The sequence below is a fragment of the Metapseudomonas boanensis genome, assembly GCF_042232855.1.
Lineage (GTDB): Bacteria > Pseudomonadota > Gammaproteobacteria > Pseudomonadales > Pseudomonadaceae > Metapseudomonas > Metapseudomonas boanensis.
Map to the genome: position 1 here is coordinate 3,355,359 of NZ_CP113889.1, position 114,678 is coordinate 3,470,036.

A 114,678-nucleotide genomic window follows, 5' to 3' on the forward strand; every position below is an offset into this window, starting at 1 on the left:
GCTGAAGTGGTCCGGGTGTTCGAGTTCAGCTATCCAGAGGAGCACTGATGCTCTGGCGGCTGCGTGCGCGTATCGGTTATTTCGTGGCCCGGCGGATGCTGCGCTGGCCAACGCTGGTTGCCCAGCCTCGCGCGTGGCAGTGGATGCAAGGGCAGTTCGCCCGCATGGCAGCGATCGGCGACGTATCGGCCCAGAGCTTCTATGGCCACATGCTGCTGCATCGCGGCCAAGGTTTCGGTGCCCGTGACGAGGGTATTCGTCTGCTGCGCCTGGCCGCTCAGGCGGGTGACGGCAAGTCTGCCTATCAGTTGGGCGTGCTTAGTCTTGCGGGGGATGCTCGCAATGCCCCGGATGCTGCGCAGGCGGCGCATTGGTGGAAGCTCGCTGTGAATGCCAGGCACCCGCTGGCCGCCCGGCGTCTGGCTGACCTTTATCGTGAAGGCGGGCCGGGCCTGGCTGCTGATGTGGAGGCGGCCGAGCGCATGGCACGGCGTGCGGATGAGCTAGGTCTTTGACCCTTTCTCCTACAACGCCTCGATGATGTGCAGGCTGTAGCCGGGCATAGCCTTGGCGTGGCGCTTGGCGTCTGACGCCAGGCTTGCGAGTTGGTCGGCATCTAGCCTCGAACAGGCTTCCGGCTTCAGCATCACAACACCGATGGACAGCGAAAGGAGAGGGTACTCTTCGCGCTGGCCCCGCCGGTCATGGGCAACAAAGCAGCCGGCCTGCAGGTGTTCGGCGCGATAGAAACGTCGGCACTGGCCTTGAAAGTCCTCGAGCAGGTAATGGAGCCGAGCGCGCCAGTCGTCCGAGCCCAAGACAAGCATGAAGTCGTCCCCGCCGATATGCCCAACGAAATCCCGAGCCGGATCGACACGTTCGCCGAGACACTGGGCCAGGCATAGCAGGACCTCATCGCCTCTGGCGTAGCCATAGAGGTCATTGAACGGCTTGAAGGCATCGATATCCACATAGCACACCGCCGCCTGCCGGTTTTGCTGTAGCAGCCTGGCCAGGCATTGCTGGATCGGTACGTTTCCTGGCAGCAGGGTCAGGGGATTGGCGTGCCGAGCCTGCTGGATTTTCAGTTCGGTGATCAACTTGAGGACGTCGATCACGCGTCCCAGGCCTCGATAACGGCCTTCTTGGACGATGATGAAGTCTTCTTCGAGCCGTTGCCGGGCGCGGCTGGTGATCAGTCGGCTGACCTGTTGTAGCGATTGCCCCATCTCAACGGCGAGAAAATCGCTACTCATCAGCCGGCTGACCGGCTTGCGTGCGAAGAGGTCGGTGGCGAAGGGCTTGAGCAGAGCCTCCGAGAGCAGGTGACGGTGGACGACGCCAACCGGCTGCTGGCACGCATCCAGCACCGCCAGGGAATTGAGGTTGGGCTGGGCCCTGAAGGCTTCCAGGACATCGAGGATAGGTGTGTGTTCGGCTACCGCTGGTTGCTCGGTGAGTAGCGCGGCCAGGTCGCTGTCCACGCCCCCCATGCTGGATCCAGTCTCCAGCAACGGCAGCAGGGCACGGGCATCGCGTAGCGGTTGTTCTTGCGGACGGCCCAGCAGGTAGCCTTGGACCAGGTCGATGCCCATTTCTGCCAGCACGGCCAGTTCTTCCGGCATTTCAATGCCTTCGGCGATCACCTGGGCCCGGGACGCCTTGGCCATCTTGAGGATGGACTCGACAAACTCGCGCTTCACCGCGTCCTGATGGATGCCATCGATGAAGTGGCGGTCGATCTTCACGTAGTCTGGGCGCAATTCCGACCACAGACGCAGGCTGGAATAGCCAGCACCCAAGTCGTCGAGGGCAATGGAGAAGCCCATGGCGCGGTAATGGTGAAGCGCAGTATCGAGCAGGCCGAAATCTTCGGTCGGCGTTTGCTCTGTGAGTTCGATAACCACCTGGCTCGGCGGTATCCCGAAGGCTTGCAGCATCTTCAGTGTGCGCCCCGGCTGGTGCGCGGGGTCCAACAGGGATTCTGGCGACACATTGAGGAACAACAGGCCATCCAGCTTCAGTTCGTTGAACCGGGTGCAGGCTTTCAGTCGACAGGCCATCTCCAGTTCACTGAGCCGACCGGCATGGCGAGCGACGGCAAACAGCGTCACCGGAGGGTGCAGGGGGCTATTGGAGGGGCCCCGGGTCAGCGCTTCATAACCGATGATGCGGCGTTCGGAAAGCGAAAGGAGTGGTTGGAAAAGGGTGTACAAGTCGCCGTGAGCGAGGATCTGGCCCAGTGCGCTCAACTGCTCGGTGACGGTCATGCTGCATCTCGCGAAAAAGACAGGGGCCGCATCTGCGGCCCCTGGATTTCACGACAATTGCATGACGGCATTATGACATCAGTCAGTGCTTGGCCACCGCCGAGTTCAAGCCCAGGTAATCCAGCAGGATCTGCCCGGTTTCGGTCAGGTAGGCATCATCCTCCGGCTTGGTCTTTTCCTCCTCGACCGGGAGGGCGTCTTCATCCTCTGTCTTGAGTTCCTTCAGCAACTCTTCGCCCTTGGCCTTGCGGCGGGTATTTTCCATAGCCAGTTGCTGATTTTCGATGGACGTTTGCTCGGCTCGCCGCTTGGCCTCGTTGAGGCTCACGACCGTGTCGTTCATCAGCTTCTGTGCCAGCGCAAGCCGTTCGCGGCTGTAGACGAAGTCTGGGTTCTCCGCGGTGCGCGCGTCATGGCGGGCCTTCAGTTCGGCAAGGAAAGGCTTGAAGGGGTCGAGTTCGGGCTTGATCGCCGGGCGGATGCTGTCCCAGGGCATGGCCTCGGGCAGTGCGCTTTCGCCAATCTGCTTGGTATCGACCACGGCCGGGTACTCGATGTCCGGCAGCACGCCTTGATGCTGGGTGCTTTGGCCGGAAACGCGGTAGAACTTGGCAAGGGTCAGCTTGAGCTCGCCGTGATTGAGCGGCTGAATGGTCTGCACGGTGCCTTTGCCGAAGGTCTGGCCGCCGATGATCAGCGCTCGATGGTAGTCCTGCATGGCGCCAGCAAAGATCTCCGAGGCGGAGGCGGACAGGCGGTTGACCAGTACAGCCATTGGACCGGTGTAAAACGCGCCGTTGCTTTCGTCAGCCAGTACGTCGACACGGCCGTCGCTGTTACGGACCAGTACGGTCGGTCCCTGATCGATGAACAGCCCGGTCAGCTCGGTAGCTTCCTGCAGGGAGCCGCCACCGTTGTTGCGCAGGTCAATGACTACGCCGTCGACCTTCTCTTTCTGCAGTTCGTCGAGCAGCTTGCGGACGTCTCGGGTGGTGCTCTTGTATTCAGGATCGCCGGCGCGGAAGGCCTTGAAGTCGAGATAGAAGGCCGGTACCTCAATGACGCCGAGCTTGAAGGTGCGTCCTTCGTGGTCGAGGTTGATGACCGATTTCTTGGCGGCCTGTTCCTCCAGCTTCACAGCTTCGCGAGTGATGGCCACCACCTTGCTGGTCTGGTCGTTCGGCGCATTGTTCGCCGGAATGACCTCAAGGCGGACTACCGAGCCTTTCGGGCCACGGATCAGCTTGACTACCTCGTCCAGACGCCAACCGATGACGTCGACCATCTCGCCGCCACCCTGGGCAACGCCAACGATCTTGTCCGCCGGGGCGATCTGCTTGCTCTTCTCCGCCGGGCCGGCCGGCACCAAGCGGACGACCTTGACGTATTCGTTGTCGCTCTGCAGCACGGCACCTATGCCCTCAAGGGACAGGCTCATGTTGATGTCGAAGTTCTCCGCGTTATCCGGGGAGAGGTACTGGGTGTGCGGGTCGTAGGTCTGCGCGAAGGCATTGATATACGACTGGAACACATCTTCGCCGCGGGTCTGGTCGAGGCGTGATAGTTGATTCTTGTAGCGCTTGATCAGCAGTTCCTGAATCGCCTTGGGCTCTTTCTTGGCGAGCTTCAAGCGCAGTACTTCATCCTTCACCCGTTTGCGCCAGAGGTCATCGAGTGCCACGCGGTCCTTAGCCCAGGCCGCTTTCTCGCGGTCGGTCTCAAGGCTTTCGTCGACACTGAAGTCGATCTTGTCGACGCCATTGTCGAGCATCGCCAAGGCGAACTTGAGGCGCTCTTCGAGGCGGTCGAGGTGCCGCTTGTAGATGATGAAGCCTGGCTCCAGGTCGCCACTCTTGAGCAGATCGTCGAAGCGCGTGCGCCACCGGTCGAATTCTGCGATATCGGCTGCGGTGAAATACATCCGTGCCGGGTCGAGCAGCTTGAGGTAGCCCTCATAGATCTTTACCGAGCGCTCATCATTGAGCGGTGGCTTGTTGTAGTGGTGGCGCTTTAGCAGCTCGACCACGTTGAGACTGGCGATCACCTGCTCGCGGTCGGGCTGCAGCGAGTCCCAACTGTTCGGGGTGGCTGTGGCGGCATGCAGCGGCAGGACACTGAAGCTGAAAGCCAGGGCAAACGCAGAGCAGATCAGGGAGCGCTTCATGCTGATTCGACGTCGGGACAGGTGATAACGCATATTAGGCCGTAAATGAGGGCGCCGGGTTCCATCGGCGCAATGCGAAAGCCAGGCAGAAATGCCGGGCCCGGTCAGGACTCACTATGGAGGCAGCGTGAAGGCATTGCAAGGCGTCAAAGGGCGTGTGGAGTGGGGGGAACGGGCCAGTCCGGCCTGTGATGTGGGGCAAGTGCGTATCCGTGTGGCCGCTGCAGGCCTCAATCGGGCGGACCTGCTGCAACGCGCGGGGCTTTACCCGCCGCCGCCGGGGGCCAGCGACATCCTGGGCCTGGAGGCCTCCGGAGTGATCAGCGAGGTGGGGGCGGGCAGTGCCTGGCAGGTCGGCGACCGCGTCTGTTGTCTGCTGGCCGGCGGCGGCATGGCCGAGGACGTAGTGGTCGATGCGCGCCACGTCCTGCCGGTGCCTGAGGGACTATCGCTGGCCGAGGCGGCGGCGCTGCCGGAGGTCTACGCGACGGCGTGGCTCAACCTGTTCCAGCTGGCCGGGCTCAAGCCGGGCGAGAAGGTTCTGCTGCATGCTGGCGCCAGCGGGGTGGGTTCGGCAGCGATCCAGCTGTGCAAGGCGTTCGGCAACCCTTGCTGGGTCAGCGTGGGTTCGGCCGAGCGGCTGGCCTATTGCGAGGCCTTGGGTGCCCAAGGCGGCGCCCTGCGTGGGGAGGATCTGGAAAGTCTGCGCGATTTCGGTCCCTTCGACGTGATCCTGGACCCGGTCGGGGCGAACTATGCCGCGCTCAACCTCGAGCTGGCTGCAGTCGACGGTCGCTGGGTGAACATCGGCCTGATGGGAGGGCGCAAGGCGGAGCTTGATCTGGCCTTGTTGCTGGGCAAACGTGTGCAGTTGATCGGCTCCACCCTGCGCAGCCGCGACGAGCAATTCAAGGCCGGCCTGATCGCCGATCTGTGCCAGCACGTCTGGCCGCTGTTTGCCGAGGGACGCCTGGACCCACGCCTGGAGCGTGCCTTCCCGGTGAAGGACGCCGAGGCGGCCTTCGAGGCGCTGGCGAGCAACCAGGTGTCGGGTAAGCTGGTGCTGGTCGTCGACGAAAACCTCGTTTGACGTGCCAGCGAGGTGCCCCGTGCTGCTGAGTGCGGGGCATCTTGCCGGTTATTGAACATGTCATTGAGATGCTCAATCAATGTGATGGCTTCAATCAATATGATCTTTTTGGAATAACCCCATAGCCTTCGTCGGGTAAATTTTCTAACCCAACGAGGATGTTGCGATGTCTCTGATCAATACCGAAGTCAAACCGTTCAAAGCCACCGCCTATCACCAGGGCGAGTTCGTCGAGGTTTCCGAAGCCAACCTGAAGGGCAAGTGGTCCGTAGTCTTCTTCTATCCGGCTGACTTCACCTTCGTTTGCCCGACCGAACTGGGCGATCTGGCTGACAACTACGCCGAATTCCAGAAGCTGGGCGTGGAAATCTACGGCGTGTCCACCGACACCCACTTCACCCACAAGGCGTGGCACGACACTTCTGACACCATCGGCAAGATTCGCTACCCGCTGGTTGGCGACCCCACCTGGGTCCTGTCGAAAAACTTCGAGGTCCTGATCGAAGAAGCCGGTCTGGCTGATCGTGGCACCTTCGTGATCGACCCGGAAGGCAAGATCCAGATCGTCGAAATCAACGCTGGCGGCATTGGCCGTGATGCCCAGGAACTGCTGCGCAAGGTCAAGGCTGCCCAGTATGTAGCCGCCCACCCGGGTGAAGTCTGCCCGGCCAAGTGGAAGGAAGGTGAAGCCACTCTGGCTCCTTCCCTGGATCTGGTCGGCAAAATCTAAAGACGGCTGGGAAGCTGTTGCGCAGTGCTGAGGCTGCGCTGAAACAAGGCTCGGGCTGCTCATTTACAGCTCGTAAACTCCGCACCCTCGCCTTGTTTCGCCATGCCTGAGAGCTTGCTCACGACGCTTCACAATCCGTTTTGTCGACTCGATAGTCTCGACGGCGGCGGTTGCCGTCCGCTCTGCATCAAAGCCCCCAGCTTCGGTAGGGCGGATGATCTTTATCCGCCGAGGGGCACCTGTACCCGCAAGACCTATGCCCGCACGAAAGGAAATCGCACATGTTGGACGCCAATCTTAAAACCCAGTTGAAGGCCTATCTCGACAAGGTCACCCAGCCGTTCGAGATCGTCGCGTCCCTCGATGACAGCGACAAATCCCGTGAGCTGCTCGTGCTTTTGCAAGACATAGCCGGCCTGACCGACAAGATCACGCTCAAGACCGATGGCAATGAGGCCCGTCGGCCATCGTTCTCGCTGAATCGCCCCGGAGCCGATATTGCCCTACGCTTTGCCGGCATCCCCATGGGTCATGAATTCACCTCGCTGGTTCTGGCTCTGCTGCAGGTCGGCGGCCATCCCTCCAAGCTTGCAAGCGACTTGATCGAGCAGGTCAAGGCCATCAAGGGCGAGTTCAATTTCGAAACCTATTTCTCGCTGTCCTGCCAGAATTGCCCGGATGTGGTGCAAGCACTGAACCTGATGGCGGTGCTGAATCCGAAGATTCGCCACGTCGCCATCGACGGCGCGCTGTTCCAGGAGGAGGTCAACGAGCGCCAGATCATGTCGGTGCCGAGCATCTACCTGAATGGTGAACTGTTCGCCCAAGGTCGAATGGGCGTCGAGGAAATCCTCGCCAGGATCGACACCGGCGCCGCTGCTCGCGATGCCGAGAAGCTCAATGCCAAGGCCGCCTTCGACGTGCTGGTGATTGGTGGCGGTCCCGCAGGTGCATCGGCAGCCATCTACGCCGCACGCAAAGGCATTCGAACAGGTGTGGCGGCCGAGCGCTTCGGTGGCCAGGTGCTGGACACCATGGCCATCGAGAACTTCATCTCGGTCCAGGAAACCGAGGGTCCGAAACTGGCCCGTGCCCTGGAAGAGCACGTGAAGCAGTACGAAGTCGACATCATGAACCTGCAGCGCGCCAGCGCGCTGATTCCGGCCCAGGGCGAGGGCGAACTGCATGAAGTGCGCTTCGAGAGCGGCGCTTCGCTGAAGGCCAAAACAGTGATTCTTTCGACCGGGGCCCGCTGGCGTGAGATGAACGTGCCCGGCGAGCAGGAATATCGTGGCCGTGGTGTGGCCTACTGCCCGCACTGCGATGGCCCGTTGTTCAAGGGCAAGCGCGTGGCGGTGATCGGCGGTGGTAACTCGGGTGTCGAGGCGGCCATCGACCTGGCGGGCATCGTCGCCCATGTGACCCTTATCGAATTTGACGACAAGCTGCGTGCCGATGCCGTGTTGCAGAAGAAGCTGGGCAGCCTGCCCAACGTCACCGTCATCAGGAGCGCGCTGACCACCGAGGTGAAAGGCGACGGCCAGAAGGTCACTGGTCTGGCCTACAAGGACCGCACGACCGATCAGCTGCGGACCGTGGATCTGGAAGGCATCTTCGTGCAGATCGGCCTGTTGCCCAACAGCGAGTGGCTCAAGGGCGTTGTAGAGCTGTCGCCGCGTGGCGAGATCATCGTCGACGCCAAGGGACAGACCAATATCCATGGCGTATTTGCCGCAGGCGACGTGACGACCGTTCCGTACAAGCAAATTGTCATTGCGGTGGGTGAGGGGGCTAAGGCTTCGCTGAGCGCCTTCGATCATCTGATCCGTACGACCTGATTGTTCAGCGTGGTGTGCTGACGTATGCGGATGGTCCGAAAGGGCCATCCGTTTTTTTATATCTGTCCACTTTCCCTATATCCTTCGCCCCTCCGAACTTTCCGCTACAGGGCCCCTCTCGTGAAACAGCAACTCATTGAATTGATCACTGCAATCAGCTCCGGCTGCATGAGCGAGGAGGACATCAATCGCGTTGCCGACGAGGCAGCTCAGGCCTATGCCGATCCAGACGCCTTCCTGGCGGCTAACCCGGACATCAACTACGACGATACCTTCCCTATTCCGCTGGGCGAATGGGTCGTGGTGGGCAGCCTGCCTGAAACCGTGCTGTTCCAGGCCGACACTTATGACGAGCTGTTCCAGCAGGTGGTGGACTCCTTTGGGCCGAGCGTGAGCTTCGTGCTCCAGCCCAAGCAACTGGCCAAGGTCGAACCACTCAAGGCCCTCAACCGGATCCAGGTCCAGCTCGCCAGTCTTTATCCAGAGAAGGGTGGCTATGTGCTGGTGGACTTCAGCGAGGCGCTGGATAACGCCCTTCAGTGTGTGCTGGTCTACCGGAGCGACCTGGCCAAGGTGATGGAGCTGGCCGTGGAAGTAAGCATCTACGCCGCTCCATCCTTCGAGGCTTTGAAGGCCGAGCTGGAAGGCGACGAGGAGTAAGTCCCCTCTCCCTCTGTGAGAGGGGGCGGGGAGCAGAGGTCTACCCCTCGATCGTTACAGCTGATAGCCGAAGGACCTGATCAACTCCGCGGCCTTCGGCCCCTTCAAGTAATCCATCAGCGCCTTCGCTGCTGGGTTGCCCTTGCCTCTGTTGAGAATCAGTGCGTCCTGGCGGATCGGCTCATGCATGTCCGCCGGTACGATCCAGGCGGAGCCCTGGCTCAGCTTTTCATCCTTGTAGACCTGAGAGAGGGCGACAAAGCCCAACTCGGCATTGCCGCTGGAAATGAATTGCAGAGCCTGGGTGATGTTCTGGCCTTCCACCAGCTTGGGCGCAACTGCCTGGGTCAGTCCCAGCTTTTCCAGCACCTGGGTTGCCGCCAGGCCATAGGGTGCGGTCTTCGGGTTGGCAACGGACAGGTGCTTGAATTGGCCGTTCTTCAGCACCTCGCCCTTGGCATCCACATAACCCGCCTGCGCTGACCAGAGCACCAATGTGCCGATGGCGTACGTGAAACGTGAGCCGGGCACACTGTCTCCCTCCTGCTCTAACTTGGCCGGTGTGTTGTCGTCGGCTGACAGGAACACCTCGAAAGGCGCCCCGTTCTTGATCTGGGTGTAGAGCTGGCCGGTGGCGCCAGAGGCGATCACCAGCTTGTGGCCGGTGTCTTGCTCGAACTCCTTGGCCATGGCCTGCATGGGGGCGGTGAAGTTGGCAGCGACGGCCACCTGGACTTCTTCGGCTGAGGCGGTTCCGACGGCGAAAAGGGCGCAGAGGAGGGCGAGAGGGCGCGCAAAGCAGTGACCCATGGACAGACTCCTTGTTATTGGATGGCGAATAACCCAGGGGGGGGCGGGATTTCGCTATATAAAAAACGATATAGCGGTGAGTGGCAAGCGTCACCTAAGGGTCTGATCAGAATCCAGCGGATGGATTGTGGGCAGGCCACTGGCATACCCAGGCAGGACTGGCTCCTCTCTCCCTTTGGGAGAGGGGGCGGCGGTGTGGGATGTTGAGCCCAGCTCGGTAACTCGGGCGGAGTTGCGGTCTATTTCGCGAGTGAGTTCGCTTCTGTTGAGGAGGTATGGACGGCCTCAGCGCCAGCTCAGCACCGGCCAGCCTGCCCCCTCTGCGTGGGCTCGCAGGGTCGGATCCGGATTGACCACGCGGGGGTGAGGGACCTGGGTAAGCAGCGGCAGGTCGTTGCGCGAGTCAGAGTAGAAGTGGGCACCGTCCAGACTTTCGCCATGTTCCTCCAGCCAGGCCTGCAGGCGTGTCACTTTGCCGTCGCGGTAGGTGAGCACACCGCGCGTACGGCCGCTATAACAACCGTGCTGTTCTTCCAGCTCGATCGCCAGGACCTCTTCAACTCCCAGGCGTTCGGCGATGGCGCTGACCAGGAAATGTGCGGAGGCGGAGATGATCAGCAGGCGGTCGCCATCCTCCCGGTGCCGGGCCAGGCAGCGTGTGGCATCGGAATGGATCAGTGGTTCGATCACGTCTTCAACGAAGGGGCCGACGACGAACTCCACTTCTTCCGCGGTGCGCCCCACCAGTGGTGCCAGGCTGAAAGCCATGTAGTCTTCCATCGCCAGCTTGCCTTCAGCGTAGAGCGCCATGAGTTCGGTGTCCTTGCGCACGAAGGATTCGCCGTCGACCCAACCCAGATTGGCCATATGCTGGCTCCATAGGCTCGCGCAGTCGCCGTCGATCAGGGTGTCGTCAAGGTCGAAGATTGCCAGGGCCATCAGGCCACCTCCCGAATTGCATGGTCGTCGATACGCAGGCCGATGCGTTGGCCTTTGCGGTGCAGATCATCGGCGGATCGATTGAGAACGTCCACCACCAGTTCTACACCCCGGGCCGAAACGCGATAGCGGATGACATTGCCCAGCAGGCTGTGGCTGCGTACTTCCGCCTCTATACCACCTTCATGGCTGATGACGATGGCCTCCGGACGGATTGCGATGCGCCCATTGACCGGGCGAGCCAGCAGGCGGCTGGCGCTGTCGGCATCGAGCAGGTTGTAGTTGCCGATGAATCCGGCGGCGAAGGCATCCACTGGTGCGGTGTAGAGCGTTTCCGCGTCGCCGCTCTGGACGATGCGCCCAGCGTTCATCAGGAAGATGCGGTCGGAGAGGGTCAGCGCCTCTTCCTGATCGTGGGTAACGAAGATGGTGGTCAGTCCCAGTTCCTGCTGGATATGGCGGATCTGCTCGCGCAGGTGCTTGCGGATACGCGCATCCAGTGCCGACAACGGTTCGTCGAGCAGCAGCAAGCGTGGGCGGGTGACCAGCGAGCGAGCCAGGGCCACGCGCTGGCACTGGCCGCCTGAAAGTTGATGGGGGTAGCGCTCGGCGAAGTCGGTCAACTCCACCATGGCCAGGACTTCGTCGACGCGGCGCTTGCTGTCGGCGGCGGAAGCTTTCTGCATGCGCAGGCCGAAGGCGACGTTCTGCTGCACCGTCATATTAGGGAACAGCGCGTAGCTCTGGAACACCATGCCGATGCCGCGCTTCTGCGGCGACAGCGGAACCAGGTCCTGGCCATCCAGGAGGATTTGCCCGCCGTTGACCTCGGTGAGTCCGGCGATGCAGCGCAACAGGGTGGACTTGCCGCAACCCGAGGGCCCGAGCAGGGTGACGAACTCGCCCTTGCTGATTTCGCAATGGATGTCGCTGAAGATGGAGGTCTGGCCGTAGCTTTTATGCAGACCGCGAATGGAAAGGAAACTCATGCCTTGTCCTTGTTCAAACGGTTGGCTGCCCAAGTGAACAGCAGCACGAAAAAGAAATAGGAGATCACCAGCGCGCTGTTGAAGTGGCCGCTGCTGTTGCGCATGTTGTTCAGGTAAACCTGCAGCGTTTCGTAGCGCGTGCCCACCAGCAGGTTGGCGAAGACGAACTCGCCGAACAGGAAGGAGAACGACAGGAACAGCGACACCATCAGGCCATTGCGCAGGTTCGGCAGCACCACCAGGAAAGCAGCCTTCCAGGTGCTGGCGCCCAGTAGCTGAGCGGCGTCCATCAGGTCGCGCAGGTTGATCGCCTGCAGGTTGTTGGTAATGGCGCGGTACATGAATGGCAGGGCGACAGTGAAGTAGCAGCCAATCAGGATCCAGGGCGTGCCGACCATCGCCAGGGGGCCGGAGCCGTAGACTTGAAGCAGCCCTACAGAAGACACCACCGGCGGCACGGCGAAGGGCAGCAGGATGAGGATGTTCATCAGGCCGTCGAGCTTGGGGAAGTGGTAGTTCACCACGAACAATAGCGGCAGGATCAGCACCACCGACAGCAGCAATGCACTAAAACACACCAGCAGCGATTGGCCGAAGGCGCTGAGGAAACGCGCATCGCTCCACAGCGCGAGGTACCACTTGAAGGTCAGGCCGTCCGGCAACAGGGTCGCTGACCAACTGGTGGACAGCGAGTAGAGCAGGGTGCCGAGCAGTGGCAGCAGCAGGATCAGGAACAGCAGGTAGACCACCACGCGATGGTAGAGGCCGCCACTACGAGGCTCAGCGCGCGACATGGTAGCTCCTCTTCAGCAGCCACTGGTGCACCACGGTAATCAGCACCATCAGCCCCACCAGCACCATCGCCAGGGCGCTGGCCATGTTCGGGTCGAGGAAGATGTCGCCGGCAACCATGGCGGCGATACGGATAGTCAGCACATTGAAGTTGCCGGTAGTCAGGGCGTAGACCGTGGCGTAGGCGCCCAGGGCATTGGCCAGCAGGATGATGAAGGTGCCCAGCAGCGCCGGCGTCAGCACTGGCAAGCCGATGAAGCGCCAGAATTGCCAGGTGCCCGCGCCCAGTAGCTCGGCCGATTCACGCCAGTCTTCGCGCAGCGCATCGAAGGCCGGGTAGAGCAGCAACACTCCGAGGGGAATCTGGAAATAGGTATAGAGCACGATCAGGCCGGTCTTGGAGTAGAGGTTGAAGTCCTCGATCAGGCCCGATTGCTTGAGCAGGATGGTCAGTGCTCCGTTGAAACCGAGCAGGATGATGAAGGCGAAGGCCAGCGGCACCCCGGCGAAGTTGCTTGTCATGTTGGAAAAGGCCATGACGAAATCGCGCAGCTTCGAGTCTACCTTGCGCAGCGAATAGCTGCCGATCACCGCGATGACGATGCCGATCAGGCTCGACCAGAAGGCGATCTGCAGGCTGTGCTTGATCGCCTGAAGATAGAACTTCGAGCTGAATACCTTGGCGAAATTGCCTAGTCCCCAGCCGTCTGCAGTGTTCAGGCTGTGGATGGCCACCCAGGCCAGGGGCGCGATCTGGAAGGCGAAGAAGAACAGGGCAAAGGGCAGCAGACAGAGTACGGCCAGCCACTTGCCCCGATTGGCGGAGTTCACAGCAGCAGCTCCTGGCAGATGGGTTTGTCGTGGGGTATGCCGAGCAGCTCGCAGATGGTGCCGCACAGCTCCACTTGCCTGGGTTGTGCCGTGGCATCCAGGCTGAACGCCGAACCGAGGACGAACAGCGGCACTTCACGCTCCTCGCGCAACAGGCCGTTGTGCGTACGGTCGTCGTTCATACCGTGGTCGGCGGTCACCAGCACTTGGTAATCGGCGTCCAGCCAGCGCTGCAGGTACTCGGCCAGGAGGATATCGGCGACCCGCGCGCTGTTGCGGTACTGCGGTGTGTTCAGGCCGTGCTTGTGGCCGGCGTCGTCGATGTTCATCGGGTGTACCAGCAGGAAGTCCGGCGAGTACCGCACGCGCAGGCTCTCGGCATCGGCGAACAGGTGCGAATCCGGGTAATGGTCCGCGTAGTAGAAATGGCCGTGCTGGATCGGTAGGTCCGGCGCCTCGGTGTGGCGGTCGCGGGCGGCGTCGAACGGCGAGCGGTTATACAACTCGCTGACCCAGTGGTACGCGGCTGCCGCGGTGCTGCCACCTGCCTCGGCGGCGTAGTGGAAGACGCTGCGCTGCGTCGAAAGCCGCGAGACATTGTTGTGGACGATGCCGCTCTCGATCGGCGGTACGCCCGTGAGGATACATTCGTACAGTGGACGGGACAGCGCCGGCAGCTCGCATTCGAGCTTGTAAAGCGCAGCGCGGCCAGCGGAACAGTAAGCCTGCAGGTGGCCCAGCGCATGCCGGGCAACCTCGTAGTTCAGGCCATCCAGCAACACCAGGATGACTTTCTGGTTCATCTAATCAGCCTCAGAAGTTGTTCAAGCTCTGAGCGAGCGCAGCTCAGGCAAGGCGAACACGGGCGGGGAGGCGGGGTTTACGTCTGTAAATGAGCATTCCGAGCCCGTGTTCAACGCGGTATGAGCAAGCGCAGCCAGAGATTGGGCGACTTCTTATTCCATCTCGATGATCACGTGCTCTTGCCACAGCTGCGGCAGCGCCTTGGAGGTGTTCTCCCAGGCCTTGGCATCCTTGATCGGCTGGACCTTGGCGTACTGCTCGTTAGGCAGCAGCTTGGCCTGGACCTCGGTCGGCAGCTTCAGGTGCTCGGCGCGGATCGGTCGGGCATTGCCCTTGGCCAGATTGATCTGCCCGGCGTCGCTGAAGATGTACTCGCGGGCCAGCTTGGCGGCATTGGGGTTCTTCGCGTACTTGTTGATGATGGTCGTATAGCCGGAGATCACCGAACCGTCGGAGGGAATCAGCACCTCGAAGCGACTGGGGTCGATCTGGTCGCGGTAGGAAAGGCCGTTGAAATCCCAGACGATGCCCACCTCCACCTCACCCTTCTCCAGGGTCTGGATGGTCGGATTGGACAGCGACAGGCGGCCTTGCTTGGCGATATCGGCGAAGAAGGCCAGGCCAGGCTGGATGTTTTGCTCGTTACCGCCATTGGCGATGGCGGCGGCCAGCACGCCATTGACGGCCTGAGCAGCAGCGCTGACGTCGCCGATGGACACCTTGTACTTGCCGTTCTTCAGCTCGGCCCAGGATTTCGGTGCTTCTTTCACCAACTGCTTGTTCACGATGAAGGCGATGGAGCCGGTGTAGGCCAGCATCCAGTGGCCGTCCGGGTCCTTCGCCCAGTCAGGGATCTGGGCCCAGGTGCTGGGTTTGTAAGGTTGGGTCACGCCCTGCTGAACGGCGATGGGGCCGAAGGCCGCGCCAACATCGCCGATGTCTGCGGTGGCATTGTCCTTCTCTGCGGCGAACTTGGCGATTTCCTGGGCTGAGCTCATGTCGGTGTCGATGTGCTTCAGACCGTAGAGCTTGGCGAGGTCCGCCCAGGTATCCTTCCAGTTGGCCCAACTGTCGGGCATGCCTACGCTGTTGACGGCACCTTCCTGGCGCGCGGCTTGTTCAAGACTCTTCAGATCTGCATCGCTTGCCATGGCCTGGGTCCCCAGGGCGATGGCCGTTCCCATCAGTGAAGCCAGCAACAGGCGTTTCATGTGAAGCTCCTTAGCAGGTTTTGAGGTTGGTCTAGATCAGCAAGACCCAGGCCAAATCTAAAAGCCGTGGATGACGGTTTGATGGCAGTGCCGCCACCCGATTCGGCAAGTGCAGACGATAGAAAAGCGTAGACCATGGCCCGACGGGCGGTATTCGGGTGTCGTTGCCAGCCATGGCATGGCGCGTGCACGTGGGCTGACTGTCATCCCTCAGTCATCTAGGCTGCCTAGGATGGCCGGCAATGCCGGTTCTCATGCACCTCGATGGTGCTGGTCTATTCCAGATTGGAGTTTTTCGATGCGCGACGAGGCACCCCGCCCCCTGACCGCCATCTGCAATGCCCTGCAGGAGCAGATCGCCCATGGACTGCTGCCGCAGGGCGGCAAGCTACCGGCTGAGCGCAAGCTGAGTGAGCTGTTCGACACCACCCGCATCACGCTGCGTGAGGCGCTCGGGCAGTTGGAAGCGCAGGGGCTGATCTATCGCGAGGAGCGCCGTGGCTGGTTCGTTTCACCGCCGCGCCTGGCCTACAACCCCCTGATCCGCAGCCACTTCCACGCCATGGTCGCGGAGCAGGGGCGAGTGCCGGCCACGGAAGTGCTGGGGGCTAGGTTGATTCCGGCCAGTGTGGAAATCTGCGAACTGCTGGAGTTGCCGGCGTTGTCCAGCGTGTATCAGATCCGTCGAGCGCGGCGGGTGGACGGTCGTTTGGTCCTCTACGTCGAGCATTACCTCAATCCGGCCTATTTTCCGGGGATCATCGACTTCGACCTGACTCAATCACTGACCGACCTTTACGCCAGCGGGTACGGGATTCATTACGGGCGTGTACGGTTCGACATGGTGCCGACGGCACTGCACCCGGAAGCCGCTGCGCCATTGAAGGTTTCAGCCGGTAGCCCGGCGCTACGCATTACCCGAATCAATCGCGACCAGCATGGCCGGCTGATCGATTGCGATCTGGAGTACTGGCGGCACGATGCCATCCATGTGAGCGTCGAGGTGGCCTAGCGCAGTTGGCCAACCTCGGGTCAGCTTGGTGAGGGAATCCGCTCCTGCAGGTACAGCACAAAGGCTCGGCTCCGGGCGGAATCCGCCTCTCCCTTTGGGAGAGGGTTGAGGTGAGGGATGCTGTGCCTGGCTCTGTGTCTAGAGGGGCAGACCTGAGGTCTGCTTAGCGAAAGAATTCGCCCCCACAAGGAAATCTCTAGAGATAGTTCTGCGGACTGAGCTTGCGCTCGATCAGTTCGATCAGGATATGCAGCACCTTGATGTGCAACTCCTGCACGCGGTCGGCGTAGTCGCCGCCGGGGGCGCAGATGCACACGTCGGCCAGCGCTTCCAGCACCGAGCCGGGCTTTCCGGTCAGGGCTACGACCTTGACGCCCAGGCCTCGCGCCGCTTCCGCGGCTTTCACCACGTTGGGGCTCTTGCCGCTGGTGCTGATGGCGATCAGCACATCACCCGCGCGTCCGTGGGACTCAATGTAGCGAGAGAAGATGTGGTCGTAGCCGAAATCGTTGGCGACGCAGCTGATGTGGCTGGCGTCGCTGATGGAGATGGCGGCGATGCCGGGGCGGTTCTTGCGGTAGCGACCGGTCAGCTCCTCGGCGAAATGCATGGCATCGCACATCGAGCCACCGTTACCGCAGGAAAATGCCCGGCCCTTGTTCTCGAAACTCTCGACCAGCAGCTGCGCCGCACGCTCGACGTTCCGCAGGGCGTCTTCGTTGGCGATGAAGTTGTCCAGAGCGGCCCTGGCTTCCTCCAGGCTGTTGCGGATATGGCTGAGCATGCGGGCGTCCTTTTCAGGGCAGGTCGTGGCTGGAATAGAAGGCGGTCAGAACCTTCACCAGGTGAGCCAGGTCATGGCTGCCAGCGAGCTCGCGAATCGAGTGCATGGCAAAGGTCGGCAGGCCGATATCGACGGTCCGGATGCCAAGCTGGCTAGCGGTGATGGGGCCGATAGTCGAGCCACAGCCCATGTCGCTGCGGGTGACGAAGCTCTGCACCGGTACTTCGTTTTCCAGGCACAGGTGGCGGAAGAAGCCAGCGGTCTCGCTGTTGGTGGCATAGCGCTGGTTGCTGTTGACCTTGATCACCGGCCCGGCATTCAGCTTGGGACCATGGTTGCTGTCGTGCTTGTCGGCGTAGTTGGGGTGTACGCCGTGGGCGTTGTCGGCCGAGACCAGCAGCGAGCGCTGGACGATGCGGACGAAGGCATCGCCCTCGGGCAGCAGGCGACGCAGGACTTGCTCCAGCATCGGGCCGTCGGCGCCGCAGGCGGAGCAAGAGCCGACTTCTTCGTGGTCGGTGCAAACCAATACGCAACTTTCATCGGCCTCCGCGGCCAGCAGGGCCTGCAGGCCTGCGTAGCAGGACAGCAGGTTATCCAGGCGTGCGCCGGCAATGAAGTCGCTCCCCAGACCAATTACAGCGGCGCTCTGCGTGTCGTAGAGGCTCAGTTCGAAATCCAGCACGGCATCCGCGACGACACCGTGTTCCAAGGTCAACTGCTCGGCGAGCAGGTCACGGAAGTCGCGAGTTTCGCCGGCGGCGAGTTGGGCCAGGATTGGCGGCAGCTCGGTCTGGGCGTTGATCGGCCAGCCCTGGTTGGCATCCCGGTTGAGGTGGATAGCCAGGTTCGGGATCACCGCGATAGGCGTCTGGAAGTCGATCAGTTGGCTTTCCACCATGCCTGCGGCGCGGTAGGTGACACGTCCGGCCAGTGACAGGTCACGGTCGAACCAGGGGGCCAGCAAGGCGCCACCGTAGACTTCGACACCCAATTGCCAGAAGCCTTGCTTATGCAGTTCGGGGTTCGGCTTGACTCGCAGGCAGGGGCTGTCAGTGTGCGCACCGACCAGGCGCAGGCCGCCTTCGAGGACGGAGCGTTTGCCCAGCTTCACAGCAATCAGCGAGGAGTCATTGCGGGTGATGTAATAACGGCCACCACTTTCGACGCGCCAAGCCTCACGTTCGTCGAGACGCACGTAGCCGGCGGCCTCAAGGCGCTGGGCCAGGCTGCGAGTGGCGTGGAACGGGGTGGGCGAGGCCTTGAGGAAATCGATCAGGCCTTGGTTCAACTCTTCGCGCATTAGGGGGCTCCGGACAGCAGTGGCCGGAGTTTATCCCATCGGGCTTGGGTAATAGGAGGGCAACGGGCGGTGAATTTTCGCTAAGGGCTTGATAGGTCAGGCATGATTCGGCTCGCTTCGCCTATTTGCTGCGTGCCACCACCGAAAACAGGTGCCAATGCTTGTTTCGACCCTTGGCGGTGACACCATCTTCTTCCTTTTCCTCCAGCATCATTACCTCCCAGTCCGCCAGCAGGTGTTCGAGTTGCTGACGGCGCAGGATGGTGATGCCGTTGTTGGCCCAGTCATCCCGCTCGCCGAGGAGGTGGCCGGCAAACAGTCCGCCCTCGGCCAGGGCCCGATGAATGGCGTGCCACAGGTCGGGAAAGGCGGCCGGAGGGCAGAGCGGCAGGGCAAAACTGGCGTTGATCAGGTCAGCGGCCGGCAGTGGCAGCGCCTCGAAGCGGCAGCAGAGGCTCTGCAGCCTGGAGCGATGCTGGTCGTCGAGCTGTGCTTCGAGGCGTGCCAGTGCCTCCGCTTCGGCGTCCACGGCCAAGACGTGCCAGCCGCGCCGAAGCAGTTCGAGGGTATCGCGGCCGGCGCCACAGCCTAGGTCCAGAGCGTATCCCGGAGGTCCGTCCCAGAGCTCCAGGGCAGTCAGCAGTGTGTAGCGGGGCGGCTGCCCCTGGGTCGCGTGGTAGTAATCGCTGAAGCTCATGCACGGCTTCCTCGGAAGGACGGTGCTTTTCTTCTCAGCCTAGGTCAGAACGGCGCCGGGCATTCGAAGCGTAGGCGGTCACCCGTCTGCGGGTGCGTCAGACACAACAGGCTGGCATGCAGGCACAGCCGCTCGTGGGCGGCCAAGGCTTCGGGGTTGGCGTAGAGGCGGTCGCCAAGCAGGGGATGGCCGATGGACAGCATGTGTACGCGCAACTGATGCGAGCGACCGGTGATCGGGGTCAGTTCGACGCGGCTGTAATGCCCGCAACGTTCGACCACCCGCCAGAAGGTCAGGGCATGGCGGCCATGCTCGAAGTCTACGACATGGCGCGGTTTGGTTGGCGGGTCGTACCGCAGGGGGAGCTCGATGCGCCCGCTGTCGAGCTCTGGCTCGCCCCAGCACAGTGCGGTGTAGGCTTTCTCCGTCTCGCGGTCATGGAACTGGCGGGACAGTTCGCGATGGCTGTCAGCGTCGCGAGCCAGCACGATGAGGCCGGAGGTTTCCCAGTCCAGGCGGTGGACGATGCGCGCCTCCGGGTAGCCGTTTTCCTGCAGGCGGGTAATCAGGCAGTCCTTGTTGTCATCGGCGCGCCCAGGCACCGAAAGGAGCAGCGTGGGTTTGTTGACTACCAGCAGGGCGTCGTCCTGATGGACGAACTCGATTTGGGAAAGCGGCATTGACGGTATCCAAAAACGCCGACGGCGGCCGAAGCCGCCGCCGTCAATTCCTGCAGGATCAACGATCAGGCAGGGTGATGTTCAGCTCGAGAATGGAGCAGCTGCCCTGGTTCTCCAGCATGACCTGGACTTGTTCCTGATCGATGTTGACGTACTTGCGTATCACATCCACCAGATCCTTCTGCAGGGCAGGCAGGTAGTCCGGCTGGCTGCGCTGACCACGTTCGTGGGCAACGATGATCTGGAGTCGTTCCTTAGCGATCGAAGCGCTGTTCTGCTTCTTCCGCTCGCGAAAGAAGTCGAAAATGTTCATTCACGGCCTCCAAACAGGCGTTGTAAGAATCCTTTCTTCTGCACGTCGAGGAAACGATGGGGCAGTTCCTTGCCGAGCAGACGATCGACGGCATCGCTGTACGCCTGGCCGGCGTCACTCTGATCGTCGAGAATGACCGGAACGCCCTGGTTGGAGGCTTTGAGCACCGCCTGGGATTCCGGGATGACACCGAGCAGGTTGATGGCGAGGATTTCCTCGACGTCTTCGACCCCGAGCATCTCGCCCTTGGTCACGCGCTCTGGGTTGTAACGGGTCAGCAGCAAGCGCTCCTTGATCGGATCCTCGCCCTGTTCGGCGCGACGCGACTTGCTGGCCAACAGGCCGAGCATACGGTCCGAGTCACGGACCGAGGAGACTTCCGGGTTGGTCACGACGATCGCCTCATCGGCGTAGTACATGGCCAGGTGGGCGCCTTTCTCGATACCGGCTGGCGAGTCGCAAACCACGTATTCGAAGTTCTGGGAGAGCTCGGCAATGACCTTGCCGACGCCTTCGAGGGTCAGGGCGTCCTTGTCCCGGGTCTGGCTGGCAGCCAGGACGTAAAGGTTCTCAAGGCGCTTGTCCTTGATCAGGGCCTGGGTGAGGGTGGCTTCGCCATTGATGACGTTGACGAAGTCATACACCACGCGACGTTCGCAACCCATGATCAGGTCCAGATTACGCAGGCCGACGTCGAAGTCGACGATGACGGTCTTGTGACCGCGCAGAGCGAGACCGGTACCTAAGGCGGCGCTGGTGGTGGTTTTACCCACTCCACCCTTGCCGGACGTGACAACGAGGATCTTGGCCAAGGTGATTCACCCCAAAAAAATAAGAAAATCGGGAACTTAATGGCCGATTTCGGCCGCCTGGATTCCCTTTCAGGTCCCTGAAAATTCGCGGCAGTATCCGTTAAAGACGGGTGATGTTCAACACGTCACCCGACAGGCTGACTTGTACTTGTTGACCCCAGAGCGGGTCGCGTCGGAGGTCCTCCGCGACCTTGTACTGACCGGCCACCGAAACCAGTTCGGCGGCCAGTTGCTGACAGAAGATACGCGCTTTGGCATCGCCTTTGATACCCGCCAGCGCACGACCGCGCATCGGGCCGTAAACATGGATGTTGCCATCGGCGAGAAGTTCCGCCCCTGGGCTGACTGCCGCCAGCACCACCAGGTCGCCGCCAGGTGCATAGATCTGCTGGCCGCCACGAACTGGGGTGGTGATGATGCGGGTTGGCTGGACGGTAGGCTCCAGCGGCTTTTCCACCGGCTTTTCCACCTTTTTCCTGGCCGTGGGTTCAACCGGGTCGATGGGACGTTCGCGGGCGCCGGAGGGCGGCAGCACCGGGATATCCAGGGCATCGGCGGCGGCGATGTGCTCGACGCGGCTGGCGCGCACGGCGAGGGTGCGCAGACCGTGACGGCGGCAGACATCCAGCAGGGCCGGGAGGTCAAGGGCGAGCGCTCCGTCCGGCAGCTTGTCCAGGGCCATTACCAGGGGGGTGTTCTGGAAGAAGTTCGGGGCCTGGGCGACTTTTTCGTCCAGTTGCCGATCCAGGCGTTCGAGGTCGTAGTGGGCCAGTTCCATCACGGTGATGGCGAGCATGCTGCCCTTGAGCTGGAACACTGGGTCTTGGTCGAGAAGGTCGGCTTGGCTCATGGTTTGCCTGCAGTCTTGAATGGCGAGGACTTATAGCGAGATCAACCGGCGCTCGCAAGCTGACCAGCTTGGTTGGCGGGTCGAGCATTGGGCATTTCTAGTAGAATGCGCGGTTTTCTCGCTTAAGCGGATTTAGAGATGGATAGACCTCGTTTTCGCCCACAGTTCCTGCATCCGCGTTTTTGGGCGCTGTGGCTAGGGCTGGGCGTGCTCTGGCTGGTGACGATGCTGCCATACTCCATGCAGCTGCGCTTTGGCCGTGTGCTGGGCACGCTGATGCTGTGGGTGGCCGGATCGCGGCGCAAGATTACCCGACGGAACCTGGAGTTGTGCTTCCCGGAGCTGTCCAATGCTGAGCGCGAGCAACTGCTCCGCGAGAATTTCGCTTCCATGGGCATCGCCTTCTTCGAGATGGCTATGAGTTGGTGGTGGCCCAAGGCACGCCTCGCCAGGCTTTCGCACATCGAGGGGTTGGAGCATTTGCGTCAGGCTCAGGCGGAGGGGCAGGGCGTGATTCTCATGGCGCTGCACTTCACGACCCTCGAGATCGGCGCAGCCCTGCTGGGCCAGGTGCATACCATCGATGGCATGTACCGCGAGCACAAGAATCCCTTGTTCGATTACGTCCAGCGCCGTGGCCGCGAGCGCCACAATCTGGATGCCACCGCGATCGAGCGCGAGGATGTGCGCGCCATGCTCAAGGTGCTGCGGGCCGGACGTGCGATCTGGTACGCCCCGGACCAGGATTACGGACGCAAGCAGAGCATTTTCGTGCCGCTGTTCGGCATTGAGGCGGCCACCGTCACGGCCACCACCAAGTTCGCCCGGCTGGGCCGCGCCCGCGTGCTGCCTTTTACCCAACAGCGCTTGGCTGACGGCTCGGGCTACCGGCTGGTGATCCATCCGCCGCTGGCGGATTTCCCGGGTGATACGGAGGAAGAAGACTGTCTGCGTATCAATCGCTGGGTGGAAGGTTCCGTACGTGAATGCCCTGAGCAATACCTCTGGGCCCATCGTCGCTTCAAGACGCGTCCTGAAGGCGCGCCGAAGCTCTACTGAACCCTATACTCGCGAATAGTCACCGGAGTTCGTCCATGCAGCCAACCCCCGCCGCCCAGCAGCCCGTCACCGGGCTGATCCTTTCCGGCGGTGGTGCGCGAGCGGCCTATCAGGTCGGTGTGCTCGGGGCGATAGCGGACCTGTTGCCCGACGCTGCGGCCAATCCGTTCCCGGTGATCGTCGGCACCTCCGCCGGGGCGGTCAATGCCGTCGGCCTGGCTTGTGGCGCACTGCATTTCAGCCAGGCGGTGCGTCGATTGAATGCGGTCTGGCAGGGCTTCCACTGCGGGCAAATCTATCGCAGCGATTGGCCAGGCGTGCTGCGCCAGAGCTCCCGCTTCGTCGCTCACAGCCTGCTGGGGCTGGGCGGAGATATTCCCGTTGCCCTGCTGGACAGCGCTCCGTTGCGCGAGCTGCTGCGGCGCGAACTGGACTTTTCCGGTATCTCTGCCGCCGTGCGAAACCGCAATCTACGTGCGGTAGCGGTGACGGCATTCGGCTACGAATCCGGACAGGCGGTCACTTTTTACCAAGGCCGCGCCACCATCAATCCCTGGTTCCGCCATCGTCGTGTCGGGGTGCCGACGCGTCTGGGGCTGGAGCACCTGATGGCCAGTTCGGCCATTCCGCTACTATTCCCGGCTGTACGCCTCAATCGTGAGTACTTCGGTGATGGCGCAGTGCGCCAGACCGCGCCTATCAGCCCAGCGCTGCACCTTGGCGCGAGCCGGGTGCTGGTTGTGGGTGTAAGCGGCAATCCGCTGGGCGACGAGACCAACCGCGGGGTAGCCAGGCCGCAAGGAGGGCGACCACCAACCTTGGCGCAGATCGGGGGGCATCTACTCAACAGTACCTTCATCGATAACCTGGAAGGCGACATCGAGCTGTTGGAACGGATCAACCTCATGAGCCAGGCGATACCGAGCGAGGGACGCCCTCGCCACCTGAGTTCGGAGCAGGTGGAGGTGCTGATCGTCTCACCGAGCCGGCCCCTGGACGAAATCGCGGCCCGTCACCGCCGGGAAATGCCCCGGGCAATCCGGACCTTCCTGCGCGGGCCTGGGGCGACCCGCGCCAGTGGTGCGGGGGTGCTGAGCTACCTGTTGTTCGAGCCTGGCTACTGCAGCGAGCTGATCGAACTGGGCTATCAGGATGCAATGGCCCAGAGGGCCGAGCTGCAGCGCTTCCTTGGCCTCGAGCTGGCACCGTCCCATCCGCTGACGGTGCCCGCTACCTAGGACGCGAGCCGTCCGTCGCGATAGTCGCGCAAGGCCTGCTCGATCTCTTCACGACTGTTCATCACGAAGGGGCCATATTGCACGATGGGCTCGCCCAGCGGACGGCCAGCCAGCAACAAGACCCTGGCACCGGAAGCGGATGCCAACTCCAGCACGCCCGTATCGGACAGGCGAACCAGGCGACCTTTGCCCACGGGATTGCCATTGACTTGCACCTCCCCCTCGTAAACGTAGAGCATGACGCGCAGGCCATCGGCCAGCAGCGGGGCGACCTGTCCGTTGGCGGGCAGTTCCAGATCGAAGATGTGCGGCTCGGTGTGTGGGCGTTGCACAGCGCCTGGTTGGTGCACTTGGCCATCGTCAAAGCGCCCGGCGATCACCAGGGCCTGGACGCCGGCTGCTGTGCGCACGCGGGGGATTTCAGCCGAGTCGAAATCGCGGTAACCGGGGTCGCCCATCTTGTCCTTGGCGGGCAGGTTGAGCCAGATCTGGAAGCCGCGCATCACGCCTTCTTCTTGTTCCGGCATCTCGCTGTGGATGATGCCGCGCGCGGCGGTCATCCACTGCACGCCACCATTTTCCAGCAGGCCCTGATTGCCCAGGTGGTCTTCATGGCGCATGCGGCCTTCAAGCATGTAGGTGATGGTTTCGAAACCGCGATGGGGATGAGACGGAAAACCGGCGACATAGTCGTCCGGGTTGGCCGAGCCAAACTCATCGAGCATCAGAAAAGGGTCGAAGCGCGGCACGCCCTGCTCGGCGAAAACACGTATCAGGTTGACTCCGGCACCGTCCGAAGCCGGTTGGCCGGGACGCTGTTCGAGAATCTGACGATAGCTGCTCATTTGGACCTCCTGGGGTGGAATGAGCGCGATGCTACGCGTATGGATTGAATGGATGTTGCCTGATTTTGCGTTGTTTAGATCGATGGATTAGATGTTTTCCACTCTATTTGGGGGCGAATTCATTCACTGCGCAGACCTGATGCCTGTCGGTGAAGCCCCAGGGACCGCGTTGCCGCCCTTTGCGAATGAACGCCCACCCAAGCTACGAACTAAAGTGCTGCACCGTTCACTCCGCAATCTGCAGCTTGCGGGACTGGGTGTAGACGTAGCGGATCTTCTCGTATTCGAACGGCGAGTTGAGCTGCCCGTAACGGAAGTTGGTGGTGTGGCGTTTGTCCACCATGCGCAATGCCGTGACTTCCGGGTGGGCGCTGCTTACCTCGGGCACATTGAGGAAGTTGATCTGGCTGTCGGCCACGAAGTCGACCGCCAGGCCTCCGGTATCACGCAGGTTGGATGGGCCGAGGATCGGCAGCATCAGGTATGGGCCATCGCCTACGCCGTAATAGCCCAGGGTCTGGCCGAAGTCTTCGTTCTGCTTGGGCAGGCCGATCCGCGTTGCCGGGTCCCACAGGCCGGCCACGCCAACGGTGGTGTTGAGTAACAACCGTCCGCTGACCTCCAGGGAGCGTTTACCCTTGAGCTGCAGCATGCTGTTGAGCAGGTTCGGTACGTCCCCGAGGTTACTGAAGAAGTTGCTCACGCCACTGCGGACGAAACCTGGGGTGACATAGCGATAGCCGTTGACCACCGGCAGGAACACCCATTCATCGAAGCGGTAGTTGAAGTGGTAGACGCTGCGGTTCCAGGACTCCAGCGGGTCATAGACGTCTAGTGCATCCAGGGTCGAGCGCTCGAATTCGCGCTGGTCCAACCCTGGGTTGAACTTGAGGTCCTTGAGCGGCTGGGTGAAGCCGTCCTGGTCGGTCTCATGCTGGGCTTGGGCGAGGCCGCTGGCCAGCAGCAGGGCAAGGAGGAGTGCTTTCTTAGCCACGGAAGAACTCCAGCATGGCGTCGCCGTTGACGCGATAGTTGAGGTTGCCGCAGTGCCCGCCATGGGGGAAAACGGTTAGCCGGTCACCCAAGGTGCGGCGCAGGTAGCCCAGGTCTCCCGGACCGAGGATCAGGTCGTCGGCGTTATGCATCACGGCGATCTTGTTGTTCTGTTTGAGGTAATCGGTCAGGGCGTAGAGGCTGACCTGCTGGATCAACTGATTCAAGCTGCCGCCGTCGTAGCGGGCACGCCAGAACGGAATCAGTTGCTCGGTGATGTAGCAGTCGAAATCGCATTGCAGGGCCCGTTCGTAGAAGGGCGTCAGGTTGGTGCGTTCATTGATCGGGAATCCGACTGGCGTGATCAGGCCGCGCCTATTGATCAGGTCCGAGGTGAAGGCGATGTCGGAGGAAGAGAAGCGGAACGCCGTGCCGATCAGCATCGCCATCTGTTCATTGGACAGCCGCTGCCTGGACTCCTGGAAGTCGAACAGCAGCGCGTCGTTCAGGTCGATGTAGCCCTTCTGCTGGAAGTAGCGAGTGAGTTTGCCGAGCACGAGCTGGTAAAACGTGGTGTTGTCGGTCACCCCCCTGACATTGGTTTGTACCAGTCGGTCCAGGTTGGTGATCGAGGTATAGAGATTCACCGGTGGATTGAGCAGCAGCACCCGCTTGAAGTTGAAGCTGCGGCGGGTTTCGTCCAGGTGGCTGACGAAGGCGGCGTCCAGCGCACCCAGGCTGTAGCCCGTCAGATAGAAGTCCGTGATCGGCAACTTCGGGTGCTGTGCTCGAACCGCCTGCATGACCCGGTAAAGGTCGTCGGCATCCTCGGTTGAGAGCCCTGGTGTGGCATGGCGCGAGGCTGCCGCCATGAAATCATAGCTGCTGGGCGATGAGAGCTGGACGACGTGGTAGCCGGCACCATAGAACAGCTTCTTCAGGTACTCGGCGTGGCTGCTGTCGTAGCGCCCGCCGGTGCCGGCAATGACGAAGATCAGCGGTGCCGGATGGTCCTGTCTGGCCAGCCGGTAGCGCAGTTTCTTCACCGGCCAGAAGTTGTCGGGCAGCTCGCGCTCCGGGCGCAGCTTGAGGTCATAGTCGGTCTGGTCGACGTCATTGTCGGCGGGCAGCGTTGAGCGCAGGTCCGGCGGCGTCGTCGCGATGGTCGCTTCGAACGGGTTGGTGATCGGAAAACCGTAGGTCTTGGCATCCACGTCTGCGGCCAGTGCTTGAGCGCAGAGGATCAGGCTACCCAGCAGGGCGGCGAGGCGAAGGCGGAGCATAGGAAAGGTCCCTGTTCAGTGTCTGCGGAGGCTTGGCCGAGGTGGCGGGCTCCATCCACTCCCCGGGTATGCCAAGTCAGGAGCCGGGAGCGCGCTCCTTATAAAAGCGCGTCATGAGTGAATACCGAGCCTATGACAACTGCAAGGCCTGTGAGTGCGGGCCGTACGTCAGGCCAGCGATGGCCTAATGGACGCAAGGCCCTTGCATAAGGCGGTCGGGGGATTATCCTTGGTGCCGCTTCCCTATTCGGAGAGAACCATGTCCAGCCGTTCGTCCCTCATCCTGCTGCTGATCCTGCTGCCGCTCTGGCTAGCGGCCAGCTACGGGGTCCGTTTCGCCCTGATGGAGGATGGCCAGTGGGTCGGCCTCTGCGTCGACCAGGCACAGCGCTGGGAATGCCAGGTGCGTGCCGGCCTCGGCCTGCTGATCCATTTCCGCATAATCGCCTGGATCAGCCTGGGCGCCGCCCTTGCCGCCTTCTTCGTACCCGGTCGCACCGGCTGGGGCCTGGCCCTGCTGGCCCTGTTGTTCGCGCTGCCGGCCCTGGTGCTCTACACCGCCAGCCTCGCTGTATTCGCCAGTGTCATTGCCGGCTTGCGCCTGGTTCGCCAGCCGCAGTCACAGACAGAGCCCGTGGCAGTGAATGCCTGAGCTTGAGTAAATGAAAAAGGACGCGTTGAGCGTCCTTTTTTGTTTGTGAGAGTGGATAGGGAAGATATCGCTTTTCATATCCCCCATCGCGGCAGGCCCAACTCCGATGGTGGGTCGATAGCGTGATCCACCTTACGACCATTCCTCAATCCCTGACCCGCAGGCTACGCCACAGCGCCGCCAGCAGCAGCGTGCTGACCAGGGCCCAGCCAATTGCCTGCAGGTTACCCAGGGTTTCCTGATAAAGCTGCGGCGCGATGCCGGCGCCAATCAGTGTGGCGAGCAGGGCGATTTCGCGGCGCGGAGCAGGCACCGGGCGGCACAGATAGACCAGCGCCGGCAGCAGGAGCGCAGCGCTCGGGAAGCTGCGATAGCGGGCGTCGAACACCAGCGCCAGCATCAGCACGGCACCGGCAAAGCCACTGGCCAGCAACCACCAGGCACCACGGACTTCAAGCCAGGCGAACAGGCGGCTGCGCAATCCACCCTGGGCCGACAGCGCCAGGGCGCCGTGGGCCAGGACCAGCAGGTTGAGGCCAACCAGGAAGGCGGCCCACAGCCACTCACCGACGAAGCGGCTGGTGACTCGTGCCAGCTCCCCCCAGAGGCCTATGCACGCGGCACCAATGGCAGCCAGCAGCGGCAACAGCAGGGCGGCGCGAGTTGAAGCAGGGCGGCCTGCCAGGAGTAGGGTGGCGAGGAAGGTCAGGCCGGAAACACCCAGCCACATCAGCCAGTTGGGCAGATTGCTCACGGGGCCGGCGAGTACGCCTTTTTCCTGGCGATCGGCGTCGAACAGACCCCAATAGCCGCCAACTGCGCCCTCGCTCTCGCGTTTCCAGGGTTGGTCGAACGCTTCGATCAGGTTGTAGCGCCAGCCATTCTCTTCAGCCATTGCGACGAAGCCGCGGATGAACTTGGCCTCGTTGACACGGCTCGGCAGTGCCGTTTCACGTTGGCGACCTTCGCTCGGCCAGCCGGTTTCACCAATGAAGATGTCCTTGGGCGCAAACCGGTTGCCGAATACCTGGCGGATCTCGGCGACATGACGCAGCGCCTGGTCGATCCCAGCAGGATCATCTTCCCAGTAGGGCAGCAGGTGGATGGTAAGGAAATCTACCGCTGGGGCCACTTCCGGGTGCTGCAGCCAGAATTCCCAGACGTCGGCATAGGTGACCGGCTGTTTGACCTGGCCTTTCACCTGGCCGATCAGTTTGGCCAGCTGAGCGCCGGTGACTTCCTTGCGTAGTAGTGTCTCGTTGCCGACGATCACCGACTCCACCACGTCCGGGTTGGCATTGGCGGCCTTGATCAGTGCATCGATTTCCTTTGCGGTGTCCACCGGGTTGCCGTTCACCCAGGCACCCAGCATCAGTTTAAGTCCATGCTTGCGCGCCAGTTCGGGGATGGCCTCGAGACCCGTCATCGAGTAAGTGCGCACGCAGTGGAAACGAGTGGCCAGCAAGGCAAGGTCGGCGTCCATGCGTTCGGGGCGCAGCACGAACGGCTGGTCGAACGGCGACTGGTCCTTGTCGAACGGGCTGTAGGACGCGCATTGCAGCTTATGGCTTGGCGTAGCGGCATCTGGCAGGATCACCGGCTTGCCCAGCCCGTACCAAAGGCCACTCAAGGCCAGCAGCGCGAGGACGACGGAAAACAGGTAGGGGAGTGCAGGAAAACGGGCGTTCTGACTCATGGTTAAGGGCGCTTGAATGTCGGCAAAGCCGCGCATCTTAGCGGATTCAGCGATCCTATAGGAGCGAGCTTGCGGGCGAATGGGAACACTTGGCCATTGAGAGCTGGCTCGTTCCGTTTTCTTGTACGCCTGATCCGTCGGAAGCCTCAAGCGCGATGGTGCAACCAGGCGTGCTTGGGGATCTCCTGGTGCGGCTTGTCACCCGTCTCGAAACGCTTCCAGATCCTCTCGTGGAAATAGAAGCCCACCGAGTTGCATAGCGGCTCGACCGCTGCGACCAGTCCGCCGACGGCGACGCTGCCGGTCAATGCGTAGGCCACGCTGAACGCAATGCAGAAGTGCAGGAGGGTGAAGGTCACGGTCTTGAGCATGGCGCACCTCGGTTATGAGAATGATTATTCGATGTGCTCAGGCTAGAGATCGCGGTTGATACAGGGAAATATCAATCGAGGATGATTCTGATAGATTTACTAAATGATTCTTCTACGACCTTGGTCGAGAAAGGCCCGCTGCTACGACTAAGGTCGTCTGTTGCCCTTGCATGGCGGTTCTATTGTTGGCCTCACCAGCAACCCGCGCTGTGGAGGACAACAACAATGAACGACAGCATCTATCAGCGGATTCATGACAATCCGCGCTTTCAGGAACTGGTTTCCAAGCGAGAACGCTTCGCCTGGATTCTCTCTGCCATCATGCTCGGCCTCTACCTGGCCTTCATTCTCCTGATCGCTTTCGAGCCGCAACTGCTCGGTACCCGTATCAATCCTGAGTCGCCCGTTACCTGGGGTATCCCGATCGGCGTTGGCATCATCCTTTCGGCCTTCGTGCTGACCGGCATTTACGTACGCCGCGCCAACGGCGAGTTCGATCGCCTCAATCAGGAAGTTCTCAAGGAGGCTCAGCAATGATCGCGCGTATCCTCACCGCCCTGGGCCTGATGGCCCTGGCACCGGCCCTTTGGGCAGCAGGTGCGATCGAAGGGGATGTCCAGCGCCAGCCGCTGAATGTGTCCGCCATCGTCATGTTCGTTGCCTTCGTCGGCTTCACTCTCTGCATCACCTACTGGGCCTCCAAGCGCAGCAAGTCCGCCGCTGACTTCTACACTGCGGGCGGCAGCATCACTGGCTTCCAGAATGGCCTGGCGATCGCTGGCGACTACATGTCGGCCGCGTCCTTCCTGGGTATTTCCGCCCTGGTGTTCACTTCCGGATACGACGGTCTGATCTACTCGATCGGCTTTCTGGTCGGCTGGCCTGTGATCTTGTTCCTGATTGCAGAACGTCTGCGCAACCTGGGCAAGTACACCTTTGCCGATGTGGCGTCCTACCGCCTCAAGCAGAAGGAGATTCGCACCTTGTCCGCCAGCGGTTCGCTGGTGGTGGTGGCCTTCTACCTGATCGCCCAGATGGTCGGCGCCGGCAAGCTGATCGAGCTGCTGTTCGGCCTGAACTATCACGTCGCCGTGATCCTGGTGGGCATCCTGATGGTCTGCTACGTGCTGTTCGGCGGCATGCTGGCCACGACCTGGGTACAGATCATCAAGGCTGTGCTGCTGCTCTCCGGTGCTTCATTCATGGCGCTGATGGTGCTCAAGCACGTCAACTTCGACGTCGCCACCCTCTTCAATGAGGCCATCAAGGTTCACCCGAAAGGCGAGGCCATCATGAGCCCCGGTGGCTTGGTCAAGGATCCTATCTCGGCCATCTCCCTCGGCCTGGCCCTGATGTTCGGTACCGCTGGACTTCCGCACATCCTGATGCGCTTCTTCACCGTCAGCGACGCAAAGGAAGCACGCAAGTCGGTGTTCTACGCGACTGGCTTCATCGGTTACTTCTACATCCTGACCTTCATCATCGGCTTCGGCGCCATCCTGCTGGTCAGCACCAACCCGGCCTTCAAGGACGCCGCCGGCGCCCTGCTGGGTGGTAACAACATGGCTGCGGTACACCTGGCCAACGCCGTAGGCGGCAGCCTGTTCCTCGGCTTCATCTCGGCCGTGGCCTTCGCCACCATCCTCGCTGTGGTTGCCGGCCTGACCCTGGCCGGGGCTTCGGCGGTGTCCCACGATCTGTACGCCAGCGTGGTCAAGAAGGGCAAAGCCAGCGAGAAGGATGAGCTGCGCGTGTCCAAGATCACCACCCTTGCCTTGGGTGTACTGGCCATCGGCCTGGGCATCCTGTTCGAGAAGCAGAACATCGCCTTCATGGTGGGCCTGGCCTTCTCCATCGCGGCCAGCTGCAACTTCCCAGTGCTGATCCTTTCGATGTACTGGAAGAAGCTGACCACACGCGGTGCGATGATAGGCGGCTGGATGGGCCTGGTGACTGCCGTAGCGCTGATGGTGCTTGGTCCGACCATTTGGGTGCAGATCCTCGGCAATGCGACGGCGATTTACCCTTATGAATACCCGGCGCTGTTCTCCATTGCCGTGGCCTTCATCGGTATCTGGTTCTTCTCGATTACCGACAAGTCCGTTGCTGCCGACGAAGAGCGTGCGCGCTTCTACCCGCAGTTCGTTCGCTCGCAGACCGGCCTGGGTGCCAGCGGCGCTGTAGCGCACTGATCCGCAATCACTTGCATGATTTTGGGGCAGCCTTCGGGCTGCCCTTTTTTGTTGGGCTTGGCGGGTGGTCGGGGGGCGAAGCTCACCTCTGGCCTGGGCCGTATGGGACATACAATGTCAGAAGCGTATCGAGCCTTCAGGGAGCTGAAATGCTCTACCATCTCGCTGCCGATGCTGTGCTCATCCTGCACCTCGCCTTCATCCTTTCCGTGGTTCTGGGCGGGGCGCTGGTACTGCGTTGGCCGCGCTTGGCGCTTATTCACCTGCCAACGGCTGTCTGGGGCGCGACGGTCGAGTTCCTGCACCTGACCTGCCCACTCACACCACTGGAAAACCACTTTCGCCACTTGGCAGGCCTGCAGGGCTACAGCGACGGCTTCATCGAAAACTATTTACTCCCTGTCATCTACCCGAGCGGGCTGACCCCCTCCATCCAGATCGTGCTGGGCAGCGTGGTGGTGGCCGTCAACCTGGCGCTCTATCTGGTCCTGCTCCACCGGCTGACGCGGCGTCGCTAGTTCTGGTTTGCCTTCATCATTCAGCGCTGTGATTGAGGGCCGGGCCTTCAAAGGCCTTCGCTACACTGCGACCTACTCAACGCACACACCAGAAAGGCACCTCACCATGCAAAACCGCATCATGATCACTGGCGCCGGTTCCGGCCTCGGGCGGGAAATTGCCCTGCGCTGGGCGCGCGAAGGTTGGAAGCTGGCCCTGTCCGACGTCAACGAACCTGGCCTGGCGGAAACCCTCAAGCTGGTCCGCGAGGCCGGCGGCGACGGATTTACCCTGCGTTGTGATGTGCGCGACTACAGTCAGCTGACCGCCTTTGCCCAGACCTGCGAAGAAAAACTCGGTGGCATCGACGTGATCGTGAACAACGCCGGTGTGGCCTCGGGCGGTTTCTTCGATGAGCTGTCGCTGGAGGACTGGGACTGGCAGATCGCAATCAACCTGATGGGAGTGGTCAAGGGGTGCAAAGCATTCCTGCCGATGTTGCAACGCAGCCGGGGCAGGATCATCAACATCGCCTCCATGGCCGCGCTGATGCAGGGGCCGGCGATGAGCAACTACAACGTGGCCAAGGCAGGCGTCGTGGCGCTGTCCGAGAGCCTGCTGATCGAACTGAAAGAAGAGGGCGTCGGCGTCCATGTGGTTTGCCCGTCGTTCTTCCAGACCAACCTGCTGGATTCGTTCCGTGGCCCGACCCCGACCATGAAGCAGCAGGTCGGTAAGCTGCTGGAGAGCTCGCCCATCAGTGCAGCCGATATCGCTGATTACATCTATGACGAAGTGGCTGCGGGGCGCTTCATGATCCTGCCTCACGAGCAAGGCCGGATGGCCTGGGCACTGAAGCAGAAGAACCCGCAAGCCCTCTACGATGAGATGGCCAGCATGGCGGCGAAGATGCGTGCGAAGAGCCGCACCGTGACCTGATTTCCACTGTCCGATCGGTCAGCTTCTGCCGTTTGCAGGGTTGCCGGGCAGCGGGCCGGGGGAGTAGGGTTTCACTCCCCGGCTGTCTGGCCGCACTGCATGGAACTACAGTGAAACCCGCCTCCCGAGCCTTGCTCATGGCCGCCCTGGTGCTGGCCGCTATCAACCTGCGGCCCGGCATTACCTCCCTGGCGCCCTTGATCGAGCGCATCGCCCACGAATTGTCGCTGAGTCGTGGTCTGATCAGCCTCACTACTGCTTTGCCGGTCCTCTGCATGGGCCTGCTGGCTCCCCTGGCGCCACGCCTGGCGGTGCGTTTTGGCCTCGAGCGGGTCATTACGGCGTGCCTGCTGCTGATTGGCGTGGCCCTGGTAGCGCGATTGGCGGGTCATGCCAGCAGCGTGCTGATTGTTAGTGCGGTGGTGCTCGGGGCCGGCATCGCCATCGCCGGCCCATTGCTCTCGGGCTTCATCAAACGTCAGTTCCATGATCAGGTTGGCCGCGTCGTTGCCTGGTATTCCCTGAGCATGACCATTGGCGGGGCTGGTGGCGCCGTGCTCACCCCGCCCGTGACCCAGCTTCTGGGTGATCAATGGCACTGGGGGCTGGCGTTCTGGGCGCTACCCGCTCTGCTGGCCTTGCTGCTTTGGCTGCGCTTGCCCAATCGTCCCAAGCCAGCCGGCGAGGTGGCGCATGGAGGGCTGCCATGGCGTGAGCCGCGTGCGTGGTTGATCACCGCGTTTTTTGCCCTGCAGGCAGGCCTGTTCTATGCGCTGACCACCTGGCTCGTGGCGCGCTACCACGAGGCCGGATTCAGCCTGCTGCGCAGCAACAGCCTGTTCAGCCTCTTCATGCTGGTGGGCCTGCCGAGCGCCTTCGTCCTGCCCTGGTTGGCCCAGCGCTTCGACAACCGTTATCTGCTGCTTCTGTTTTGCGGCCTCGTCAGTTCACTCTGCCTGGGCATGATCACCTTGCTGCCGACAGTTGTCCCCGAGCTCTGGGCGATGTTGCTGGGCCTGGGGCTGAGCGGTTCTTTCGCGCTGTCCATGGTGTTGCCGCTCTATGAGGTCCATACCCCCATCGCGGTCAGTCGCTGGACGGCAATGATGCTGTTCGCCGGCTATGGCCTGGCTTGCCTGACTCCGGTCCTGGCCGGCCTGGGGCGTGACCTGGCGGGCAGCTACCAGATGCCATTCATGATCATCACCATGCTGGCGCTCATCATGTGTCTGCTGGCCTGGCTGCTTGGGCGCGGGCGGCGCTGAGGACTTCGACGCAGTTCCTTCCTTGCACGGCAGTCCTGTGTTAGAAGGCTGCCACTGTTTCAATGGAGTGCTCGCGTGGAGTCTGAGTCCGTCGTCTATGGTTGCATCCGTGACTGGCCGTCACTCGACGACCAGGAGCACAGTCTGCGTCGCGCTGCCAACATGGACGTCCTGGCCGGGCTGCCGAGCGGCGAGTCCTGGCCCTTCCTCGGGCGCGAGATGTTCTCCTGCTGCGAGCAACCAGGGGCCGGGCTGTTCCGTACCCAGGTGATCCACTTCGGTGCCAGTTACCCGGCCGTCGAATACGAATGGAGCCTCTGGGTGAAGGAGTTCGAAGCCCTGCTCAGGCAGCTCTATTGGAGCAGCGCCGTGGTGCATCTGGAAACCGAGCTCAATGGAATCCACACCTTCCGCTGGGAAAGCGAGCAGGGGCTGCACAGCCCCAAGGAAGAGAATCTGCGCGTACGTTGCGCCTGGGAGCGCGAAGGCGGCGTGCGCGGCTAGCTCCTCGTACCCTCTGGCACAGGGCCGGGTAGGGATGCCCCAAATCTTACGAGAGCCACCCGATGCTCAACTACCTCTGGTTTTTTCTTGCCGCCCTGTTCGAGATCGGCGGTTGTTACGCCTTCTGGCTTTGGCTGCGAATGGACAAGAGTGCCTGGTGGATCGCCCCGGGGTTGCTCAGTCTGACCCTGTTCGCCTTGCTGCTGACGCGCGTCGAGGCTGCCTATGCCGGCCGTGCCTATGCCGCTTACGGCGGTATCTACATCGTTGCCTCGTTGTGCTGGCTCGGCGTGATCGAGCGTACTCGCCCGTTGGCCAGCGACTGGCTCGGCGCTGCGATTTGCCTTCTCGGCGCTACCATCATCCTGCTCGGGCCGCGCTTCTCATCCAGCTGAAAGCAGGTTGAAATCAACAGCCTCGTGCTAGAGCGATTGCGGCGCAAAGTTCGGGAAAACCGACGAAAGGCACGGGCTTTTCAGTGAATTTGTCATCAATCCGTAGCCGAACTTCTACACTCTGGATCTACAGATTCTTGGTGCTATGTGCTTTGTTTTGAGGTCGTCGAAAGGCGGCCTTTTTTCTGCCCGGGTATTTTGTCGCGCGTTTGTGGCCTCCCAGGGCCAATCCCTTTCTGCTCTGAGCGGCACACCCGCGTTTGCTGCTCACGCAGTCTCGTGTTTCCAACTGGCGCATGTTCCACGAACTCATCGCCTCGAACCCGGTGGGTCCCGGATGTATACGCTGGGGATGGTTTTAGGGGCACTTCATCGCCTTTGCATCAAGCTGCTCGGCCTAAAAAATCTTGATTCGTTCAAATAGTTAGAGCCTCCGATCGGCTGTTTTCCAATCTGGATGCTGTTTTGACGCTGCAGGAGCCCCCGACTACTACTGAACAGCATCCCCGAGTAGCGGGGGTATCAGAAATTCACGAGTTTGCGCTGGACCGGATAGGTATTGCTAGGGATCTGCCGGTTTCTGCCATGTGATCTGGGCTGCTTGTGGCCTGTGCATTGCCAAGGCTTTCTCTCGCGGTGGGCGGGGTTACGTGCTGGCGTCATGGGGCTGCTCGGTTTGAGAGAGGCAGCAAGATGGTTGGCTCGGCAAGGCAGCCATTGGCTCGATCGGTTCGCGCACATTTCACGTCCACCAGCGCTCGGCTTGTCGCCTATTCACTGGTCTGCCTGCTGGCGTCCCATGCGGCTGTGGCCGAGGCACCCCAGGACGATGCCAAGTGGCTGGAGCCTGCCCGTTCAAGGCTGATGCAGGAAAAAGGTGGCTTGCCCTTTTTCCCCCATCGGGCCAACACCCCGAACAATGCGGTGTTGAGCATCAAGGACTTTGACGATGCGCAGGTATGCGGTGCCTGCCATACGGAAATCTATCAGCAATGGCGCAGTTCCATGATGTCCCATGCCTGGGAAGACCCGATCTACCGCGCCTTGCTCCGGCATGCGAGCCAGGCGACCGAAGGGCGTGTGGATAACTTTTGCACCGGCTGCCACACCCCCATCGGCCTGACCACCGGGCAGATAACCTCCTCGGTCAACCGCGCTTCGATCGAATTCACTGCCGAACACAATCCCATGCCCGGCGTAGATTGCGAAACTTGCCACAACATCAGTGCCCGCACCGGGCTGGATAACGGTGCGTATGTGCTGAGCCCGCGGGCCCACGGCAAGCCGACCAAGTTCGGTCCGCGCCGGGACGCGGTTTCTCCGTATCACGACACGGTGTATTCGGGGCTGCATACCCGCTCGGACTTCTGCGCCACCTGCCACAACGTCACCCACCCGTTCAGCTCGGTAGCGGTGGAGCGGACCTATGATGAATGGCTGGAAAGCCCGTACAGCTTCAATGGCGAGACCTGCCAGAGTTGCCATATGCCAGGCTTCGTCGGAAAAGCGGCGATGATGGGGCCGGAGCGTGACGATGTGGCCTCGCACTGGTTCAGCGGCGCCAATGCGGCGGTGCTGGAGTACCTAGGCCAGAAAGAGGCAGCGCAACGTGCGCGTTCATCGCTGCGGGAGGCCGCGCAGATCGAGTTCTTCCATGTCCCGGATCGCATTCTGCCAGGGCAACAGGTATCCGTGAGGGTGAAGGTGGCCAATGTCGGTGCCGGGCACAAATTGCCGACGGGCTTCCCCGAAGGGCGTGAGGTGTGGATCGACTTTCATGCGGTCGACGCGATGGGAACCGAGTTCTACCGCCTGGGGGCCATCAAGGACGGCGCCACCGAGCCCGGTACGCGCAACTTCAAGGTTCACCTGGGGGACAAGGACGGCAAGGAGTTGGACATCGAGGTCTGGAACGCCACTCAGATCCTCTCGGATAACCGCATCCTGCCCAAGGGCTATGACATCCGTGAGTTTTCTTTTCAGGTGCCGTCCACTGCGGTGAGCCCGATCACTCTGACCGCTGAACTGAACTACTGGCCCTTCCCACAGCGGCTGGTGGATTTCCTGCTGGGCAAGGACAAGCTGCAGGTGGAGATTCTTCAGATGGCCACGATCAGCCAGCATGTTGTCCTGGCTCCGACGGAGCCGGGTGTGGCGGCGGCCGGGGTTGGCAGTGGCCCCTGAATGGTGGCCATTGGGCTCAATGTCGCGCTCTGTCTGACCCCGAGGCTGCGTTGCTTTCAGTCCTCAAGCCACTCCCTGGGCACGTCCAGTTTCAGCATGAGTTGGCATTGCTGGCTGTCCGGGTCATAGGCGATGACTGCCTCGCCTTTCGCCAGGGCCTTGCGGACGCGCTCGACGCGAGTGTCCAGCGGGGTGTCGTCGCCATTGTCGGTGCCTTCGCGGGTGACGAAGTCTTCGATCAGGCGGGTCAGGGTGTCGGCTTCAAGCAGGTCGTAGGGGATGAGCATCGAGGTCTCCGGCAAGTGCATGAATGCTAGCGCTGCCGGGCCTCGGTCGTCATCCGTCGATGTTCTGGCGGGCGATGAAACGTTCCAGCGTGCTGTAGAGCAGAATGCTGTCCAGGGGTTTGCCAAGGAAGTCGTCCATGCCAGCGGCGGCGCCTGCCTTGCGGTGCTCTTCGAGTATGTGGGCGGTCAAGGCGACGATCGGGACGGCCGGCCAGTTCCGGCTGCGCTCCAGCTTGCGGATCTGCCGAGTGGCTTCGAAACCGTCCATTTCGGGCATTTCGCAGTCCATGAGTATGAGGTGGATGCCATCCGGATCGCGTTCGTACTCGTCCACTGCAGCCAAGCCGTTGGCAACGGTCCGTACCACATAGCCGCGCTTCTTCAGAAAGCCCTGGACCACCATCTGGTTCACCGGATTGTCCTCGGCGACCAGGATGCAGGGCGTGGCGCTGATGCGCAGGCGCTCTTCCTGCACGGAGGTGCGTTCCTCCAGACGGCGTTCACGATAGAGATCCAGCAGGGTTTCGCGTAGCGGGGCCAGGGTCAGCGGCTGGGTAATGGTGCGTAGCCGCAGGCCTGCACCAGCAGGCAGTGCCTGGCACTGATCGGGAGGGCAGAGCAGCAGCACGCGCTGGCCGCGTTCCAAGTGCGGCCGAAGGCTGTCCAGCCATTTCTCGGGCGCATCCGACCAGGGCGCCATCAGTACCAGCAATGGCGGCATTGTGAATTCTTCGAAGCAGCCTGCCAGCCGGTCAGGGGTCTGGCAACGTTCGCAACGCATGCCCCAGCGGCCGAGCAGGCGGCTAAGTGCGTCGAGCGCGAGGCTATCCCGGGAGACCAGCAGCGCGGAGCGTCCGTCCAGCAGGCGGGCCAGTTCGTCACCGTCCTCGTCGGCGCTCTGCAGGGGGAGCTCGAAGCTGAAGCGGGTACCCTTGCCGACGGTGCTCTGCACGTCGATGGCCCCACCCATCATTTCCACCAGTTCCTTGCTAATGGCCAGCCCCAGGCCGCTGCCACCATAGCGGCGGGTGGTGCTGGAGTCGCCCTGAGAGAAGGAGTCGAAGAGTTGTGCCAGGGCTTCGGCACGGATACCGATGCCGCTATCGCTGATGGCGAACACCAGGTGCGGTTGCTCTTGCGCATCGCGGCGGGTGGAGACGCTCAGGAGGACGTGGCCCTGGGCGGTGAACTTCAGCCCATTGCTGAGCAGGTTCATCAGCACCTGCTTGAGCCGCGTGGGGTCGCCCTTGATTCGCCGAGGCACACCGGCGTCCAGGCTGAGGTGCAGCCCCAGGCCCTTGCCCATGGCCTGCGCGCTGAACAGGCTGAGGGTTTCGGACACCAGTTCCTCGAGGTCGAAGTCGATGGACTCGAGAGCCAGCTTGCCGGACTCGATGCGCGCGTAATCGAGAATGTCGTTGATCACGGCCATCAACGCACTGCCGGAGCTGGAGATGGTCTCGACGTAGTAGCGCTGGCTGCGATCCAGCGAGGTGTCCTTGAGCAGCTGCAACATGCCCAGCACGCCGTTGAGGGGGGTGCGGATCTCATGGCTCATCTTGGCCAGGAAGCGGCTTTTGGACTGGCTCTCGAAGTTTGCCTGCTCGGCTGCCTGGCGTGAGCGGTAACCTTCATCCTTGAGCGTGTTGATGCGGTCGGCGAGGCCGATGGAGAGGGTGATCAGTTCGATGGTGACGCCGATCTTGACCACGGTGGCGCCGAACATGCCCAGGATTTCCACGCCGAGCGAGCCAGCGGTGATCTGCATGAAGGCGAATAGCAGCACACCCCAGGCCAGGGTGTAGTAAGAGCCGTAGCGCAGGCCGCTGCGCCAGACGTAGACGCCGGTGACCAGGAGAAACAGCGAGACGGCCAGCACGATGAGGCTGGCGAGTACGTTCCAGGCCTGCAGGCCAATCAGTGGGGCGCAGACCAGGCTGGCGAGGGTGACTGCCATGAGCCAGCGAAGCGCCAGATCGAGCCGGGGGAAATGCTGCCGCGTGTGCAGGAAGTGCCGGCTGAATTGCACGGCTGTCAGGCAGTGCAGGTACATGAAAATGTAGATCGCGACGGACTGCAGACCGACATGCTGGGGCAGCAGCTTGAACAACATGCCGTCGAAGCAGGCCGCAAGCAGGCCGACGTTGACACTGTAGGCCAGGTACCAGAGATAGGCGGGCTCGCGCAACGAGAGGTAGAGAAAGAGGTTGTAGAAGAACATGGCGAACAGCACGCCATAGAATGCACCAGTGAAGCCCTCGAGGTTCTCCTGGGCTGCGGCACTGGCACCGTAGGTGCTGAACAGCAAGGGAACGAAGAGTGTGCTGGTGCTTTCCACCCGCAGGATCAGTGTGCTCTGGCCAGGCGGCACGCTCAGCGGGAACCAGAAGTTGCGAACCTGCACCGGACGCTGGGCGAAGGCAAACCTGTCGCCACTTTCCTGTTCGCTCACACCACCGTCAGGGGCGACGTAGTAAACGCGGATGTCATCCAGCAGGGGGTAGTTGGCTTCCAGGTAGCCGGCCAGCGGATGCGGCCGGCTGTTGTTCAGATGGACACGGAACCACCATGCGGAGCGGTTCTTGCCGAGATTGGCCTGCTCACCGGCAACGGGGCGGAACGCAGCATTGGGCAGGGCACGGACCTGCTCGAAGCTCAGGCTGCCATTGGGGTCCTCCAGGTAACTTATCCAGGGACCGAGTGAGAGGCGCAGCTCGTCGCGGTCCAGCGGGGCGCCCGCCGAGGCGATCGATGGCAACGTGAGCCACAGCAGGAAAAGTGCCAGACAGAGGCGAGGCATGCGACTACCCATGTTGTTGTTGCTTCCTTGTCTGGCACTTTGCCTGCCGCCGCGTCGCCCATCAAGCGCTGCTGTCTCCTTTGCCAACCAGACTTTCCACGGTCGGGACGCGGGTTTCGCTCTCCATCTGGGCGTCGTGCTCCAGTTGGTGGCTGAAGGCTTCGAGCGATTGCTGGCGGCTGAGGGCGTCGGAGTCGAACACCGGGGGGCTCAGCAGATAGGCGCCGAGCAGGCGCGCTAGAGCCTCCAGGCTGTCGAGATGGGTGCGTTCGTAGCCGTGGGTGGCGTCGCAGCCGAAGGCGAGCAGGGCGGTGCGGATGTCATGGCCGGCGGCCACCGCCGATTGCGCATCGCTGTGGTAGTAGCGGAACAGGTCCCGGCGCAGGGAAATCGCGTGTTCCTCGCCCAGGCGCAGCAAGTGGCGTGAGAGGTGGAAGTCGTACGGGCCGCCGGAGTCCTGCATGGCGACGCTGACGGCATGCTCGCTGGAGTGTTGGCCTGGGGCGACCGGGGCGATGTCGATGCTGACGAACTCGCTGACGTCCCAGGGCAATGCGCCTGCCGCACCGGAGCCGATTTCTTCGGTGATGGTGAAGAGTGGGTGGCAGTCGATGGGAGGCTCCAGCCCTGCCTCGACAATCGCCTTGAGCGCCGTGAGCAAAGCGGCTGCGCCTGCCTTGTCATCAAGGTGGCGTGCGCTGATATGGCCACTTTCAGTGAATTCGGGCAGTGGGTCGAAGGCGACGAAATCGCCAATCGCCACCCCCAGGGTTTCGCAGTCGGCGCGAGTGGTGCTGTAGGCATCGAGCCGCAGCTCTAGGTGGTCCCAGCTGATGGGCAGACTGTCGACGGCCGTATTGAAGGCGTGCCCGGAGGCCATCAGCGGTAACACGCTGCCGCGCAGGACGCGGCTGTCGCAGAACACGCTGACGCGGCTGCCCTCGGCGAAGCGGCTGGACCAACAGCCGACCGGAGCGAGGCCCAGGCGTCCGTTGTCCTTGATCTCGCGGACGATGGCGCCAATGGTGTCCAGATGCGCGGATACGGCACGGTCCGGGCTGTTCTGGCGGCCCTTGAGGGTGGCGCGGATCGTGCCGCGCCGGGTCAGCTCATAGGGGATACCGATCTCATCCAGGCGCTCGGCGACATAGCGCACGATGGTGTCGGTGAAGCCTGTGGGGCTGGGTATGGCGAGCATTTCCAGCAGCACTCGCTGCAGGTAGGTGAGGTCGGGCTCGGGGATGCGGGTAGTCATGGCGTCTCCTTGCGCTCAGCAGCGCCTGCGTTCTCCTCCGGTCTCAGGAAGGCGTCCGACTGAGCGGGAACAACAGATCGATGAAGCGCTCGGCGGTAGGCTGCGGCTGGTGATTGGCCAGGCCAACGCGCTCGTTGGCTTCGATCATCATGTAGTCGGGTTGGTCGGCGGCGGGCACCAGCAGGTCCAGTCCTACCACCGGTATTTCCAGGGTGCGGGCGGCAAGTATCGACGCCTCCGCCAGGGCAGGATGCAGGCGGGCAGTGACGTCTTCCAGGGTTCCGCCGGTATGCAGGTTCGCAGTGCGCCGCACGGCCAGGCGGATGTCCGCGGGCAGCACGTCGTCGTAGCCGTAACCGGCCGCGCGCAAGGTGCGCTCGGTCTCGCCGTCCAGCGGGATGCGGCTTTCGCCGCCTGTGGCAGCCTGACGTCGACGACTTTGCCGTTCGATGAGCTCGTGCAGGGTTCGCTGGCCGTCGCCCACCACTTCAGCGGGGCGGCGAATCGCGGCGGCGACCACTTCGAAGCCAATCACCACGACCCGCAGGTCCAGTCCGTCGTGGCAGCTCTCCAGCAGCACCCGACTGTCGAAATGCCGGGCGTTGTCGATGGCTGCCCGTACCTCGTCGAGCGTGCGCAGGTCCACCGCCACGCCCTGGCCCTGTTCGCCATTCACCGGCTTGACCACCAGGCGGCCATGCTCGGCCAGGAAGGCGGCATTCGCCTTGTCGCTGCCTGCCAGTCGTTGCGTGGGCTGTCGCAGGCCCGCACGGGCCAGGGCCCGATGAGTCAGATGCTTGTCCTGACAGAGCGTCATGCTCACTGCGCTGGTGAGGTCGGACAAGGACTCACGACAACGGATGCGGCGGCCGCCATGGCTGAGGCTGAACAGCCCACCCTCGGCATCATCCACCTGCACGTCGATGCCTCTGCGCAGCGCTTCATCGACGATGATGCGTGCATAAGGGTTGAGCTGCTCATCGGGCCCCGGGCCAATGAACAGCGGCTGGTTGATGCTGTTGCGGCACTTGACGGCGAAGGTGGCCAGCTCGCGAAAGCCAAGCTTGGCGTAAAGGGCCTTGGCTTCGTGGTTGTCATGCAGTACAGACAGGTCGAGGTAACTCAGGCCTCGGCTAAGAAAGTGTTCGACCAGATGCCGCACCAGCGCTTCGCCGATGCCGGGCCGGCTGGACTGTGGATCGACCGCCAGGCACCAGAGGCTGGAGCCGCCGTCGGGGTCGGCAAAGGCCTTGGTGTGGTTGAGGCCCATGGCGCTGCCGATGATCTGGTGATTGGCTTCGTCTTCGACCAGCCAGTACACCGGCCCGCCGAGGTGGCGCGGGGTGATGCAGGACGGATTAACCGGCAGCATGCCGCGGCAACGGTAGAGCTGGTTGATGGCCTGCCAATCGGCATTGCTTTGTGCGCGGCGGATACGAAAGCCACGAAAGCCTCGGTGCGCTGGCCGGTAGTCGGAGAACCAGAGTCGCAATGTGTCGGATGGGTCGAGGAAGAGTTGCTGTGGTGCCTGCGCCAGGACCTGCTGCGGCGCTGCCACGTAGAGCGCGATGTCACGTTCGCCGGTCCGTTCGGCCAACAGCTCCTGCGCGAGGCTGGCGGGCGTCGAAAAGGTGTGGCCGAGCAGCAGGCGGCCCCAGCCGCAGTGCAGTACTTGCGGGGCGCGCTGCCCCGGTTGGTGCCCTTCGGCCAGACGCGCCTGCAAGCGTTGGTAGGTTGGTGGCTGGCCGCGGAGCAGGCGTTGGCTGTGCTGAATGTAAGCCTTCATGGGATTCCTCCTAGATGCCCTGCTGGTTGAGCCAGAGATGCAGCGCTGCCATTTGCCACAGTTTCGAACCGTGCAACGGCGTGATGTCCTCGGATGGGCTGGCCAGCAGGCGTTCGAGCATGGCTGGCTGGAACAGGCCGCGATCCTGGCTCGGGTCCAGCAGCAGTTCGCGCACCCAGCCGAGCGTCCGGCCTTGCAGGTGCTTGAGGCCGGGCACCGGGAAGTAACCTTTGGGGCGATCGATGACGGCGTGGGGGATCACCTGGCGAGCCGCAGCCTTGAGCACCTGCTTGCCGCCATCACCCAGTTTGAAGCGGGAGGGGATGCGCGCGGACAGCTCCACCACCCGGTAATCGAGGAACGGCACGCGCGCCTCCAGGCCCCAGGCCATGGTCATGTTGTCGACGCGTTTCACCGGGTCCTCGACCAGCATCACGGTGCTGTCCAGGCGCAGGGCCTTGTCTACTGGCTCGAGGGCTCCGGGGCGCTCGAAATGCTGGCGGACGAAGTCGCCGGCCAGGTCGTCGGTCAGCCAGGCGGGCTGCACGGTGGCCTGGTACTCGAGATGGCTGCGGTCAAAGAAGGCTGCGCGATAGCTGTTGAACGGATCGCAGGTGTCCACCAACGGCGGATACCAGTGATAGCCGCCAAGCAGTTCGTCGGCGCCCTGGCCGCTCTGCACCACCTTGCAGTACCTGGAAACTTCGCGTGCCAGCAAATAGAAGGCGATGCAGTCATGGCTGACCATTGGCTCACTCATGGCGGCAAAGGCCTGGGGCAACTGCTCCAGAACCTCATGTTCGTCTATGCGCAGCTGTTGATGACGGGTGCCGTAGTGGTGCGCGATGAGGTCGGAATATTCGAACTCATCACCGCGTTCGCCCCCGGCATCCGCAAAGCCGATGGAGAAGGTGGCGAGTTCCTCTACCCCAGCCTCGGCCAACAGACCCACCAGCAGGCTGGAGTCCACTCCGCCGGAAAGCAGCACTCCCACTTCTCGGGCTGCCCGCTGGCGCACCGCCACGGCGTCGCGCAGGCTGGCCAGGAGCAGGTCGCGCCAGTCCTCCAGGCCGAGGTCGTGCTCTGAGTCGCTGGGACCGTAATGGAGCTGCCACCAAGTGCCCTGACTGCTGTTGCCGTCGGCGTCGATTTGCAGCCAGCTTGCCGCCGGCAGCTTTTCGACGCCCTTGACCAGGGTATGCGGGGCCGGCACTACAGAATGAAAGTTGAGGTAATAGTTGAGCGCCTGGGCATTCAGACTGGTGTCAATATCACCGCCTTGCAGTAGCGCCGGCAGGCTGGAGGCAAAGCGCAGGCGCTGTCTGGTGCGCGAGAGGTAGAGCGGCTTGATGCCGAGGCGGTCGCGAGCGAGGAACAGACGTTGGCTGTCGCGCTCCCAGATGGCCAGGGCGAACATGCCGTTGAGCTTGGGCAGCATGTCTTTGCCCCACGCATGCCAGGCTTTGAGCAGAACTTCGGTATCGCCATCGGAATGGAAGCGATAGCCGAGCGCCAGCAGCTCCTTGCGTAGTTCGGGGTAGTTGTAGATAGCGCCGTTGAACACCATGGCCAACCCGTATTCCAGGTCCAGCATGGGCTGCCCTGAGGCTGCGGCCAGGTCCATGATCTTCAAGCGACGATGGCCGAGGGCGATCGGGCCCTGGCTATGCAAACCCCAGGCATCGGGACCGCGAGGGGCGAGGTGGTGGGTGATTCGGTCGAGGGCGGCCAGGTCGGCCGGTTGTTTGTCGAAACGCAGTTCTCCAGAAATCCCGCACATAGTTCCTTACCGGTGTTGCCGTTGGGGAGGGCTTGGAGTCTGCGTCCTGGCCGCCGCACCCGCGCGTCGGGGAGGGACATGCTCAACAGGCTCCTAGGGGTCCGACCCCAGGAGCCTTTCATGAGTTTTATATCGATCTGTTATAGGCCGTCAGTTGCCTCAGCTGATCAGCTTCTGTGCGGCCAGCGACAGGCTGACGGCCACCAGCATCAGGGCGAACAGACGTTGCAGGGTTTCGCCACCCAGCCGAACCGCGAGCTGGTTGCCGCCGAGCACCCCCAACGCTCCGCCAGCAGCCAGGCCGCCGAGAAGCAGCATTGGTGGCTGGGCACCACTGAGGTAGAGCAGGAAGCCGCCACCGGAAACCAATGCGATCACAGCCATCGAGGTGGCGGTGGCAGCGAGCATCCCGAGTGGAGTGAACCAGAGTAGCGCTGGCACGATGAGGAATCCTCCACCCACGCCCATCACCCCGGATAGCAGGCCGACGGCCAGTCCGATCGCCACCAGCGGTCTGCTGTGCAGTGCGCCGGATGCTCTCTGGGGTACGCCGGCGCCTCGCCACATGCGCCAGGCCGACCAGAGCACCAGCAGGCAGAAGCCGAGGATAAGGACGAACTCCGGGATGAAGCGCCCGAACCACTGGCCGGCGGCATTTCCGGGCAGGCCGCTCAGGGCCAGGAGCAGCACGGGGCGCCAGGCCACTTGGCCTTGAACGGCCCGCGGCATGGCACCGATAGCGGCGGAGAGTGCGACGGCGCCGAGGCTTACACCGATGGCATCACGCAATGGCAGGTGCAGGCTGAGTAGCAGCGGTAGGGCCACCAGGGAGCCACCTGCACCGGTCAGGCCCAGCAACAGGCCGAGCACAGTGCCGATGCCGAGGGCCTCGAGCAGCAACAGGTCAACGGTCATGCCTTCTGCCTGCGAATCAGTTGGCGCAGGGAAAAACGGTTCGGGTGGCAGGCTTCGGCCACGCTACGCGGCACGGGTAGCGGCTCGTCATCGAGCCAGGCTGCCAGCAGCTCACCGGAGAGCGGCGCCGTGATTAGCCCGCGCGAGCCATGGCCGCTGTTGATGTAGAGGCCATCGAGCCAGGGAGCGGTGATGTCTGGTACCTGCCGGGCATCCTTGGACAGCACCGCATAGGTCTTCGCGAAGGCAGCGCTATCGGCCAGGGGGCCGACGATGGGCAGGTAGTCCGGGCTGGTGCAGCGGAAGGCGGCACGCCCCTGGAGTGTTGCCGGATCGAGGCGTTCGGCTTGCAGGCGGCTGGTGAGGTCCGGGGATATCTCTTCTAGCAGTCGCAGGTTGCCTTGATGTTCGGCCACCGTTGGCTCCAGATCATCGCTGTGGAAGTCGAAGCTGGCCCCAAGGGTGTGTTCGCCACAACGGGGCGGTGCGACGTAGCCCTCAGCACAGAGCACAGTCCGTAATCCGGCGCTCAGTGGCGTAGCCGGCAGGCAGCTGATCTGACCACGAATGCGCTTGAGCTGAAGATCCACTGTCTGCGGAAAGCGCAGCACTTCGGCGGCCCCGGCCAACACCACCACGGGCGCGATGGCGAGGCGTTGCCCATTGGCATAGGCGCACCAGAGACCGTCTTCGCGATGCAGCTCCAGGGCTTCGCAGTGGGGCCGCAGGCGGATGTTCGGATGTGCCGCCAGCAGGCGGCAGAGCGCAGGGGGGTGAACCCAGCCGGCCTCTGGGTAGTAGAGACCGCCGGCAGGCAACGCGACGCCTGCCAGGTCTTCGGCCTGCTGCCGGTCCAGGCTGTGCAGCAGCTGATGGGGGAAGGCGTCGGCCAACTTGGCCTGGCGCTTCGCTTCCTGGCCATCGAACGCCAATTGCAGGACGCCACAACCCTGCCAATCCACGCCGAGTTCGAGGCGTTGCAGCAGACGACGGGTATGGCCGAAGCCGCTGACGATCAGCCGCGATAGGGGCGTCCCGTGGGCGGACAGCTTCAGGTAGAGCACACCTTGTGGATTGCCGGACGCCTCCTGGGCGATGGCTTCATGGCGCTCCAGCAAGGTGACCTGCCAGCCCCGCGCGGCCAGGCTAGCGGCGCTGGCGCATCCGGCCAGTCCAGCGCCGATAACCAGCGCTTCGCGCAGTGCCGGCTGATAGCGTGGTCGGGCATACCAGGGGCTGGCCTGGAGGGTGGCCTCACCCTCGAAGACGCCTTTGCTCATTTCCCACTTCTTGCCGAAGCCGGGGACGCGCTTGATGCGGAAGCCCGCGTCGTTAAGCGCGCGTCTGACGAAACCGGCGCTGGTGAAGGTGGCGAGGGTGGTGCCGGGGTGTGACAGCCGGGCCAACTGGGCAATTAGCTCGGTATTCCACATTTCCGGGTTCTTGGCCGGCGCGAAACCGTCGAGGAACCAGGCGTCTATGCGCGCGTCCAGTTCCGGCAGACAATCCTGAGCATCGCCGACCATCAGGGTCAGCACTACACGCCCGCTGTCGAACACCAGGCGCTGGAAGCCGGGATGGATAGCGATGTATTGCTCCAGCAATTGCTGGGTGAATGGTGCCAAGTCCGGCCAGAGTGCGAGGGCGCGCTCCAGGTCGGGGCGGGCAAGGGGGAACTTCTCCACGCTGACGAAGTGCAGCCGCGTACCAGCAGGGGCGGTCCGCTCGAAGAGCTGCCAGGCGCAGAGGAAATTGAGCCCGGTACCGAAGCCGGTTTCGCCGATACAGAATTGGCTTTGTTGCGGCAGGGCGGCGAATGCTTCGGCCAGATCGTTGCCGGCGAGGAAGACGTGGCGCGTCTCGTCGATGCCGGAGTCGGGGGAGAAATAGACGTCGTCGAACTCACGCGAGAGCGGCAGGCCTCGCTCATCCCAGTCAATACGGGCATGGTGAAAATCGGGCATGGGGTATTCCGTGACGGCGAAGCGGGAATGGTAGCCGATTGGAGGGATTGGCTGGGCACTGCGAGATTCAGATCGATGTGTGCATCCCTGCGGTGGCGCACCAGACATCCCGTCGCGCTTCCGCTACCTTTTCTTCATTAGCCAAGGAGGTCTGCATGTTCGAATCCGCTGAAATCGGCCACTCCATTGACAAGGAAACCTATGAGAAGGCCGTGCTGGAGCTGCGCGAAGCCCTGCTGGATGCGCAGTTCGAGCTGAAGGAGCAGGCACGCTTTCCGGTGATCATCCTGATCAACGGTGTCGAGGGCGCTGGCAAAGGCGAAACGGTCAAGCTGCTCAACGAGTGGATGGACCCGCGCCTGATCCACGTCGAGAGCTTTCTGCTCCCCACTGACGAGGAGCTGGCGCGGCCGCCGCAGTGGCGGTTCTGGCGCAAATTGCCACCCAAGGGCACCACCGGGATCTTCTTCGGCAATTGGTACAGTCAGATGATCTACGCGCGGGTCGAAGGCGATATCAAGGACGCCCGATTGGACCAAGCCATCGGCGAGGTGGAAAGCTTCGAACGCATGCTCTGCGACGAAGGGGCACTGATTTTCAAGTTCTGGTTCCACCTGTCCAAGAAACAACTCAAGGAGCGCCTCAAGACGCTGGAGAAGGACCCGCAGCGCAGTTGGCAGATCAGCCCGCTGGACTGGAAACAAACCGAGGTATACGACCGTTTCGTGCGTTTCGGTGAGCGTGTGCTGCGCCGCACCAGCCGTGACTATGCGCCCTGGTATGTGATCGAGGGCTATGACGAGAACTATCGCAGCTTGAGCGTTGGGCGGATCATCCTCGAGGGGCTGCAGGCCGCGCTTAAAGTGACCGAGCGGCGCGCACACCATCCTCACGCAGCGCCGCTGGTGGCTAGCCTGGACAATCGAAACCTGGTGGCCAGCCTTGACCTCAGCCGTGCGCTGGACAAGGACGAGTACAAGGAACAACTGGCCACCGAGCAAGCTCGGCTGTCGGGCCTGATGCGTGACAAACGCATGCGTGGGCATGCCTTGATGGCGGTGTTCGAGGGCAACGACGCTGCTGGCAAGGGTGGGGCGATCCGCCGGGTCACTGGCGCCCTGGACCCGCGGCAGTACCGCACGGTGCCCGTCGCCGCCCCTACTGAGGAGGAGCGCGCGCAGCCCTATCTCTGGCGCTTCTGGCGCCATGTGCCGGCGCGCGGACAGTTCACCATCTTCGACCGCTCCTGGTATGGCCGGGTGCTGGTCGAGCGGGTCGAGGGTTTCTGCTCCCAGTCCGATTGGCTGCGTGCCTATGGCGAGATCAATGACTTCGAGGAGCAGCTGTACAACTACGGCATCGTGCTAGTGAAGTTCTGGTTGTCCATCGATAAGGAAACCCAGATGCAGCGCTTCAAGGAGCGCGAGGAAATCGCTTTCAAGCGTTACAAGATCACCGAAGACGACTGGCGCAATCGCGACAAGTGGGATCTCTACGCGGATGCCGTGGGCGACATGGTGGATCGTACCAGCACCGAGATCGCGCCCTGGACCCTGGTGGAGGCAAACGACAAGCGCTTCGCACGGGTGAAAGTGCTGCGCACCCTCAACGAGGCACTGGAGGCTGCATTCAAGAGCAAATGAGTGCGGGATGGCGGCGCATACGTCCAGTGAATGATCGTGGTGGATAAGTATTGGCAGGAACTATCCTCGCCTCACCTTCCATCCGAACAAGAACGAGGTGTGTCATGCGTGAAGTGGTGATAGTCGACAGCGTGCGAACTGGTCTGGCCAAATCCTTTCGCGGCAAGTTCAACATGACCCGGCCGGACGACATGGCCGCCCATTGCGTGAACGCCCTGCTTGCACGCAACGAACTGGACCCCGCGCTGGTGGATGACTGCGTGGTGGGCGCCGGCTCCAACGAAGGTGCTCAGGGCCACAATATCGGCCGCAACGTGGCGGTGCTGTCGGGCCTGGGCATCCAGGTCGCCGGCATGACTCTCAACCGCTACTGCTCCTCCGGCCTGCAAGCCATCGCCATCGCGGCCAACCAGATCGCCTCGGGTTGCAGCGATGTGATGGTGGCCGGTGGCGTCGAGTCCATCACCCTGACCCTCAAGAGCATCAATCAGGACAATTTCGTCAACCCGCTGCTCAAGGCCCAGCATCCAGGCATCTACTACCCCATGGGACAGACTGCCGAGATTGTCGCTCGCCGCTATGGCGTCACCCGTGAGGCTCAGGACCTTTATGCCCTGCAAAGCCAGCTGCGCACAGCCCGTGCTCAAGCCGAGGGACTGTTCGATGACGAAATTGTGCCGATGACGGTGAAGTACTTCGTCGAGGACAAGGCCACCGGCGAAAAGTCTGTAATGGACACCGTGGTGGATCGCGACGACTGCAACCGCGCGGACACGACCCTGGAAGGCCTGGCGTCCCTCAAGCCGGTCTTCTCCGAAGATGGCTCGGTGACTGCCGGCAACTCCTCGCAGCTGTCCGACGGCGCCTCGATGACGCTTCTGATGAGTCTGGACAAGGCCATCGAACTCGGCCTCAAGCCAAAGGCTTTTTTTCGCGGCTTCACCGTGGCTGGCTGCGAGCCTGACGAGATGGGCATCGGCCCGGTGTTTTCCGTGCCCAAGCTACTGAAGGCGCGCGGTCTGTCGGTCGACGACATCGACCTCTGGGAGCTCAACGAGGCCTTTGCCTCGCAGTGCCTCTATGCGCGTGATCGCCTGGGTATCGATAACGAGAAGTACAACGTCAACGGCGGTTCCATCTCCATCGGCCATCCATTCGGCATGACCGGCTCACGGCAGGTCGGCCATCTGGTGCGTGAGCTACAACGTCGCGGCAAGCGCTACGGTATCGTTACCATGTGCGTAGGCGGGGGCATGGGCGCTACCGGGTTGTTCGAGGCGGTGCGCTGAGCCGATCAGATCAATGATCGAAGCCCGGCCTTGTGCCGTAATGCTGCTCACTTAGGCATTGGCGGCAGCGCATATGAGGAGGGGCGTGATCGGCCTTCGGAGCAGTCTGCCACCTCGTAGTCCGGATGAATCCGGGTGCAGCGGTTGGGCTTTTCCCCGATTTCATCCGGGCTACCAAGCTGAAGGCCCCGTAGGAGCGAGCTCTGCTCGCGAAGGAGGCGGGTTCGCGAGCAGAGCTCGCTCCTACGAGAGATACCTGCCCACCAGAAACAACTGCGTGATGGTGTAAAGCCAAAAACGCCGCCCTCCTGCTGAAGGAAAAGCGGCGTTTTTTCTTATGTGAACAGCATTACGGCCTTGTGCCGGGCTTTGCAATTGACCCTGTTCGCGTGAGGGTGGCGTGAGCAACCGCTGACCGTTGGGCTCGCTGGTCGGCTGAAAGCAACCCTGACGTACTGCTTCAGCTTGCCCCTTAACGCGCCCGCCCGGTGAGGATCGCCTGGGCCTGATGCATTCGGCCGATATAGCGCTGTACCGCCCGCTCGGCATCCACCCGCGTGAAGAAGGGGCCCTCGAGAGTCCCCTCGCGGGTTGCGAAGAAATACTGTCCATTCACTGAGCTGACCCGTTCGCTCCGGTAATGGGTGCCGATTGCTGCATCAGTTTCGCGTTGAGCCAACATCGGACCATCTCCTTTCAAAACCCATCTTTGAAGTTTAATCAGCGCCAACGCACCTGCATTGGCAGGCGACGGGTGGCCCGACTGGTACAGTTTCGATCCGCAAGTCCGCTGAACTGTTCCTGTGCCGCTACTGTTGCGGAGCCTAGAATGTGTGCCCGCCCTGGAGGCATGGTGCCGACCAGGGCCCCGCTGAGGTGCGTATGCATATCTCCTCTGGCCGTTGGCTCTACGGCCTGTTCCTCGCCCTTGTGACTGCCGTGCTCTGGGGCGTCCTGCCGATCAAGCTGAAAACCGTTCTGCAGACCATGGACCCGGTCACGGTTACCTGGTACCGCCTGGTGGTGTCCGGCACCCTGCTGTTTCTCTTCCTGTCTGCGACGCGTCGCTTGCCGCCTTTGCGGCCACTCGGAGCGCGCGGCGGGTGGTTGCTTGCCCTGGCCATCGGCGGGTTGGTGGGTAACTACGTGTTCTACCTGATGGGGCTGAAAATGCTCAGTCCGGGAACGACTCAGCTGGTGATCCAGGTGGCGCCGATCCTGTTCCTGTTGAGCAGCCTGTTCTTCTTCAAGGAAAGCTTCAGCCTGGGGCAGGTGGTCGGGCTGCTGGTAACCGTTCTGGGTTTCGGGTTGTTCTTCAACCAGCGCCTGGAGGAGTTGTTCACCTCCATGACCCAGTACACCGTCGGCGTTCTGGTGATCCTGCTTTCGGCGTTCGTCTGGACCTTCTATGGCCTGGCGCAGAAGCAATTGTTGACGGTCTGGAGCTCGCCTCAGGTGATGATGGTGATCTACCTGGGATGCGCCGCACTGCTGACGCCGTGGGCTCACCCGCTGCAGTTGCTCCAGTTGAGCCCGCTGCAAGGTTGGCTGCTACTTGCCTGCTGCCTGAATACCCTGGTGGCCTATGGGGCCTTTGCTGAAGCGCTGGCGCATTGGGAGGCCTCGCGGGTCAGCGCTACGCTGGCGATCACCCCGCTGGTGACCTTTGCCTCCGTGGCCGCTGCTGCCTACCTGTGGCCGGACCATGTTCAGCCCGAGCTGGTCAATGGCATCGCCTACGGCGGCGCGATGCTGGTTGTACTCGGCTCGGCCCTGACGGCGCTGGCACCCTCCCTGATGAACAGCTGGCGGGCACGGCGGATTCAGGCAGCGGTCCTGCCGAGCGATTGAGACAAGTGGGGCTCGGTCCTGATTCGCGAATGAATTCGCGCTCTGCGCCCCCGACAGGTTTCACCCCAGGACATACAAGCGAATTCAACAGCTCTGTCTGCACTCGCTGTGGCCAGGAATGGAGCGTCGAGCGAGGAGCCTCACAGAAGCAAGGGGAACGCCGAGTGCTTGCTCGCGAAAAGCTCGCGATTCACGAGCAAGCTCGCTCCTACAGGGGGTTCAGCCAGTTTCAACACTCAACTGGGACATGGCCAATTCATTCGCGAAAAGTTGCGTGAGGCTCGAGGCTCAGCAGCGAGTACCGAGGGTCTCGGCCTTGCGCAGCCAGGTCTGTCGCTGCTCTTCCGATGAGGGTCGTACAGGGGAGAATTCGGTAAGGCGGCGAGTCTTGATGCCGCAGAAACCGAGTATGGTGCGCACCATCTGCCGATGGGCCGGCGCCCCGTAGATCCAACGGAAGTACCAGGGTGGGGTATCCAGCGTCACCAGAAGGTCCGCCGTGCGGCCGCTCAGCAACTTGTCCCAGGCCTGGGATGACTGCCCGCGATAGCGGAAGGCGAAGCCGGGTAGGAACACTCGGTCGAAGAAACCCTTGAGCAGGGCAGGCAGGCCTCCCCACCAGACTGGATAAATGAACACCAGGTGCTCGGCCCAGTGGATCTGCCGCTGGGCTTCCAGCAGGTCCGGCTCGAGGTTCTGGCTCCGGTCATAGCCTTCGCGCAGGACCGGGTCGAACTCCAGCTCTCCCAGCTTGAGCATTCGTACCACATGGCCTTCGCTGCGTGCGCCCTGGGCATAGGCTTCGCTCAAGGCATGGCAGAGACTGCCGCCTTTGGGAGTGCCAAGGATCATCAGAATGCGCTTGCCATCGCCTTCCAGCGGGGTGGCGCCGTGTTTCGCTCCGTCAGCCATGGTGACCCGCCTCCAGCATGCTTTCCGGGCGTACCCAGGTGTCGAATTCTTCGGCGGTCAGGTAGCCCAGTTGCAGGGCTGCTTCGCGCAGCGTCGTGTTTTCGGCATAAGCCTTCTTGGCGATCTGCGCGGCCTTGTCGTAGCCAATGTGCGGGTTCAGTGCGGTGACCAGCATCAGGCCTCGTTCCAAATGCTCGGCCATGCGCCCGGCGTCGGGCTGCAATCCGGCCACACAGTGCTGCTGGAAGTTGCGGCAGCCATCGGCCAACAGGCGGATGGACTGCAGGATGTTGTGCGCGATCACCGGTTTGAACACGTTCAGTTGCAGATGCCCCTGGCTCGCGGCGAAGCTTATGGTCGCGTCATTGCCGAGGACCTGGCAAACCAGCATCGAAAGGGCTTCGCACTGGGTCGGGTTGACCTTGCCGGGCATGATCGAACTGCCTGGTTCGTTGGCCGGCAGTTTCACCTCGGCGAATCCGGCGCGTGGGCCGGAGCCCAGCAGGCGCAGGTCATTGGCGATTTTCATCAGGGCCACTGCAAGCGTCTTCAGGGCGCCGGATAAGGCGACCAACGGCTCATGGCCAGCCAGTGCGGCGAACTTGTTGGGTGCGGAAATGAAGTGAAAGCCGGTGAGCGCAGCCAGTTCCGCTGCCATGGCGGCTGCGAAGTCATGCGGGGCGTTCAGGCCGGTGCCGACAGCGGTCCCGCCCTGGGCCAGTTCGAGCACCATGGGCAGGGTTGCGCGAATGGCTTTATCGGCGTAGTCGAGTTGGGCGACGAAGGCCGAAAGCTCCTGGCCGAAGGTAATAGGGGTCGCATCCATCATGTGGGTGCGCCCGGTCTTCACCAGATGGGCGTGCCGTACCGACTGCTCGGCGAGACCTCCGGAGAGTTCGCCGATGGCCGGCAGCAGGTCATGCTGGACCGCCCGGGCGACAGCGATGTGCATCGCGGTAGGGAAGCAGTCATTGGAGCTCTGTGCGAAATTCACGTGGTCATTGGGGTGCACCGGGGTTTTGCCGCCACGGCTACCGGTGGCCAGTTCGTTGGCGCGGCCGGCAATGACTTCGTTGACGTTCATGTTGCTCTGGGTGCCGCTGCCGGTCTGCCAGACCACCAGGGGGAACTGGCTGTCGTGTTTGCCGGCGAGCACTTCGTCGGCGGCTTGTTCGATCAGCCGGGCGACATTCGGCGGAAGGTCACCATCACGGCCGTTGACGCGCGCAGCGGCCTTCTTGATCAGCGCCAGCGAATGGATGATGGCAAGCGGCATACGCTCGGCACCAATGGCGAAGTTCTCCAGGGAGCGCTGGGTCTGGGCGCCCCAGTAGGCCTCGTCGGCGACTTCCACGGAACCCAGGCTGTCGGTTTCTGAGCGGCTCATGGCACGTTCTCCGGGTTATTGAATCCGCAGTTTAGGCCGTATCTCGAGCACTCGGTTCAATAGGCCGAGGCGATTACCAGCGCGCATGGGTCGCGCCTAGCCAGCCCTGGACGTTCGTGACCGGCACGCGCTCCCCCACCGGGCTACGCAGCATACCGTCGTAACGGCCGAACCACTGGCGTGTATCGGCGTAGATCGGGCCCAGGCGGGGGCGGGCATGGTGCAGGTGCAGAGGACTGAAAGTGAGCTCCACTCGCCGACAAGCGGTCTCGAGTCGCCAAGGGGCCAATGGCGAGAAGGTGTCCTGAATGATTTGCACCGGACGGTCCAGTTTGGACAGCTTGCCGCCGAACCACAGGGCGTTTTCCGTTAATCCGCTGGCGTCGGTCCAGCCTGATCCAAAGTTGCCAGCGATACCACCTGGGCCGGCGAACGCGGCGCGGGTCCAATGGCTCTTGAAGGGCCAGATGCCACGACCGAAATCCAGAGCAGCGAAGCTCTGGCCAGGTGCGCAGTCAAAGTGGCTATCGCCCAGCTGCACGCCGCCGCTTGCTGGCAAGCCCAGTTGCCGGCTGCAGGCATGGAAGCCTTTCCCTGCCAGCGGGGCGACCAGGTTGACCGAGTCCAGATGTGCAGGGCGCTGCACGTCCAGCGCCACTTGCAGCGGCTGGCCGCCGATAGACGGTGCTGCGACGGTCAGACGGAGGCGGCCCGGGTGTTCTTCCACTTTGATGTGCAGCCGTGGATGCTGGAATTCATGGCTTTCCAGGGGTAAATCAGGCAATGAACAGCCACGGGCGAAGGCGCGCAGCTGGGTGTGGGCTACGGATCTGCCGCTGTTGAGGTCGAGGAAATAGGCGGCGCCATAACCAATGAAGTCGAGATCGGCCAGGGTCAGCGACAACATCCAATGCGGAGTCGTGACGCACCAGTGGTTCCAGCGCTTGCGACGGCCGAAATGCCCAGGGATGGCGCAGTTGAGCCTCGGGCGGCTGGACCAGCCGATGGCGGCCGGGTCGAGCTTACCTTGAGGGTCACACAAGTTGTTGAGCCCGGAAGCATACAGGGCCGAAATAGGGCTATTCATCAGGCACGTCCATGTGTGTGCTGGGTGGCGCTATGCGATCCAGGCTACAAAGGCTTGGGAAGCCTCGCCAATGAGCTGCGGTTGATGCCGAATGAACGCAAGCATGCCCACGGCGCGAAATCATGAGCAAGTGATGGCACTTTGGCAATCATTCAGTGGTGTCTGGTCGCGCACATTTTCGCCGGGATGATGTCTGAACCTGGCGGCTTGAGCCTGGTAACGGCTTGAGCGCAGAATGACCGACTTCCGGGCACAACCCCAGCCCTGTCCAGACAAGGAAACCCGATGACCAAGTTCCGCGTACTCTGCACTGCCGTCCTGCTGGCTTGCGCCAGCGGCCAGGTCCTGGCCGACGCTGCTAGCCACGCTGCCAATGCCGAGCGCTTCCTGAAGCTTGCCCATGCGGACAAGCTGACCGTGCCCGTATACGCCCAGGTCCAGCAAATGTTCGCCCAGCGCTTCGAGCAAACCAAGGCGCCTGCCGCGAAGAAGGCCACCCTCGAGAGTTACCAGGCCAAGGCCAATGCTGCCCTGGACAAGGCCGTCGGTTGGGACAAGCTGAGGCCGGATCTGGTGAAGCTCTACACCAGCAACTTCAGCGAGAGCGAGCTCAAGGACCTGATCGCCTTTTACGAATCGCCGCTGGGCAAGAAGGTGCTGGAGAAGATGCCCGCGCTCACCCAGCAATCCGCCCAGCTCACCCAGAGCCGCCTGGAGAGTGCCGTGCCCGAGGTCAACAAGCTGCTCAGCGACATGACCGGCGAGCTGGCCCCCCAGGATAAGAAAAAGCCCTGAGTGGAGAAGCAGCATGTCCATGCGTGATCGCATCCTGGTCGCCCTGCAAGCGCTCGAACCCCAGCACCTCGACGTGCTGGACGAAAGCCATATGCACAGCCGTGGCCTGGAAACCCACTACAAGGCGGTGATCGTCAGCCCACGGTTCGAAGGACTCCGCGTCGTCAAGCGCCACCAGGCGGTCTACGCCGCCATGGGCGAGCTGATGGGGCAGATCCATGCCCTGGCCCTGCACACCTACACGCCCGATGAGTGGGTGGAGCAGGGCGCGGCACCGGACTCGCCGACGTGCAAGGGCGGCAGTAAGCACGACCATTGAAACCTGCTCCAGGATCCGCTGGCCGCAGCTCGCGAGATCCTGAAGCAGGTTTGTGGGTGCCCGTTGGGCACCTGAGACCTTTTCATGCAGCCAGCAGGCTGTGGCTTTTTGGTAGACTTCGCACCGCGCCGGCCAAGCCGGCGCAGTCGTTTCTATCACCCCGGTCCGCCCCTTACGCGGGCGACCACTGGAGGAAATACCCGCATGACCCAGATCGTTGTTGCGGCGCTGTACAAGTTCGTCTCTCTGAAGGACTACGTTGCGCTGCGCGAACCCCTGCTCAAGACCCTCACCGACAACGGCATCAAAGGCACGTTGCTGCTGGCCGAAGAGGGCATCAACGGCACTGTTTCCGGCACCCGCGAAGGCATAGACGCGTTGCTCGCCTGGCTCAAGGCCGATCCGCGCCTGGCAGACCTGGACCACAAGGAGTCCTACTGCACCGAGCAACCCTTCTATCGCACCAAGGTCAAGCTGAAGAAGGAAATCGTCACCCTCGGCGTACCGGGTGTTGACCCGAACCAGCAGGTCGGCACCTATGTCGAGCCGAAGGACTGGAACGCCCTGATCAGCGACCCCGAGGTGCTGCTGATCGATACCCGCAACGACTACGAAGTGGCCATCGGCACTTTCGAAGGGGCGGTCGATCCCAGAACCAAATCCTTCCGCGAGTTCCCGGACTACATCAAGGCCCATTACGACCCGGCCAAGCACAAGAAGGTCGCCATGTTCTGCACGGGCGGCATCCGCTGCGAAAAGGCGTCCAGCTACATGCTGAACGAAGGCTTTGAGGAGGTTTTCCACCTCAAGGGCGGCATTCTCAAGTACATGGAAGAAGTGCCCCAGGAGGAAACCCTCTGGCGTGGTGACTGTTTTGTTTTCGACAATCGGGTCACTGTGCGCCACGATCTTTCTGAAGGGGATTACGACCAGTGCCATGCTTGCCGTAACCCGATTTCGGTCGAGGATCGCCAATCGCCGCATTACGCACCGGGGATCAGCTGCCCGCACTGCTGGGACAGCCTGAGTGAGAAGACCCGTGCCAGTGCTCGAGAGCGGCAGAAGCAGATCGAGCTCGCCAAGGCGCGCAACTTGCCTCACCCGATCGGCCGCGACCCCCGCCAAGCAACGGAGATGTAAGCGTGTCCAAGGCTCGCCTGCTGTACGTGATGGATCCGATGTGCTCCTGGTGCTGGGGTTTTGCTCCGGTCGCCGAAGCCCTCGCCACGCGAGCCAAGGCCGCCGGTGTGCCGCTGCACCTGGTGGCGGGCGGCCTGCGAGCCGGCCATGGTTCGGCCCTGGATATGAATACTCGGTGCTATATCCTCGAGCATTGGCAAGCCGTGCATCAGGCCACTGGCCAGCCCTTCCGTTTCGAGGGTGCCCTGCCTGACGGCTTCGTCTATGACACCGAGCCGGCCTGCCGGGCACTGGTCGCGGTTCGAGGTCTCGATCCCGCAGCCGTGTGGCCCTTGGTGCGCCGCATCCAGCATGCTTTTTATGCCGAGGGGCGCGACGTGACCCAGGCCTCCACCCTGGTTGAACTGGCCGAGCAGGTGGGCATTCCACGCATCGAGTTCGCCGAGGCCTTCGACGCGGCTGCCACCCGTGAGGCCACTGCGGCGGATTTCACTTGGGTCCAGGACCTGGGCATTGCCGGTTTCCCGACGTTGCTGGCTGAGCGCAATGGCCAGTTGGCGCTGCTGACCAACGGCTATCAGCCTCTGGACGAGCTTGCCCCCTTGCTGGAGCGCTGGCTGGAGCGAGGTCTCCATGCCTGATCGCTTGAGCTGGGCGGAGATCCGCCGTCTGGCCCTGCGCCACAAGAAGGCCCTTTGGCTGGCCAACCTGGCGGCCGTGCTGGCTACGCTCTGCAGCGTGCCGATCCCGCTACTGCTACCGCTGCTGGTAGATGAAGTGCTGCTCGAGCGGGGTGATGCCGCTCTGCGTTTCATGGATAACTTTCTGCCCCTTGCCTGGGAGAATGCCACCGGCTACATCGGCCTGATGCTGCTGACGACCCTGGTGCTGCGTGGCATGGCTCTGGTGTTCAACGTCCTGCAGGCCCGCCTGTTCGCGCAATTGGCCAAGGACATCGTCTACCGCATCCGCATCCGCCTGATCGATAGACTGAAACGTATCTCCCTGGGCGAATACGAGAGCTTGGGGAGCGGTACCGTCACCGCCCACCTGGTGACGGACCTGGATACCCTCGACAAGTTCGTCGGTGAGACCCTTAGTCGTTTCCTGGTGGCGGTGCTCACGCTGACCGGAACGGCGGCGATCCTGGTCTGGATGCATTGGCAACTGGCGCTGCTGATCCTGCTGTTCAACCCGCTGGTGATCTACGCCACGGTGCAGCTCGGCAAGAGAGTCAAGCACCTGAAGAAGCTGGAGAACGACAGCACCGCGCGCTTTACCCAGGCATTGACGGAAACCCTTGAGGCAATCCAGGAGGTGCGCGCCAGCAATCGCCAGGGCTTCTTCTTCGGTCGGCTTGGCCAGCGTGCCCAGGAAGTCCGCGACTATGCCGTGGCCTCGCAGTGGAAAAGCGACGCGTCAGCCCGCACCAGTGGCCTGCTGTTCCAGTTCGGTATCGATTTCTTCCGCGCCGCGGCGATGCTGACGGTGCTGTTCTCCGATCTCTCGATCGGCCAGATGCTCGCGGTGTTCAGCTACCTCTGGTTCATGATCGGCCCGGTTGAGCAGCTCTTGGGCCTGCAGTACTCCTATTACGCTGCCGGCGCGGCCCAGGGACGTATCAACGAGTTGCTGGCGCGGGCCGACGAGCCGCAATACGTCCCCGCGCTGGACCCATTCAAAGGGCGCGACACCGTCGGTATCGAGGTCAGCGGCCTGCGCTTCGCGTACTCCGATGAGCCGGTGCTCGACGGCCTCGACCTGTCCATCGCCCCGGGCGAAAAGGTGGCCATCGTCGGCGCCAGCGGTGGTGGCAAGAGCACGTTGGTGCAGCTGTTGCTCGGCCTCTACCGGGCCCAGGCGGGCAGCATTCGCTTCGGTGGTTGCCGGCTGGAGGAAATCGGCCTGTCCCAGGTACGGGACAATGTCGCGGTGGTGCTGCAGCATCCCGCCCTGTTCAATGACAGCGTCCGCGCCAACCTGACCATGGGCCGCGAACGCTGTGATCAGGCCTGCTGGCGGGCCTTGGAAATCGCCCAGTTGGCCGACACCATCCGGGCCTTGCCGCAAGGGTTGGAGACTGTCGTCGGCCGTTCCGGTGTGCGCCTTTCGGGCGGCCAGCGCCAGCGCCTGGCGATTGCCCGGATGGTGCTCGCCGAGCCCAAGGTGGTGATCCTCGACGAGGCCACTTCAGCCCTGGACGCTGCCACCGAGTACGCCTTGCACCAGGCCCTTGGCACCTTCCTCAATGGCCGCACCACGCTGATCATTGCCCACAGGCTGTCGGCGGTTAAGCAGGCCGATCGCGTGCTGGTATTCGACGGTGGGCATATCGCCGAAGACGGTGATCACCAGCAGTTGATCGCCGTGGGCGGGCTTTACGCCAAGCTTTACGGCCACCTGCAGAACTGAGTGGCCGGGGTGCTCCGGCTTATCCGTAGCGCACGGCTTCCAGGAAGACGACGCGCTGGCCGACGTCATGGAATACCCGTGCCGAGGCAATCTCGTTGCAGTCGATGCCGTCCAGCAGTCCGAGCATGCGTGAGTCCTGTCGGTAGTGCGGGTGCCAGTCCAGCAGACCTTCCAGGAAACCGATTGCGGAAATGCCCGGTCGCATGTTGCCCAGCAGCAGGCGGCCTCCCGGCTTCACCGCATGGAACAGGCGCTGCGCCAGGCGTTCGCAGGTGCGGTCGTCCAGCAGTTCGCAAAGCCCGGCGGAATACACCAGGTCGAATCCATCGAACTCGAACTGCCCGGCCAGCAGCTGTTCCAGAGTGCCCTGCAAGGTCGTGACTCCCAGCGATCCATAGCTGCTTCGAACGGTCGCCAGGCAGGTTTCATCGTCGTCGAAGACGCACATTTCAGCGAACTGACCATGCCGCAGGGCGCGGGAAAGCTCCACTTCGCGGAAGTGTCCGCCGGCAATGCACAGCACGCGGGCCTGTTTGCCGGGCTGGGCGCAGGTATCGTCCAGCGCACGCGCAATGATTCTGCGGCGACAGCGTAGTGCCCGGGCGGCCGGGGCGGTGGTGGCGTAATGGAATAGCTGCCGCGACTGTTTGTCGGGCAGGCCGCTGATGCCCTCGTTGCCGATGCCGAAGAGGTAGTCGAGCAAGAGGGGGTTGCCGCACCGCAAGCTGGCCCTGGCGCGAAAGCGAGTGGGGAAGGGCAGGACATTGCCCGTCTCGGCCGGCGAGTTCGTCGGATCGGCTCGCGGCTTGTCCAGGCACAATCGGAGCCGTTCTAGCTCGATTTGCTTGATGGTTTGTTCCAGGTCTTCCTGTTCGCCAATCTCGTCCACCGGCCACCTCCACTGGTTGTACGTGGCTCCTCGACCCGTGAGGGCTTCCTTGCAACGAATGCGAGGCCGTCATTACGAACAGGACGTTAGTAGATGGCCACGCAGGTGCCATCATTCATGTGAATGAAAGTGGCGACTGTGCAGCAACGGCGAAGCCGACCGGTCGTTGGGGGGCCACAGAGTTACTCGGGAACCTAGGCCTGCAGGCGGGCGAAGAGATTCATCAGCTCGGCCTGGCGTTCGGTTTCAGTCTTGCGGAAGAGGGCGCGCAGCTGGGTGCGTACGGTATTGATCGAAACCTTCAGCTGTTCGGCGCAGGCTTCGGGTGTCATGCCCCGGGCCAGCAGGTCCGCGAGGCGTTGTTCGGCCGGGGTCAGTTGAAAGAGTTCGGCCAGGAGCTGCGTTTGCAGGCGCTGCTCAAGCAGGGCCAGCATGACCAGGGGGCCGTGCCCCAGGTTGGCAAGGCCTGATTCGGTGGGGACCGGCGTCACCAGCAGGCTGGCCGGCGGCTCTCCGCGCAGTTGCAGCCATCCGGCGCGGCGTGCGCCATCACGGCCGCCAGCTTGGCGAACCAGCGCCTGCAGGCGGGAATCCTGCCCATTGCAGTGCAGCCGTCCGCTACGCATGTGCAAGGTGAACGCCGGTTGAGCCAAGCGTTTTTCTGCCTCGCGGTTACAGAACGCCAGGCGGCCATCATCACTGAGCAGCCACACCGGGGTCTGGTGGCGGTCGAGCAGCAGGTCGCGCTTGGCCACTTCCAGTTCCAGGTTCTCGAGCCGCTTGGACATCCGTGCAGCCCTGAGCAGGTGCGGGCTGAGGCGCATCAGCAGGTCTCGGTGGCGACTGTCCGGCAAGGCTGCACCGACGGCCGTGAGCAATGACAGGTAGACGCCTGAGTCAGTCTGCTCATGGAGCTTGATGCAGGAAATGTGGTGCATGCCGTAGGGGATGTGGAATTCCTGGTAGTAGAGGTCGCGGCGGATGCGCTGTGGTCCCAGGTCTTCCAGGTCGTGATACCAGCTGCCAACCGGGCGCGGGACCAGCTTCTCCTTGGCCGGATCGAACTGGTGGTAGTAGCTGTTGTAGGCCTCCACGCTGGCCGGGTCGCACAGGTGAATCGAGGTGACCTGCGGGCGATTTTCCCGCTGGTCGAGGAACAGGAGCGCGCCTTGTTGATGCCCGCTGCTCATGACCAGGCGGTCGAGCAGGGGGCGCCAGGTGTCAGGGTCGAGCACGCATTCGTAGCACAGGTTGACGAGTTCATCGTACAGGCGGTTGTCATCCATTCTTGGCATTGTCCGCGGTCCCTTCGGCTGTCGCTCGATACGGTGTAATGGCGTGTCGCCTTCATATGGCACGGCGCAACCCATCCTGCAAACCACCATTGGTCGGGGTGTCCGTGGGTGACCGCTGTTCCGTCTGGAAGCCTGGTTAGACAGCTTGTAAATAATTCGTTACGAAATCAGGGCGTTTTGCAGGGGCCATCAATGAATGTTTTTACCTGTAAGGAAAACTTGCCGATTCTCGTGGTTGCGAGCGTTCGCCTGTGCTTAGAGCCGCTTGTTCAAGCACCTGGCAGAGAGTGTGATTGGGTCATCCAGGGCGCTACCGCTGCACAGGCAGCGAGCCGCACAGAAGAATAAGACGAGGAGGCCGGATGTACGCCGTGACCCTGATCGAGCAATCCAACCCGATGGGTAGCGACGCCTTGGCGTTCATCAAATTCACCTCCCCTGATGCCGAAGGCATCCCGCAACCGCACCGTGGCATGATCCAGGTCGTCTGATCCCTGAAAACCAAGCCTCGCTGCCCTGCGTTCAAATGCTCGGCAACGGCTGTTGGAGCCCTCATGAATACAGAACTGACCCTCTACGGCTACTGGCGTTCGAGTGCCGCTTACCGCGTCCGTATCGCTCTCAATCTCAAGGGCCTGGTCTACCGCCAGATCGCGGTGCACCTAGTCAAGGACGGTGGCCAGCAGCACCAGCCGGCCTATCGCGAACTGAATCCCCAGGGGCTCGTGCCTCTGCTGATTGATGGTGGCAATGCCGGGGGAGAGGTGCGCATCGCCCAGTCCCTGGCGATCCTCGAATACCTGGAGGAGGTCTTCCCGGTGCCGTCCCTGCTGCCCGCCGACCCGGCGCATCGCGCCCAGGTGCGGTCGCTGGCCCAACACATCGCATGCGACATCCACCCGTTGAACAACCTGCGCGTACTCCAGTACCTCACCGGTGAGCTGGGCGTGTCAGACGAGGCCAAGGACACTTGGTACCGCCATTGGGTCGAGACCGGCCTGGCGGCAGTCGAGCGGGGCCTGGAGGTATTCGGCGGCAAGCTTTCCCTGGGCACGCGGCCGGGCTATCTGGAGGCCTGCCTGATTCCTCAGTTGTATAACGCGCGGCGCTTCAACTGTGACTTGTCGGGCTATCCGCGCATCCTCGATATCGCTGCACGCTGCGAAACCCTCGAAGCGTTCAGGAATGCCGCTCCGGAGGTGCAGCCAGACGCGCAGTAAGAGGTCTACCTGCCTTGCAAACGTCTACCGGGCCACAAGCTCGGTGGGTTCAATCCCGTCACGACAACAACAAAAGGTGACGCAATGAGTGATCTGCAACACTCAGGCGAGCTGAAACGCGGCCTGAAGAATCGCCACATCCAATTGATCGCCCTTGGCGGCGCCATCGGCACCGGCCTGTTCCTGGGCTCGGCCGGGGTGCTGAAGTCTGCCGGGCCGTCGATGATCCTCGGCTACGCCATCTGCGGCTTCATCGCGTTCCTGATCATGCGCCAACTCGGCGAGATGATCGTCGAAGAACCGGTAGCCGGCTCCTTCAGCCATTTCGCGCACAAGTACTGGGGCGGCTTCGCCGGCTTCCTGTCCGGCTGGAACTGCTGGGTGCTCTATACCCTGGTCGGCATGTCCGAGCTGACCGCAGTCGGCAAGTACATCCACTTCTGGTGGCCTGAGGTACCGACATGGGCGACTGCTGCGGTGTTCTTCCTGGTGGTCAACGCCATCAACCTGGCCAACGTGAAGCTGTTCGGCGAGGCCGAATTCTGGTTCGCCATGATCAAGGTGGTGGCCATCGTCGGCATGATCGTCCTCGGCTGCTGGCTGCTGTTCAGTGGCTCGGGTGGTGAGCAGGCTGCGGTCAGCAACCTCTGGGCCCACGGCGGCTTCTTCCCCAACGGCGTGAGCGGCCTGGTGATGGCGATGGCCTTCATCATGTTCTCCTTCGGCGGCCTGGAAATGCTCGGTTTCACCGCTGCCGAGGCCGACAAGCCGAAGCAGGTGATCCCGAAGGCGATCAACCAGGTGATCTACCGCATCCTGATCTTCTATGTCGGCGCGTTGGTCGTGCTGCTGTCGCTGAGCCCCTGGGATGCGCTGCTGCAATCCATCAACAGTGCCGGTGATCCCTACAGCGGCAGCCCCTTCGTGAAGATTTTCGCGCTGATCGGCAGCGACACCGCAGCCCACCTGCTGAACTTCGTAGTCCTCACCGCCGCGCTGTCCGTCTACAACAGCGGCACCTACTGCAACGGTCGCATGCTGCTGGGCCTGGCCGAACAGGGCGACGCCCCGCGTTCCCTGGCCAAGGTGGACAAACGTGGCGTGCCGGTACGTGCGCTGGTGGTCTCCGCGCTTGTGACCTTCCTCGCCGTGGTGGTGAACTATGTGATCCCGCACAACGCGCTGGAACTGCTGATGTCCTTGGTCGTCGCAGCCCTGGTGATCAACTGGGCGATGATCAGCTACTCGCACCTGAAGTTCCGCAAGCGCATGGATCGCGACGGTGTGCGCACCGGCTTCCGCGCGTTCTGGTTCCCTGCGGCGAACTACCTGTGCCTGGCCTTCGTGGCCTTCATTCTCGTGATCATGCTGATGATCCCGGGCATCCAGGTATCCGTGTATGCGATTCCGGTGTGGCTGCTGGTGATGTGGGGCTGCTACCGCCTCAAGCTGTCCAGCAAGGCCCAGGCTGGCAAGGTCGCCGGCTACGAGGTCGGCTGATTGACAGGGGCGAGGTGCCTGGCGCCTCGCCCTTGTTTCCTCTGTGAGTGACTCCTTCTTACTGCCTGCATCCGTGCGGATGCATCAAGGCTTCTTCTGCAAACCATTTGCCCAGGCAATCAACGGTACGGGCTGATCCTCGCGCCAAATGCGTTGCCACAACACTTGCAGACGAGACAGATCGCCCCGGTCCGTCGGCCAGCGCCGGGCCGCTGGCACCAGCTGCCAGCGACCGCCCTGTTGCTCGGCCAGGACGAAGCGGAAAGGGTGGAAGCCGGTCATGCCCAAGCGCAGGTCGGTGACCACCAGCGCCGGGCCGATCTGGTCGTATCGCAGGGTGCCGTGGGTGAACCAGACCAGCCGTTGGTGCTGGGGCGAGTCGCGCAGGTGGCGGGCGAGGGTGGTGCCGCGTGGTATGCGTTCCAGTCTGGGAGGGGCGCTGTCCAGCCAGCTTACCAGCGCTTCATGGTAGTCCTCGCCATCCAGCACGATCACCCGCCAGAGCAGCGAATTGAAGGGCGTCGGTGTGCTGAATATCGCTTGGGCGCGGATGCCTTGACGGTCCAGGACCTGCTCGACGCGCTGTTCGGCCATCCATTTGCCGCCAAGGGTGGAAGCCAGGTAGAGGCTCGACAGGATCAACGCAATAACCGGCAGCCGCGCCGTGCTCTCCTTGAGGCCGCCGACCAGTCCGGCGATCACCGCGATCAGCAAGGGGACGGTGTAGAGAGGGTCGATGATGAAGATGCTCGACCAGGCCACAGGCGGCATCTCCAGCGGCCAGAACAACTGGGTGCCGTAGCTGGTGAAGGCGTCAAGCAGTGGGTGGGTGGCCAGTACGAGCCAGAGTGCCAGGAACAGCCGGCGTGTCGTGTAGCCTGGGTGTGGGCGGAAGCGTCGTATCAGCCAGGTGAGCACAGCGGCCAGGGCGGTGAGGACGAACAGCGAGTGGCTGAACCCCCTGTGGTAGGTCATCTGGGCCACCGCATCGCCGTAGTCGATCACCACGTCCAGGTCTGGCAGTGTGCCGAGCACGGCGCCATAAAGCAGTGCCTTGCGCCCCTGCCAGCGCCCCAGCAGTGCGCCCTGGATGCTGGCGCCGAGCACCGCCTGGGTTATCGAGTCCATCACTGTCCCTCTTTGCCGATCAGTGGATTACGTTAATCCCGATTGCAGGGTGCTGGCTTCGGGAATATCGAACCAAAGATTTCAAGGAGCATGAGCCGCGCCAAAGCGACGCCCGGCGGCTATGCTGTGCACCCATACTGCCGTGTGCCTGCCCCCATGCTGGAGATTTCCAACAGCGTCCATCTGCCCGACGACGAAGTCGAGCTGACCGCCATCCGCGCCCAGGGCGCTGGCGGGCAGAACGTCAACAAAGTGTCCAGCGCCGTGCACCTGCGCTTCGATATCCAGGCTTCCTCGTTGCCGCCCTTCTACAAGGAGCGGCTGCTGGTGCTACGTGACAACCGTATCACCGGCGATGGCGTGATTGTGATCAAGGCACAGCAGTATCGGACCCAGGAACAGAATCGCGCCGACGCGCTGGAACGCCTGGCAGAGCTGATCCGCAGCGTGGCCAAGGTGGAAAAGGCAAGGCGACCGACCAAGCCGACCCTGGGCTCGAAGAAGCGCCGGCTGGAGGGAAAGGCCAAGCGCGGGGCGGTCAAGGCGGGGAGGGGGAAAGTTGATTATTGAATCGAGCGTAGGGGCTAATCCATTCGCCGAGCAGGCTGAACGCCTGCCGTAGGTCGGGCCGCCCGGCCCAACCTACAAGCGGGCGAGGGGCTGCTCAGCACACCTTGGCGATCGCAGCTGCCAAATCCCCAATCCGGCTTGCATCCAGCCCCGCCACGTTGGCACGGCCGGTGCTCACCATGTACACGCTGAACTCCGCCCGTAGGCGCGCCACTTGTTCAGGTGACAGGCCAGTGTAGGAGAACATGCCACGCTGCACGCCGATGTGGGCGAAACGTTCGGCCAGGCCGAAGGGCTGTAGGGCTTCCACCAAACCACTGCGCAGGCTGGCTACGCGCTGGCGCATGGCGTTCAGCTCCTCGACCCACTGCGCCTTGAGCGCGGCGTCGCCGAGAATGGTCGCCACTACGGCGGCGCCATGGGCCGGCGGGGTGGACCAGAGGTTGCGGGCGAGGAAGGCCAGCTGGCTGCGCACGTCCGTAAGCTTGTCGGCATCGGCGGCGCAGACGATCAGCGCGCCGGTGCGTTCGCGGTAGAGCCCGAAGTTCTTCGAGCAGGAGCTGGTGATCAGCAGCTCCGGCAATGCCTCGGCAAACAGCCGCACGGACCAGGCGTCCTGCTCCAGCCCATCGCCGAAGCCCTGGTAGGCAAAGTCGATCAGCGGTAGCAATTCGCGGGCTCTGACCACGTCCAGCACCCGTTGCCAGTCATCCTGGCCCAGGTCGAATCCAGTCGGGTTATGGCAGCAGGCATGCAGCAGCACCACGTCGCCAGTCGGCACGCGCTCGAGCGCGGCGAGCATGGCCTCGACATCCAGGCGGTTGGCCGCATCCACGTAGGGGTAGTGGGCGACTTTGATACCGGCGCCGGCAAAGATGGTTTCGTGGATCGGCCAGGTCGGGTCGCTCAGCCAAACACCGCGTCCCGGCAAGTTGGCGGCGATGAATTCGGCCGCCAGGCGCAGGGCGCCGGTACCGCCCGGGGTCTGGGTGGCGCCGGTGCGACCGGCAGTGATCAGCGGGTTGCCAGCACCCAGCACCAGGTTCAGCATCAACTGGCCGAAGGCTGCATCGCCATGGCCGCCGATGTAGGTCTTGGTGGTTTCGCTGTCGACCAGATGCTGCTCGGCCAGCTTCACCGCGTACGGAATCGGCGTCAGGCCGCGAGCGTCTTTGTAGACGCCCACGCCCAGATCGATCTTCGCCGGGTTGGGGTCGGCGCGGTAGGCATCTATCAGGCCGAGGATGGGGTCGCCTGGTACGCGGCCCACCTTGGTGAAATGGTTCATTTACGCCCCTCGGCGGTGGCGGCCACCTCGTCGGTACGGGCAGACATGATGAAGTCATTTCGGTGCAGGCCTTTGGCCTCATGGCTCCACCAGGTCACAGTGACCTTGCCCCACTCGGTGAGCAGACCCGGGTGGTGGCCTTCTTCCTCGGCGATGGCGCCGACGGCATTGGTGAAGGCAAGGGCGTAGCGGAAGTTCTTGAAGCGGAAGATCTTTTCCAGCTGCATGATTCCGTCGCGGACTTCGATGTTCCAGTCGGGGATCTGCTTGATCAGCTCGGCCAGTTCTTCGTCGGAGACTTTCGGTGCATCGGCGCGGCAGGCTTCGCAATGGGCTTGGTTCAGGGCGGTCATGGGAGTTCTCCGGATATGCATTTGTGTAGGTTGGCGCTGAGCGAAGCGAGGCTCCACACCCGCAATGTTGGGCTTCGCTCTGCTCGGCCCAACCTACATCGAGGTTCGATCAGGCCGCTTTCGGCGGGAATTTCGGCGCGTGCAGGCCCATCTGCATGGCCTGGTGCACCAGCGCCATGATGTCCTCATGGGCCAGGTCGAACAGGCGTTTGAGCTCTGGCAGCACGAAGTACAGGGGCTGCAGGATGTCGATGCGGTACGGCGTACGCATGCATTCCAGCGGGTCGAAGGGCTGGTGCTCGGGCTCGCCCGACAAAGCGTAGACCGTCTCCTTCGGCGAGGAGAGGATGCCGCCACCATAGATGCGCCGGCCTTGCGGAGTGTCCAGCAGGCCGAATTCGATGGTCATCCAGTACAGGCGAGCGAGGTAGACGCGCTCTTCCTTGGTGGCCTTGAGGCCCAACTTGCCGTAGGTATGGGTGAACTCGGCGAACCAGGGGTTGGTCAGCAGCGGGCAGTGGCCGAAGATCTCATGGAAGATGTCCGGTTCCTGCAGGTAGTCCAGCTCTTCCGGGGTACGGATAAAGGTGGCCACCGGGAATTGCTGGCTGGCCAGCAACTCGAAGAAGGTCTGGAAGGGGATCAGCGCCGGTACGCGCGCGACGCTCCAGCCGGTGGTGGCCTGCAGCACCTTGTTGATCTCGCCCAGCTGGGGGATTCGGTCGCACGGCAGGCCGAGCTGCTCGATGCCGTCCATGTATTCCTGGCAGGCGCGGCCTTCGATCACTTTCAGTTGGCGGGTGATCAGGGTGTTCCACACCGCGTGCTCGGTTTCCGGGTAGTGGATAAAACCGTTGGCATCGGGTTCGCGGGCCACGTACTTCGCTACTTTCATTCGGCCTCCTGGAAAATGGGGCTTCGTTGTTGTGTTGCCTTATCGATAGCGCACAGCGGGCTGCAGCGCAGCAGGGTAGGAGTGTCAGGTGCCGCCTTGGTGGGGTCGAAATCGTAAAGAAAAGATTACGGATGCGGCGGAATGGCGATTCATCGGCTTGCTGGTGCGCTGATTTGTCACATATTCTTGACGGGAAAATAGGGTCGAGAGCGGATTTTTTCGTCCAGAACCCACAGAAAAGCCCGATACCTGGGGTGCCAGATGCGTATCAAAGTCCATTGCCAGAACCGCGTAGGGATCTTGCGCGACATTCTCAACCTGCTCGTCGAATATGGCATCAACGTCGCCCGAGGCGAGGTGGGCGGTGAGCAGGGCAATGCCATCTACCTGCATTGCCCGAACCTTATCAATCTGCAGTTCCAGGCCTTGCGGCCAAAACTGGAGACCATTCCCGGAGTGTTCGGTGTCAAGCGCGTCGGCCTGATGCCCAGCGAGCGGCGTCACCTCGAACTGAATGCCTTGCTCGGGGCTCTGGACTTCCCGGTGCTCTCCATCGACATGGGCGGCTCCATCGTCGCGGCCAACCGCGCGGCGGCGCAGTTGCTCGGTGTGCGCGTGGACGAGGTGCCGGGTATTCCGCTTGCGCGCTATGTCGAAGACTTCGACCTGCCGGAGTTGGTGCGTGCTAACAAGGCACGGATCAACGGCCTGCGAATCAAGGTCAAGGGTGACACCTTTCTGGCTGACATCGCACCGCTGCAGTCGGAGCACGACGAAAGCGAGGCCCTGGCTGGCGCAGTCATCACCCTGCACCGCGCGGACCGTGTCGGTGAGCGCATCTATAACGTGCGCAAGCATGAGTTGCGTGGCTTCGACAGCATTTTCCAGAGCTCCAAGGTCATGGCGGCGGTGGTGCGCGAGGCGCGCAGGATGGCTCCGCTTGATGCCCCCTTGCTTATCGAAGGCGAGACCGGCACCGGCAAGGAGTTGCTGGCGCGGGCGTGCCACCTGGCCAGTCCGCGTGGTCAGTCGCCGTTCATGGCGCTCAATTGCGCCGGCCTGCCCGAATCCATGGCTGAGACGGAACTGTTCGGCTACGGTCCCGGCGCCTTTGAGGGCGCCCGCCCGGAGGGCAAGTTGGGCCTGCTGGAGCTGACTGCCGGCGGCACGTTGTTCCTCGATGGGGTGGGTGAGATGAGCCCGCGCTTGCAGGCCAAGCTGCTGCGCTTCCTGCAGGACGGCTGCTTCCGCCGTGTGGGCAGCGACGAGGAGGTGTACCTGGATGTGCGGGTGATCTGCGCGACCCAGGTGGACCTCTCCGAACTCTGCGCCCGGGGTGAGTTCCGCCAGGACCTTTATCACCGCCTCAATGTGCTGTCCTTGCACATCCCACCACTGCGCGAGTGTCTGGATGGCCTGCCCCCTCTGGTAGAGCATTTTCTCGACCAGGCCAGCCGGCAGATCGGCTGCGGCTTGCCGAAGCTGGCGCCGCAGGTGCTGGACAAGCTCAGCCACTATCACTGGCCCGGCAATGTGCGGCAGCTGGAGAACGTGCTGTTCCAGGCCGTTTCGCTGTGCGACGGCGGCACGGTGAAGCCCGAGCATATCCGCCTGCCGGATTACGGTGCGCCGCAGCCGCTGGGCGACTTTTCCCTGGAGGGCGGGCTGGACGCCATCGTTGGCCGCTTCGAGAAGGCAGTGCTGGAGCGGCTCTACGCCGAGCATCCCAGCAGTCGTCTGCTGGGAAAACGCCTTGGGGTGTCCCACACCACCATCGCCAATAAGCTGCGTCAGCATGGGCTGGGTAAAGAGGAGGCTTAGACCTTGGTGTAATGGTCCGGTCGGTTGCCGGAGCGTAAAAAGGCAGCGTCTGAATCTTGCGTGATGCGGACACAAGCGTTTCTGACATTCCTCTCCTGGAATGATTGGGCGGGCGACCAACTGGTCGCCCATTTTTTTGTCTTCGAGAATGTCGGTCTCGGCAAGACTGCGGCAGGTGTGTCGTTCTCCAAGGTGAGATGGCCCTCGGATATCAGGCCATCTTCAGCAGACTCATCCCGCCGAGCAGCAGAACCAGACCCAACCAACCGCGCCAGGCCAGCCGCTGGCCGAAAAGCGCCCAACCCATAGCGATGGTCGCAAGGATGCCGAAGCCTCCCCAGATGGCGTAGGCGAGCGACAATTCCATGCCTTTTACCGCCTGGGCCAGTGCGGTGAAGGCCGCCAGCACGCAGAGAATCGAGGCAATCCCGAGCCCGCGTTTGCGAAAGCCGTCCGAATACTTCAACAACAGGTTGGCCACGACTTCCAGGGTGATGGCCAGGCCCAGCCAGGCGAACGAAATCAAGCTAGAACTCAGCATGTTGCAACCTCCATGTTGTCAGTGCGCGTGGTGTCTGCCTGGGGGCGGGTACCGGCCTTGATCAGCAGGATGCCGGCGATCATCACGCCCAGGCCCAGGGCCTTGTAGAGGCCGAGGCTTTCGCCCAGCCAGGCGACGCTGACGGCGGTGATCAGCACGATGCCGATGCCTTCCCAGAGTGCATAAGCCACGCCGACCGGAACGCGCTTGACCGCCAGCGCGAGGAAGAAATAGGAGAGGCCGACCAGGCCGTACATCAGCAGGTGGCCAAGGATGGGGTATTGATCGGCGGCGAATTTCATCGACGTGGTACCCGCAACTTCGAAGGCGATGGCGACCATCAGGTAAATCCAGGAACGCATAGTGCCCTCCCATGGGCTCCGCAGACATTGCGTCGGGAAACGACGTGCTGCGGTTCAACGGATCGGTGGCGGTGGCGGTGCTGTTATTTCAGGGGCGAAATGCCGCCTGGTGCAGCGTCACCAGCAGGTGTTTGCCGTTGGGGAGGAGCTAGAGGTCGCCGGTCCAGTGTCGTTCGCGAGACACCAGGCGAGAAGTGGAGAGAGGCACAGGCTTTGTGTTCAACATAATGAACAATATATTGCCTGTAGATATGAATAAAAGCAAATCGATAGTTTTTTTGATAAAAATTTATCAGATTATGACGAAATATAAGGGGTGTTCGCTGGTGGTGGTCGGATTGGTCAGGAGTGGGTGTTCAATATTATGATCTTTCTATGGGCGGCGTCGGCCAGGGAAACGAGTGTCTTTTGCTGGCGGAAAGCGGCAAGCCCTTGCTGAAACTTGAGCATTCAGGTCACGTTTCGCCGGCTTGTCGGTGGCCGCCACAAGCAATCGTTGGGAGCTGCCGGGCCAGATCTCTCGTTGGCGCCTGAAAACCGGCGGGCAGGCGCCAGCCCCTGGGGGCGCGATGCATGCAACACCATAGTCCATCTTTGGTAAGACCATGGTCGAATGGCCCTACAACGGGACGGGGGATACAAAAGGCGCCATACAAAAACAACTGCCCATTGAGGTAAGAACCATGAGCGCTGCTTCACTGTATCCGGTCCGCCCAGAGGTGGCCGCCCAGTCGTTGACGGACGAGGCGACCTATAAAGCCATGTACCAGCAGTCCGTGATCAACCCGGACGGCTTCTGGCGTGAGCAAGCCAAGCGCATCGACTGGATCAAGCCCTTCACAAAGGTGAAGCAGACTTCTTTCGACGACCATCACGTCGACATCAAATGGTTCGCTGACGGCACCCTGAACGTTTCCGCCAACTGCCTCGACCGTCACCTTGCCGAGCGCGGTGAGCAGGTCGCGATCATCTGGGAGGGCGACGACCCTTCCGAGCACGAAAACATCACCTACCGCGACCTGCACGAGCGCGTCTGCAAGTTCGCCAACGCCCTGCGTGGCCAGGACGTGCACCGTGGCGACGTGGTGACCATCTACATGCCGATGATCCCGGAAGCCGTGGTGGCGATGCTGGCCTGTACCCGCATCGGCGCCATCCACTCCGTGGTGTTCGGCGGCTTCTCCCCCGAAGCGCTGGCCGGCCGCATCATCGACTGCAAATCGAAGGTCGTGATCACCGCCGACGAAGGCGTGCGCGGCGGCAAGAAAACCCCGCTCAAGGCCAACGTCGATGACGCCCTGGCCAACCCCGAAACCAACAGCGTGCAGAAAATCATCGTCTGCAAGCGCACCGGTGCCGACATCAAATGGCACCCGCACCGTGATGTCTGGTTCGAAGACCTGATGAAAGTGGCCTCCAGCCACTGTGCCCCGAAGGAAATGGGCGCAGAAGACCCGCTGTTTATCCTCTACACCTCCGGTTCCACCGGTAAGCCGAAAGGCGTGCTGCACACCACCGGAGGCTACCTGACCTACGCCTCGCTGACCCACGAGCGCGTGTTCGACTACCGTCCGGGCGAGGTCTTCTGGTGCACCGCCGACATCGGCTGGGTCACCGGTCACACTTACCTGGTTTACGGTCCGCTGGCCAATGGCGCCACCACCGTCATGTTCGAAGGCGTACCGAACTACCCGGACGTGACCCGCGTGTCGAAGATCGTCGACAAGCACAAGGTCAATATCCTCTACACGGCACCGACTGCCATCCGCGCCATGATGGCCGAGGGCAAGGCGGCGGTCGAGGGCGCCGACGGCTCCAGCCTGCGCTTGCTGGGCTCGGTGGGCGAGCCCATCAACCCGGAAGCCTGGCACTGGTATTACGAGACTGTCGGTCAGTCACGCTGCCCGATCGTCGACACCTGGTGGCAGACCGAAACCGGCGCTTGCCTGATGAGCCCGCTGCCGGGCGCCCATGCGCTCAAGCCGGGTTCCGCCGCACGCCCGTTCTTCGGCGTGCAGCCGGCCCTGGTGGACAACCTTGGCAACATCCTGGAAGGCGCCACCGAGGGCAACCTGGTGATCATCGACTCCTGGCCGGGCCAGGCGCGTACTCTGTACGGCGACCACGACCGTTTCGTCGACACCTACTTCAAGACCTTCAAAGGCATGTACTTCACCGGTGACGGCGCTCGTCGCGATGAAGATGGCTACTACTGGATCACTGGCCGCGTTGACGACGTGCTCAACGTTTCTGGCCACCGCATGGGTACTGCCGAGATCGAAAGCGCCATGGTCGCCCACCCGAAAGTGGCCGAGGCTGCCGTGGTCGGTATGCCGCACGACATCAAGGGGCAGGGTATCTACGTCTACGTCACCCTGAACGCTGGCGTGGAAGCCTCCGAGGCTCTGCGTCAGGAACTGAAACAGTGGGTCCGCAAGGAAATCGGCCCGATCGCCTCGCCGGATGTCATCCAGTGGGCGCCGGGACTGCCGAAAACCCGCTCGGGCAAGATCATGCGCCGCATCCTGCGCAAGATCGCCGTCGCCGAATACGACGCCCTCGGCGACATCTCCACCCTGGCCGATCCCGGAGTGGTGCAACACCTGATCGATACCCATCGCACCATGCAGACCGCTTGCGCCTGACGCATGCCTGCAACGAAGCCCCGCCGCGGCCACAAGCCGCGGCGGGGCTTCGTTTTTAATGATTGTTCAGTCGAGTGCGGGAAACCACATTCTCAGGGCTGCTTTCACGCGATTCCCGCTGCACGGACCAACTGGGGTAGAGCAAGGGGTGAGGGATGTCTGGATCAGCTCAGTGTTTATGCGCCTTGCCGTCCGGATGTACGTGCACGTCAGGTGCAGCCATCCCGTCATCCGCCAGTTCAGCTTCATGATGCCCTTTGCCTGAAGCGCTGTCGTCCGGGACCTGGTGTTCGTGCAGCTGGCTTTCACCACCGCCGTGCTGATGTCCACTGCTGCTGGCTACCAGTGCCTGGTACTGCCGCGCATCCATTTTGGGTAGTTGCTGCAGGAACGCGACCATGCCCCAGATGTATGGGTCTTCCATGCCTTTGCCCCAGGCTGGCATGCCACTGCCCTTGATCCCGTGCTTGATCACCCAGAAGGTTGCGGCTGGATTGCCATCGGTACCTTGTTTGCCCAGGTCCGGTGGCGTGGGGTAGAGGCTTTGGCTGAGTTCGGTAGGCTCGACTCCAGGCGCCAGGTGGCAGCCGACGCACATGGCGTCGTAGTTGCCTGCGCCGGCACGAATCAGGGCCCCGTCATTCAGGTTCGGGACCTGGATATCCCGTGAGCGGACCTCGATCGAGCGCTCCCGCACGGCGGTCAGGAAGGCATATACCGGTGCCGAGTGCGGGTCATCGGCACCGACGTTGATCCAACCGCTATAACCCACACCGGCCACCGCAGAGGTGGTGACCAGGCCGGCCACCGCCAGGACTTTCATTGTTTTTTTCATTGTTCAGGCTCAGAACCAGATTCGGATACCGGCGACGAAGCGAGCTTCATCGGTGTCTTCACCGTCCGCGCGGGTGATGTCTGCGGTGTTGCCGTAGCTGCGATTCCAAGTCACGCCGATGTAGGGCGCGAATTCGCGAATGATCTCATAGCGCAACCGCAAGCCAACCTCGGTATTGGCCAGCCCGGAGCCGACGCCGCGCTCATGGTCGTTGCGTCCATAGAAGTTCATCTCTGCCGTGGGCTGCAGGATCAGGCGGTTGGTGAGCAGGATGTCGTAGTCGCCTTCGAGGCGCAACGCACTTTGGCCGTTCTCGCCGAGAAAAGCCGTGGCCTCGGTTTCGAGGCCATAGAAGGGCATGCCCTGCACACCGAGCGCGGCCCAGGTTTGTGGCTCACCAGGCTTGAAGTCCTGGCGCACTCCAGCCACGGTTTCCCACCACGGGCCGATGGCGTGGCCCCAGAGCGCCTGGAGCTCAGCGTCTTCGGTCTTGCCGTTGGTGCGCTCGCCTTCCGAGCGCAGCCACAGGCGATCGACATCGCCGCCGATCCAGCCGGAGGCGTCCCAGTTCAGCACGCTGCCTTCGTCAGCATCCTGGTATTCGAACTTGTCCAGCAGGAAGAAGCTGTTGATCGCGCTGTCATGCACACCATGCCCCGGCAGCGGTGGAAAGGCGGCGGCCCGGTCCGCATCGGTCAGTTCCGGGACATATGCGCCGGTGGCGGCCCCGGCAGCTTGCCCATGGTTCATCTGGCTGTGATCCATCGTGCTGTGGTCCATCTGGCCATGGTCCATGGCAGGCGCCGGCTCGTGGTCCATGCTGGAGTGATCCATGGTTTGCGCTGCGCTGACCGGGCCGAAGAGGCTCAGGGTGATGGCCAATGCGACCAGGGCAGGGCGTGGTTGGCTATTGGTCATCTTTACGATCCGTGTCCGCCGTCTTGGCATTCTGGCCCGCAGCCTTGGAGCCGTGCTGCATCATTTGGCCATGGTTCATCATCTGCTCGTGGTTCATGTCGCCATGAGGCATCGACTCCATCATCTTGTCGTGGCTCATCTGTCCATGATCCATCTGGCCGTGGTTCATCACCTGCGAGCCGCTGGCCGGGCCTTTCTGATGGTCTTCATGGGTGTGGCTGCTCGCCAGTACGGTGGGCGTCAGCAGGGCCAGCGCCAGCGCGGCACCGACCAGCGTCGAGGTTTGGGCAGTCTTGTTCATTTTCAGTTCTCCTTCATTCGTCCACGCGGACTTCGCGGAACATGCCCATTTCCATGTGGAAGAGCAGGTGGCAGTGGTAGGCCCAGCGTCCGAGCGCGTCCGCAGTCACGCGGTAGCTGCGCTTGGAGCCTGGCGGCATGTCGATGGTGTGCTTGCGGACCAGGAAGTTGCCGTGCTCGTCCTCCAGGTCGCTCCACATCCCGTGCAGGTGGATGGGGTGGGTCATCATGGTGTCGTTGACCAGGGTGATGCGCAGGCGTTCGCCGTACTTGAGGCGCAGTGGCTCGGCGTCGGAGAACTTGATGCCGTCGAATGACCAGGCGAAGCGCTCCATGTGCCCGGTCAGGTGCAGCTCGATGGTGCGCCCCGGTTCGCGCCCGTCCGGGTCAGGGAAGGTGCTGCGCAGGTCGGCGTAGGTCAGTACGCGACGGCCGTTGTCGCGCAGGCCGATGCCAGGATCGTCCAGCTTGGGCACAGGCGTCATGGTCTGCATGTCCACCAACGGATTGTTGCTCTCCGAGGCCGGATGCGCCTGCATCTGGCTGCCCGAGCCACTGGCCTGGCCATGGTCCATGCCCGCCATGTTCGAGTGATCCATGCCGGCCATCTGGCTGTGGTCCATCCCGGCCATGGCTGAGTCATCTGTCGCGGCCATGTCATGGCCCATGGCGCCGTGGTCCATGCCCATGTCGGCCATGCTGATCAGCGGGCGTGGGTCTGGCTCCGGTACCGCAGCACTCAAACCTTCGCGTACTGCCAGGGTGCCGCGGGCGTAGCCGGTGCGGTCCATGGATTGGGCGAAGATGGTATAGGCCTCGGCGCTGCTGGGCTCGACGATCACGTCATAGGTTTCGGCGACGGCCATGCGGATTTCATCCACGCTCACCGGCGCCACATACTGGCCGTCGGCGGCGACGACCGTCATCTTCAGGCCCGGAATACGCACGTCGAAGTAGCTCATGGCCGAGCCGTTGATGAAACGCAGGCGGAGCTTTTCGCCGGGGCGGAACAGGCCTGTCCAGTTGCTGTCAGGCGCCTGGCCGTTCATCAGGTAGGTGTAGGTGGCCCCACTGACGTCGGCGAGGTCTGTGGGGCTCATCTTCATCTCGGCCCACATCTTGCGGTCGGCTGTGGCTGTGGCCCAGCCCTTGTCGCTGACATCGTCGATGAAGTCGCCCAGTGTGCGCTTGTGATGGTTGTAGTAGTCCGACTGCTTCTTCAGCTTGGCCAGCACGCGCGAGGGGTTCTCATCGGTCCAGTCGCTCAGCATCACCACGTAGTCGCGGTCGTACTGGAAGGGCTCCGGCTCTTTCGGGTCGATCACGATGGGGCCGTATACGCCCACCTGCTCCTGGAACCCGGAGTGGCTGTGATACCAGTAGGTACCGTGCTGCTTCACCTGGAAGCGGTACTCGTACATCCCGTCGGGAGCGATGCCATGGAAGCTCAGGCCCGGCACGCCGTCCATGTTGGCCGGCAGGATGATGCCGTGCCAGTGGATGGAGGTGTCCTCATCCAGGCGGTTGCGCACCCGCAGCGTCACTGTGTCGCCCTCGCGCCAGCGCAGTAGCGGCGCGGGCAGCGAGCCGTTGATGGTCTTGGCGGTACGTGGCGTGCCGGTGAAGTTCACCTGGGTCTCGCCAATGAACAAATCGAATTCGGTGCCGCTCAGCACAGTTGGCTGACCCGGGCTGGTTACCGCCCAGACCGGGCTGCGCCATAGGCCCAGGCCACCGAGGATGCCGCCGGCGGCCAGGCCTTTGACGAAGGTCCGCCGCGAGGTTTTGCACTGCATGCCATTCCAATCCAGTCAGTCAGGAGAATCGCCGCAGCCTCGAAGGCATGCGGCCAGTCCGTGCAAGTTGCCACATCAGAAGGCGAGAGGTGATTACATTTCTGTCAGCTAGGTAGTGCGCGGGCTCGACGGCTGGGACGTGAGGGCAGAGGCACGAATGGCTCCATCGTCTTCGGATGGTCCCTTTTTATTGAGAAGTGCGGAGGCGCTCAGTAGGCGCCGCCTGTCGGCGGCGCCTTGGGGGCTGCTAGTCCTGGCGACTGGTGACTTCCAGCAGGTGGAAGCCGAACTGGGTTTTCACAGGGCCTTGTACGATGTTGAGTGGAGCGCTGAATACGACGGTGTCGAACTCCTTGACCATCTGGCCAGGGCGGAAGGAACCGAGGTTGCCTCCGTCTCGGCCGGAGGGGCAAGTGGAGTGCTGTTTGGCTAATTCAGCGAAGTCGGCGCCGGCTTCGATGGCGGCTTTGAGCTCGTTGCACTTGGCTTCAGTGGCAACCAGGATGTGGCGGGCGGTGGCTCGGGCCATGGTGGGGTACTCCTTGCAATTGAGCTTGCAGAGCCTAGCGGAATCGGTGGGTGATTCAAGGTGCTTCGTCAGGGGACGTCGGGATGTTGGGCATCGCTGGACTCAGCGCCATTCTGCGGTTGGGCTTTGGGCTGTAATCGCGAATGAACTCGCTAACCCAGGCGCTCGGTGCGCTGCCTTTCCCAAGGCCCCGGCTGTGGCTCGTGAACAGGATCATGTCTGTGCGCATGGAGCAAAGTCCTGTTCCGGTCGAGCGGTGGCATCAGCCTTGCGAGCTCGTATCAATGGCCAGAACAACTCCTCCTGCCCGCTCACTTGCGCGAGGTGTTCGATACCGTGGCCGGTGGGCGCCTGCCCCTGCTGACTCGCCACGCGGGCATGCTGGAACGGCTCACCCAGGAGCCGGACACGCGCATCGCCCGTCACGCCAGCTCAGCGGCTGGGCGGGGAAAAGTCGCGACCAGCGTCCGGCATGCCTTGGCACGGGGTGAAGTACCCAGCCTGGAAACCCAGGCCGAAACCCTCCACCAGAGCGCCCGCACCCTGCGTCGCCGCCTTGACGAGCAAGGCCTGACTTTCCGCCAACTGCTCGACCCGGTACGCGCAGAACTGAAACAGCACCTCGAACTACAAGGTGAAAGCCGCTCCGAGATTGCCATGCAGCTGGGATGCAGCGACGTGGCTGCGTATCTGCATGTGCGGAAACGGTGGCGGGGCAAGGGGTGATTGAGGGAAGGGGATATTCCGCTTCTGGCTGAGCCCACATATTTATGACATCTTCGCGAGCGTTTTCCGCAAGGTGTTTCGAATATGAACCTTGAACCGCTCGCTTGCCGCTATTTGCCGGCGGGCTTTCCAGAACCTGCTGCTGCAAGAGGATCAAGCAGGGAATGGCCGGTCTCGGCGTTTCGCTACGGGATCGCGATGGTGGGTATCGTATCGCTCCTGACACTCGCTGGTTGCGGCACGCGCCTCGCTCAGGAGGCCCCACCCAACCCGGCCGAAGTGCGGGCAAAGATCGTACGGCTGATGCCGGCCAAAACGCCTGACCGACAGGGCTGGGCGACTGATATCTACGCGGCATTCGCAGCGCAGGACATCCCGCCGACCACGGAGAACCTCTGTGCTGTGTTGGCCGTCACAGAGCAGGAGTCGACCTTTCAGACCGACCCCTCGGTGCCGGGGCTGGCGAAGATCGCGCGGCAGGAGATCGACCGCCGGGCGGCGAAGCTGCATGTCCCCAGCTTCCTGGTGAACGCCGCGCTGGGGATCGATTCGCCCTCAGGCAAAACTTATAGTCAGCGGCTGAAAACCGTCCGCACAGAGAAGCAACTGAGTGCGATCTTCGATGACTTCATCGGCATGGCTCCCATGGGCCAGAAGCTGTTCGGCAACTTCAACCCGGTGCAGACCGGTGGGCCGATGCAGGTCAGCATCGCCTTTGCCGAAAGTCAGGCGCGGGGCTACCCCTACCCGGTGAAGGGCTCCATCCGCCAAGAGGTGTTCAGCCGAAGGGGTGGCATGTATTTCGGCATCGCTCACCTGTTGGGCTACCCGGTCAGTTACGGTCGGCCGCTCTTTCGATTTGCCGATTTCAATGCCGGGTGGTACGCAAGCCGCAACGCCGCCTTCCAGGCGGCGGTCAGCCGGGCCTCCGGTATACCGCTGGCGCTCGATGGCGACCTGATCATCCACGGCTCTCGGATCCCAGGCTCGACTGAGCTCGCCGTACGTACCTTGCGCAAGCATCTGGACTTGAGCGACAGCGCCATTCGGCGCGACCTGGAGCAGGGCGATCAACTGGCCTTCGAAGACACCAGACTCTATAAGCGCGTGTTCGCGCTGGCCGAGAAAGTCGAACGCAAGCGATTGCCCCGTGCCGTGCTGCCGGGCATCACCCTGAAAAGCCCCAAGATCACCCGCAATCTCACCACAGCCTGGTTCGCCAATCGCGTCGATGAGCGTTATCGACGCTGCATGGCGCGCGCCGGCAAGTGAGGTGGTGAGGGCTTTCGTACGCTGGCCTGCCGAGCCGCCCCATGGGGCGGCCGTCGGGTGAGCCCGGCTGAGCTCCGAGGGCATCGTCGGGATGCTGGTCAACACCTGCATCGCGTCCACTGGCAAGTTTGCGGCCGAACTGGGTTATCACGTGTGGAAAATTCGTGCCGGCGCTTTGCCCCGACCAGGCCCTGAACCATCACAGCCCGGGCCTTGCTTCCTTCCTCAAGCCTCTGGTGGTCGCTTCAGGCTGCTCAGGACCGGGTTTCCACGACCCGATAGCAGGGCACATAGGCCGCGCCGCCGGGCAGCTTCATCCGGTGCTGCTCGACGAATGCCTGTAGCAGGTGATCGAGCGGCTTCATCACGGCCGCATCGCCTTGGATCTCGTAAGCACCATGCTGCTCGATCAGGCGGATACCCTTGTCTTTCACGTTGCCCGCGACAATGCCGGAGAAGGCGCGACGCAGGTTGGCCGCCAGTTCGTGGGGCGCCAGGTTCTGGCTGAGCTTCAGGCTGGCCATATTGTCGTGTGTGGGGTCGAACGGGCGCTGGAAGCTCTCGTCGACCTTCAGCAGCCAGTTGAAGTGGAAAGCGTCATTGCGCTCGCGACGGAACTGCTTCACCTCTTTAAGGCCCTGGGCCATCTGCACGGCCACCTGGGCTGGGTCGTTGATGATGATCTGATAACGCTGCTGGGCGGCCTCCCCCAGGGTCGCGCCGACGAACGCGTGCAGTTGCTGCAGATAGGGCGCGGCGCTCTTCGGCCCGGTCAGGATGACGGGGAAGGGGAGGTCGCGGTTGTCCGGGTGCATCAGGATGCCGAGAAGGTAGAGGAACTCCTCGGCCGTGCCGGCGCCGCCGGGGAAGATGATGATGCCGTGGCCGACACGTACGAAGGCCTCAAGGCGTTTCTCGATGTCTGGCAGGATCACCAGTTCGTTGACGATCGGGTTGGGCGCCTCGGCGGCGATGATGCCGGGCTCCGTCAGGCCCAGGTAGCGGCCGCCGTGGATGCGTTGCTTGGCATGGGCGATGGTGGCGCCCTTCATCGGTCCCTTCATGACGCCGGGGCCACAGCCGGTGCAGATATCCAGGTGGCGCAGGCCCAGTTCGTGACCGACCTTCTTGGTGTACTTGTACTCTTCGGTGCTGATCGAGTGGCCGCCCCAGCACACCACGATCTTTGGCTCCACTCCGGGGCGCAGGGTGCGAGCGTTGCGCAGCAGGTGGAAGACGTAGTCGGTGATGCCCTGGGAGCTGTCCAGGTCGATGCGTCGGCTCTCCAGCTCATTCTCGGTGTAGACGATGTCGCGCAGGGCGCTGAACAGCATCTCGCGCGTGCTGGCAATCATCTCTCCATCGACGAAGGCATCCGCCGGTGCGTTGAGCAGCTCCAGGCGCACCCCGCGGTCCTGCTGGTGAATGCGAACCTCGAAGTTCCTATAGGCATCGAGGATGGTCTTGGCGTTGTCGACGTGAGCGCCGGTATTGAGGATTGCCAAGGCGCACTGGCGGAACAGCGCGTACATGCTGCCTGAGCCGGCTTCGCTCAGTTGCTGTACTTCGCGTTGAGAAAGTGTTTCCAGGCTGCCTTTCGGGCTTACTTGAGCGTTGATGACGGGTCTTGGGGGCATTCTAGGTTCCATGTGTTTTGCCAACGAGCCGGGAAGGGGCCATTGCACCAGATGGTGGGCTCCGAACGCGGTCTCGCGCTGCTCGTTTGGCTGGTAGTTTGCCGTCTGGGCATCGCGATGTCACAAGTCGTGCTTGAGTCTTTGCTCTAGAACGCGTGGGTGAGCGACAAGGAGGTTCTTGAAACTCGGACCGGCAAACTCCGGAAATTGCTCTAAATGGCTCGATCGGATGATGGTCGACATCCGCTACTGCTCCAATTCCAGGCCTCCCAGGTAGCCGTGCACCTCCTGTTTCAGCCCCTTTTCGCCTGCTTATCCTGTCGACGTTCTTGACGCCTATACTCAAGAAACCATGGTCGGACGTAGTGGACGTTCCGTTGGATAGGGGGCTGGGATAACTGCGAAAGTGCCAACTGCAGTTTGTCAGGAGGAAGAGAGCAGCCTACCTGGGCGATAGCTGAATCCTTATGAGCGATGTGAAGCGCTCGCTCGAAACCGATCCGATGGCGGTGACCATACCGCTGTCCAGTCTGTTATAGGAGCGCGCGATGTTGCGCTGGCGTGCCCTGATCGTCGCCTTCATGGTGGCGGTGGGGGGATGCGCCACTTCAGAGCGTAGCCAAGAGCCGGCTCCGCCGATAATCGTACCGCAGAGCACCTGGCGACAGGTCGACAGTCAAATCGTCGCCGCATCACGTTCCGCGACGGAACGGGCCAACACCTACGCACATGAATCCATGGAGAGCTGGATGGACCTTGTCTACCAGCGCACTGACGCAGAATTCATCCCGTGGTTTACCAGCTACTGGACCCAGCAATGGCTGACCCTGAAGGTGGCCTGGTACAAGCTGGGTGCAGAGGGCGAGATAGATCCGACCGTAGATCGGATTTCCATCTATCTCCAGGAGCAATACCAGGATCGTGTGCTGGACCCCGTGGCTGAGGAGATCGATCCGATCAAGGTCATGGACCAGGCGACAAAGCTCTACGTCCAGCTCCTTGGAAAGCAAATTCAGGGAATCCCCCAGCGCTACGGCGTTCCTCTGGATCAATTCGACCGGCGGCTGCAAGGCATCCCGGCGATCGCACTGGCACCCTCCACAACCCACAGTGCCTCGCTTTACCAGGTCATTCACGCCGATCCGCTCGACGAGCTACCCGCCTACCTGGCCCTGATCGATCGCGTTCGCGGTAGCTCTGCTCGCGAGGGCACGGGCGTATCGCCGGCTGGCATATCTACCGTGGCGAAACAGACCAGCGAAGAATTGGCAGCCGAACTCGTCACCCGCGGCGCTGCAAGCGCCGTTTCCGCGTTGGCCGGACGCGTCGCTGGCACATTGATATCCCTGGGAGTCGCAGGCTTCAGCTTCATCTCGAAGGAGAACGCGAGACCGGGAGTCGAAGCGCATCTTCGAAAAAGCTTGAACGATGACTTTGACGAAGAGTGGCTCGAGCTGATGCGCAACCCCGATACGGGGGTGATGGCAGGGGTCAATTACTTGTCAGGACAAATTGAAGGCCATCTCCGCAGACCCGACACCCTCATACCTGACTTCAAATCCACACCAGAGCCGGCACCGTTGCCAGTCGAGTGATCGCCTCCGGGGGGAGGGAATTTTGGGTGATCCAGCTGATGAGGTCTCCCCAGGCCTGCCCCGATCAAGGCGCTCTACTCGATAGGCCTGGACACTGGGTCTTACGAGTTGACGCAGATATAGCCACTCGTATCGTGTGCCTTTCCTTGGAGTACCGTTGGCGCAGCTCCAACTTGGAACCGTGCGTTGTGATTGATATGGATCAAGGATCTTCGCTCATCGAAGTTCAAGGTGAAAACAATCAATCAGGAGGCAAGTCATGGCTCATACTCGAATCCTGTTTCGCGGTGCCGCCCGTGAGAAGATTTTGCAGGGGGCTACCCAGTTGGCTGATGCAATCAGGGTGACGTTGGGCCCGAAATCGAAATCGGTGCTGATCCAGAAAAAGTGGGGAATGCCGATTGTCTGTAACGACGGGGTCACCATCGCCAAGCAGGTAAACCTGCCAGACCCGGATGAGAACCTTGGCGCCCAGATGCTTCGCCAGGCTGCCGAGCGAACCGGCGAGTTGGTGGGCGACGGTACCAGTACAGCGACCATTCTCGCCCATGCGATCTTTGCCGATGGTGTGCGCAACGTGGTGGCCGGCGCCAGTGCCATCGATCTCAAGCGCGGGCTGGATCGAGGCTTGCAGATCGCTCACGACTCCCTCCGCGCCCAGTCTCGGACGGTGCGCACGCGCAAGGAGAAGGCGCAGGTTGCGACAATTTCCGCGCATAACGACAGTCTGATCGGCGATCTGGTCGCCGATGCCATCGAAAAGGTCGGCAATGAGGGGGTCATCACCGTCGAAGAGTCCAAGACGACCGAAACGCTGGTGGAAGTCGTGGAGGGGATGCGCTTCGAGCGGGGTTATGTATCGCCCTATTTCATTACCGATACTGAAAAGATGCAGGCTGTTCTGGAGGATGCATACCTGCTGCTATGCGACCAGAAGATCAGCCTGCTGCAGGACCTGATTCCTTTGCTGGAACTGATCGCCAAGAGCGGCCGCCCCCTGTTGTTCATTGCTGAGGACATAGAAGGGGAGGCGCTTGCGACGCTGATCGTCAATCAAGTGCGTGGCATCCTTCATGCGGTTGCGGTGAAAGCGCCGGGCTTTGGTGACCGACGCAAGGAATCTTTGCAGGATATCGCCGTGCTTACGGGGGGACAGGTGATTTCCAGCGAATTGGGCATTCGACTCGAGCAGGTGGAGTTGGGCTTGCTCGGCCGGGCACGCAGGGTGGTCGTGGACCGTGATAGCACTACCCTGATCGGCGGCGCCGGCGAGCGCAAGGCAATCGAAGCACGGATGCAGCAGATCCGCATGTTGATGGAGCAATCCTCCAGCAGCTATGACAAGGAAAAGCTTCAGGAACGCCTCGCCAAGCTTTCCGGTGGGGTTGGCGTAATTCGGGTCGGAGCGCCCAGCGAAGCCGAGATGAAGACCCGCAAGGACGCCTTGGACGACGCTATATCGGCAACGAAGGCCGCAATTGCTGAGGGGATCGTACCTGGTGGCGGACTGGCTTTGCTGCGCGTTGTCGCTGCACTGGATCAGGAGATCACTCAGGCAACGGGCGATGAGCGGACGGGGCTGCAGATTCTTCGTCAGGCCCTGGAGGCTCCTGCCAGGACGATTGCGCAGAATTCGGCCGTGGATGCCGGTGTGGTTGTGGCAAGGATGCTCGCTGAGACCGGAGATATTGGCTTCGATGCATCCAGCAACCGCTATGTCGATATGTATGAAGCCGGCATCATCGATCCGACCAAGGTGATACGCGTAGCATTGGAAAACGCGGTCTCGGTCGCCAGCGTGCTGCTATTGACCGAGGCGACAATGACTGAGAACCCTGACAAGGAATCTGTGGAGCCGCCGATGCCGGAGTGATTCGTCAGCCACATGGGTTGAACAGGAGAATGCCACGTGGTCGCCAATTCACCTCGGATCCCTCCTCCAGGCCTGTTACTTACAGATCTCTATCAATTGACGATGCTGCAAGCCCATTTCGAGCGCGGGATCAATTCGCGACCATGCCAGTCCCGCTGTATGGGTTGCAGGCCGGAGCCAGCTACCCAGTGAACGTGGCGCCGGCCCTGTAGGCACTTGCCCGGGAGGCTGATCGCGTGAGCGGACCGGACGTCGAAAAGCCAGCTCGTTGGAGCAATTCCACGCCTGATCCTTGCATGGCCGCCAACGAAGCGGCCAGTGAACCGTCGAAGTCGATTGCGCGGCAAGCCTGCTGCAAAAGGACCACCTCGAAGCCGCCTCGACGGGCATCTAGTGCTGAATAGAACACGCAATAATCCGTGGCCAGCGCTGCCAGGAACAAGCGCTTGAAACCTCGTCCGTGCAGATAGCCACCCAGGCCAGGCATCAACTGGACTGGGTGGCGCCGAGCAGTTCGGCCAGCAGCTTCGCCGATCGGACTTTGTTGCGAGAGGGCACCATCAGGTGGTCGAGGTGAATGGTCATCCTGTTCTCCAGCACGGGGAGAGGCCACGTGACGTGCGCTCAAACTTGACTGAAGAGCAAGTACGCAGCATTTGCCCGTTCGCCGAGCAGCATGTCTTTGCTCATTTCATTTAATTATCGAGATGAAATGACTGAAGATCGAATTGCCTCGCAACGTTTTTGATTGGCTTTCGTCAATCTGCCATCAATCGCTCCGAAAGGTATCGCCTGGGGACGTCGTCCAGAAACCGCCCGGCATTTCCATGACGCTTGATCGTATCGTCACGCGTTGTGGTGTGCGGGATGTCAGCTGAAGTGGATATCGCTCAAATCGATCGAAACCAGCATGTTGTCCGTCAACGCCTGGTTATCCGGTCCCAGTCTGAAAGCCCGGCGCTTGGTGGGGAGGCGGATACCATCTGCCTCGATGTAGTCATGAACATACTGCGCGGCAGCGAATCCTCCGGCTACATCCACGCTGTAGTCATGTCGGCGAAGCAGAAAGTCACGATCGAAGTAGAAATCCTGAACTTCGCTGTGCGTCGCGATCGATCCAGGAAACCGTACGCGCAGCCGGCGCCACTGCTCGTCTCCCTCTCGCCAGGGGGCCAGCTCTTGAGACATGACTCCGGGCAGAATCAGGAGAAATGGCGTGGTCAGGTAAGTCCATAAAGCGTAACCATTGAAATATGCCCTATGGAGCGGATCCCAAGGTGTATCCATCTGGTGCTTGGCAAACGAGTCACGCGGGTTCAAGCGTTCAGCGACAACCTCTCCGCCAAGCGTCTCGATCGCAATGCGCTCCGGGGTGAAGGCTGTTCTCTGGTCGGGCGCACCGAAGGGCATCACGGATGCCTTCTGTTCATGGAGCGATATGGTCATCAGCCGTGGTGCGGAGTCTTGCTTCAACCCCTTCATGCCCCACAAGGTGCCACCCGTCACGATGGTCGCTTGGCCCTGCTGCAACGTCATCCAGCGCTTCAATCCACCGTGGGCATTGATGATCTGGTTGGTGAACTCGCTCATTACTTTCTCCTGCATGCTGCTCAAGCCATTTCTCTCGACCTGACAACCCTTTTGATAGTTGCCTGACGGTCAGATTGCCTTGTGGCCAGCGCGATAACGTTCGGCGGGTACGTGTCTCGAAAGATTAGGCATGAGTTTTTGTCGTGCGGCTTGGTAAGCATCCCAATCGGCCACCTCCGGCAACGAGGGGATGGTGAAAAGTTCTCCTTGATCGAGGCCTGCCAACGCCGCGTCCACCACGTCTTGCGCCTGCATCACGATCTCGCCTGGCAGGTATTCGACCGGAGTGCCGGCAATTTCCCAGAACTCAGTCGCGATTGCGCCCGGCACAACCACCTGGATACGAACATTCTTGTCCGCTAATTCATGGTTCAGTGATTGGCTGAATGCCAGCACAAATGCCTTGGTGCCATCGTAAACACCGTTGAGGAGCTCTGGTGCGATGCCGACGATCGAGGCGATATTGATGATCATCCCTCCTTTGCGAGCGACGAGCCCCGGCGTTATGGCATAGGTCAGCCGAGTAAGCGCGGTCACGTTCAGCCCGATCATCTGCGTCATCTTCTCGATGTCGGACTCCAGGAGCGGCGCTGTCGCCCCCATGCCGGCATTGTTGACGAGCACCGTGATGCGGGAGTCGGTTCGGAGCAGATGTTCAACGCGCGCAAGGTCGGATTCGTCATTGAGGTCTGCGGTGACCACCTCGATCGTGCGCCCGGTCTGCTCGACCAGCCTTTGCGCAAGCTGCTCCAGTCGATCGCGACTGCGCGCCACCAGAACCAGGTCGTAACCGCGCCGAGCCAACCCATGCGGACAATTGAGCCGGGCAGATCCCAAAGTCGCCGCGACCGTGCAAAGCCTTCGGTCGCAGCGGCGAAGGTGAGGTAAACCTGGCAGCCGAACTGCTCAGCGGTCCATCTCGATCACTGTTTTCCCTTGGCCGAGGCCTTCGGAAACCTGGCGGAAGGCTTCATTGACATCGTGAAGCCCGAAGCGGCGTTGATCCACATTTACCTTCAATTGCCCAGCATCCGCCATGGCTGCCGCTTCGCGCAGGATCATGCCGTGGTGCTGTCGCCCCTTGCCCGTGAGCAGTGGCATGAGGGTAAACACTCCGGAATAGCTCGCACCACGGAACGACAAGGGCGCCAGACTGTGCTGGCCCCAGCCCAGGCAGCTGAGCACATGCCCGGTATAGACCTTCACGGCGTTGAACGACGCATTCAGGGTCGCTCCGCCTACCGTGTCATAAACGATGTCGAATCCCTCGCCCCCGGTATAACGCTTGAGATAGTCCTCCACGGTCTGGGCCCGGTAGTCGATCCCGGTCGCACCCAGCTCGCGGATGAAGTCCAGGCTGGTCGCCGAACCAGTGGCATAAACGCGGGCCCCCCTGGCCTTTGCCAGTTGCACAGCCGCATGGCCGACCCCGCCTGCGCCACCATGGATCAACACCTGTTGGCCGGTTCGGACATTGGCGCGATCCACCAGCCCCTCCCAGGCGGTAATGAACACCAATGGCAGCGCCGCCGCTTCGCGCATGCTCAATGCCCGGGGCTTGGGCGCGATCAGTCGGGCATCCACGACGATGTACTCGGCCAGGGTGCCCTGGATGCCACCGATACCCCCGGCCATGCCGAATACTTCATCTCCAGGGGCGAAACCGTCTACGCCGTCTCCCAGCTCGGTCACCGTACCGGCCAGGTCCATGCCCAATATTGCCGGCAGCGGCTGCCGGGCATGACCCGCTTGCCCCGCGGCGATCTTCGTATCCAGAGGATTGACGGCCGCAGCCTGTACCTTGATCAACACTTCCCCTGTGCCTGGAACGGGCCGGGGGATGTTGTGCACTACAAGCTTGGCGTGGGCGGATTCGGCAATGGCAGCGAGCATCGTGTGATTCATGGCGGTAAACCTCCGGTCAGTGGATGGGCTCATCTTCCCCGCGCCGGTGTATTCCGATAAGAAAGCAAAAGTTGATTAGATTTATTCCGTACAAAGGGGAAATTGCTCGATGGACCTCTTCGATTCCATGCGCGTTTTCATGCGAGTAGTCGAGCGCGGCTCGTTTTCGGCTGTCGCCAGGGAGTTGAACCTCGGCCAGCCCGCGGTGAGCAAGCAGATCCGTGCTTTGGAGGAGTACTTAGGTGGTGCGCTCTTCGCACGCAGCACGCGGCAGCTATCCCTGACCGACCAGGGGCAGCGGTTTTACGCAGAGAGCCAGAGCATTCTCGCCAGCCTGGAGGCTGCCACGCTCAATTTCGCCAGTGGGCAGGAGCAAATCGCCGGACCGTTGCGGGTGGCGGCGCCGGTCAGCTACGGACGATTGTGCATCGCACCGCTGGTGTGCGAGTTTCTAGAGCGCTATCCGCGCGTTCAGATGGACCTGCGACTGAACGACCAGAACGAAGATCTTCTCAGGGAGAACATCGATGTTGCGATTCGCATTGGCGTGGTGAAGAGCGAAAGGCTGGTCTCGGTTTCCCTTGGAAACACCCTGCGCCAGGTGTATGCCACGCCGGCGTACCTAAGCCGCCATGGCACGCCTGGCAAGCCCGCTGACCTCTCGCACCATAACTGCCTGGGCTTCACATTGCTGGAACACTACGATGTCTGGCGCTTCAGCCGTGACGGCGAGGAGCACAGCGTCAGTATCAAGGGGAACGTCACCAGTAATAGCAGCGAGGCCATCCGGGAAATGGTTCTGGCTGGCCTGGGAATTTCCCTTTCCCCCGAGTGGTTGTTCGCCGCGGATGTCCGGCAAGGGGCGGTCGCCACCATCCTTGCCGAATATCAACCTGTTGCGCTCCCTGTAAGCGCGGTTTTCAGTCACGACCGGCGCCGTTCTGCGCGGACTCGGGCATTCGTGGACTTCCTTCGGGAGCGACTCTAACGGGATCAAGCAGAGGACGATGCTAGAACCAACTGGGCTGGATCGACCTCTATTCGCTCAACGAACCCTGAGCGGCTAGTTGGGAATCCCAATGGGATTCCCATAGCCCGGTCAGGCTGTCTGGAGGGCCGGTATCCTGCTGCTCGCAGCGGCTTCCTTGTACTCGGCGATCTGGTCGAAGGACAGGTAGCGGTAGATATCGGCCGCCATGCTGTCGATGTTCTTCGCGTAGGCCATGTACTCCTCGACGGTCGGCAGTTTGCCCAGGATCGAGGCAACGGCTGCCAGCTCGGCGGAGGCCAGGAACACGTCGGTCGCGTCGCCCAGGCGGTTCGGGAAGTTACGGGTGGAGGTGGAGACCACGGTGGAACCGGTCTGTACGCGCGCCTGGTTACCCATGCACAGCGAGCAGCCCGGCATTTCCATGCGCGCACCGGCCTTGCCGTAAATGCCGTAGTAGCCTTCTTCGGTCAGCTGGTGGGCGTCCATCTTGGTCGGCGGGGCCAGCCACAGGCGGGTCGGAATGCCCCCTTTGACCTTGTCCAGCAGTTTGCCGGCGGCGCGGAAGTGACCGATGTTGGTCATGCAGGAGCCGATGAACACTTCATCGATCTTGCGACCTTGCACGCTGGACAGCAGGCGGGCGTCGTCCGGGTCGTTCGGGGCGCAGAGTACCGGCTCCTTGACCTCGGCCAGGTCGATCTCGATGACGGCGGCGTATTCGGCGTCCGGGTCGGCTGCCAGCAGGTTCGGCTTGGCCAGCCAGGCTTCCATCGCCTGGGCGCGACGCTCCAGGGTCCGGGCATCGCCGTAGCCTTCGCCGATCATCCAGCGCAGCAGGGTGATGTTGGACCTCAGGTACTCGGCGATGGCCTCTTCCGGCAGCTTGATGGTGCAACCGGCAGCGGAACGCTCGGCCGAGGCGTCGGACAGTTCGAAAGCCTGCTCGACGGTCAGGTCGTTGAGGCCTTCGATCTCGAGGATGCGGCCGGAGAAGATGTTTTTCTTGCCTTTCTTCTCGACGGTCAGCAGACCGGCCTGGATGGCGTAGTAGGGGATGGCGTGTACCAGGTCACGCAGGGTGATCCCGGGCTGCATCTTGCCCTTGAAGCGCACCAGTACCGATTCCGGCATGTCCAGCGGCATTACGCCGGTGGCGGCGGCGAAGGCCACCAGGCCGGAGCCGGCCGGGAAGCTGATGCCGATCGGGAAGCGGGTGTGCGAGTCACCGCCGGTGCCGACGGTGTCTGGCAGCAGCATGCGGTTCAGCCAGCTATGGATGATGCCGTCGCCCACCTTGAGCGAGACGCCACCGCGATTGCGCATGAAGTCAGGCAGGCTGTGGTGGGTGCGCACATCCACCGGCTTCGGATAGGCGGCGGTGTGGCAGAAAGACTGCATCACCAGGTCGGCGGAGAAGCCGAGGCAGGCAAGGTCTTTCAGTTCGTCGCGGGTCATCGGGCCCGTGGTGTCCTGGGAGCCGACGGTGGTCATCTTCGGCTCGCAGTAGGTGCCTGGACGCACGCCCTGGCCTTCCGGCAGACCGCAGGCACGGCCGACCATCTTCTGCGCCAGGGTGAAGCCCTTGCCGCTGTCGGCCGGGGATTCCGGCATGTTGAACAGGTCGGAAGCACCCAGGCCCAGCTCGGCACGGGCCTTCTCGGTCAGGCCACGGCCGATGATCAGCGGGATACGGCCGCCGGCGCGAACTTCGTCAAGCAGCACGGGAGTCTTCAGTTCGAAGGTGGCCAGTTCCTCATCGCTGCCATGACGGCAGACTTTCCCGGCGTAGGGATAAACGTCAATCACATCGCCCATGTTGAGGTTGGCGACGTCGAATTCGATCGGCAGGGCGCCGGCGTCTTCCATGGTGTTGTAGAAGATCGGGGCGATCTTGTTGCCGAAGCAGAAGCCACCGGCGCGCTTGTTCGGCACGTTGGGGATGTCATCGCCGAAGAACCACAGCACCGAGTTGGTGGCGGACTTGCGGGAAGAGCCGGTACCGACCACGTCACCGACGTAGGCGACCGGGAAGCCCTTGGCCTTGACCGCTTCGATCTGCTGCAGCGGGCCGATGGAGCCGGGCTGGACCGGTTCGATGCCGTCGCGGGCCATTTTCAGCATGGCCAGGGCATGCAGCGGGATATCCGGGCGGGACCAGGCGTCCGGGGCCGGGGACAGGTCGTCGGTGTTGGTTTCGCCGGGGACCTTGAACACGGTCAGGGTGACTTTTTCCGGCACGGCGGGCTTGTTGACGAACCACTCGCCATCGGCCCAGGACTTGAGCACGGCTTGGGCGGCGGCGTTGCCTTGCTTGGCGCGTTCGGCGACGTCATGGAAGGCGTCGAACATCAGCAGGGTGTGCTTGAGTTGCTCGGCGGCGACGTTAGCCAGTGCAGCGTCGTCCAGCAGTTCCACCAGGGTGGCGATGTTGTAGCCGCCCTGCATGGTGCCCAGCAGTTCGGTGGCGCGGGCCTTGCTGATCAGCGGGGAATTGGCTTCGCCCTTGGCGATAGCGGAGAGGAAACCGGCTTTGACGTAGGCGGCTTCGTCGACGCCCGGCGGAACACGGTTGGTGATCAGGTCGAGGAGGAAGGCCTCTTCGCCGGCCGGCGGGTTCTTCAGCAGTTCGACCAGGCCTGCGGTTTGTTCGGCGTTCAGCGCGAGGGGCGGCAGGCCTTCCTCCGCGCGTGCTTTCACATGTTGGATATAGGTTTCAAGCACGGAGGAGTCTCCTGTCGTTGGTGCAAATGGGCGAGTGTTCCGGTTTGGGGCGGATCGGCTTCTGCGAACGAAAAATGTAGGAGCAGAGTCTGCAATCGAGGATGACGACTCAGCGTTGCGGACTGTTGGTCTGCACCTACGAAACTGTTCCCTTGCCGAGGGGGGATCTCTAGGTGATGACTTTTGTGTCGACACATTGTTGGTTTGCAGGGGAAAAATAAGACTAATAATCGTGCTTGGCAATACAATTGTTGACACATTGGCTTGGTCCACCTGTCCTCCACCCTCAGCCGAGGGGGACGGAAACCGCCTGTCTGATTCATTCAGGCGCCCATGGCTTCGCTACACGCCAGCACAATGGCGGCGCTCTGGGGGCGATTTCTGGCGCTATCCGCGAGGGGCGTGGGTTACTGCCAAATTGCTAGTGGCATGTTTAGATAATTCGATTATCTATCGCGGATTTTGTAGGCTGGTTGCACTTCTCACATCCGAACGCAGCTCGCCCTCGCCCCTCTCCCGGAGGGCGAGGGGAGGCCAGCGCTTGCTCGCTCGGATTGAAGTCCACGAACTTAGAAAACAGGCCACTGGATCGATGCGCTTTCGAGCCTGCTGGAAACAGTGTTGTTGTGGCTCGAGCCCCTGGCCGCCGCCAAGCGGTGATTCAAGTGGCGACCAAGGGGGCCATTGCCTCCGGGATGTTTCAACGCCTGCTTTGTGCTTCGAGTCGAATTTGGCTGAGGGACATCCGCGGAGTGATTGCCTCCGGATCGATCCGGACTTCGATCAAGGATGGCTTGTCTGCGCCCAGGCAGCGCTCGAATGCCGGCGCGAAATCTGCGGTGCACTCGACGGTTTCCCCATGGAGCCCGAATGCCCGAGCCAAGGCCGCGAAATCAGGATTATGCAGGTCCGTGCCGCTGATCCGTCCGGGATAGGTGCGTTCCTGGTGCATGCGGATGGTGCCGTACATCCCGTTGTTGACGACGATGAAGATGACCTTGGCGCCGTAGCTCGCCGCGGTGGCGATCTCTTGCCCATTCATGAGGAAGCAGCCGTCGCCGGCGAACGAAACCACGGTACGTTCGGGGTAGGTGAGCTTTGCTGCCACGCCTGCCGGGACGCCATAACCCATCGATCCGTTGGTTGGGCCAAGTTGGGTTCGGAACTCCCGGTATTGGTAGAACCGTTGGACCCAGACGCAGTAGTTCCCAGCGCCGTTCGTGAGGATTGCATCGGCGGGCAGCTTCTCGCTCAGCCAGGAAATGATCTCGGCCATCTGGACTGGGCCAGGGGAAGGCTCGAAGTCGAGATTCTCCCGGTAATTACGGTTGAGCGCCTCGGTCCAGTTCGCATGGCGGTTGCTGTCAATCTCCGGGAGTTCGGCGGCGAGTGCAGCAAACGAGACCATGCTGCTGTTGATCCCGAGAGTCGGCTGATAAACCCTCCCCAACTCTTCGATGCCAGGGTGAACATGCACCAGCGCCTGCTTGGGAGTGGGAATATCCAGCGTGGTGTAGCCGCTAGTGGACACCTCCCCCAGGCGTGAGCCAACGACGACCAGGAGATCGGAATCCTTGACGGCCTGAGTCAACTTTGGGCCGGCCGCGAATCCCAGGTCACCGACGTAGTTGGGATGCGTGTTATCGAACAGGTCCTGACAGCGGAACGACGCTGCCACGGGAAGGTTGTGGCGCTCGGCGAAATGGCGGATATCCTCAACCGCTCGAGCGTTCCAGCCACCGCCACCGACAATCATCAGCGGGCGCTCGGCTTGATGCAGCAGATGCTGAAGCGCTCGCATCTCCGAGGGGGCTGCATGTGGCTCCATGACGCGTGCCGGACCAGCATCCGCTACCTCCACGATGTCGGTGAGCATGTCTTCGGGGAGCGCTACGACTACCGGCCCGGGGCGGCCATTCATTGCCCGGTGGAAAGCTTGGCTGACAAGCTCCGGAATCCGGCGCGGATCGTCGATCTGGACAACCCACTTGGCAAGAGCTCCGAACATCCTCCGGAAGTCGATTTCCTGAAACGCCTCGCGTTCCATCTGGTCCCGGGCAACTTGACCGATGAACAGGATCATCGGTGTGGAGTCCTGGAATGCCGTGTGCACGCCGACCGACGCGTTGGTGGCCCCGGGCCCTCGGGTCACGAAACAGATGCCCGGCTTTCCGGTCAGTTTGCCGTAGGCCTCAGCCATATACGCCGCGCCGCCCTCCTGCCGACACACGATGAGATCGATCTCATCCTTCGCATCGTAAAGCGCATCAAGTACGGCCAAATAGCTTTCACCAGGGACACAGAATGCGCGCTCGACACCGTTGATGCGCAACGCATCAACCAGTATCTGGCCTCCGTTTCGACTGTTTGCTGGCAGGTTCATGTGACTCCTAGGGCAAGGCATCGGTGTAGTGGGGCGGATTGGAGGACGACTCTTTGTGGGTAATGGCCGTATGGCGCTTCTGGTCATGTTTCTTTGAGCTCAGGCGGCAATCGACCCCTTGTCGACTGCCGCCCGGCGCCTGCGTCCTCCGCTAGACGAGCGGCGGCAGTTGGAGGGTTGCGGCGCACTCGAGAATGGAACGCCGCTGGGTGGCCGCGTACAGTTCCAGTTCGTTGAGAACAGGAGCCTCCAGAGCGGCGTGGAAGCCGGCCTGATTGGAGGTGATTTCATAGCTGACCTGGGCATTGTCGCCAAGGTTGGATTGGAAGATCCCTGCAGCACTTACCGGCAGGAAGTCTTCGTAAACGAGCGGTTCGAAATGCACATGGCCTGCGCTGATCAGGTCGTCCAGGGTGCGAGGCCGAACGACGTCGCTTCTCGCTGCAATACCTTTCTCGGTGACGAAGTAGCGGAAGAAGGCGAGGCCTTGCTTTCTCATCTCCTCGTGGCTGTCGGGGAAGTCCTTGAAGTACTTCTCGAGCAGATCGTTGTAGCGCTGCGCGTTGTGTTCACTTGGGAACTCTTTCAGTTCATCTCGAGTAGCGCTCAGCAGAAGGTCATACAGTGCCCGTCCTTTTGGGGTCAGGGCTGCGCCGCGCTGTTCGATCTCGCCGAAGCGCGCCGTGTGGCTGCCCTCGGCACGGTCCTGGTCAACGAAGGCGACTTTTTCCTGGAGTGCCTTGAAGCTGGTCTGGCGCAGGAGAATCGGGCATTGGCGACGTGGCGGACCTTCCACAACAGCCTTGGGAGTGATGCCGCGTTTCGGCATGCCGACCTGGATCTGATCGATATCCAGCGTACGCGGGGTCAGGTGATTGATATGAGGACCCTTGAAGGCCACTACGTCCGCGATGAGACGGTGCTGATCATGCAGCTGGTTGTACTCGGCCGCGGTCACGGTTGCCTGAGTATGCCAACGGAAGGTTTCCAGCGCTTCCTTCACGAACTCATTGGCGTCTGCCTCGTCCAGGCCGCCTTTGGCCTCGAACTTGGCAATCAACTCTTTCACGCGCGGGGTGAAGATGTCGCGCTTGGCGAGGATGTGGGAGGCAAGTTCACGGAGCTCGGGATTCTCGATCAGCTCCAGGCGCAGCAGGGAGGTGAAGACACGGAACGGACTGACCTGCAACGAACTCTCGTGCACGGCACGGAAGGCAGTCGAGTGAACAGGAACGCCAGCCGGGCTAAGGTCGTAGTAGCCAACCGGCTGCATCCCCATGACGGCGAAAAGGCGACGAATCGTGGACAGCTCCTCGGCTGTCCCCACCCGTATCGCCCCGTGTCGCTCCATTGCCAGTCGGCTGATTTCGCCGGTCCAGCGCAGATGCTCTGCAATTTCAGGGGAATCTTCCATCACCTTCTTGTTGGTCTCTGCCACAAGGTCCAGCAGCGTGCCGTAGAGGGGAACTTCCGATTTGTACATATCAGACATGGCGCGTGAAAACTGGGCGCGAATTTCGTCTGGGCTGACGAACCCCTGGTCGTTCATGGTGAAGAGATCTCCTGGACTCAATAATGGAACCACTAAACCGAGCAGCAACGGCGGCGGTATGGTCAGGATTCTGATCAGCTTCAAATCCGCTTACAAACGACATCTCCTCAGTACTTCATTCCTCTGGGTAATGAAGTAGCGATATTGACTGCGGTCTGTTGTCAGGTCCGTTGTTTTCTTCAGTCAAAAGCAGCCCTGCCGACCATGAGTGATGGACAGGGGCAAGCCGATGACGGGGAGAAGATTGGCGCTTTGGGTGCAGGTACGTGGTGTGCATGGCGCACCCTCCACACCCTGCAGTGCCCAGTAGGGTGCGCTGTGCGTAGCGGATGTTGCGTACTGATGCGATCCGCTGGAAACCAACCAGAAGGCCCCGGCCAGCTACGGCCAGGAGCCCTGAGGCCTGGAGCTAGGCCGTGGTCAGGTGCTTCAGAAGGGCCTGCACGGGGTGAGGAAGATCGACTGCACTCAGCCGACTCGCCTGGCTGCGACATGAGTAACCATTCGCAAGCAGTCGGCCAGGGTGACCGTATGTCTCGATGGCTACTTTCCAGGAGAGGTCGAAGATCTTCTCGGAGGTCTCTCGATTTACGGTCTCATGTCCGTATGTTCCGGACATGCCACAGCAGCCCGTCGATATCATTTTGAGATTGAGCCCGAGTCGCTTGAAGACCTCAGGCCAGAGTGCGGCTCCAGCAGGCGCATTGGTCTTCTCGGTGCAATGGCTCAGCAAGTAGTAGTCATGCTCAGGCAGCAGCGCGCCGACACGGGCGGCGATGGGGGCTTTGTCCAGTGCCTCGATCAACCATTCCTGTGGCAACAGGACCTCCGGGGCTTGATGGCCCAGGAGCTTCTTGTACTCCTGGCGATACACCAGGGTCATGGCGGGATCCAGGCCGACCAGCTTCACGCCATGGCTGCTGAGGCCATTGAGCATGGCGGCATTCTTGCGTGCGGCTTTCTCGAACGCGCCCAGGAACCCCAGGACCTGCAACGGCTTGCCATTCGGCAGGAAGGGCGCAATCAGGACTTTGAAACCGAGCCGCGAGAGCGTTTCGATCAGGTCGACGAATACCTCAGTCTCGAAGTAGCGGGTGAAGGCATCCTGGACCAGGATGACGCTGCGCTCGCGTTCCTGCTCCGGGATCGCGGCCAGCGTCTTGGGGCTGGCGGTTTCGATTCCCCAGCGTTCCAGTGTGGGTCGCAAGTCTGTCCGGCTGATCAATGGGCTATCCACCATTCCCGCATGGTTTTTCAGAAGCGCTTTGGTGACACCCGATTGCATGAGGGCGTTGTAGACCGATGGCGCTTTTGAAAGGTACGGAATGGTGAACTCCAGTGACCCGATCAGGTAGTCCTTGAGTGGGCGCAGATAGCGACTGTAGTAGAGCTCCAGAAAGCGGGACCTGAACTCGGGGACGTTGATTTTCACCGGGCACTGCCCAGCGCAGGATTTGCACGCCAGGCAGCCTGACATGGCGTCGAAGACTTCATGGGAGAAGTCCTGTTCCCCGCGGCGTTTGTTCAGGGTGTGCCGGACTTTGCCGAGTAGTCCGGTGGAGAGGGAGGCGGTTCTTATCCGGCCAGCTGCCTGGAGGACGTCGACACCCTCCTGCCCCTGAAGGCGGAGCCATTCCCTCATCAGCGATGCCCTTCCCTTGGGGGACTGGGTTCGTTCGCGCGTTGCCTTCCAGGATGGGCACATTGCATCAGAGGGGTCGTAGTTGTAGCAGGCCCCATTGCCGTTACAGTGAACGGCCGAGCTGTAGCTCTGCCAAACTCGCTCATCGATCCGGCGGTCCAGCTCGCCTCGTGTCGTGACCTCGTCGATCTTCAGCAGCTCCTTTGCCGAGCCGAGCGGGGTGGCAATCTTGCCGGGGTTCAACTGATTGAACGGGTCGAATGCCGCCTTGATGGCTTGCAGTGCCGGGTAAAGCGGGCCGAAAAATTTGGGCGCGTATTCCGAGCGCACGCCTTTCCCGTGCTCGCCCCACAGCAGGCCGCCATATTTGTGCGTCAGCTGTGCCACAGCATCGGTGAGGGGGCGCACCAGCGCTGCTTGCGCCGGGTCTTTCATGTCGAGAGCCGGGCGGACGTGCAGTACCCCGGCGTCGACGTGGCCAAACATGCCGTACTGCAAGTTGAAGCTGTCGAGCAATGCGCGGAATTCGGCAATGAAATCCGCCAGTGACTCGGGCGGAACCGCGGTGTCCTCCACGAAGGGTTGTGGTCTGACCTCGCCCTCGACGTTGCCAAGCAGCCCAACGGCGCGTTTGCGCATCATGTAGACGCGAGCGACAGACGAGGCTCCGCTCGCAAGGGTATGCCCGATTCGCCTGACACTGGTGTCCTGCTGCAGGTGCTCGATGAAGGAGGCAACCCTCGCTTCCAGGGCTACAAGGTCATCGCCACTGAATTCGACCAGGTTGATGCCAAGCGTCGGGGTTACAGGGTCTGCCGGGAAGTATTCGGCGACCTCGTGCCAGACGATGTCCTGCATGGCGAGACCGAGCACTTTCGAGTCGACCGTTTCAATGGAGAGCGGCGCCAAGGCCATCAGCGCCTGGGCATCGCGCAGTGCTTCCATGAAGCTGGCGTAGGAGACGTTGACCAGGACCGAGTGCTTCGGGATAGGGAGAACGTTCAGCTTCGCCTCGACGACGAAGCCAAGCGACCCCTCTGATCCGCACAGGATGTTGGTCAGATTGACGCGGCCGTCAGCATCGCGAATGTGTGCAAGGTCGTATCCGGTGAGGCAGCGATTGAGCCTGGGGAAGCTGGCTTCGATGAGCTCGGCGTGATCTTCGTGAACAGCCAGAATGGCCTTGTGGACTTCGCCCAGCCGACCTGGGTTAACGACCATCCTGTCCAGCTCGTCGGCAGCCAAGGGGCCGGTACTGAGCCGATGACCGCCGAGCAGCACGGTATCCAGTGCCAGAACGTGGTCTCGGGTTTTCCCATAGGTGCAGCTGCCCTGGCCACTGGCATCGGTGTTGATCATTCCACCGATGGTCGCGCGGTTCGAGGTCGACAACTCCGGGGCGAAGAAGAGTCCGTGAGGCTTCAAGGCAGCGTTGAGCTGATCCTTCACCACGCCGGCTTGCACGCGCACCCAGCGTTGATCGACGTTGATCTCGAGGATCCTGTTCATGTTCCTCGAGAGATCGACGACCAGGCCATGGGTCAGCGACTGGCCGTTGGTTCCCGTGCCACCGCCCCTGGGGGTGATGACGATTTCCCGATACTCCGGTTCTGCAGCCAGCGCTGTGATGAGCTGTACATCCTCGATGTTCAGGGGAAACAGCGCCGCTTGTGGCAGGCGCTGGTAGATCGAGTTGTCGGTCGCCAGCACCGTGCGGTTTCCATAATCCGGAGTGATCTCCCCCTGGAAGCCGCGATCCTTGAGCGACGCAAGGAAGGCGCGGTAGAGCCTGGTGGGTTCTACCGGTGTAGCAAGTCGGGCAATCATGGTTTCAGCGGATACCAGCCAGGCATTCTTCGATGATGTCCAAGCCTTCTTCGAAGAGCTCGGGCTCGATGGTGAGGGGCGCGAGGAGGCGAACGATGTGCCGGCTCTTGCCGCTTGGCATCAGCAGCAGGCCTTTCTTCCGGGCGGCTTCGAGAAGGGTAGCCAGTTGCTGGGTTCCGGGAGCGCCATTGGGTGTCGTCAGTTCGATACCACGCATGCAGCCTGTGCCGGTGAGGCTGCCCAGGCAGGGGGAGATTGCCCTGTTACGCCAGCTTTCATAGCGACGAAGAATCGCTTGCTCCTGAGCCTCGCCCCAGGAGGCCAGGTTTGCGTCTGTCATGGCCCGCAGGCTGGCCAGGGCGGCCGCGCAAGCCAGCGGATTGCCCGAGTAGGTACCGCCCAACCCGCCTTTCGGCAGCGAGTTGACCAGCGCCTCGCGACCCACCACCGCGCCGAGTGGCAGTCCCCCAGCGATACTTTTGCCCAGCAGCAGCAGGTCCGGCTCGATCCCCAGGCGAGGGAATGCGAATCGCTGCCCGGTTCGCCCAAAACCAGACTGGATCTCGTCCACGATCAGGAAGATTCCATTGGCGTCACAGAATTTGCGCAGTCCTTGAGCAAAGCTCGGATCCATGGCCAGGAAGCCACCTTCGCCCTGCACCGGCTCGAAGATGAAGCATGCTACTTCGCTAACGTCGACCTCGACACTGAACAGGCGCTCGATCGCTTTGAAGGCTTCGTCGGCCGTCACCCCATTGTCCGGACTCGGATAGGGAACGTGGTAAACCGGCCCGGGAAGCACCCCGACCTGCTGCTTGTAGGGGGCAACCTTGCCGTTCAGGTTGAGGGTCGCCAGGGTCCTGCCGTGAAAGCCTCCATCAAAGGCGACCACGACACTGCGACCGGTGGCGGCGCGAACGATCTTGAGGGCGTTCTCGGCAGCCTCCGCGCCACTGTTGGTCAGCATTCCCGCCAATGGGTAGCTGACCGGAATGAAATCTGCCAATGCCTTCATCAGGTGGCGGTAGCCGTCATGGGGAACGGCATTGAATGCTGAGTGGGTCAGCTTCTGCGCCTGTTCGGTAATGGCGGCGACCACGGCCGGGTGGCAATGGCCCAGGTTCAGGACGCCGATGCCACCGACGAAGTCGATGTACTGGTTGCCGTCCGCGTCCCAGACCTGCGCGTTCTGCCCACGGGTCAGGGTGATGGGGTGCACGATCGAGAGCGAGGAACTGATATGCGACTGGTTCATGCGCAATCGGCCCTACCCGCCATGTTGGGTACCCGCGCTTGCCGGCACGCTGCACCAGTCATGCACAACGTGGGGGCGAATGATGTTGCTGCCTGACTTTCAGTCAAGGCAAGGGCACGGAATGGCATGGCAGTGTTCCTCTTTGAACTGGGATTTCTCTCTATCAAAGCGAGGAATGTCGACGGCTCACAAGCGAAAAAAAATTACTCGGTCATTCCTGAAATTCAGGACCTTGGGCGGGACGCTGGTTTGCCCCTTTTGCTTTTTCCAGGATCCAGTCCACGAAACTCCTCACTTTTGGAATGTCGATCGACTGCTCCGCGTAGGCGATGAAGTGGGAGCCCTGGCTTGCCTTGTGGTGTTTCCACGGGATCACAAGCTTGGCTTCTGCAAGCTCGTCCTCGACCAGGAATCTTGGCACCAGGGCAACGCCGCAGCCGGCCTGGGCAGCCCTGATGCACATGTAGAACGTATCGAATCGTGGGCCGTGGTAACTGTGCTCGGTGTTGATTCCTTGCTCTTCGAACCACTCGTGCCATGCCTCCGGTCTCGAAGTGCACTGCAGCAGCACAAGATCCGCCAACTCGCCCGCGCTTGAAAATGGCCGCTTGGACAGAATCTCGGGGGCGCATACCGGCACCACATCTTCGCCGAACAGCTCGATGCACGCGGCTCCGGGCCAGGATCCCTGCCCGTAGAAAAAGGCTACGTCTGCCTTGGCCTGCACGAGGTCGAAGGGCTCGAGTTCGTTTCTGATATCGAGGTGGATATTGGGATAGCGCTTGGAAAAGCCCTTCAGGTTCGGGATCAGCCAGCGGGCCCCGAACGTGGGTTGGGTGGCCACCCTGAGCACTTCCGTCTCGCCGCCATAGGACAGGATGTAGCGACTGGAGATATCCACCTGCGTCAGGATCTTGTTGACCTCGGCCAGGTAAAGCTCGCCGGCCGGCGTCAGTTGCAGGCGTCGACGTACGCGATGGAAGAGCAGGTGCTGAAGCATCTCCTCAAGCTGCGCAACCTGCTTGCTCACTGCACTTTGCGTCAGATGCAGCTCCTCCGCGGCACGCGTGAAGCTCATGTGCCTGGCAGCGGATTCGAAGCATTGGAGGGCAGCCATTGTGGGGAGCAAGCGTTTGGACATTGTGATCTCGGACGGAAAGTTCTGGGTAGATCATTCTCTGGGGGAATGATGTGGTGCGTAAAGGTCGTTTGTTGGCCTTGGGGATTCGGATTGATACTGACCCCCGTCAATGAATTCAACCACTCACCCGATTCAGGAGATAAACATGGTTGGCGAGCTGCTCAAAAGCCTTGGTGTAAGTGCCAGTGCATACCAAGGGGGCAACCATGCGGTTCATACCCCTATCGATGGAAGCCAGATCGCATCGGTCACTCTGGAGAGTCCGGCTGCCGTGCTCGACAAGGTCGACATCGCCCACAAGGCGTACCTGGCGTGGCGTGATGTTCCCGCCCCTCGTCGTGGTGAGCTGGTTCGCCTCTACGGCGAAGTCCTGCGCAAGCACAAGGCCCAGCTGGGTGAATTGATCTCCATCGAGGCGGGCAAGATCACTCAGGAAGGTCTGGGTGAAGTGCAGGAAATGATCGACATCTGCGACTTCGCAGTCGGCCTCTCCCGCCAGCTCTACGGCCTGACGATCGCCTCCGAGCGTCCTGGCCACCACATGCGCGAGACCTGGCATCCGCTGGGCGTCGTCGGGGTGATCAGCGCGTTCAACTTCCCCGCAGCGGTATGGGCCTGGAACACCTCGCTGGCACTGGTTTGCGGCAACGCCGTAATCTGGAAACCGTCTGAAAAGACGCCTCTGACTGCGTTGGCATGCCAGGCTCTGTTCGAGGTTGCCCTGAAGCAATTCGGCGAGGCCCCGAACGGCCTGAGCCAGCTGCTCATCGGTAATCGCGAAGCGGGTGAGGTTCTGGTCGACGATCCCCGCGTTCCGCTGATCAGTGCCACCGGCAGCACCCGCATGGGGCGCGAAGTCGGGCCTCGAGTAGCGGCGCGTTTCGGTCGCAGCATCCTCGAGTTGGGCGGCAACAACGCCATGATTCTGACCCCCAGCGCCGATCTGGATCTGGCTGTTCGCGGCATTCTGTTCAGCGCCGTTGGCACTGCCGGCCAGCGCTGCACCACTCTGCGTCGCCTGATCGTGCATCGTTCCGTGAAAGATGAGGTTGTGGCTCGGGTAAAAGCGGCCTATTCCAAGGTCCGCATCGGCGACCCGCGCAAGGACAACCTGGTTGGTCCGCTGATGGACAAGCAAGCGTTCCTGGCCATGCAAGGCGCGCTGGCAAAAGCTCGTGACGAGGGCGGTGTCGTGTTCGGTGGCGAGCGTCAACTTCAGGATCAGTACCCGAATGCTTACTACGTCTCGCCCGCAATCGTCGAGATGCCGGGCCAGACCGAGGTCGTGCGTCACGAGACCTTCGCGCCGATTCTCTACGTCATCGCTTACGACGACTTCGAGCAGGCGTTGCAGTTGAACAACGAGGTTCCTCAAGGCCTGTCGTCCTGCATCTTCACCACCGATGTTCGTGAAGCGGAGCGTTTCCAGAGCGCTTCCGGCAGCGATTGTGGCATTGCCAACGTCAACATCGGTACCAGCGGTGCCGAGATCGGCGGCGCCTTCGGTGGCGAGAAAGAAACCGGCGGTGGCCGCGAATCCGGCTCTGACTCCTGGAAGGCCTACATGCGCCGTCAGACCAACACGATCAACTATTCCCGCGAGCTGCCGCTGGCGCAAGGCATCGTTTTCGACTAACCACGCGCTTCTCCATGTCGAGCATCAGTGCTCGACATGGAGCTTTTTGTTGGTGTCGAACCTCGAGGCGTCGGGATTCGAAAACTGACTTGCCTGTGCCGCCCCGTAGTTGTTCGCAAAACATTGTCGCGCCCGAAGATCAAACGCGATGGGCGTAGAGAAAAAGAATAAAGAGACACCCCATGCGCCGTGACGAAATATCAGCAAGCTGCCAAAACGAGTACGAAAGTATTTTGAACTTGGATGCCAGGCAAGTGACAAGGGCGAACCCTTACTTCCTGACAACCAGGAACACACCGCTAATTACAGTTCCGGCAAGCGCTGGTGTTTCAAGGGGCAGGTTTCATGACTAGTTTTCATCAAGAGTGTCTCTGGGAGAAAGTGACACACAAGCAGATCAAGTCCGGCGCCCTGGCCAGTCACGTCAAGTTCGATGTCTGTGTCATCGGTGGCGGTATTACCGGCCTTTCCGCTGCGCTCCACCTCCTGGAGCAAGGGAGAACGGTCTGTGTGCTCGAAGCGCATCAGGTCGGCCATGGTGGCTCTGGGCGTAACGTCGGCTTGGTCAATGCGGGCACCTGGATCAAGCCTGATGACGTCGAGGCGACCCTGGGCGAGAGGCGTGGCAAGCGTCTGAATGATGTGCTCGGGCAGGCGCCGGCAGAGGTGTTCGCAGTCATCCAGCGCTACGGCATCGATTGCCAGGCGCGCAATGACGGTACCCTGCACATGGCTCATAACGAAGCCGGGCTCGCTGACCTGCGCTCCCGTGAGGAGCAGTGGCGCCGACGCGGAGCTGATGTCGAACTGCTCACCGGCGCCGTCTGTGAAGAGTATTGCGGGACCGACAAGATCACCGGCGCGCTGCTCGATCGCCGCGCCGGGACCATCAACCCGATGGGTTACACCGTTGGGTTGGCGCTGGCGGTCACTCGTTTGGGTGGGGCCATCTATCAGCATTCCCCGGTGACCGAGCTCAATCGTCAAGCCGATAGCTGGGTGGTGCGTACCGAGCGCGGAGCCGTTGCCGCCGAGAAGGTGGTCATTTCGACTGGTGCCTACACCGAGGGCGAGTGGACGGAGGTCAGGCGTAACCACTTCCGTGGCTACTACTACCAGGTCGCCTCCATACCCTTGGCCGGTGCGGCGGCCGACAAGATCCTCACGCATGGCCAGGGCTCGTGGGATACCCGAACCGTCCTGAGCAGCATTCGCCGCGATGCAGAGGGGCGGCTCCTGCTCGGTAGTCTCGGCAAAGCCAGCAATAAACCGGACTGGTTCGTGCGCAGCTGGGCGGACCGTATTCAAAGCCACTATTTCCCTGAGTTGGGAAAAGTCGAATGGGAAGTGCATTGGACAGGCTGTATTGATTTCACCCCTGATCATCTGATGCGTATTTTCGAACCTGCGCCAGGAATTGTGGCCGTTACTGGATATAACGGTCGAGGCAATACGACCGGAACCGTAATTGGAAAAGCCTTTGCAGAGTTCTTGCTGAAGGATGAGCCAGACGCTCTGCCAATTCCCTTTACGCAAATGAAGACATTGCATACCGCGGGAATCAGAAGCTGCTTCTACGAGGCGGGCTTCTCTCTTTACCACGCAGGTCAGTGCTTGAGAGTCATTCTTTAGCTTGAACCCATTATAAAAATCTGGCGGGCGCTTTAATGACCCCCGCGAGAGGACTCGTTTTACCCAAATAAGTCCTTGCAAGTTGTAACTGCAATTGCTGTCGCTGCCTTGGATGCGCATCTCGGATGCGCTTATCAATAGATGTTGAAAAATAAAAGAGGTCACTAATGAACAAGCAAAACCTCAAGCAACACGCTCGCCTCGCAGCACTGTTCACCGCAATGGGTCTTTCTTTTGCCGTGCATGCCGACATCAAGATCGGTGTCGCCGGGCCCCATACCGGAGCCAATGCGGCTTATGGCGACCAGCTGTGGAGAGGGGCGGTTCAAGCTGCAGAAGACATCAATGCCAAAGGTGGCATCAATGGCGAAAAGATCGTCCTGATCAAAGGCGATGATGCGTGTGAGCCGAAGCAGGCCATCGCAGTGGCGAACCGCCTGGTCGATTCCGAACAGGTTGCCGCCGTCATTGGCCATTTCTGTTCGTCATCGACTATTCCGGCAACCGAAGTCTATGAAGAAGCGGGCATCCTTTCGATGACCCCGGGCTCCACCGCTCCGAAGCTGACCGAGCGCGGCCTCTCGGGCGTGTTCCGCATGTGCGGTCGTGACGACCAGCAAGGCGTTGTCGCTGGCAACTACCTCATCGATGACCTGAAAGCGAAGAAGATCGCGATCATCCATGACAAGGACACCTACGGCCAGGGCGTGGCCGATGCCACGCGCGCCCAGCTTCACGCGCGCGGCGTGCAGGAGGTGATCTACGAAGGCCTGACCCGCGGTGAGAAGGATTTCAACTCGCTGGTGACCAAGATCAGTGCGGCAGGCGCCGATGTTGTCTATTTCGGTGGCTTGCATTCGGAGGCAGGCCCACTCGTGCGTCAAATGCGCGAGCAAGGACTCACCGCGAAGTTCGTGTCTGACGACGGCATCGTCACCGATGAACTGGTCACCACTGCCGGCGGCAAGCAGTACACCGAGGGTGTGCTGATGACCTTCGTGACCGATCCCCGCAATCAGCCAGAAGGTAAGGACGTGGTCGAGCGTTTCCGGGCGCATGGCTACGAGCCCGAGGGCTTCACCCTGTTCTCCTACGCCTCTCTGCAAGCGATTGCGGCAGCGTTCCAGGCCACCGGCGGAACCGATAGCGCCAAGGCCGGCGAGTGGCTGAAGAACAACTCGGTCAGCACCGTCATGGGTGCCAAGGAGTGGGACGAGAAGGGCGACCTGAAGGTATCTCCCTACGTGATGTATCGCTGGGATGCCGAAGGCAAATACCAACAGCTCTGACCTGCTTCTGCCGTGACCCATGCCGAGCCCGTCGGCATGGGTATCTGTAATTCCTCGATACGGGAGAGCCGCTGTGGATGCTCTACTTCAACAAATGATCAATGGTCTGACCCTGGGTTCGGTCTATGGCCTGATTGCCATTGGCTACACCATGGTTTACGGCATTATCGGCATGATCAACTTCGCCCATGGCGAGGTGTACATGATCTCCGCCTACCTGGCCGCCATCACCATGGCCATGTTGGCCTTCTTCGGCCTCGAGTCCTTCCCGCTGATAATCCTCGGCACCTTGCTGTTCACCATCCTGGTGACTGGCGTGTATGGCTTCGTGATCGAGCGCATCGCCTACAAACCGCTGCGCAACTCCACGCGTCTGGCGCCGCTGATCTCCGCGATCGGCATGTCGCTGATCCTGCAGAACTATGTGCAGATCAGCCAGGGCGCCAGGCAACAAGGGATCCCGACGCTGCTCGACGGGGCATTCAAGCTCCACATCGGTGACGGCTTCGTGCAACTCACCTACACCAAGGTGTTCATCCTGGTTGCGTCGCTCCTGGGAATGGCGTTGCTCACCTACGTGATCCAGCGCACCAAGCTCGGCCGCATGTGCCGCGCTACCCAGCAGGATCGCAAGATGGCCTCGATCCTCGGTATCAATACCGACCGGGTGATTTCCTACGTGTTCGTCATCGGCGCCGCCATGGCCGCACTGGCCGGCGTGCTGATCACCATGAACTACGGCACCTTCGACTTCTATGCCGGCTTCATCATCGGGGTCAAGGCGTTCACCGCAGCGGTGCTCGGCGGCATCGGCTCACTGCCTGGAGCGATGCTCGGTGGGCTGATCCTCGGTGTTGCCGAAGCGCAGTTCTCGGGGGTGATCAACACCGACTACAAGGACGTGTTCAGCTTCTCCTTGCTGGTGCTGATCCTGATCTTTCGTCCCCAAGGCCTGCTCGGCCGTCCGCACGTTGCAAAGGTGTGATATGTCGAATCAATCGGGGTCCCTCGACATAAAAAAGAGTCTTCTGGATGCGGTCATTGCAGGTCTGCTTGCGCTGATCGTTTTCGGACCTGTCGTTGGCGTCGTGCTGGATGGCTACGGCTTCAACCTGCATCTTGACCGAGTCGGCTGGATGATCGGCGTTGTCGCGATCGGCCGGTTCGTCATCAGTCTCTTCTTGCAGACAGCCCAAGGCAAAGCCTTCCATTCTCGCTTCGAACTGAGTGGAAGCGGCGTCCACGTATTGCCGCCAGGCCATAAGTCCAACATGCGTTGGATCATGGCGCTGATCGTGGTGTTGGCCGTGCTGTTCCCCTTCGTCGCCAGCAAATACCTGCTCACGGTGGTGATTCTCGGGCTGATCTATGTCCTCCTGGGGCTTGGCCTGAACATCGTCGTCGGGCTCGCCGGCCTGCTCGACCTCGGCTACGTGGCGTTCTATGCCATCGGCGCCTATGGCCTGGCGCTGGGTTACGATCACCTCGGACTCGGCTTTTGGTCCGCGCTGCCGCTGGCGGCGATCGCCGCGGCACTGGCAGGGGCGATTCTCGGATTCCCGGTCCTGCGCATGCATGGTGACTACCTGGCCATCGTCACCCTGGGCTTTGGCGAGATCATCCGGCTGGTGCTGAACAACTGGCTTGAGTTCACCGGTGGCCCCAACGGCATGTCCGTGCCATCGCCGACCTTCATGGGTCTGGAGTTCGGGCGGCGGGCGAAGGAGGGCGGGGTTCCCATCCATGAGTTCTTCGGCTTCGCCTACAACCCCAACCTCAAGTACGTGTTCATCTACGCAGTGCTGTTCCTGGTGGTGCTGCTGGTGCTGCGGATCAAGCATCGACTGACGCGCATGCCGATTGGTCGTGCCTGGGAAGCGCTTCGGGAGGATGAAATCGCCTGCCGCGCGATGGGCCTCAACCACGTCCTGGTGAAGCTCTCAGCCTTCATGATCGGCGCCTCCACTGCCGGGCTGGCCGGGGTGTTCTTCGCCAGTTACCAAGGCTTCGTGAACCCCACCTCGTTCACCTTCTTCGAGTCGGCACTGATCCTGGCGATCGTGGTGCTGGGCGGCATGGGCTCAACGATCGGTGTGGTCATAGCAGCATTCGTCCTGACGGTGGCGCCAGAGCTGCTGCGTAACTTCGCGGACTATCGGGTGCTGCTGTTTGGCGTACTCATGGTGCTGATGATGATCTGGAAACCGAGGGGTTTGATCCGTGTCAGTCGCGTGGGTGTGGCGGCACCGAAGGGGTTCGAGCAATGAGTGACGATATTCTGCGTGTAGAGCATTTGATGATGAACTTTGGGGGCATCAAGGCGCTCAAGGATGTCAACCTGAAGGTCAAGCGCTCGTCGATCACCGCGTTGATCGGCCCCAACGGTGCAGGCAAGACCACGGTGTTCAACTGCCTGACCGGTTTCTATACCGCTTCTGGTGGCCGCATCGAGCTGAAAACCAGGAGCAAGCGGACCAACATCATCCAGGTCCTTGGCGAACCGTTCCAAGTGGGGGATTTCGTCAACCCGGTAAAATTCGGCTCGCGCCTCTGGTTCAAGATGTTCGGTGGTACCCATCTGGTGAACCGCGCCGGATTGGCGCGCACCTTCCAGAACATACGCCTGTTCAAGGAGATGACAGTCCTCGAAAATCTCCTGGTTGCCCAACACATGCAGGCGAATCGGAACCTGTTGGCGGGTGTCTTCAACACGCCTGGGTATCGGCGGGTCGAAGCCCGGCTGCTCGAGCGGGCGTTCTACTGGCTGGAAGTCGTTGACCTGTCCAGCTGCGCCAATCGCCTCGCAGGTGAACTGTCCTACGGCCAGCAGCGCCGTCTGGAAATCGCCCGCGCCATGTGCACGGGGCCTGAACTGATCTGCCTCGACGAGCCGGCTGCCGGCCTCAACCCGGCAGAAACGGTCGCTCTGACCTCCATCATCCGAACGCTCCGAGACAAACACGGTGTGACGGTCCTGCTGATCGAACATGACATGGGCATGGTGATGAGCATTTCCGACCACGTGATCGTGCTTGAACATGGCGATGTCATTGCCGAGGGCAAGCCGGAACACATCCAGAACAACGAGCGGGTCATTGCCGCCTATCTTGGTGCGGAAGAGGAGGAGGTGGCATGAGTTCGCCCATTCTGGAACTCCGGGACGTGGACGTCTTCTACGGCCCAATCCAGGCCCTGAAAAAGGTCTCGCTGAAGATTCACGCTGGCGAGACGGTTTCCTTGATCGGCGCGAACGGTGCAGGCAAGTCGACGCTGCTGATGTCGATCTTCGGCCAGCCGCGAGTCAGTTCCGGCCAGATCATCTACGAGGGCGAAGACATCAGTCGGCGTTCTCCCCACTACATCGCCTCCAACGGCATCGCCCAATCGCCTGAAGGACGCCGTGTCTTCCCGGACATGAGCGTCGAAGAAAACCTCCTGATGGGCACCATCCCCGTGGGAATGGAGCACGCGGACAAGGACATGGAGCGCATGTTCCAGTTGTTCCCGCGGCTGAAGGAGCGGCGTAACCAGCATGCCATGACCATGTCCGGTGGCGAGCAGCAGATGCTCGCCATTGCGCGGGCGCTGATGAGCCGACCGAAGATCCTGCTGCTCGATGAGCCGAGCCTGGGCCTGGCCCCCATCGTGGTCAAGCAGATCTTCCAAACCCTGCGCGATCTCGCGTCCGAGGGCATGACCATCTTTCTGGTGGAGCAGAACGCCAACCACGCGCTGAAGCTCAGCGACCGTTCTTACGTGATGGTGACGGGGGAGATTCGCATGACGGGCACCGGGCAGGAGCTGCTTGAGGACCCTCAAGTGCGAGCCGCGTACCTCGGCGGGCATTGACTCCCTGTAACAGGCACCCAACTCTCGGGTGCGCCACTGCCCTCTTCCCCGAGTGGGAGAGGGCAGTGGCGCTGCCATCAGCGGTCGAGGAAGACCATTTGCGGCGGCTCGTGCATCAGGAAGTCGCGGTGGGAGATGTTCCAGGCGTAGGCGCCGGCGAGGGTGAATACCAGCAGGTCGCCGATGGCCAGTGCCGCGACGGGTTGCTGGCGGGCCAGGACGTCTTTCGGGGTGCATAGCTGACCGACGAGGGTCACGGGCTGGCCGTGCAAGTCCGGCTCCTGGTTGCCACGCAGCACCACGAAGGGGTGGTCGTGGCCCTGCGCCGCGGGGGTGCGGAGGTGGTGGGTGCCGCCACGGGCCACGGCGAAGTACTGGCCGTGATTGCGTTTGATGTCGAGCACTTGCATCACGTAGTAACCGCAGGCAGCGCTGATGAAGCGACCGATCTCGAAGCGGATGCGGGTGCCGGCCATGTCTTCTTCGGCAATCAGGTCTTTCAGTCCCTGGCAGAAGCCTGGCCAGTCGAACGACTGCGAGTGGTCCTGATAGTTGATACCCATGCCGCCGCCGACATTCAGCAGCGGTAGTTGCAGGCCCTGCTCCTGGCTGATGCGGCGGAAGGTGCGGCAGTAAGCGCGGATCAGTTGCAGGTGGGCGGCCACGTCGAACTGGTGGGAGAGCAGGTGGAAGTGCAGGCCCTTGAGTTCCAGCGCGGGTTCGTGGCGCAGGAGTGCGAGGGCTTCATCCAGTGCCTCTTCGTCGAGACCGAACGGCGTAGGTTTGCCGCCCATGACCAGGCGGCTGTCCGGTGCTTCGGCAAGCTTGAGGTTGAGCCGCAACAGCACCGGTGCACGGCGGCCCTGGGCGGAGGCGAGGCGGGCGAGGCGGCGCAGCTCGTGCACGCTTTCCACGTGGAAGGCATCGACGTGGCAGTCCAGCGCGGCCTCCAGTTCGCTGTCGAGTTTGCCGGGGCCGCCGAAAATCAGCGGGTGCTTCGGACAGTGTTCATAGAGCCAGGCCAGTTCGCCACCGGACGCGGCCTCGAAGCCATCCACCAATGGGGCCAGGGTGCGCAGGATCGGCGCTTCCGGATTGGCTTTGGTGGCGTAGAAGAGTTCGCAGTTGGCTGGGAGTGCGGCGCGCATGGCGCGTACGTGCCGATCCAGCGCCGGCAGGTCGTAGAGGTAGGCGCACAGCGGGTCGCGTCGCTGGGTGCGCAGGTCTTCGATGGCGCGGGTGATGCGCGCAGGCAGGCTCATGGGCGTGCTCCGATGATGGGGTTGGGTAGGGCGGTGTAGCCGGCTTCGCGGTCGGCGCGTTGCAGGAGGCGGGTCATGAAGTTCTCTTTGCTGGGCAGGGTGGCGCCAGCGCAGAACTCGCGCAGCTCAACGGGGTCGCCGAGCAGCTCGCGCTGCAGTTCCAGCAATTGGCCGACCTGGGCCCACAGACGCTTTTCCAGCGCGGCGCTGCCATCGGCAAGGTGGAAGATCGCCTCGCCCAGGTTGTTCACCAGGGTGCAGTAGGCCACCCGTTTCCAGGCTTTGTCGGGGCTGTAGTAGAGGGAGGCACGGGTGCGCTTGTCGAGGTGGCCGAGGCGTGCCGGTGGCCAGTGCTCAGCAACGAGTTTGGTGCCTTCCAGGTCGCGGATCCACACGCGGCAGGGCAGGCCGCTGTCGTCAAAGCCGAGCACGGTGTTCTGCAGGTGTGGTTCGAGCACCACGCCCTGGCGGAACAGACAGTGCAGTACGCCGCCAAGCAGCAGGCCGGCATAGCAGTCGAGCCAGCGCAGGGCCGCATCGGCGTGCGCCAGGCCGAGCCGTTCGGCGCACTGGCGCACGCGTTGCTGGCACACGCTGTGGCCGTGCAGGTCCCAGGTGAACAGGGCCATGGCCACTTGCGGGCTGTGTGCGGCACGGCTGGCCGGGTCGAGGTTCTGGCGATAGAGGATGCCGAAGCACT

The 114,678-nt window shown here is 61.9% G+C and carries 101 protein-coding genes and 1 pseudogene (2 of these 102 running past the window's edge); 44 read left to right on the top strand and 58 right to left on the bottom strand.

Annotation, left to right across the window (positions count from 1 at the left end):
* Both OXH74_RS15605 and OXH74_RS15610 read left to right on the top strand, forming a co-directional pair.
* On the top strand, positions 1-48 hold the 3' portion of the coding sequence (locus OXH74_RS15605) for a hypothetical protein (protein WP_215376571.1). It extends 318 nt beyond the left edge of the window; 48 of the gene's 366 nt are visible here — the last part of the coding sequence; the start codon falls outside the window, past its left edge; its stop codon occupies positions 46-48.
* Positions 48-515 carry a sel1 repeat family protein gene (locus OXH74_RS15610; RefSeq protein WP_375737795.1) on the top strand — a complete coding sequence of 156 codons (468 nt, stop codon included), beginning with the start codon at positions 48-50 and terminating at the stop codon, positions 513-515. The genes OXH74_RS15605 and OXH74_RS15610 overlap by 1 nt, the downstream gene beginning before the upstream one ends.
* A gap of 9 nt (positions 516-524) precedes the next feature.
* Here OXH74_RS15610 and OXH74_RS15615 read toward each other — a convergent pair whose 3' ends face one another.
* Positions 525-2,270, bottom strand: coding sequence for a bifunctional diguanylate cyclase/phosphodiesterase (locus tag OXH74_RS15615; RefSeq protein WP_375737796.1), 1,746 nt, complete (start codon positions 2,268-2,270; stop codon positions 525-527).
* Between the two features lie 82 nt (positions 2,271-2,352).
* Entirely contained in the window at positions 2,353-4,434 is a 2,082-nt protein-coding gene (locus OXH74_RS15620; RefSeq protein WP_375737797.1) for a carboxy terminal-processing peptidase, read from the bottom strand.
* 127 nt (positions 4,435-4,561) lie between these two features.
* Between OXH74_RS15620 and OXH74_RS15625 the strand changes: the two genes are divergently transcribed.
* The 4 genes from OXH74_RS15625 (at position 4,562) to OXH74_RS15640 (ending at position 8,752) form a co-directional block, all read left to right on the top strand.
* A complete protein-coding gene (locus OXH74_RS15625) occupies positions 4,562-5,524 on the top strand; it encodes an NAD(P)H-quinone oxidoreductase (protein ID WP_375737798.1) in 963 nt (320 codons plus the stop codon).
* A 166-nt stretch (positions 5,525-5,690) separates the two neighbouring features.
* Positions 5,691-6,254: an alkyl hydroperoxide reductase subunit C gene (gene ahpC, locus OXH74_RS15630; protein WP_215376555.1), complete on the top strand. Its 564-nt coding sequence runs from the start codon at positions 5,691-5,693 to the stop codon at positions 6,252-6,254.
* A 281-nt stretch (positions 6,255-6,535) separates the two neighbouring features.
* Entirely contained in the window at positions 6,536-8,092 is a 1,557-nt protein-coding gene (gene ahpF / locus OXH74_RS15635) for an alkyl hydroperoxide reductase subunit F (RefSeq protein WP_375737799.1), read from the top strand.
* Positions 8,093-8,212: 120 nt separating this feature from the next.
* Positions 8,213-8,752: a hypothetical protein gene (locus OXH74_RS15640; RefSeq protein WP_375737800.1), complete on the top strand. Its 540-nt coding sequence runs from the start codon at positions 8,213-8,215 to the stop codon at positions 8,750-8,752.
* Positions 8,753-8,806: 54 nt separating this feature from the next.
* On the opposite strand, the gene modA is transcribed toward OXH74_RS15640, so the two are convergent.
* The 7 genes from modA to OXH74_RS15675 all read right to left on the bottom strand — a co-directional run bounded on the left by modA (position 8,807) and on the right by OXH74_RS15675 (position 15,128).
* Positions 8,807-9,562: a molybdate ABC transporter substrate-binding protein gene (gene modA / locus OXH74_RS15645; protein WP_375737801.1), complete on the bottom strand. Its 756-nt coding sequence runs from the start codon at positions 9,560-9,562 to the stop codon at positions 8,807-8,809.
* Between the two features lie 285 nt (positions 9,563-9,847).
* Positions 9,848-10,501 carry an HAD family hydrolase gene (locus OXH74_RS15650; RefSeq protein ID WP_375737802.1) on the bottom strand — a complete coding sequence of 218 codons (654 nt, stop codon included), beginning with the start codon at positions 10,499-10,501 and terminating at the stop codon, positions 9,848-9,850.
* Positions 10,501-11,490, bottom strand: a complete 990-nt coding sequence (locus tag OXH74_RS15655) for an ABC transporter ATP-binding protein (RefSeq protein WP_375737803.1) — start codon at positions 11,488-11,490, stop codon at positions 10,501-10,503. The genes OXH74_RS15650 and OXH74_RS15655 overlap by 1 nt, the downstream gene beginning before the upstream one ends.
* A complete protein-coding gene (locus OXH74_RS15660; protein WP_375737804.1) occupies positions 11,487-12,284 on the bottom strand; it encodes an ABC transporter permease in 798 nt (265 codons plus the stop codon). The genes OXH74_RS15655 and OXH74_RS15660 overlap by 4 nt, the downstream gene beginning before the upstream one ends.
* Positions 12,271-13,113, bottom strand: coding sequence for an ABC transporter permease (locus tag OXH74_RS15665; protein WP_375737805.1), 843 nt, complete (start codon positions 13,111-13,113; stop codon positions 12,271-12,273). The genes OXH74_RS15660 and OXH74_RS15665 overlap by 14 nt, the downstream gene beginning before the upstream one ends.
* On the bottom strand, positions 13,110-13,916 hold the full coding sequence (locus OXH74_RS15670) for an alkaline phosphatase family protein (protein ID WP_375737806.1): 807 nt from the start codon (positions 13,914-13,916) through the stop codon (positions 13,110-13,112). The genes OXH74_RS15665 and OXH74_RS15670 overlap by 4 nt, the downstream gene beginning before the upstream one ends.
* 153 nt (positions 13,917-14,069) lie before the next feature.
* Positions 14,070-15,128, bottom strand: a complete 1,059-nt coding sequence (locus OXH74_RS15675; RefSeq protein ID WP_375737807.1) for an ABC transporter substrate-binding protein — start codon at positions 15,126-15,128, stop codon at positions 14,070-14,072.
* Between the two features lie 298 nt (positions 15,129-15,426).
* Here OXH74_RS15675 and OXH74_RS15680 point away from each other — a divergent pair, with 298 nt between their 5' ends.
* Entirely contained in the window at positions 15,427-16,140 is a 714-nt protein-coding gene (locus tag OXH74_RS15680; protein WP_375737808.1) for a UTRA domain-containing protein, read from the top strand.
* 196 nt (positions 16,141-16,336) lie between these two features.
* On the opposite strand, the gene lpcA is transcribed toward OXH74_RS15680, so the two are convergent.
* The 7 genes from lpcA to minC form a co-directional block, all read right to left on the bottom strand.
* A complete protein-coding gene (gene lpcA / locus OXH74_RS15685) occupies positions 16,337-16,924 on the bottom strand; it encodes a D-sedoheptulose 7-phosphate isomerase (RefSeq protein ID WP_375737809.1) in 588 nt (195 codons plus the stop codon).
* 13 nt (positions 16,925-16,937) lie between these two features.
* Positions 16,938-18,227, bottom strand: coding sequence for a M18 family aminopeptidase (locus OXH74_RS15690; protein ID WP_375737810.1), 1,290 nt, complete (start codon positions 18,225-18,227; stop codon positions 16,938-16,940).
* Positions 18,228-18,348: 121 nt separating this feature from the next.
* Positions 18,349-18,924, bottom strand: coding sequence for a class I SAM-dependent methyltransferase (locus OXH74_RS15695; protein ID WP_375737811.1), 576 nt, complete (start codon positions 18,922-18,924; stop codon positions 18,349-18,351).
* A gap of 44 nt (positions 18,925-18,968) precedes the next feature.
* The gene (locus OXH74_RS15700) at positions 18,969-19,604 is read right to left on the bottom strand and encodes an RluA family pseudouridine synthase (RefSeq protein ID WP_215376506.1); all 636 of its coding nucleotides are present in this window, start codon (positions 19,602-19,604) and stop codon (positions 18,969-18,971) included.
* A gap of 58 nt (positions 19,605-19,662) precedes the next feature.
* Positions 19,663-19,917 carry a cell division topological specificity factor MinE gene (gene minE / locus OXH74_RS15705; protein WP_120652640.1) on the bottom strand — a complete coding sequence of 85 codons (255 nt, stop codon included), beginning with the start codon at positions 19,915-19,917 and terminating at the stop codon, positions 19,663-19,665.
* A complete protein-coding gene (gene minD, locus OXH74_RS15710; RefSeq protein WP_215376503.1) occupies positions 19,914-20,729 on the bottom strand; it encodes a septum site-determining protein MinD in 816 nt (271 codons plus the stop codon). The genes minE and minD overlap by 4 nt, the downstream gene beginning before the upstream one ends.
* A 100-nt stretch (positions 20,730-20,829) precedes the next feature.
* The gene (minC, locus tag OXH74_RS15715) at positions 20,830-21,579 is read right to left on the bottom strand and encodes a septum site-determining protein MinC (protein ID WP_375737812.1); all 750 of its coding nucleotides are present in this window, start codon (positions 21,577-21,579) and stop codon (positions 20,830-20,832) included.
* A 138-nt stretch (positions 21,580-21,717) separates the two neighbouring features.
* On the opposite strand from minC, the gene OXH74_RS15720 reads away from it, so the two are divergent.
* Together OXH74_RS15720 and OXH74_RS15725 are read left to right on the top strand one after the other, a co-directional pair.
* The gene (locus OXH74_RS15720; RefSeq protein ID WP_375737813.1) at positions 21,718-22,638 is read left to right on the top strand and encodes a lipid A biosynthesis lauroyl acyltransferase; all 921 of its coding nucleotides are present in this window, start codon (positions 21,718-21,720) and stop codon (positions 22,636-22,638) included.
* Between the two features lie 35 nt (positions 22,639-22,673).
* A complete protein-coding gene (locus OXH74_RS15725; protein ID WP_375737814.1) occupies positions 22,674-23,876 on the top strand; it encodes a patatin-like phospholipase family protein in 1,203 nt (400 codons plus the stop codon).
* On the opposite strand, the gene OXH74_RS15730 is transcribed toward OXH74_RS15725, so the two are convergent.
* From OXH74_RS15730 to OXH74_RS15740, 3 genes are all read right to left on the bottom strand, one after another.
* On the bottom strand, positions 23,873-24,721 hold the full coding sequence (locus OXH74_RS15730) for a pirin family protein (protein WP_375737815.1): 849 nt from the start codon (positions 24,719-24,721) through the stop codon (positions 23,873-23,875). The two genes, OXH74_RS15725 and OXH74_RS15730, sit on opposite strands and share 4 nt — an antisense overlap.
* Before the next feature lie 226 nt (positions 24,722-24,947).
* Positions 24,948-25,715: a VacJ family lipoprotein gene (locus OXH74_RS15735; protein WP_375737816.1), complete on the bottom strand. Its 768-nt coding sequence runs from the start codon at positions 25,713-25,715 to the stop codon at positions 24,948-24,950.
* Positions 25,708-26,997, bottom strand: a complete 1,290-nt coding sequence (locus OXH74_RS15740) for a serine/threonine protein kinase (RefSeq protein ID WP_375737817.1) — start codon at positions 26,995-26,997, stop codon at positions 25,708-25,710. The genes OXH74_RS15735 and OXH74_RS15740 overlap by 8 nt, the downstream gene beginning before the upstream one ends.
* 259 nt (positions 26,998-27,256) lie before the next feature.
* On the opposite strand from OXH74_RS15740, the gene OXH74_RS15745 reads away from it, so the two are divergent.
* Positions 27,257-27,649: a hypothetical protein gene (locus tag OXH74_RS15745; RefSeq protein WP_375737818.1), complete on the top strand. Its 393-nt coding sequence runs from the start codon at positions 27,257-27,259 to the stop codon at positions 27,647-27,649.
* A 145-nt stretch (positions 27,650-27,794) separates the two neighbouring features.
* Here the strand turns inward: OXH74_RS15745 and OXH74_RS15750 are convergent, their stop codons facing one another.
* Together OXH74_RS15750 and OXH74_RS15755 are read right to left on the bottom strand one after the other, a co-directional pair.
* Complete coding sequence (locus OXH74_RS15750) at positions 27,795-29,345, bottom strand: beta (1-6) glucans synthase (RefSeq protein WP_375737819.1); 1,551 nt, start codon at positions 29,343-29,345, stop codon at positions 27,795-27,797.
* 146 nt (positions 29,346-29,491) lie between these two features.
* Positions 29,492-29,716 (bottom strand): DUF2061 domain-containing protein, encoded by a 225-nt coding sequence (locus OXH74_RS15755; protein ID WP_375737820.1) that lies wholly within the window; start codon positions 29,714-29,716, stop codon positions 29,492-29,494.
* 225 nt (positions 29,717-29,941) lie between these two features.
* Between OXH74_RS15755 and OXH74_RS15760 the strand changes: the two genes are divergently transcribed.
* From OXH74_RS15760 to OXH74_RS15795, 8 genes are all read left to right on the top strand, one after another.
* The gene (locus tag OXH74_RS15760; RefSeq protein ID WP_215376470.1) at positions 29,942-30,253 is read left to right on the top strand and encodes a DUF485 domain-containing protein; all 312 of its coding nucleotides are present in this window, start codon (positions 29,942-29,944) and stop codon (positions 30,251-30,253) included.
* Positions 30,250-31,908 carry a cation acetate symporter gene (locus OXH74_RS15765; RefSeq protein ID WP_375737821.1) on the top strand — a complete coding sequence of 553 codons (1,659 nt, stop codon included), beginning with the start codon at positions 30,250-30,252 and terminating at the stop codon, positions 31,906-31,908. The genes OXH74_RS15760 and OXH74_RS15765 overlap by 4 nt, the downstream gene beginning before the upstream one ends.
* A 149-nt stretch (positions 31,909-32,057) precedes the next feature.
* Positions 32,058-32,426, top strand: coding sequence for a DUF2784 domain-containing protein (locus tag OXH74_RS15770; RefSeq protein WP_375737822.1), 369 nt, complete (start codon positions 32,058-32,060; stop codon positions 32,424-32,426).
* A gap of 106 nt (positions 32,427-32,532) precedes the next feature.
* Positions 32,533-33,345, top strand: a complete 813-nt coding sequence (locus OXH74_RS15775) for an SDR family oxidoreductase (RefSeq protein ID WP_375737823.1) — start codon at positions 32,533-32,535, stop codon at positions 33,343-33,345.
* A 110-nt stretch (positions 33,346-33,455) separates the two neighbouring features.
* Positions 33,456-34,610 carry a CynX/NimT family MFS transporter gene (locus tag OXH74_RS15780; RefSeq protein ID WP_375737824.1) on the top strand — a complete coding sequence of 385 codons (1,155 nt, stop codon included), beginning with the start codon at positions 33,456-33,458 and terminating at the stop codon, positions 34,608-34,610.
* Positions 34,611-34,685: 75 nt separating this feature from the next.
* Complete coding sequence (locus OXH74_RS15785; RefSeq protein ID WP_215376400.1) at positions 34,686-35,114, top strand: hypothetical protein; 429 nt, start codon at positions 34,686-34,688, stop codon at positions 35,112-35,114.
* A gap of 62 nt (positions 35,115-35,176) precedes the next feature.
* Entirely contained in the window at positions 35,177-35,509 is a 333-nt protein-coding gene (locus OXH74_RS15790; RefSeq protein ID WP_215376397.1) for a YnfA family protein, read from the top strand.
* A 717-nt stretch (positions 35,510-36,226) separates the two neighbouring features.
* A complete protein-coding gene (locus tag OXH74_RS15795; RefSeq protein WP_375737825.1) occupies positions 36,227-37,693 on the top strand; it encodes a multiheme c-type cytochrome in 1,467 nt (488 codons plus the stop codon).
* Positions 37,694-37,749: 56 nt separating this feature from the next.
* Here the strand turns inward: OXH74_RS15795 and OXH74_RS15800 are convergent, their stop codons facing one another.
* The 7 genes from OXH74_RS15800 to mnmC form a co-directional block, all read right to left on the bottom strand.
* On the bottom strand, positions 37,750-37,980 hold the full coding sequence (locus OXH74_RS15800; protein WP_215376391.1) for a YheU family protein: 231 nt from the start codon (positions 37,978-37,980) through the stop codon (positions 37,750-37,752).
* A gap of 49 nt (positions 37,981-38,029) precedes the next feature.
* Entirely contained in the window at positions 38,030-40,780 is a 2,751-nt protein-coding gene (locus tag OXH74_RS15805) for a 7TM-DISM domain-containing protein (protein ID WP_375737826.1), read from the bottom strand.
* 61 nt (positions 40,781-40,841) lie between these two features.
* On the bottom strand, positions 40,842-42,035 hold the full coding sequence (locus tag OXH74_RS15810) for an osmoprotectant NAGGN system M42 family peptidase (RefSeq protein WP_375737827.1): 1,194 nt from the start codon (positions 42,033-42,035) through the stop codon (positions 40,842-40,844).
* Between the two features lie 43 nt (positions 42,036-42,078).
* Positions 42,079-43,821: an N-acetylglutaminylglutamine synthetase gene (gene ngg, locus OXH74_RS15815; protein WP_375737828.1), complete on the bottom strand. Its 1,743-nt coding sequence runs from the start codon at positions 43,819-43,821 to the stop codon at positions 42,079-42,081.
* A gap of 10 nt (positions 43,822-43,831) precedes the next feature.
* A complete protein-coding gene (locus OXH74_RS15820) occupies positions 43,832-45,601 on the bottom strand; it encodes an N-acetylglutaminylglutamine amidotransferase (RefSeq protein ID WP_375737829.1) in 1,770 nt (589 codons plus the stop codon).
* Positions 45,602-45,760: 159 nt separating this feature from the next.
* Positions 45,761-46,516 carry a sulfite exporter TauE/SafE family protein gene (locus OXH74_RS15825; RefSeq protein ID WP_375737830.1) on the bottom strand — a complete coding sequence of 252 codons (756 nt, stop codon included), beginning with the start codon at positions 46,514-46,516 and terminating at the stop codon, positions 45,761-45,763.
* Positions 46,513-48,480 carry a bifunctional tRNA (5-methylaminomethyl-2-thiouridine)(34)-methyltransferase MnmD/FAD-dependent 5-carboxymethylaminomethyl-2-thiouridine(34) oxidoreductase MnmC gene (gene mnmC / locus OXH74_RS15830; RefSeq protein ID WP_375737831.1) on the bottom strand — a complete coding sequence of 656 codons (1,968 nt, stop codon included), beginning with the start codon at positions 48,478-48,480 and terminating at the stop codon, positions 46,513-46,515. The genes OXH74_RS15825 and mnmC overlap by 4 nt, the downstream gene beginning before the upstream one ends.
* Positions 48,481-48,635: 155 nt before the next feature.
* On the opposite strand from mnmC, the gene pap reads away from it, so the two are divergent.
* Positions 48,636-50,123, top strand: coding sequence for a polyphosphate:AMP phosphotransferase (pap, locus tag OXH74_RS15835; protein WP_375737832.1), 1,488 nt, complete (start codon positions 48,636-48,638; stop codon positions 50,121-50,123).
* Positions 50,124-50,227: 104 nt separating this feature from the next.
* Positions 50,228-51,412 carry a thiolase family protein gene (locus OXH74_RS15840; protein ID WP_375737833.1) on the top strand — a complete coding sequence of 395 codons (1,185 nt, stop codon included), beginning with the start codon at positions 50,228-50,230 and terminating at the stop codon, positions 51,410-51,412.
* 472 nt (positions 51,413-51,884) lie between these two features.
* Here OXH74_RS15840 and OXH74_RS15845 read toward each other — a convergent pair whose 3' ends face one another.
* On the bottom strand, positions 51,885-52,094 hold the full coding sequence (locus OXH74_RS15845) for a DUF6316 family protein (RefSeq protein WP_375737834.1): 210 nt from the start codon (positions 52,092-52,094) through the stop codon (positions 51,885-51,887).
* A 200-nt stretch (positions 52,095-52,294) separates the two neighbouring features.
* Between OXH74_RS15845 and OXH74_RS15850 the strand changes: the two genes are divergently transcribed.
* Positions 52,295-53,263 carry a DMT family transporter gene (locus OXH74_RS15850; protein WP_215376357.1) on the top strand — a complete coding sequence of 323 codons (969 nt, stop codon included), beginning with the start codon at positions 52,295-52,297 and terminating at the stop codon, positions 53,261-53,263.
* Positions 53,264-53,551: 288 nt separating this feature from the next.
* Here the strand turns inward: OXH74_RS15850 and OXH74_RS15855 are convergent, their stop codons facing one another.
* From OXH74_RS15855 to OXH74_RS15865, 3 genes are all read right to left on the bottom strand, one after another.
* Positions 53,552-54,175, bottom strand: coding sequence for an NAD(P)H-dependent oxidoreductase (locus OXH74_RS15855; protein WP_215376354.1), 624 nt, complete (start codon positions 54,173-54,175; stop codon positions 53,552-53,554).
* Positions 54,168-55,562, bottom strand: coding sequence for a class II fumarate hydratase (locus tag OXH74_RS15860; protein ID WP_375737835.1), 1,395 nt, complete (start codon positions 55,560-55,562; stop codon positions 54,168-54,170). Before OXH74_RS15860 ends, OXH74_RS15855 begins: the two co-directional genes overlap by 8 nt.
* A gap of 73 nt (positions 55,563-55,635) precedes the next feature.
* Entirely contained in the window at positions 55,636-56,649 is a 1,014-nt protein-coding gene (locus tag OXH74_RS15865) for a DUF2804 domain-containing protein (RefSeq protein ID WP_375737836.1), read from the bottom strand.
* Between the two features lie 285 nt (positions 56,650-56,934).
* Here OXH74_RS15865 and OXH74_RS15870 point away from each other — a divergent pair, with 285 nt between their 5' ends.
* From OXH74_RS15870 to OXH74_RS15890, 5 genes are all read left to right on the top strand, one after another.
* On the top strand, positions 56,935-57,444 hold the full coding sequence (locus OXH74_RS15870; RefSeq protein WP_215376344.1) for a DUF2059 domain-containing protein: 510 nt from the start codon (positions 56,935-56,937) through the stop codon (positions 57,442-57,444).
* Between the two features lie 13 nt (positions 57,445-57,457).
* Positions 57,458-57,763 (top strand): BolA family transcriptional regulator, encoded by a 306-nt coding sequence (locus tag OXH74_RS15875; protein WP_215376341.1) that lies wholly within the window; start codon positions 57,458-57,460, stop codon positions 57,761-57,763.
* Between the two features lie 204 nt (positions 57,764-57,967).
* A complete protein-coding gene (locus tag OXH74_RS15880; protein ID WP_215376338.1) occupies positions 57,968-58,903 on the top strand; it encodes a rhodanese-related sulfurtransferase in 936 nt (311 codons plus the stop codon).
* A 38-nt stretch (positions 58,904-58,941) separates the two neighbouring features.
* Positions 58,942-59,544, top strand: coding sequence for a DsbA family protein (locus OXH74_RS15885; protein ID WP_375741629.1), 603 nt, complete (start codon positions 58,942-58,944; stop codon positions 59,542-59,544).
* Entirely contained in the window at positions 59,537-61,315 is a 1,779-nt protein-coding gene (locus tag OXH74_RS15890; protein ID WP_375737837.1) for an ABC transporter ATP-binding protein, read from the top strand. Before OXH74_RS15885 ends, OXH74_RS15890 begins: the two co-directional genes overlap by 8 nt.
* 19 nt (positions 61,316-61,334) lie before the next feature.
* Here OXH74_RS15890 and OXH74_RS15895 read toward each other — a convergent pair whose 3' ends face one another.
* Both OXH74_RS15895 and OXH74_RS15900 read right to left on the bottom strand, forming a co-directional pair.
* Positions 61,335-62,204, bottom strand: coding sequence for a class I SAM-dependent methyltransferase (locus OXH74_RS15895; protein ID WP_375737838.1), 870 nt, complete (start codon positions 62,202-62,204; stop codon positions 61,335-61,337).
* Between the two features lie 194 nt (positions 62,205-62,398).
* On the bottom strand, positions 62,399-63,490 hold the full coding sequence (locus OXH74_RS15900; RefSeq protein ID WP_375737839.1) for a helix-turn-helix transcriptional regulator: 1,092 nt from the start codon (positions 63,488-63,490) through the stop codon (positions 62,399-62,401).
* 371 nt (positions 63,491-63,861) lie between these two features.
* Here OXH74_RS15900 and OXH74_RS15905 point away from each other — a divergent pair, with 371 nt between their 5' ends.
* From OXH74_RS15905 to OXH74_RS15915, 3 genes are all read left to right on the top strand, one after another.
* Positions 63,862-63,990, top strand: a complete 129-nt coding sequence (locus OXH74_RS15905) for a hypothetical protein (protein ID WP_375737840.1) — start codon at positions 63,862-63,864, stop codon at positions 63,988-63,990.
* Positions 63,991-64,053: 63 nt separating this feature from the next.
* Positions 64,054-64,719 carry a maleylacetoacetate isomerase gene (maiA, locus tag OXH74_RS15910; RefSeq protein ID WP_375737841.1) on the top strand — a complete coding sequence of 222 codons (666 nt, stop codon included), beginning with the start codon at positions 64,054-64,056 and terminating at the stop codon, positions 64,717-64,719.
* 84 nt (positions 64,720-64,803) lie between these two features.
* Positions 64,804-66,219, top strand: coding sequence for an amino acid permease (locus tag OXH74_RS15915; protein WP_215376325.1), 1,416 nt, complete (start codon positions 64,804-64,806; stop codon positions 66,217-66,219).
* An 84-nt stretch (positions 66,220-66,303) separates the two neighbouring features.
* On the opposite strand, the gene OXH74_RS15920 is transcribed toward OXH74_RS15915, so the two are convergent.
* Complete coding sequence (locus OXH74_RS15920) at positions 66,304-67,347, bottom strand: metal-dependent hydrolase (protein WP_375737842.1); 1,044 nt, start codon at positions 67,345-67,347, stop codon at positions 66,304-66,306.
* Between the two features lie 156 nt (positions 67,348-67,503).
* Here OXH74_RS15920 and arfB point away from each other — a divergent pair, with 156 nt between their 5' ends.
* The gene (gene arfB, locus OXH74_RS15925) at positions 67,504-67,917 is read left to right on the top strand and encodes an alternative ribosome rescue aminoacyl-tRNA hydrolase ArfB (RefSeq protein ID WP_375741630.1); all 414 of its coding nucleotides are present in this window, start codon (positions 67,504-67,506) and stop codon (positions 67,915-67,917) included.
* A gap of 94 nt (positions 67,918-68,011) precedes the next feature.
* Here arfB and OXH74_RS15930 read toward each other — a convergent pair whose 3' ends face one another.
* The 3 genes from OXH74_RS15930 to phhA all read right to left on the bottom strand — a co-directional run bounded on the left by OXH74_RS15930 (position 68,012) and on the right by phhA (position 70,453).
* Positions 68,012-69,205: an amino acid aminotransferase gene (locus OXH74_RS15930; protein WP_375737843.1), complete on the bottom strand. Its 1,194-nt coding sequence runs from the start codon at positions 69,203-69,205 to the stop codon at positions 68,012-68,014.
* Positions 69,202-69,558, bottom strand: a complete 357-nt coding sequence (locus OXH74_RS15935) for a 4a-hydroxytetrahydrobiopterin dehydratase (RefSeq protein WP_215376316.1) — start codon at positions 69,556-69,558, stop codon at positions 69,202-69,204. Before OXH74_RS15935 ends, OXH74_RS15930 begins: the two co-directional genes overlap by 4 nt.
* A 109-nt stretch (positions 69,559-69,667) precedes the next feature.
* Positions 69,668-70,453 carry a phenylalanine 4-monooxygenase gene (phhA, locus tag OXH74_RS15940; protein ID WP_375737844.1) on the bottom strand — a complete coding sequence of 262 codons (786 nt, stop codon included), beginning with the start codon at positions 70,451-70,453 and terminating at the stop codon, positions 69,668-69,670.
* A 261-nt stretch (positions 70,454-70,714) separates the two neighbouring features.
* Here phhA and OXH74_RS15945 point away from each other — a divergent pair, with 261 nt between their 5' ends.
* Positions 70,715-72,274 (top strand): sigma-54-dependent transcriptional regulator, encoded by a 1,560-nt coding sequence (locus OXH74_RS15945; protein WP_375737845.1) that lies wholly within the window; start codon positions 70,715-70,717, stop codon positions 72,272-72,274.
* A 211-nt stretch (positions 72,275-72,485) separates the two neighbouring features.
* Here OXH74_RS15945 and mdtI read toward each other — a convergent pair whose 3' ends face one another.
* Both mdtI and OXH74_RS15955 read right to left on the bottom strand, forming a co-directional pair.
* Entirely contained in the window at positions 72,486-72,815 is a 330-nt protein-coding gene (mdtI, locus tag OXH74_RS15950) for a multidrug/spermidine efflux SMR transporter subunit MdtI (RefSeq protein WP_375737846.1), read from the bottom strand.
* On the bottom strand, positions 72,809-73,177 hold the full coding sequence (locus tag OXH74_RS15955; RefSeq protein ID WP_375737847.1) for an SMR family transporter: 369 nt from the start codon (positions 73,175-73,177) through the stop codon (positions 72,809-72,811). Before OXH74_RS15955 ends, mdtI begins: the two co-directional genes overlap by 7 nt.
* A 683-nt stretch (positions 73,178-73,860) precedes the next feature.
* Between OXH74_RS15955 and acs the strand changes: the two genes are divergently transcribed.
* On the top strand, positions 73,861-75,822 hold the full coding sequence (acs, locus tag OXH74_RS15960; RefSeq protein ID WP_375737848.1) for an acetate--CoA ligase: 1,962 nt from the start codon (positions 73,861-73,863) through the stop codon (positions 75,820-75,822).
* Positions 75,823-75,991: 169 nt separating this feature from the next.
* On the opposite strand, the gene OXH74_RS15965 is transcribed toward acs, so the two are convergent.
* The 5 genes from OXH74_RS15965 to OXH74_RS15985 form a co-directional block, all read right to left on the bottom strand.
* Positions 75,992-76,657 (bottom strand): c-type cytochrome, encoded by a 666-nt coding sequence (locus tag OXH74_RS15965; RefSeq protein ID WP_375737849.1) that lies wholly within the window; start codon positions 76,655-76,657, stop codon positions 75,992-75,994.
* A 9-nt stretch (positions 76,658-76,666) separates the two neighbouring features.
* Positions 76,667-77,575, bottom strand: coding sequence for a copper resistance protein B (locus tag OXH74_RS15970; RefSeq protein WP_375737850.1), 909 nt, complete (start codon positions 77,573-77,575; stop codon positions 76,667-76,669).
* The gene (locus OXH74_RS15975) at positions 77,565-77,876 is read right to left on the bottom strand and encodes a hypothetical protein (protein ID WP_375737851.1); all 312 of its coding nucleotides are present in this window, start codon (positions 77,874-77,876) and stop codon (positions 77,565-77,567) included. The genes OXH74_RS15970 and OXH74_RS15975 overlap by 11 nt, the downstream gene beginning before the upstream one ends.
* A 13-nt stretch (positions 77,877-77,889) precedes the next feature.
* On the bottom strand, positions 77,890-79,671 hold the full coding sequence (locus tag OXH74_RS15980) for a copper resistance system multicopper oxidase (RefSeq protein ID WP_375737852.1): 1,782 nt from the start codon (positions 79,669-79,671) through the stop codon (positions 77,890-77,892).
* Positions 79,672-79,918: 247 nt separating this feature from the next.
* A complete protein-coding gene (locus OXH74_RS15985; RefSeq protein ID WP_375737853.1) occupies positions 79,919-80,200 on the bottom strand; it encodes a peptidylprolyl isomerase in 282 nt (93 codons plus the stop codon).
* Between the two features lie 315 nt (positions 80,201-80,515).
* On the opposite strand from OXH74_RS15985, the gene OXH74_RS15990 reads away from it, so the two are divergent.
* Positions 80,516-80,926: a hypothetical protein gene (locus tag OXH74_RS15990; protein ID WP_375737854.1), complete on the top strand. Its 411-nt coding sequence runs from the start codon at positions 80,516-80,518 to the stop codon at positions 80,924-80,926.
* 198 nt (positions 80,927-81,124) lie between these two features.
* Entirely contained in the window at positions 81,125-82,198 is a 1,074-nt protein-coding gene (locus OXH74_RS15995) for a DUF1615 domain-containing protein (protein WP_375741631.1), read from the top strand.
* 254 nt (positions 82,199-82,452) lie between these two features.
* On the opposite strand, the gene ppnN is transcribed toward OXH74_RS15995, so the two are convergent.
* Entirely contained in the window at positions 82,453-83,835 is a 1,383-nt protein-coding gene (gene ppnN / locus OXH74_RS16000; protein ID WP_375737855.1) for a nucleotide 5'-monophosphate nucleosidase PpnN, read from the bottom strand.
* A gap of 548 nt (positions 83,836-84,383) precedes the next feature.
* On the opposite strand from ppnN, the gene OXH74_RS16005 reads away from it, so the two are divergent.
* Together OXH74_RS16005 and groL are read left to right on the top strand one after the other, a co-directional pair.
* Entirely contained in the window at positions 84,384-85,430 is a 1,047-nt protein-coding gene (locus OXH74_RS16005; protein WP_375737856.1) for a hypothetical protein, read from the top strand.
* 259 nt (positions 85,431-85,689) lie between these two features.
* The gene (groL, locus tag OXH74_RS16010; protein ID WP_375737857.1) at positions 85,690-87,303 is read left to right on the top strand and encodes a chaperonin GroEL; all 1,614 of its coding nucleotides are present in this window, start codon (positions 85,690-85,692) and stop codon (positions 87,301-87,303) included.
* A 181-nt stretch (positions 87,304-87,484) separates the two neighbouring features.
* Here groL and OXH74_RS16015 read toward each other — a convergent pair whose 3' ends face one another.
* From OXH74_RS16015 to OXH74_RS16030, 4 genes and pseudogenes are all read right to left on the bottom strand, one after another.
* A complete protein-coding gene (locus OXH74_RS16015) occupies positions 87,485-87,790 on the bottom strand; it encodes an isochorismatase family protein (RefSeq protein WP_375737858.1) in 306 nt (101 codons plus the stop codon).
* Positions 87,791-88,173: 383 nt separating this feature from the next.
* The gene (locus tag OXH74_RS16020; RefSeq protein ID WP_375737859.1) at positions 88,174-88,893 is read right to left on the bottom strand and encodes a hypothetical protein; all 720 of its coding nucleotides are present in this window, start codon (positions 88,891-88,893) and stop codon (positions 88,174-88,176) included.
* 69 nt (positions 88,894-88,962) lie between these two features.
* Positions 88,963-89,697, bottom strand: a pseudogene (locus OXH74_RS16025) (SDR family NAD(P)-dependent oxidoreductase); the annotation flags it as partial.
* A gap of 102 nt (positions 89,698-89,799) precedes the next feature.
* Positions 89,800-90,798 (bottom strand): zinc-dependent alcohol dehydrogenase family protein, encoded by a 999-nt coding sequence (locus OXH74_RS16030; protein WP_375737860.1) that lies wholly within the window; start codon positions 90,796-90,798, stop codon positions 89,800-89,802.
* A 109-nt stretch (positions 90,799-90,907) separates the two neighbouring features.
* On the opposite strand from OXH74_RS16030, the gene OXH74_RS16035 reads away from it, so the two are divergent.
* Complete coding sequence (locus OXH74_RS16035) at positions 90,908-91,786, top strand: LysR family transcriptional regulator (RefSeq protein ID WP_215376258.1); 879 nt, start codon at positions 90,908-90,910, stop codon at positions 91,784-91,786.
* Between the two features lie 111 nt (positions 91,787-91,897).
* Here OXH74_RS16035 and acnB read toward each other — a convergent pair whose 3' ends face one another.
* The 6 genes from acnB to OXH74_RS16065 form a co-directional block, all read right to left on the bottom strand.
* Positions 91,898-94,510: a bifunctional aconitate hydratase 2/2-methylisocitrate dehydratase gene (gene acnB / locus OXH74_RS16040; protein ID WP_375737861.1), complete on the bottom strand. Its 2,613-nt coding sequence runs from the start codon at positions 94,508-94,510 to the stop codon at positions 91,898-91,900.
* Positions 94,511-95,210: 700 nt separating this feature from the next.
* The gene (locus OXH74_RS16045) at positions 95,211-96,893 is read right to left on the bottom strand and encodes a thiamine pyrophosphate-binding protein (RefSeq protein ID WP_375737862.1); all 1,683 of its coding nucleotides are present in this window, start codon (positions 96,891-96,893) and stop codon (positions 95,211-95,213) included.
* Between the two features lie 151 nt (positions 96,894-97,044).
* Positions 97,045-98,442, bottom strand: a complete 1,398-nt coding sequence (locus OXH74_RS16050) for a VOC family protein (protein WP_375737863.1) — start codon at positions 98,440-98,442, stop codon at positions 97,045-97,047.
* 412 nt (positions 98,443-98,854) lie between these two features.
* Complete coding sequence (locus tag OXH74_RS16055; RefSeq protein WP_375737864.1) at positions 98,855-101,914, bottom strand: FAD-binding and (Fe-S)-binding domain-containing protein; 3,060 nt, start codon at positions 101,912-101,914, stop codon at positions 98,855-98,857.
* Positions 101,915-101,918: 4 nt separating this feature from the next.
* Positions 101,919-103,169, bottom strand: a complete 1,251-nt coding sequence (locus tag OXH74_RS16060; RefSeq protein WP_375737865.1) for an aspartate aminotransferase family protein — start codon at positions 103,167-103,169, stop codon at positions 101,919-101,921.
* A 211-nt stretch (positions 103,170-103,380) separates the two neighbouring features.
* Positions 103,381-104,310, bottom strand: coding sequence for a LysR family transcriptional regulator (locus OXH74_RS16065; protein ID WP_375737866.1), 930 nt, complete (start codon positions 104,308-104,310; stop codon positions 103,381-103,383).
* A 145-nt stretch (positions 104,311-104,455) separates the two neighbouring features.
* Between OXH74_RS16065 and OXH74_RS16070 the strand changes: the two genes are divergently transcribed.
* The 7 genes from OXH74_RS16070 to OXH74_RS16100 all read left to right on the top strand — a co-directional run bounded on the left by OXH74_RS16070 (position 104,456) and on the right by OXH74_RS16100 (position 112,716).
* On the top strand, positions 104,456-105,946 hold the full coding sequence (locus OXH74_RS16070) for an aldehyde dehydrogenase family protein (protein WP_375737867.1): 1,491 nt from the start codon (positions 104,456-104,458) through the stop codon (positions 105,944-105,946).
* A 345-nt stretch (positions 105,947-106,291) separates the two neighbouring features.
* On the top strand, positions 106,292-107,578 hold the full coding sequence (locus tag OXH74_RS16075; RefSeq protein WP_375741632.1) for an NAD(P)/FAD-dependent oxidoreductase: 1,287 nt from the start codon (positions 106,292-106,294) through the stop codon (positions 107,576-107,578).
* A 167-nt stretch (positions 107,579-107,745) separates the two neighbouring features.
* Positions 107,746-108,867, top strand: a complete 1,122-nt coding sequence (locus OXH74_RS16080; RefSeq protein WP_215368386.1) for a branched-chain amino acid ABC transporter substrate-binding protein — start codon at positions 107,746-107,748, stop codon at positions 108,865-108,867.
* Between the two features lie 73 nt (positions 108,868-108,940).
* On the top strand, positions 108,941-109,852 hold the full coding sequence (locus tag OXH74_RS16085) for a branched-chain amino acid ABC transporter permease LivH (RefSeq protein WP_375737868.1): 912 nt from the start codon (positions 108,941-108,943) through the stop codon (positions 109,850-109,852).
* A 1-nt stretch (position 109,853) separates the two neighbouring features.
* Complete coding sequence (livM, locus tag OXH74_RS16090; RefSeq protein ID WP_215368394.1) at positions 109,854-111,134, top strand: high-affinity branched-chain amino acid ABC transporter permease LivM; 1,281 nt, start codon at positions 109,854-109,856, stop codon at positions 111,132-111,134.
* Positions 111,131-112,003 carry an ABC transporter ATP-binding protein gene (locus tag OXH74_RS16095; RefSeq protein ID WP_375737869.1) on the top strand — a complete coding sequence of 291 codons (873 nt, stop codon included), beginning with the start codon at positions 111,131-111,133 and terminating at the stop codon, positions 112,001-112,003. Before livM ends, OXH74_RS16095 begins: the two co-directional genes overlap by 4 nt.
* Positions 112,000-112,716 carry an ABC transporter ATP-binding protein gene (locus OXH74_RS16100; RefSeq protein ID WP_375737870.1) on the top strand — a complete coding sequence of 239 codons (717 nt, stop codon included), beginning with the start codon at positions 112,000-112,002 and terminating at the stop codon, positions 112,714-112,716. The genes OXH74_RS16095 and OXH74_RS16100 overlap by 4 nt, the downstream gene beginning before the upstream one ends.
* Before the next feature lie 77 nt (positions 112,717-112,793).
* On the opposite strand, the gene OXH74_RS16105 is transcribed toward OXH74_RS16100, so the two are convergent.
* Entirely contained in the window at positions 112,794-113,978 is a 1,185-nt protein-coding gene (locus tag OXH74_RS16105) for a type III PLP-dependent enzyme (RefSeq protein WP_375737871.1), read from the bottom strand.
* A protein-coding gene (locus tag OXH74_RS16110) for an IucA/IucC family protein (RefSeq protein ID WP_375737872.1) crosses the window boundary here: on the bottom strand, positions 113,975-114,678 show its 3' end. Its footprint extends 1,048 nt past the window's final position; the window shows 704 of its 1,752 coding nt (coding positions 1,049-1,752); the start codon falls outside the window, past its right edge; its stop codon occupies positions 113,975-113,977. Before OXH74_RS16110 ends, OXH74_RS16105 begins: the two co-directional genes overlap by 4 nt.

Coding starts and splice junctions, on each gene's coding strand:
- OXH74_RS15720 (WP_375737813.1), top strand. CDS start 21,718: ATGGATAGACCTCGTTTTCGCCCACAGTTCCTGCATCCGCGTTTTTGG.
- OXH74_RS15680 (WP_375737808.1), top strand. CDS start 15,427: ATGCGCGACGAGGCACCCCGCCCCCTGACCGCCATCTGCAATGCCCTG.
- minE (WP_120652640.1), bottom strand. CDS start 19,917: ATGAACATTTTCGACTTCTTTCGCGAGCGGAAGAAGCAGAACAGCGCT.
- OXH74_RS15765 (WP_375737821.1), top strand. CDS start 30,250: ATGATCGCGCGTATCCTCACCGCCCTGGGCCTGATGGCCCTGGCACCG.
- OXH74_RS15750 (WP_375737819.1), bottom strand. CDS start 29,345: ATGAGTCAGAACGCCCGTTTTCCTGCACTCCCCTACCTGTTTTCCGTC.
- OXH74_RS15820 (WP_375737829.1), bottom strand. CDS start 45,601: ATGTGCGGGATTTCTGGAGAACTGCGTTTCGACAAACAACCGGCCGAC.
- OXH74_RS15855 (WP_215376354.1), bottom strand. CDS start 54,175: ATGGCTGACGGAGCGAAACACGGCGCCACCCCGCTGGAAGGCGATGGC.
- OXH74_RS15955 (WP_375737847.1), bottom strand. CDS start 73,177: ATGCGTTCCTGGATTTACCTGATGGTCGCCATCGCCTTCGAAGTTGCG.
- OXH74_RS15775 (WP_375737823.1), top strand. CDS start 32,533: ATGCAAAACCGCATCATGATCACTGGCGCCGGTTCCGGCCTCGGGCGG.
- OXH74_RS15825 (WP_375737830.1), bottom strand. CDS start 46,516: ATGACCGTTGACCTGTTGCTGCTCGAGGCCCTCGGCATCGGCACTGTG.
- OXH74_RS16055 (WP_375737864.1), bottom strand. CDS start 101,914: ATGATTGCCCGACTTGCTACACCGGTAGAACCCACCAGGCTCTACCGC.
- OXH74_RS15890 (WP_375737837.1), top strand. CDS start 59,537: ATGCCTGATCGCTTGAGCTGGGCGGAGATCCGCCGTCTGGCCCTGCGC.
- OXH74_RS15655 (WP_375737803.1), bottom strand. CDS start 11,490: ATGAGTTTCCTTTCCATTCGCGGTCTGCATAAAAGCTACGGCCAGACC.
- OXH74_RS16030 (WP_375737860.1), bottom strand. CDS start 90,798: ATGAATCACACGATGCTCGCTGCCATTGCCGAATCCGCCCACGCCAAG.
- OXH74_RS15620 (WP_375737797.1), bottom strand. CDS start 4,434: ATGAAGCGCTCCCTGATCTGCTCTGCGTTTGCCCTGGCTTTCAGCTTC.
- OXH74_RS15995 (WP_375741631.1), top strand. CDS start 81,125: ATGGTGGGTATCGTATCGCTCCTGACACTCGCTGGTTGCGGCACGCGC.
- OXH74_RS15650 (WP_375737802.1), bottom strand. CDS start 10,501: ATGGCCCTGGCAATCTTCGACCTTGACGACACCCTGATCGACGGCGAC.
- OXH74_RS15970 (WP_375737850.1), bottom strand. CDS start 77,575: ATGACCAATAGCCAACCACGCCCTGCCCTGGTCGCATTGGCCATCACC.
- modA (WP_375737801.1), bottom strand. CDS start 9,562: ATGGGTCACTGCTTTGCGCGCCCTCTCGCCCTCCTCTGCGCCCTTTTC.
- OXH74_RS15675 (WP_375737807.1), bottom strand. CDS start 15,128: ATGAAACGCCTGTTGCTGGCTTCACTGATGGGAACGGCCATCGCCCTG.
- OXH74_RS15965 (WP_375737849.1), bottom strand. CDS start 76,657: ATGAAAAAAACAATGAAAGTCCTGGCGGTGGCCGGCCTGGTCACCACC.
- OXH74_RS16075 (WP_375741632.1), top strand. CDS start 106,292: ATGACTAGTTTTCATCAAGAGTGTCTCTGGGAGAAAGTGACACACAAG.
- minC (WP_375737812.1), bottom strand. CDS start 21,579: ATGAGCCAAGCCGACCTTCTCGACCAAGACCCAGTGTTCCAGCTCAAG.
- OXH74_RS16035 (WP_215376258.1), top strand. CDS start 90,908: ATGGACCTCTTCGATTCCATGCGCGTTTTCATGCGAGTAGTCGAGCGC.
- maiA (WP_375737841.1), top strand. CDS start 64,054: ATGAATACAGAACTGACCCTCTACGGCTACTGGCGTTCGAGTGCCGCT.
- acs (WP_375737848.1), top strand. CDS start 73,861: ATGAGCGCTGCTTCACTGTATCCGGTCCGCCCAGAGGTGGCCGCCCAG.
- arfB (WP_375741630.1), top strand. CDS start 67,504: ATGCTGGAGATTTCCAACAGCGTCCATCTGCCCGACGACGAAGTCGAG.
- OXH74_RS16050 (WP_375737863.1), bottom strand. CDS start 98,442: ATGAACGACCAGGGGTTCGTCAGCCCAGACGAAATTCGCGCCCAGTTT.
- OXH74_RS15905 (WP_375737840.1), top strand. CDS start 63,862: ATGTACGCCGTGACCCTGATCGAGCAATCCAACCCGATGGGTAGCGAC.
- OXH74_RS15615 (WP_375737796.1), bottom strand. CDS start 2,270: ATGACCGTCACCGAGCAGTTGAGCGCACTGGGCCAGATCCTCGCTCAC.
- OXH74_RS15850 (WP_215376357.1), top strand. CDS start 52,295: ATGCATATCTCCTCTGGCCGTTGGCTCTACGGCCTGTTCCTCGCCCTT.
- OXH74_RS15690 (WP_375737810.1), bottom strand. CDS start 18,227: ATGCGCGAAGAGTTGAACCAAGGCCTGATCGATTTCCTCAAGGCCTCG.
- pap (WP_375737832.1), top strand. CDS start 48,636: ATGTTCGAATCCGCTGAAATCGGCCACTCCATTGACAAGGAAACCTAT.
- mdtI (WP_375737846.1), bottom strand. CDS start 72,815: ATGCTGAGTTCTAGCTTGATTTCGTTCGCCTGGCTGGGCCTGGCCATC.
- OXH74_RS15805 (WP_375737826.1), bottom strand. CDS start 40,780: ATGCCTCGCCTCTGTCTGGCACTTTTCCTGCTGTGGCTCACGTTGCCA.
- OXH74_RS15670 (WP_375737806.1), bottom strand. CDS start 13,916: ATGAACCAGAAAGTCATCCTGGTGTTGCTGGATGGCCTGAACTACGAG.
- ahpC (WP_215376555.1), top strand. CDS start 5,691: ATGTCTCTGATCAATACCGAAGTCAAACCGTTCAAAGCCACCGCCTAT.
- OXH74_RS15745 (WP_375737818.1), top strand. CDS start 27,257: ATGTCCAGCCGTTCGTCCCTCATCCTGCTGCTGATCCTGCTGCCGCTC.
- OXH74_RS15790 (WP_215376397.1), top strand. CDS start 35,177: ATGCTCAACTACCTCTGGTTTTTTCTTGCCGCCCTGTTCGAGATCGGC.
- groL (WP_375737857.1), top strand. CDS start 85,690: ATGGCTCATACTCGAATCCTGTTTCGCGGTGCCGCCCGTGAGAAGATT.
- livM (WP_215368394.1), top strand. CDS start 109,854: ATGTCGAATCAATCGGGGTCCCTCGACATAAAAAAGAGTCTTCTGGAT.
- OXH74_RS15800 (WP_215376391.1), bottom strand. CDS start 37,980: ATGCTCATCCCCTACGACCTGCTTGAAGCCGACACCCTGACCCGCCTG.
- OXH74_RS16020 (WP_375737859.1), bottom strand. CDS start 88,893: ATGAGCGAGTTCACCAACCAGATCATCAATGCCCACGGTGGATTGAAG.
- OXH74_RS16100 (WP_375737870.1), top strand. CDS start 112,000: ATGAGTTCGCCCATTCTGGAACTCCGGGACGTGGACGTCTTCTACGGC.
- OXH74_RS16045 (WP_375737862.1), bottom strand. CDS start 96,893: ATGAACCTGCCAGCAAACAGTCGAAACGGAGGCCAGATACTGGTTGAT.
- OXH74_RS15860 (WP_375737835.1), bottom strand. CDS start 55,562: ATGAGCCGCTCAGAAACCGACAGCCTGGGTTCCGTGGAAGTCGCCGAC.
- OXH74_RS15865 (WP_375737836.1), bottom strand. CDS start 56,649: ATGAATAGCCCTATTTCGGCCCTGTATGCTTCCGGGCTCAACAACTTG.
- OXH74_RS15980 (WP_375737852.1), bottom strand. CDS start 79,671: ATGCAGTGCAAAACCTCGCGGCGGACCTTCGTCAAAGGCCTGGCCGCC.
- ngg (WP_375737828.1), bottom strand. CDS start 43,821: ATGAAGGCTTACATTCAGCACAGCCAACGCCTGCTCCGCGGCCAGCCA.
- lpcA (WP_375737809.1), bottom strand. CDS start 16,924: ATGCTCAGCCATATCCGCAACAGCCTGGAGGAAGCCAGGGCCGCTCTG.
- OXH74_RS15975 (WP_375737851.1), bottom strand. CDS start 77,876: ATGAACAAGACTGCCCAAACCTCGACGCTGGTCGGTGCCGCGCTGGCG.
- OXH74_RS16105 (WP_375737871.1), bottom strand. CDS start 113,978: ATGAGCCTGCCTGCGCGCATCACCCGCGCCATCGAAGACCTGCGCACC.
- OXH74_RS15885 (WP_375741629.1), top strand. CDS start 58,942: ATGTGCTCCTGGTGCTGGGGTTTTGCTCCGGTCGCCGAAGCCCTCGCC.
- OXH74_RS15920 (WP_375737842.1), bottom strand. CDS start 67,347: ATGGACTCGATAACCCAGGCGGTGCTCGGCGCCAGCATCCAGGGCGCA.
- OXH74_RS15610 (WP_375737795.1), top strand. CDS start 48: ATGCTCTGGCGGCTGCGTGCGCGTATCGGTTATTTCGTGGCCCGGCGG.
- OXH74_RS16080 (WP_215368386.1), top strand. CDS start 107,746: ATGAACAAGCAAAACCTCAAGCAACACGCTCGCCTCGCAGCACTGTTC.
- OXH74_RS15880 (WP_215376338.1), top strand. CDS start 57,968: ATGACCCAGATCGTTGTTGCGGCGCTGTACAAGTTCGTCTCTCTGAAG.
- OXH74_RS15760 (WP_215376470.1), top strand. CDS start 29,942: ATGAACGACAGCATCTATCAGCGGATTCATGACAATCCGCGCTTTCAG.
- OXH74_RS15875 (WP_215376341.1), top strand. CDS start 57,458: ATGTCCATGCGTGATCGCATCCTGGTCGCCCTGCAAGCGCTCGAACCC.
- OXH74_RS15755 (WP_375737820.1), bottom strand. CDS start 29,716: ATGCTCAAGACCGTGACCTTCACCCTCCTGCACTTCTGCATTGCGTTC.
- OXH74_RS15945 (WP_375737845.1), top strand. CDS start 70,715: ATGCGTATCAAAGTCCATTGCCAGAACCGCGTAGGGATCTTGCGCGAC.
- ppnN (WP_375737855.1), bottom strand. CDS start 83,835: ATGCCCCCAAGACCCGTCATCAACGCTCAAGTAAGCCCGAAAGGCAGC.
- OXH74_RS15770 (WP_375737822.1), top strand. CDS start 32,058: ATGCTCTACCATCTCGCTGCCGATGCTGTGCTCATCCTGCACCTCGCC.
- OXH74_RS15810 (WP_375737827.1), bottom strand. CDS start 42,035: ATGACTACCCGCATCCCCGAGCCCGACCTCACCTACCTGCAGCGAGTG.
- OXH74_RS16015 (WP_375737858.1), bottom strand. CDS start 87,790: ATGCCTGGCCTGGGTGGCTATCTGCACGGACGAGGTTTCAAGCGCTTG.
- mnmC (WP_375737831.1), bottom strand. CDS start 48,480: ATGCCCGATTTTCACCATGCCCGTATTGACTGGGATGAGCGAGGCCTG.
- OXH74_RS15725 (WP_375737814.1), top strand. CDS start 22,674: ATGCAGCCAACCCCCGCCGCCCAGCAGCCCGTCACCGGGCTGATCCTT.
- phhA (WP_375737844.1), bottom strand. CDS start 70,453: ATGAAAGTAGCGAAGTACGTGGCCCGCGAACCCGATGCCAACGGTTTT.
- OXH74_RS15930 (WP_375737843.1), bottom strand. CDS start 69,205: ATGAACCATTTCACCAAGGTGGGCCGCGTACCAGGCGACCCCATCCTC.
- OXH74_RS16065 (WP_375737866.1), bottom strand. CDS start 104,310: ATGTCCAAACGCTTGCTCCCCACAATGGCTGCCCTCCAATGCTTCGAA.
- OXH74_RS16005 (WP_375737856.1), top strand. CDS start 84,384: ATGTTGCGCTGGCGTGCCCTGATCGTCGCCTTCATGGTGGCGGTGGGG.
- OXH74_RS15740 (WP_375737817.1), bottom strand. CDS start 26,997: ATGCTCCGCCTTCGCCTCGCCGCCCTGCTGGGTAGCCTGATCCTCTGC.
- OXH74_RS16060 (WP_375737865.1), bottom strand. CDS start 103,169: ATGAACCAGTCGCATATCAGTTCCTCGCTCTCGATCGTGCACCCCATC.
- OXH74_RS15660 (WP_375737804.1), bottom strand. CDS start 12,284: ATGTCGCGCGCTGAGCCTCGTAGTGGCGGCCTCTACCATCGCGTGGTG.
- OXH74_RS15900 (WP_375737839.1), bottom strand. CDS start 63,490: ATGGATGACAACCGCCTGTACGATGAACTCGTCAACCTGTGCTACGAA.
- OXH74_RS15915 (WP_215376325.1), top strand. CDS start 64,804: ATGAGTGATCTGCAACACTCAGGCGAGCTGAAACGCGGCCTGAAGAAT.
- OXH74_RS15985 (WP_375737853.1), bottom strand. CDS start 80,200: ATGGCCCGAGCCACCGCCCGCCACATCCTGGTTGCCACTGAAGCCAAG.
- OXH74_RS15870 (WP_215376344.1), top strand. CDS start 56,935: ATGACCAAGTTCCGCGTACTCTGCACTGCCGTCCTGCTGGCTTGCGCC.
- OXH74_RS15840 (WP_375737833.1), top strand. CDS start 50,228: ATGCGTGAAGTGGTGATAGTCGACAGCGTGCGAACTGGTCTGGCCAAA.
- OXH74_RS15730 (WP_375737815.1), bottom strand. CDS start 24,721: ATGAGCAGCTATCGTCAGATTCTCGAACAGCGTCCCGGCCAACCGGCT.
- OXH74_RS16095 (WP_375737869.1), top strand. CDS start 111,131: ATGAGTGACGATATTCTGCGTGTAGAGCATTTGATGATGAACTTTGGG.
- OXH74_RS15935 (WP_215376316.1), bottom strand. CDS start 69,558: ATGACCGCCCTGAACCAAGCCCATTGCGAAGCCTGCCGCGCCGATGCA.
- OXH74_RS15695 (WP_375737811.1), bottom strand. CDS start 18,924: ATGAGCTTCAGCGATTACTACCACGCGACCCAGGGGCAGCCGCCCCGC.
- OXH74_RS15845 (WP_375737834.1), bottom strand. CDS start 52,094: ATGTTGGCTCAACGCGAAACTGATGCAGCAATCGGCACCCATTACCGG.
- OXH74_RS15700 (WP_215376506.1), bottom strand. CDS start 19,604: ATGCCGCTTTCCCAAATCGAGTTCGTCCATCAGGACGACGCCCTGCTG.
- ahpF (WP_375737799.1), top strand. CDS start 6,536: ATGTTGGACGCCAATCTTAAAACCCAGTTGAAGGCCTATCTCGACAAG.
- OXH74_RS16070 (WP_375737867.1), top strand. CDS start 104,456: ATGGTTGGCGAGCTGCTCAAAAGCCTTGGTGTAAGTGCCAGTGCATAC.